General features: G+C 61.2%; 100 protein-coding genes and 2 tRNA genes (2 of these 102 only partly in view). 51 read left to right on the forward strand and 51 right to left on the reverse strand.

Annotation, left to right across the window (positions count from 1 at the left end):
* The 12 genes from NH234_RS03505 to NH234_RS03560 all read left to right on the forward strand — a co-directional run.
* Positions 1–733 carry the final stretch of an NAD(P)H-hydrate dehydratase gene (locus NH234_RS03505; RefSeq protein WP_367255637.1) on the forward strand. The gene continues 767 nt to the left of window position 1, outside the view, so 733 of the gene's 1,500 nt are visible here — the last part of the coding sequence; its start codon lies off the left edge, out of view; the stop codon is at positions 731–733.
* The gene (gene tsaE / locus NH234_RS03510) at positions 721–1,191 is read left to right on the forward strand and encodes a tRNA (adenosine(37)-N6)-threonylcarbamoyltransferase complex ATPase subunit type 1 TsaE (protein WP_085732661.1); all 471 of its coding nucleotides are present in this window, start codon (positions 721–723) and stop codon (positions 1,189–1,191) included. The genes NH234_RS03505 and tsaE overlap by 13 nt, the downstream gene beginning before the upstream one ends.
* Positions 1,192–2,628, forward strand: coding sequence for an N-acetylmuramoyl-L-alanine amidase (locus NH234_RS03515; RefSeq protein ID WP_085711154.1), 1,437 nt, complete (start codon positions 1,192–1,194; stop codon positions 2,626–2,628).
* Positions 2,625–4,532, forward strand: coding sequence for a DNA mismatch repair endonuclease MutL (mutL, locus tag NH234_RS03520; RefSeq protein ID WP_367255638.1), 1,908 nt, complete (start codon positions 2,625–2,627; stop codon positions 4,530–4,532). Before NH234_RS03515 ends, mutL begins: the two co-directional genes overlap by 4 nt.
* Complete coding sequence (gene miaA / locus NH234_RS03525) at positions 4,532–5,503, forward strand: tRNA (adenosine(37)-N6)-dimethylallyltransferase MiaA (protein ID WP_367255639.1); 972 nt, start codon at positions 4,532–4,534, stop codon at positions 5,501–5,503. The genes mutL and miaA overlap by 1 nt, the downstream gene beginning before the upstream one ends.
* 93 nt (positions 5,504–5,596) lie before the next feature.
* Positions 5,597–5,857: an RNA chaperone Hfq gene (gene hfq, locus NH234_RS03530; RefSeq protein ID WP_007902656.1), complete on the forward strand. Its 261-nt coding sequence runs from the start codon at positions 5,597–5,599 to the stop codon at positions 5,855–5,857.
* 12 nt (positions 5,858–5,869) lie between these two features.
* Positions 5,870–7,171, forward strand: coding sequence for a ribosome rescue GTPase HflX (gene hflX / locus NH234_RS03535; RefSeq protein WP_064379099.1), 1,302 nt, complete (start codon positions 5,870–5,872; stop codon positions 7,169–7,171).
* Positions 7,172–7,267: 96 nt separating this feature from the next.
* Positions 7,268–8,437, forward strand: a complete 1,170-nt coding sequence (gene hflK / locus NH234_RS03540) for an FtsH protease activity modulator HflK (RefSeq protein WP_085732664.1) — start codon at positions 7,268–7,270, stop codon at positions 8,435–8,437.
* Entirely contained in the window at positions 8,437–9,306 is an 870-nt protein-coding gene (hflC, locus tag NH234_RS03545) for a protease modulator HflC (RefSeq protein ID WP_027611416.1), read from the forward strand. The genes hflK and hflC overlap by 1 nt, the downstream gene beginning before the upstream one ends.
* 313 nt (positions 9,307–9,619) lie before the next feature.
* Positions 9,620–10,807, forward strand: coding sequence for an ATP phosphoribosyltransferase regulatory subunit (locus NH234_RS03550; RefSeq protein WP_011332186.1), 1,188 nt, complete (start codon positions 9,620–9,622; stop codon positions 10,805–10,807).
* Between the two features lie 54 nt (positions 10,808–10,861).
* Positions 10,862–12,151 (forward strand): adenylosuccinate synthase, encoded by a 1,290-nt coding sequence (locus NH234_RS03555; protein WP_085732665.1) that lies wholly within the window; start codon positions 10,862–10,864, stop codon positions 12,149–12,151.
* 140 nt (positions 12,152–12,291) lie between these two features.
* Positions 12,292–14,226, forward strand: a complete 1,935-nt coding sequence (locus tag NH234_RS03560) for a methyl-accepting chemotaxis protein (RefSeq protein WP_085732666.1) — start codon at positions 12,292–12,294, stop codon at positions 14,224–14,226.
* Between the two features lie 39 nt (positions 14,227–14,265).
* Here the strand turns inward: NH234_RS03560 and NH234_RS03565 are convergent, their stop codons facing one another.
* The 4 genes from NH234_RS03565 to NH234_RS03580 all read right to left on the reverse strand — a co-directional run bounded on the left by NH234_RS03565 (position 14,266) and on the right by NH234_RS03580 (position 17,384).
* Positions 14,266–15,831: an iron ABC transporter permease gene (locus NH234_RS03565; protein WP_085732667.1), complete on the reverse strand. Its 1,566-nt coding sequence runs from the start codon at positions 15,829–15,831 to the stop codon at positions 14,266–14,268.
* A complete protein-coding gene (locus NH234_RS03570) occupies positions 15,831–16,841 on the reverse strand; it encodes an extracellular solute-binding protein (RefSeq protein ID WP_367255640.1) in 1,011 nt (336 codons plus the stop codon). The genes NH234_RS03565 and NH234_RS03570 overlap by 1 nt, the downstream gene beginning before the upstream one ends.
* A gap of 188 nt (positions 16,842–17,029) precedes the next feature.
* A tRNA-Leu gene (locus tag NH234_RS03575) sits at positions 17,030–17,116 on the reverse strand.
* A gap of 181 nt (positions 17,117–17,297) precedes the next feature.
* Positions 17,298–17,384, reverse strand: a tRNA-Leu gene (locus tag NH234_RS03580).
* A gap of 225 nt (positions 17,385–17,609) precedes the next feature.
* Between NH234_RS03580 and rnr the strand changes: the two genes are divergently transcribed.
* From rnr to NH234_RS03635, 11 genes are all read left to right on the forward strand, one after another.
* A complete protein-coding gene (gene rnr / locus NH234_RS03585) occupies positions 17,610–20,240 on the forward strand; it encodes a ribonuclease R (protein WP_367255641.1) in 2,631 nt (876 codons plus the stop codon).
* Positions 20,237–21,004, forward strand: coding sequence for a 23S rRNA (guanosine(2251)-2'-O)-methyltransferase RlmB (rlmB, locus tag NH234_RS03590; protein ID WP_007950704.1), 768 nt, complete (start codon positions 20,237–20,239; stop codon positions 21,002–21,004). Before rnr ends, rlmB begins: the two co-directional genes overlap by 4 nt.
* Positions 21,005–21,310: 306 nt before the next feature.
* Positions 21,311–21,739, forward strand: coding sequence for a 30S ribosomal protein S6 (gene rpsF, locus NH234_RS03595; protein WP_007950702.1), 429 nt, complete (start codon positions 21,311–21,313; stop codon positions 21,737–21,739).
* A gap of 28 nt (positions 21,740–21,767) precedes the next feature.
* Positions 21,768–21,998, forward strand: coding sequence for a 30S ribosomal protein S18 (gene rpsR / locus NH234_RS03600; protein WP_002551829.1), 231 nt, complete (start codon positions 21,768–21,770; stop codon positions 21,996–21,998).
* 37 nt (positions 21,999–22,035) lie between these two features.
* Entirely contained in the window at positions 22,036–22,926 is an 891-nt protein-coding gene (locus NH234_RS03605) for a hypothetical protein (protein WP_367255642.1), read from the forward strand.
* A 19-nt stretch (positions 22,927–22,945) separates the two neighbouring features.
* Positions 22,946–23,392, forward strand: coding sequence for a 50S ribosomal protein L9 (rplI, locus tag NH234_RS03610; protein WP_003186385.1), 447 nt, complete (start codon positions 22,946–22,948; stop codon positions 23,390–23,392).
* Between the two features lie 118 nt (positions 23,393–23,510).
* Positions 23,511–24,908 (forward strand): replicative DNA helicase, encoded by a 1,398-nt coding sequence (dnaB, locus tag NH234_RS03615; RefSeq protein ID WP_085732671.1) that lies wholly within the window; start codon positions 23,511–23,513, stop codon positions 24,906–24,908.
* A gap of 112 nt (positions 24,909–25,020) precedes the next feature.
* The gene (locus NH234_RS03620) at positions 25,021–27,333 is read left to right on the forward strand and encodes a YgiQ family radical SAM protein (protein ID WP_367255643.1); all 2,313 of its coding nucleotides are present in this window, start codon (positions 25,021–25,023) and stop codon (positions 27,331–27,333) included.
* Between the two features lie 210 nt (positions 27,334–27,543).
* A complete protein-coding gene (locus tag NH234_RS03625; protein ID WP_367255644.1) occupies positions 27,544–30,819 on the forward strand; it encodes a DUF2126 domain-containing protein in 3,276 nt (1,091 codons plus the stop codon).
* Between the two features lie 88 nt (positions 30,820–30,907).
* Entirely contained in the window at positions 30,908–33,394 is a 2,487-nt protein-coding gene (locus NH234_RS03630) for a circularly permuted type 2 ATP-grasp protein (protein ID WP_367255645.1), read from the forward strand.
* A complete protein-coding gene (locus NH234_RS03635) occupies positions 33,394–34,287 on the forward strand; it encodes a transglutaminase family protein (protein WP_085732675.1) in 894 nt (297 codons plus the stop codon). The genes NH234_RS03630 and NH234_RS03635 overlap by 1 nt, the downstream gene beginning before the upstream one ends.
* 69 nt (positions 34,288–34,356) lie before the next feature.
* Here the strand turns inward: NH234_RS03635 and NH234_RS03640 are convergent, their stop codons facing one another.
* Both NH234_RS03640 and NH234_RS03645 read right to left on the reverse strand, forming a co-directional pair.
* Positions 34,357–34,536, reverse strand: coding sequence for a hypothetical protein (locus NH234_RS03640; RefSeq protein WP_085732676.1), 180 nt, complete (start codon positions 34,534–34,536; stop codon positions 34,357–34,359).
* A gap of 68 nt (positions 34,537–34,604) precedes the next feature.
* Complete coding sequence (locus NH234_RS03645) at positions 34,605–35,192, reverse strand: TIGR00730 family Rossman fold protein (protein WP_367255646.1); 588 nt, start codon at positions 35,190–35,192, stop codon at positions 34,605–34,607.
* 341 nt (positions 35,193–35,533) lie between these two features.
* On the opposite strand from NH234_RS03645, the gene azu reads away from it, so the two are divergent.
* Together azu and NH234_RS03655 are read left to right on the forward strand one after the other, a co-directional pair.
* Positions 35,534–35,980, forward strand: coding sequence for an azurin (azu, locus tag NH234_RS03650; protein ID WP_367255647.1), 447 nt, complete (start codon positions 35,534–35,536; stop codon positions 35,978–35,980).
* Between the two features lie 191 nt (positions 35,981–36,171).
* Positions 36,172–36,471, forward strand: a complete 300-nt coding sequence (locus tag NH234_RS03655) for a hypothetical protein (RefSeq protein WP_367255648.1) — start codon at positions 36,172–36,174, stop codon at positions 36,469–36,471.
* Positions 36,472–36,544: 73 nt separating this feature from the next.
* Here NH234_RS03655 and nadE read toward each other — a convergent pair whose 3' ends face one another.
* The 3 genes from nadE to NH234_RS03670 form a co-directional block, all read right to left on the reverse strand.
* Entirely contained in the window at positions 36,545–37,372 is an 828-nt protein-coding gene (gene nadE / locus NH234_RS03660) for an ammonia-dependent NAD(+) synthetase (RefSeq protein WP_085732679.1), read from the reverse strand.
* Between the two features lie 4 nt (positions 37,373–37,376).
* Positions 37,377–38,600 carry a nicotinate phosphoribosyltransferase gene (pncB, locus tag NH234_RS03665; RefSeq protein ID WP_085648080.1) on the reverse strand — a complete coding sequence of 408 codons (1,224 nt, stop codon included), beginning with the start codon at positions 38,598–38,600 and terminating at the stop codon, positions 37,377–37,379.
* Between the two features lie 107 nt (positions 38,601–38,707).
* The gene (locus NH234_RS03670) at positions 38,708–39,613 is read right to left on the reverse strand and encodes a LysR family transcriptional regulator (protein WP_085732680.1); all 906 of its coding nucleotides are present in this window, start codon (positions 39,611–39,613) and stop codon (positions 38,708–38,710) included.
* A 161-nt stretch (positions 39,614–39,774) separates the two neighbouring features.
* Between NH234_RS03670 and NH234_RS03675 the strand changes: the two genes are divergently transcribed.
* From NH234_RS03675 to NH234_RS03715, 9 genes are all read left to right on the forward strand, one after another.
* Positions 39,775–41,265 (forward strand): aldehyde dehydrogenase family protein, encoded by a 1,491-nt coding sequence (locus tag NH234_RS03675; protein ID WP_085732681.1) that lies wholly within the window; start codon positions 39,775–39,777, stop codon positions 41,263–41,265.
* A gap of 88 nt (positions 41,266–41,353) precedes the next feature.
* Positions 41,354–42,637 carry an FAD-binding oxidoreductase gene (locus tag NH234_RS03680; protein ID WP_085732682.1) on the forward strand — a complete coding sequence of 428 codons (1,284 nt, stop codon included), beginning with the start codon at positions 41,354–41,356 and terminating at the stop codon, positions 42,635–42,637.
* A gap of 364 nt (positions 42,638–43,001) precedes the next feature.
* Positions 43,002–44,135 carry an ABC transporter substrate-binding protein gene (locus NH234_RS03685; RefSeq protein ID WP_085711176.1) on the forward strand — a complete coding sequence of 378 codons (1,134 nt, stop codon included), beginning with the start codon at positions 43,002–43,004 and terminating at the stop codon, positions 44,133–44,135.
* Positions 44,136–44,280: 145 nt separating this feature from the next.
* Complete coding sequence (locus tag NH234_RS03690; RefSeq protein WP_007950661.1) at positions 44,281–45,195, forward strand: branched-chain amino acid ABC transporter permease; 915 nt, start codon at positions 44,281–44,283, stop codon at positions 45,193–45,195.
* 3 nt (positions 45,196–45,198) lie between these two features.
* Positions 45,199–46,500 (forward strand): high-affinity branched-chain amino acid ABC transporter permease LivM, encoded by a 1,302-nt coding sequence (gene livM / locus NH234_RS03695; RefSeq protein ID WP_085732683.1) that lies wholly within the window; start codon positions 45,199–45,201, stop codon positions 46,498–46,500.
* Positions 46,497–47,369, forward strand: coding sequence for an ATP-binding cassette domain-containing protein (locus NH234_RS03700; protein WP_065258801.1), 873 nt, complete (start codon positions 46,497–46,499; stop codon positions 47,367–47,369). The genes livM and NH234_RS03700 overlap by 4 nt, the downstream gene beginning before the upstream one ends.
* Positions 47,366–48,082: an ABC transporter ATP-binding protein gene (locus NH234_RS03705; protein WP_064388664.1), complete on the forward strand. Its 717-nt coding sequence runs from the start codon at positions 47,366–47,368 to the stop codon at positions 48,080–48,082. The genes NH234_RS03700 and NH234_RS03705 overlap by 4 nt, the downstream gene beginning before the upstream one ends.
* A gap of 758 nt (positions 48,083–48,840) precedes the next feature.
* Positions 48,841–49,605: an SDR family oxidoreductase gene (locus NH234_RS03710; protein WP_085701286.1), complete on the forward strand. Its 765-nt coding sequence runs from the start codon at positions 48,841–48,843 to the stop codon at positions 49,603–49,605.
* Between the two features lie 130 nt (positions 49,606–49,735).
* Positions 49,736–50,641: a cation diffusion facilitator family transporter gene (locus NH234_RS03715; RefSeq protein ID WP_085732684.1), complete on the forward strand. Its 906-nt coding sequence runs from the start codon at positions 49,736–49,738 to the stop codon at positions 50,639–50,641.
* Between the two features lie 38 nt (positions 50,642–50,679).
* Here the strand turns inward: NH234_RS03715 and NH234_RS03720 are convergent, their stop codons facing one another.
* From NH234_RS03720 to NH234_RS03750, 7 genes are all read right to left on the reverse strand, one after another.
* Complete coding sequence (locus tag NH234_RS03720; protein ID WP_367255649.1) at positions 50,680–51,813, reverse strand: AGE family epimerase/isomerase; 1,134 nt, start codon at positions 51,811–51,813, stop codon at positions 50,680–50,682.
* A gap of 100 nt (positions 51,814–51,913) precedes the next feature.
* Entirely contained in the window at positions 51,914–52,486 is a 573-nt protein-coding gene (locus tag NH234_RS03725; RefSeq protein WP_085732686.1) for a HupE/UreJ family protein, read from the reverse strand.
* Between the two features lie 27 nt (positions 52,487–52,513).
* On the reverse strand, positions 52,514–53,128 hold the full coding sequence (gene ureG / locus NH234_RS03730) for an urease accessory protein UreG (RefSeq protein ID WP_008001031.1): 615 nt from the start codon (positions 53,126–53,128) through the stop codon (positions 52,514–52,516).
* A gap of 23 nt (positions 53,129–53,151) precedes the next feature.
* Positions 53,152–53,826, reverse strand: coding sequence for an urease accessory protein UreF (locus NH234_RS03735; RefSeq protein ID WP_085732687.1), 675 nt, complete (start codon positions 53,824–53,826; stop codon positions 53,152–53,154).
* Positions 53,823–54,323 (reverse strand): urease accessory protein UreE, encoded by a 501-nt coding sequence (gene ureE / locus NH234_RS03740; RefSeq protein ID WP_367255650.1) that lies wholly within the window; start codon positions 54,321–54,323, stop codon positions 53,823–53,825. The genes NH234_RS03735 and ureE overlap by 4 nt, the downstream gene beginning before the upstream one ends.
* 204 nt (positions 54,324–54,527) lie before the next feature.
* On the reverse strand, positions 54,528–55,160 hold the full coding sequence (locus NH234_RS03745; RefSeq protein WP_085732689.1) for a TetR family transcriptional regulator: 633 nt from the start codon (positions 55,158–55,160) through the stop codon (positions 54,528–54,530).
* Between the two features lie 174 nt (positions 55,161–55,334).
* Positions 55,335–55,841 carry a hypothetical protein gene (locus tag NH234_RS03750; protein ID WP_085732690.1) on the reverse strand — a complete coding sequence of 169 codons (507 nt, stop codon included), beginning with the start codon at positions 55,839–55,841 and terminating at the stop codon, positions 55,335–55,337.
* 377 nt (positions 55,842–56,218) lie between these two features.
* Between NH234_RS03750 and NH234_RS03755 the strand changes: the two genes are divergently transcribed.
* The gene (locus tag NH234_RS03755; protein ID WP_367255651.1) at positions 56,219–58,294 is read left to right on the forward strand and encodes an AsmA family protein; all 2,076 of its coding nucleotides are present in this window, start codon (positions 56,219–56,221) and stop codon (positions 58,292–58,294) included.
* Positions 58,295–58,396: 102 nt separating this feature from the next.
* Here NH234_RS03755 and NH234_RS03760 read toward each other — a convergent pair whose 3' ends face one another.
* Positions 58,397–58,927, reverse strand: coding sequence for a ferritin-like domain-containing protein (locus NH234_RS03760; RefSeq protein ID WP_064379129.1), 531 nt, complete (start codon positions 58,925–58,927; stop codon positions 58,397–58,399).
* Between the two features lie 98 nt (positions 58,928–59,025).
* Positions 59,026–59,928 (reverse strand): LysR substrate-binding domain-containing protein, encoded by a 903-nt coding sequence (locus tag NH234_RS03765; protein ID WP_367255652.1) that lies wholly within the window; start codon positions 59,926–59,928, stop codon positions 59,026–59,028.
* A gap of 119 nt (positions 59,929–60,047) precedes the next feature.
* On the opposite strand from NH234_RS03765, the gene NH234_RS03770 reads away from it, so the two are divergent.
* From NH234_RS03770 to NH234_RS03780, 3 genes are all read left to right on the forward strand, one after another.
* Entirely contained in the window at positions 60,048–60,686 is a 639-nt protein-coding gene (locus tag NH234_RS03770) for an NAD(P)H-dependent oxidoreductase (protein ID WP_085732693.1), read from the forward strand.
* Positions 60,687–60,992, forward strand: coding sequence for a multidrug efflux SMR transporter (locus NH234_RS03775; protein ID WP_367255653.1), 306 nt, complete (start codon positions 60,687–60,689; stop codon positions 60,990–60,992).
* 91 nt (positions 60,993–61,083) lie between these two features.
* On the forward strand, positions 61,084–61,974 hold the full coding sequence (locus NH234_RS03780; protein WP_367255654.1) for an alpha/beta fold hydrolase: 891 nt from the start codon (positions 61,084–61,086) through the stop codon (positions 61,972–61,974).
* Here NH234_RS03780 and NH234_RS03785 read toward each other — a convergent pair.
* Entirely contained in the window at positions 61,971–62,864 is an 894-nt protein-coding gene (locus NH234_RS03785) for a DMT family transporter (RefSeq protein ID WP_367255655.1), read from the reverse strand. The genes NH234_RS03780 and NH234_RS03785 overlap by 4 nt on opposite strands.
* Positions 62,865–62,962: 98 nt before the next feature.
* Between NH234_RS03785 and NH234_RS03790 the strand changes: the two genes are divergently transcribed.
* The 3 genes from NH234_RS03790 (at position 62,963) to NH234_RS03800 (ending at position 65,238) form a co-directional block, all read left to right on the forward strand.
* The gene (locus NH234_RS03790; protein ID WP_085732697.1) at positions 62,963–63,757 is read left to right on the forward strand and encodes a helix-turn-helix transcriptional regulator; all 795 of its coding nucleotides are present in this window, start codon (positions 62,963–62,965) and stop codon (positions 63,755–63,757) included.
* A gap of 63 nt (positions 63,758–63,820) precedes the next feature.
* Entirely contained in the window at positions 63,821–64,126 is a 306-nt protein-coding gene (locus NH234_RS03795; protein ID WP_085711191.1) for a PsiF family protein, read from the forward strand.
* A 98-nt stretch (positions 64,127–64,224) separates the two neighbouring features.
* Complete coding sequence (locus NH234_RS03800) at positions 64,225–65,238, forward strand: AI-2E family transporter (RefSeq protein WP_367255656.1); 1,014 nt, start codon at positions 64,225–64,227, stop codon at positions 65,236–65,238.
* 50 nt (positions 65,239–65,288) lie between these two features.
* Here the strand turns inward: NH234_RS03800 and NH234_RS03805 are convergent, their stop codons facing one another.
* Positions 65,289–66,563, reverse strand: a complete 1,275-nt coding sequence (locus tag NH234_RS03805; protein WP_085732699.1) for an Hsp70 family protein — start codon at positions 66,561–66,563, stop codon at positions 65,289–65,291.
* A 292-nt stretch (positions 66,564–66,855) separates the two neighbouring features.
* On the opposite strand from NH234_RS03805, the gene NH234_RS03810 reads away from it, so the two are divergent.
* Positions 66,856–67,803: a DnaJ C-terminal domain-containing protein gene (locus NH234_RS03810; RefSeq protein ID WP_085732795.1), complete on the forward strand. Its 948-nt coding sequence runs from the start codon at positions 66,856–66,858 to the stop codon at positions 67,801–67,803.
* A 23-nt stretch (positions 67,804–67,826) separates the two neighbouring features.
* Entirely contained in the window at positions 67,827–68,132 is a 306-nt protein-coding gene (locus NH234_RS03815) for a chaperone modulator CbpM (protein WP_367255657.1), read from the forward strand.
* Positions 68,133–68,136: 4 nt separating this feature from the next.
* Here NH234_RS03815 and NH234_RS03820 read toward each other — a convergent pair whose 3' ends face one another.
* From NH234_RS03820 to cbiE, 23 genes are all read right to left on the reverse strand, one after another.
* The gene (locus tag NH234_RS03820) at positions 68,137–69,264 is read right to left on the reverse strand and encodes a sensor histidine kinase KdpD (protein ID WP_085732701.1); all 1,128 of its coding nucleotides are present in this window, start codon (positions 69,262–69,264) and stop codon (positions 68,137–68,139) included.
* Positions 69,265–69,436: 172 nt separating this feature from the next.
* Complete coding sequence (gene ureC / locus NH234_RS03825) at positions 69,437–71,137, reverse strand: urease subunit alpha (RefSeq protein WP_085732702.1); 1,701 nt, start codon at positions 71,135–71,137, stop codon at positions 69,437–69,439.
* Positions 71,138–71,173: 36 nt separating this feature from the next.
* The gene (locus NH234_RS03830) at positions 71,174–71,479 is read right to left on the reverse strand and encodes an urease subunit beta (RefSeq protein WP_007950605.1); all 306 of its coding nucleotides are present in this window, start codon (positions 71,477–71,479) and stop codon (positions 71,174–71,176) included.
* Entirely contained in the window at positions 71,479–72,012 is a 534-nt protein-coding gene (locus NH234_RS03835) for a GNAT family N-acetyltransferase (RefSeq protein WP_064593169.1), read from the reverse strand. Before NH234_RS03835 ends, NH234_RS03830 begins: the two co-directional genes overlap by 1 nt.
* 5 nt (positions 72,013–72,017) lie before the next feature.
* Positions 72,018–72,551, reverse strand: coding sequence for a GNAT family N-acetyltransferase (locus tag NH234_RS03840; protein ID WP_085732703.1), 534 nt, complete (start codon positions 72,549–72,551; stop codon positions 72,018–72,020).
* A 9-nt stretch (positions 72,552–72,560) separates the two neighbouring features.
* Positions 72,561–72,863 carry an urease subunit gamma gene (gene ureA / locus NH234_RS03845; protein ID WP_085732704.1) on the reverse strand — a complete coding sequence of 101 codons (303 nt, stop codon included), beginning with the start codon at positions 72,861–72,863 and terminating at the stop codon, positions 72,561–72,563.
* A 33-nt stretch (positions 72,864–72,896) separates the two neighbouring features.
* A complete protein-coding gene (locus NH234_RS03850) occupies positions 72,897–73,736 on the reverse strand; it encodes an urease accessory protein UreD (RefSeq protein ID WP_367255658.1) in 840 nt (279 codons plus the stop codon).
* A 30-nt stretch (positions 73,737–73,766) separates the two neighbouring features.
* Positions 73,767–74,465 (reverse strand): urea ABC transporter ATP-binding subunit UrtE, encoded by a 699-nt coding sequence (gene urtE, locus NH234_RS03855; protein WP_367255659.1) that lies wholly within the window; start codon positions 74,463–74,465, stop codon positions 73,767–73,769.
* Positions 74,466–74,479: 14 nt separating this feature from the next.
* A complete protein-coding gene (gene urtD / locus NH234_RS03860) occupies positions 74,480–75,352 on the reverse strand; it encodes an urea ABC transporter ATP-binding protein UrtD (RefSeq protein ID WP_367255660.1) in 873 nt (290 codons plus the stop codon).
* Positions 75,349–76,428 (reverse strand): urea ABC transporter permease subunit UrtC, encoded by a 1,080-nt coding sequence (gene urtC / locus NH234_RS03865; RefSeq protein ID WP_085732708.1) that lies wholly within the window; start codon positions 76,426–76,428, stop codon positions 75,349–75,351. Before urtC ends, urtD begins: the two co-directional genes overlap by 4 nt.
* A complete protein-coding gene (urtB, locus tag NH234_RS03870; RefSeq protein WP_367255661.1) occupies positions 76,428–77,930 on the reverse strand; it encodes an urea ABC transporter permease subunit UrtB in 1,503 nt (500 codons plus the stop codon). The genes urtC and urtB overlap by 1 nt, the downstream gene beginning before the upstream one ends.
* Before the next feature lie 83 nt (positions 77,931–78,013).
* Positions 78,014–79,279, reverse strand: a complete 1,266-nt coding sequence (urtA, locus tag NH234_RS03875; RefSeq protein ID WP_085732710.1) for an urea ABC transporter substrate-binding protein — start codon at positions 79,277–79,279, stop codon at positions 78,014–78,016.
* A gap of 205 nt (positions 79,280–79,484) precedes the next feature.
* A complete protein-coding gene (locus tag NH234_RS03880; protein WP_085732711.1) occupies positions 79,485–80,495 on the reverse strand; it encodes an iron ABC transporter permease in 1,011 nt (336 codons plus the stop codon).
* Positions 80,492–81,439: an ABC transporter substrate-binding protein gene (locus NH234_RS03885; protein ID WP_367255662.1), complete on the reverse strand. Its 948-nt coding sequence runs from the start codon at positions 81,437–81,439 to the stop codon at positions 80,492–80,494. Before NH234_RS03885 ends, NH234_RS03880 begins: the two co-directional genes overlap by 4 nt.
* Positions 81,436–82,224 carry an ABC transporter ATP-binding protein gene (locus NH234_RS03890; protein WP_367255663.1) on the reverse strand — a complete coding sequence of 263 codons (789 nt, stop codon included), beginning with the start codon at positions 82,222–82,224 and terminating at the stop codon, positions 81,436–81,438. Before NH234_RS03890 ends, NH234_RS03885 begins: the two co-directional genes overlap by 4 nt.
* 191 nt (positions 82,225–82,415) lie before the next feature.
* The gene (locus tag NH234_RS03895; protein ID WP_367255664.1) at positions 82,416–83,795 is read right to left on the reverse strand and encodes a PepSY-associated TM helix domain-containing protein; all 1,380 of its coding nucleotides are present in this window, start codon (positions 83,793–83,795) and stop codon (positions 82,416–82,418) included.
* 79 nt (positions 83,796–83,874) lie between these two features.
* Complete coding sequence (locus NH234_RS03900; RefSeq protein ID WP_367255665.1) at positions 83,875–85,995, reverse strand: TonB-dependent copper receptor; 2,121 nt, start codon at positions 85,993–85,995, stop codon at positions 83,875–83,877.
* A gap of 84 nt (positions 85,996–86,079) precedes the next feature.
* Positions 86,080–86,514 carry a DUF2946 domain-containing protein gene (locus NH234_RS03905; protein ID WP_085732716.1) on the reverse strand — a complete coding sequence of 145 codons (435 nt, stop codon included), beginning with the start codon at positions 86,512–86,514 and terminating at the stop codon, positions 86,080–86,082.
* A gap of 21 nt (positions 86,515–86,535) precedes the next feature.
* Entirely contained in the window at positions 86,536–87,015 is a 480-nt protein-coding gene (locus NH234_RS03910; protein WP_367255666.1) for a copper chaperone PCu(A)C, read from the reverse strand.
* Between the two features lie 48 nt (positions 87,016–87,063).
* Positions 87,064–87,465, reverse strand: a complete 402-nt coding sequence (locus tag NH234_RS03915; protein WP_367255667.1) for a DUF2946 domain-containing protein — start codon at positions 87,463–87,465, stop codon at positions 87,064–87,066.
* Between the two features lie 177 nt (positions 87,466–87,642).
* A complete protein-coding gene (locus NH234_RS03920; RefSeq protein WP_367255668.1) occupies positions 87,643–88,371 on the reverse strand; it encodes a cobalt-precorrin-6A reductase in 729 nt (242 codons plus the stop codon).
* Positions 88,368–89,465, reverse strand: a complete 1,098-nt coding sequence (locus NH234_RS03925) for a cobalt-precorrin-5B (C(1))-methyltransferase (RefSeq protein ID WP_367255669.1) — start codon at positions 89,463–89,465, stop codon at positions 88,368–88,370. The genes NH234_RS03920 and NH234_RS03925 overlap by 4 nt, the downstream gene beginning before the upstream one ends.
* Entirely contained in the window at positions 89,458–90,669 is a 1,212-nt protein-coding gene (cbiE, locus tag NH234_RS03930) for a precorrin-6y C5,15-methyltransferase (decarboxylating) subunit CbiE (RefSeq protein ID WP_367255670.1), read from the reverse strand. The genes NH234_RS03925 and cbiE overlap by 8 nt, the downstream gene beginning before the upstream one ends.
* Positions 90,670–90,921: 252 nt before the next feature.
* Between cbiE and NH234_RS03935 the strand changes: the two genes are divergently transcribed.
* The 8 genes from NH234_RS03935 (at position 90,922) to NH234_RS03970 (ending at position 105,170) form a co-directional block, all read left to right on the forward strand.
* On the forward strand, positions 90,922–91,509 hold the full coding sequence (locus NH234_RS03935) for a hypothetical protein (RefSeq protein WP_367255671.1): 588 nt from the start codon (positions 90,922–90,924) through the stop codon (positions 91,507–91,509).
* A 177-nt stretch (positions 91,510–91,686) separates the two neighbouring features.
* Complete coding sequence (locus NH234_RS03940; RefSeq protein ID WP_367255672.1) at positions 91,687–92,502, forward strand: hypothetical protein; 816 nt, start codon at positions 91,687–91,689, stop codon at positions 92,500–92,502.
* Positions 92,503–92,554: 52 nt separating this feature from the next.
* Positions 92,555–93,217, forward strand: a complete 663-nt coding sequence (locus tag NH234_RS03945) for a hypothetical protein (protein WP_367255673.1) — start codon at positions 92,555–92,557, stop codon at positions 93,215–93,217.
* Between the two features lie 130 nt (positions 93,218–93,347).
* Positions 93,348–94,646, forward strand: coding sequence for a precorrin-3B synthase (cobG, locus tag NH234_RS03950; RefSeq protein ID WP_367255674.1), 1,299 nt, complete (start codon positions 93,348–93,350; stop codon positions 94,644–94,646).
* Positions 94,639–95,265, forward strand: coding sequence for a precorrin-8X methylmutase (locus tag NH234_RS03955; protein ID WP_085732726.1), 627 nt, complete (start codon positions 94,639–94,641; stop codon positions 95,263–95,265). The genes cobG and NH234_RS03955 overlap by 8 nt, the downstream gene beginning before the upstream one ends.
* A complete protein-coding gene (locus NH234_RS03960) occupies positions 95,265–95,996 on the forward strand; it encodes a precorrin-2 C(20)-methyltransferase (RefSeq protein WP_085732796.1) in 732 nt (243 codons plus the stop codon). Before NH234_RS03955 ends, NH234_RS03960 begins: the two co-directional genes overlap by 1 nt.
* Positions 95,996–97,699, forward strand: coding sequence for a precorrin-3B C(17)-methyltransferase (gene cobJ, locus NH234_RS03965; protein ID WP_367255675.1), 1,704 nt, complete (start codon positions 95,996–95,998; stop codon positions 97,697–97,699). The genes NH234_RS03960 and cobJ overlap by 1 nt, the downstream gene beginning before the upstream one ends.
* Positions 97,700–98,036: 337 nt before the next feature.
* The gene (locus NH234_RS03970) at positions 98,037–105,170 is read left to right on the forward strand and encodes a TcdA/TcdB pore-forming domain-containing protein (protein ID WP_367255676.1); all 7,134 of its coding nucleotides are present in this window, start codon (positions 98,037–98,039) and stop codon (positions 105,168–105,170) included.
* 66 nt (positions 105,171–105,236) lie between these two features.
* Here NH234_RS03970 and NH234_RS03975 read toward each other — a convergent pair whose 3' ends face one another.
* The 8 genes from NH234_RS03975 to prmA all read right to left on the reverse strand — a co-directional run.
* Entirely contained in the window at positions 105,237–105,833 is a 597-nt protein-coding gene (locus NH234_RS03975; RefSeq protein WP_085732729.1) for a MarC family protein, read from the reverse strand.
* 97 nt (positions 105,834–105,930) lie between these two features.
* On the reverse strand, positions 105,931–108,708 hold the full coding sequence (locus tag NH234_RS03980; protein ID WP_085732730.1) for a hybrid sensor histidine kinase/response regulator: 2,778 nt from the start codon (positions 108,706–108,708) through the stop codon (positions 105,931–105,933).
* Between the two features lie 102 nt (positions 108,709–108,810).
* Entirely contained in the window at positions 108,811–110,103 is a 1,293-nt protein-coding gene (gene purD, locus NH234_RS03985) for a phosphoribosylamine--glycine ligase (RefSeq protein ID WP_367255677.1), read from the reverse strand.
* Between the two features lie 77 nt (positions 110,104–110,180).
* The gene (purH, locus tag NH234_RS03990; protein ID WP_085732732.1) at positions 110,181–111,788 is read right to left on the reverse strand and encodes a bifunctional phosphoribosylaminoimidazolecarboxamide formyltransferase/IMP cyclohydrolase; all 1,608 of its coding nucleotides are present in this window, start codon (positions 111,786–111,788) and stop codon (positions 110,181–110,183) included.
* 82 nt (positions 111,789–111,870) lie between these two features.
* A complete protein-coding gene (gene fis / locus NH234_RS03995) occupies positions 111,871–112,191 on the reverse strand; it encodes a DNA-binding transcriptional regulator Fis (protein ID WP_003186237.1) in 321 nt (106 codons plus the stop codon).
* Positions 112,188–113,198, reverse strand: a complete 1,011-nt coding sequence (gene dusB, locus NH234_RS04000; RefSeq protein WP_085732733.1) for a tRNA dihydrouridine synthase DusB — start codon at positions 113,196–113,198, stop codon at positions 112,188–112,190. Before dusB ends, fis begins: the two co-directional genes overlap by 4 nt.
* A gap of 185 nt (positions 113,199–113,383) precedes the next feature.
* On the reverse strand, positions 113,384–114,664 hold the full coding sequence (locus tag NH234_RS04005; RefSeq protein ID WP_085732734.1) for a DUF3426 domain-containing protein: 1,281 nt from the start codon (positions 114,662–114,664) through the stop codon (positions 113,384–113,386).
* Between the two features lie 30 nt (positions 114,665–114,694).
* On the reverse strand, positions 114,695–115,343 hold the 3' portion of the coding sequence (prmA, locus tag NH234_RS04010; RefSeq protein ID WP_085732735.1) for a 50S ribosomal protein L11 methyltransferase. 230 nt of this gene lie beyond the right edge of the window; only the last 649 of its 879 coding nucleotides appear in the window; its start codon lies beyond the right edge, outside the window; it ends in the stop codon at positions 114,695–114,697.

A 115,343-nucleotide genomic window follows, 5' to 3' on the forward strand; every position in this document is an offset into this window, starting at 1 on the left:
TCACGGTTTTGGCGGGGCGATTCTGCTTAGTACCGAAAGCGCCTTGCGTAGCGGGGCGGGGATGGTGTCGCTGGCGACCCGCCCGGAACACGTTCCGGCAGCGTTGAACCGGGTGCCGGAAGCCATGGCGTTGGGCACCTCGTCGGCCAATCAACTGATGACGCTGCTGGAAAAGGTGTCCGTATTGGTGGTCGGTCCGGGGCTTGGACAGGCGAGTTGGGGCAGGGCGCTGCTGTCGGTCGCCGCCAATGTATCGCTGCCGCAGGTGTGGGATGCCGATGCATTGAATCTGCTGGCCTCCGGCTTCGCCAGTTTGCCCAGGGATTGCGTGATCACGCCGCATCCGGGTGAAGCGGCGCGTTTGCTGGGGATCAGCACCGCCGAGGTACAGGCCGATCGTCCTGCGGCTGTACTGGCGTTGAGCAAAAAATATACAGCGGTGGTGGTGCTCAAGGGCGCGGGCAGCCTGATTGCCCATCCCGACGGGCGTCTGGCGTTGTGTCATCAAGGCCATCCGGCGATGGCCACTGCGGGTCTCGGTGATGTATTGGCCGGTCTGGTCGGTGCGTTGCTGGCTCAGGGCGCGGACGCGTTCGACGCCGCATGCCTGGCGGTCTGGCTACACGCCAACGCCGGGGCGCAACAAGGTAAATTCGGCCGTGGGCTGGCGGCCAGTGATCTGATTCCAGCCATTCGTCAGTTGTTGGAGGAGCATGCACCGTGTCTGAAGTAACCCTGTACCTGGCCGATGAACAGGCGATGAGCGACTTTGGCGCACGGATCGCCCGCGTGACCGGGGGGCATGGCCTGATCTTCCTTCAAGGCAACCTCGGCATGGGTAAAACCACGCTGTCGCGAGGTATCATTCGCGGGCTTGGCCACGTCGGTGCAGTGAAAAGTCCGACCTTCACGCTGGTTGAGCCCTACGAGATCGGTGACATCCGCGCCTTCCACTTCGATCTGTATCGCCTGGTCGATCCGGAGGAGCTGGAGTTCCTCGGCATCCGCGACTATTTCGAAGACGACGCCCTGTGCCTGATCGAGTGGCCCGATAAAGGTGCAGGCTTTTTGCCAAAGCCTGACCTGACCATTACCATTAGCCCGCAAGACAGCGGGCGTTCGCTGACTATTTTGTCCCAGGGCTCGCGTGGCGAGGCCTGGTGTGCCGCTTTGGCATTGGAATCCAATTAAATGATGGGGTTAGGTATGCGCTTTCGCGCGTTGGTGGCTGCCGCTGGACTGATGTTGATGGCAGTAACCGTCAACGCTGTGGCCGAGACGAAGGTCAACAGCGTGCGTCTGTGGCGGGCGCCGGACAACACGCGTCTGGTGTTCGATCTGACCGGTCCGGTGCAGCACAGCGTCTTCACCCTTACAGCGCCGGACCGGCTGGTCATCGACATCAATGGCGCCACCCTTGGCGCGCCATTGAAAGTCTCCACCGCCAACACGCCGATCACCGCCATGCGCTCGGCCCAGCGCACGCCGACCGACCTGCGGGTGGTCATCGACCTGAAGAAAGCCGTCACCCCGAAAAGCTTCTCGCTGGCGCCGAACGCGCAGTATGGCAACCGTCTGGTGGTCGACCTGTTCGATAACCCGGCCGATGCCGCGCCGCCGCCAACACCTGCGCCGGCACCGACGGTCGCCACTGTTCCGGCAGTCCCGGTAACCCCGGCAGAACCTGCGATCAAGCTGCCTCCGGCCCCGGCCGGCAAGCGCGACATCATTGTGGTGATCGACGCCGGTCACGGCGGCGAAGACCCGGGTGCATCCGGGTCACGCGGTCAGCGCGAGAAAGACGTGGTGCTGCAGATCGCCCGTGAGTTGCAGCGTCAAGTCAACGGCATGAAAGGCTTCCGCGCCGAATTGACCCGTACCGGCGACTACTTCATCCCGCTGCGCGGCCGTACCGAAATCGCCCGCAAGAAAGGCGCCGACCTGTTCGTCTCGATCCACGCCGACGCTGCGCCGTCTGCGGCGGCTTTCGGGGCTTCGGTGTTCGCCCTGTCTGATCGTGGTGCCACTTCGGAGACCGCCCGTTGGCTGGCCGACAGTGAAAACCGTTCCGACCTGATCGGTGGTGCCGGCAACGTCAGCCTCGACGACAAGGACCGCATGCTCGCCGGCGTTCTGCTCGACCTGTCGATGACCGCCTCGCTGACCTCCAGCCTCAACGTCGGCCAGAAAGTCCTGACCAACATCGGTCGCGTCACGCCGTTGCACAAGCAGCGCGTGGAACAGGCCGGGTTCATGGTGCTGAAGTCGCCGGACATTCCTTCGATCCTGGTGGAAACCGGCTTTATCTCCAACGCCAACGAAGCGAACAAGCTCTCGGCCTCGAGCCACCAGCAGGCGCTGGCGCGTTCGATCAGCAGCGGCGTGCGCCAGTTCTTCCAGCAGAACCCGCCACCGGGCACTTACATTGCCTGGCTGCGTGATTCGGGCAAGATCGCTCAGGGGCCGCGTGACCATCGGGTCAGCCCAGGTGAGACCCTGGCGATGATTGCCGTGCGTTATCAGGTATCGGCAGCGACCCTGCGCAGTGCCAATAACCTCAGCAGCGATGAGCTGAAGGTCGGTCAGCACTTGACCATTCCGGGCACCGAACTGGCGTCCAAAGAATGAATCAGGTTCTGAACGCGGCGCGCATCGAACTGCTCAGCCCACGGCTGGCGAACCAGATCGCCGCCGGCGAGGTGGTCGAGCGTCCGGCTTCGGTGATCAAGGAGTTGCTGGAAAACAGCCTCGACTCCGGTGCCAGGCGCATCGACGTCGATGTCGAGCAGGGCGGTGTCAAACTGCTGCGAGTGCGCGATGATGGCAGCGGCATTTCCGCCGATGACCTGCCGCTGGCGCTAGCCCGTCACGCCACCAGCAAGATCCGCAACCTTGAAGACCTCGAACAGGTGATGAGCCTGGGTTTCCGGGGCGAGGCACTGGCCTCGATCAGCTCTGTGGCACGCCTGACCCTGACCTCCCGCACCCGCGACGCCGATCAGGCCTGGCAGGTCGAGACCGAAGGTCGCGACATGGCACCCCGCGTGCAGCCGGCTGCCCATCCGGTCGGCACCTCGGTGGAAGTTCGTGATCTGTTTTTCAACACCCCGGCACGGCGCAAATTCCTCAAGACTGAAAAAACCGAATTCGATCACCTGCAAGAAGTGATCAAGCGTCTGGCGCTGGCGCGTTTCGATGTGGCGTTCCATTTGCGCCACAACGGCAAGACCATCCTTAGCCTGCACGAAGCCCACGATGACGCAGCCCGCGCCCGGCGTGTGGCGGCGATCTGCGGTTCGGGCTTCCTGGAGCAGGCGCTGCCGATCGAGATCGAGCGCAATGGTTTGCACCTGTGGGGCTGGGTCGGTCTGCCGACGTTCAACCGCAGCCAGGCGGATTTGCAGTATTTCTTCGTCAACGGCCGTGCGGTGCGCGACAAACTGGTGGCTCACGCGGTGCGTCAGGCCTATCGCGATGTGCTGTTCAACGGCCGGCATCCGACATTCGCGCTGTTTTTCGAGGTCGATCCGGCAGCGGTCGACGTCAACGTGCACCCCACCAAACACGAAGTGCGCTTCCGTGATGGGCGCATGGTGCATGACTTCCTTTATGGCACGCTGCACCGTGCGCTGGGCGATGTACGACCGGAAGATCAGCTTGCCGGCTCGGTCACCACCGCGGTCGTGCGGCCAACCGGTCTCGAGGCCGGCGAGTTCGGGCCGCAGGGCGAGATGCGCCTGGTCGCCAATGCGCTGCTGGAGCAGCCGCAGGCACAACCGGCGTTCAATACCTCGTCGGGCGCGAGCACTGGCGGCGCCTATCAGTATCAATACACGCCACGTCCGCAACCTGCCGTCCCGGCTGCCGAGGCTCAGGCAGCGTATCGCGAGTTTTTCGCGCCGCTGCCCGAGGCAAATGCCAACGCGTTGCCGGCCGGTCAGGAAGATATTCCTCCACTGGGTTACGCACTGGCGCAGCTCAAGGGCATCTACATTCTGTCCGAGAATGCCCATGGCCTGGTTTTGGTGGACATGCACGCCGCTCACGAACGGATCATGTATGAGCGCCTGAAGATCGCCATGGCCAGCGAAGGTTTGAGCGGCCAACCGTTGCTGGTGCCGGAGTCGCTGGCGGTCAGTCAGCGCGAGGCGGATTGCGCTGAAGAGCATGCGGCGTGGTTCCAGCGTCTCGGTTTCGAATTGCAGCGTCTGGGCCCGGAAACCCTGGCGATCCGTCAGATTCCGGCCCTGCTCAAACAGGCCGAAGCCAACCGCCTGGTGGGCGACGTGCTGTCGGACCTGATGGAGTACGGCACCAGCGACCGGATCCAGGCGCACCTGAATGAACTGCTCGGTACCATGGCCTGCCACGGCGCGATCCGCGCCAACCGCCGCCTGGCCTTGCCGGAAATGAACGGTCTGCTGCGCGACATGGAAAACACCGAGCGCAGCGGTCAATGCAACCATGGCCGACCGACCTGGACCCAACTGGGCCTGGACGATCTGGACAAACTGTTCCTGCGCGGTCGTTGATGAGCCAGCTTCCTCCAGCGATTTTCCTGATGGGCCCGACCGCTGCGGGCAAGACCGATCTGGCCATCGAGCTGACCAAGGTGCTGCCGTGCGAGCTGATCAGTGTCGATTCGGCGCTGGTCTATCGCGGCATGGACATTGGCACGGCCAAACCTTCGAAAGAACTGCTGGCTGAACATCCTCACCGGCTGATCGACATTCTCGACCCGGCCGAGAGCTATTCGGCGGCCGATTTCCGCCGTGATGCCTTGCAGGCTATGGCCGAAATCACCGCACGCGGAAAAATCCCGCTGCTGGTGGGCGGCACGATGCTCTATTACAAGGCGTTGGTCGAAGGTCTGGCGGATATGCCGGCGGCGGATCCCGAAGTACGCGCGCAGATTGAAGAAGAGGCTGCACGCCTTGGCTGGCAAGCCCTGCATGAGCAACTGGCGGTAATTGATCCGGAGTCGGCGGCACGCATTCACCCGAACGATCCACAACGGCTGAGTCGTGCGCTGGAAGTCTATCGGGTCAGCGGTCAGAGCATGACTGAACTGCGGCTGAAACAATCTGAACAAAGTACCCAAGCTGCGGCATCGGGACTGCAACAATTGCCCTATACTGTCGCGAACTTGGCCATTGCTCCGGCAAATCGTCAGGTACTGCACGACCGCATTAAACAAAGATTCACAAATATGCTGGAACAGGGATTCATCGACGAGGTCGTAGCCCTGCGTAATAGAAGTGACCTGCATGCCGGGTTGCCGTCTATACGTGCGGTAGGCTACCGCCAAGTCTGGGATTACCTGGATGGCAAACTGACGTCGGCCGAAATGCAGGAGCGGGGCATCATTGCTACGCGCCAATTGGCCAAACGCCAGTTTACCTGGCTGCGCAGCTGGGACGATTTACACTGGCTCGACAGTCTGGATTGCGACAATCTGCCACGCGCCTTGAAATACCTTGGGACCATCTCCATATTGAGCTGAGTCCTTGCAATTGCCGTCTATCCTTGGGGGTGTGGCGGCAAAAGCCATCTGATTACCTATTTTTTATATTGAATCCTTAAAGGAGTGCGGCACATGTCAAAAGGGCATTCGCTACAAGACCCTTACTTGAATACTTTACGTAAAGAGAAAGTTGGGGTTTCCATCTACCTGGTCAACGGTATCAAACTGCAAGGCACGATCGAGTCGTTCGACCAGTTCGTTATCCTGCTGAAAAACACCGTCAGCCAGATGGTTTACAAACACGCTATCTCTACAGTCGTGCCGGTTCGTCCAATTCGTCTGCCAAGCGCAACCGAATCCGAAGCAGGTGACGCTGAGCCAGGTAACGCCTGATAGGAGTCTCCTTTGTTCTTTGAGCGCCACGGTGGTGGTGAGCGAGTCATCCTCGTTCACTTGGATGGACAGGACCCTGAGGCGCGCGAAGATCCGCAGGAGTTTCAGGAACTGGCAAATTCGGCAGGCGCCGAGACCGTTGCGTTTTTTAACGTACCGCGTCATCGGCCAACCGCCAAATACCTGATCGGCAGCGGCAAGGTCGAGGAACTTCGCGACCTGGTACACGCCGAAGAAGCCGATCTGGTGATCTTCAATCACACCCTTACGCCCAGTCAGGAACGTAACCTCGAACGTGTCTTCGAGTGTCGCGTGATCGACCGTACCGGTCTGATTCTCGATATTTTCGCCCAGCGCGCCCGTACCCATGAAGGCAAGCTCCAGGTCGAACTGGCCCAGCTTGACCACATGAGCACCCGGCTTGTTCGCGGCTGGACTCACCTTGAGCGTCAGGGTGGCGGTATCGGCATGCGCGGCCCGGGTGAAACCCAGCTCGAAACCGACCGACGCCTGCTGCGGGTTCGCCTGCGCCAGATCAAGGGCCGGCTGGAAAAAGTGCGCAGTCAGCGCGAGCAGTCGCGTCGCGGCCGTTCACGTGCGGATATCCCTACCGTATCTCTGGTGGGCTATACCAACGCCGGCAAATCCACGTTGTTCAATAACGTGACGAAATCCGAGGTCTACGCGGCGGACCAGTTGTTCGCCACGCTGGATCCTACCCTGCGCCGTCTGGAACTGGACGACCTGGGGCCGATCGTCCTGGCTGACACCGTGGGTTTCATTCGCCATCTGCCGCACAAGCTGGTCGAGGCATTTCGGTCTACGCTCGAAGAGTCGAGCAATTCCGATCTGCTGTTGCACGTGATCGATGCGGCCGAACCGGATCGCATGTTGCAGATCGAGCAGGTGATGGTGGTGCTGGGCGAGATTGGTGCCCAGGACTTGCCGATCCTCGAGGTCTATAACAAACTCGATTTGCTTGAAGGCGTTGAGCCACAAATCCAGCGCGACGAAAACGGCAAGCCTCAACGGGTCTGGTTGTCGGCGCGTGATGGCACTGGTCTGGAATTGCTTGAGCAAGCCATTGCCGAATTGCTGGGCAGTGATTTGTTTGTCGGAACCTTGCGTCTGCCCCAGCGGTTTGCGCGTCTGCGTGCACAGTTCTTCGAACTGGGCGCGGTACAGAAAGAAGAATACGACGAAGAAGGTGTCAGCTTGCTGGCCATTCGATTGCCGCGCTCGGAGCTCAATCGACTGGTCAGTCGTGAAGGCGTTGTGCCGACGGAGTTCATCGAGCAACACACTTTGCAATAAAAGCCTGAAAAAGCGGTTGTGCCGCAACGGCAGGCATTCTGTAGCATTGGTCGGCGCGCCGTGGGTGCGTCTTTGCTTTATCAGATGGAGAGCGCTATGGCTTGGAATGAGCCGGGTGGCAACTCGAACAATCAGGATCCTTGGGGTGGCAAGCGCCGCAATAACGGCGACCGCAAGGGACCACCAGATCTCGACGAGGCCTTCCGAAAGCTGCAGGAAAGCCTGAACGGGTTGTTCGGTGGTGGTAAGAAACGCGGTGATGATGGCGGTGGTTCGGGCAAGAGTGGCGGCTTCGGCGGCCTGCTCGGCATCGGCCTCGTCGTGCTGGCGGCCGTGTGGCTGTACAGCGCGGTGTACGTGGTGGACGAGCAAGAGCAGGCTGTGGTGCTGCGCTTCGGCAAGTACTACGAGACCGTCGGCCCGGGCCTGAACATCTACTTCCCGCCGATCGACAAGAAGTACATGGAAAACGTCACGCGTGAGCGTGCCTACACCAAGCAGGGCCAGATGCTGACCGAAGACGAGAACATCGTCGAAGTGCCGCTGACCGTGCAGTACAAGATCAGCAACCTGCAGGACTTCGTGCTGAACGTCGACCAGCCGGAAATCAGCCTGCAACACGCGACCGACAGTGCGCTGCGCCATGTGGTGGGTTCCACCGCGATGGATCAGGTGCTGACCGAAGGTCGTGAGTTGATGGCCAGCGAGATCAAGGAACGTCTGCAACGTTTCCTCGATACCTATCGCACCGGTATCACTGTCACCCAGGTCAACGTACAGAGCGCAGCGGCACCGCGTGAAGTGCAGGAAGCCTTCGATGACGTGATCCGCGCCCGTGAAGACGAGCAGCGTTCGCGCAATCAGGCTGAAACCTACGCCAATGGTGTGGTGCCGGAAGCCCGTGGTCAGGCCCAGCGCATCCTCGAAGATGCCAACGGCTACCGCGACGAAACGGTCTCCCGCGCCAAGGGTGAGGCCGATCGCTTCACCAAGCTGGTTGCCGAGTATCGCAAGGCGCCCGAGGTCACTCGTCAGCGTCTGTACCTGGACACCATGCAGGAAGTCTTCAGCAGCACCAGCAAGGTGCTTGTGACCGGCAACAAGAACGGCCAGAGCAACCTGCTTTACCTGCCGCTGGACAAGATGATTCAGAACAGCTCGGGCAGCAGTGCACCGGTCACCGGTTCAGCCGCCGCCAGCAACAACACGGATGTCGTGCCGCATGTCACTGACCTGCCGCAGACACGTACAAGGGAGACCCGCTGATGAGCAATAAATCGCTGATCGCCCTGATCGTTGGCGTTGTCGTGGTACTGGTTGGCTGGAACTGCTTCTACATCGTGGCTCAGACCGAGCGTGCGGTGCTGCTGCAGTTCGGTCGCGTGGTTCAGGCCGATGTTCAGCCGGGTCTGCATGTGAAAGTGCCTTACGTTAACCAGGTGCGTAAATTCGACGCACGTCTGATGACGCTGGATGCACCGACACAACGCTTCCTGACGCTGGAAAAGAAAGCCGTGATGGTCGATGCCTACGCCAAGTGGCGCGTGAAAGATGCCGAGCGCTTCTACACCGCGACTTCCGGCCTCAAGCAGATCGCCGACGAGCGTCTGTCCCGTCGTCTGGAATCGGGCCTGCGTGACCAGTTCGGTAAACGCACCCTGCACGAAGTGGTGTCCGGTGAGCGCGATGCGCTGATGGCCGACATCACGGCGTCGCTGAACAAGATGGCGGAAAAAGAGCTGGGTATCGAAGTGGTCGATGTCCGGGTCAAGGCCATCGACCTGCCGAAGGAAGTGAACCGCAGCGTGTTCGAACGTATGAGCACCGAGCGTGAGCGTGAAGCTCGCGAGCACCGCGCCAAGGGTAACGAGCTGGCTGAGGGCATCCGTGCCGACGCTGATCGTCAACGCCGCGTGCTGCTGGCTGAAGCCTATCGTGAATCCGAAGAGATTCGCGGTGACGGTGATGCCCAGGCCGCTGCGATCTACTCCAAGGCTTACGGTCAGGATCAGGAGTTCTACGGTTTCTACCGTAGCCTGCGTGCCTACCGTGAAAGCTTCGCGAACAAATCCGACGTCATGGTCCTCGACCCAAGCAGCGACTTCTTCCGTTACCTGGAAAAGTCCAAGCCTTGATACGACGTTGACCTGAATCATTCCGCCCGGCGGCTAAAACCTCGGGCGGGGTGATCCTTTCGGAAAACGTGTGTATGATGCGGCAGCCGGGAAATTCCCGGCTTTTTTGCGTCTGCACGTTTGATTGCTGTTTTTGTTGCAGAAGATCGGGTTGAATGGCCCGACAGTTTTTCGAGGAAAGTGATGGGCGAAGCCGGTAACAGGCCTTTCGCCGCGTCGTTCATGCGCGCGCGTTTTGAACGGGCCGGTCATTTTCTGCTTCACTCAAGGCTCGCCCTCGGGCTGGCCGCCCGGATCTAAGGGGAATGGCGTAATGGCAACGGTAGACCGCTGGCTGCTGCCAGATGGCATCGAAGAAGTACTGCCACCGGAAGCGGCGCGCATTGAAGTCGCGCGTCGTCAGGTGTTGGATCTGTTCCAGAGCTGGGGTTACGAGTTTGTCGTGACTCCCCATATCGAGTACCTGGAATCCCTGCTGACCGGCGCGGGCCAGGACCTGGATCTGCGTACCTTCAAGGTCATCGACCCGCAATCGGGCCGGCAGATGGGTTTCCGTGCCGACATCACGCCGCAAGTGGCGCGCATCGATGCGCACACCCTGCGTCGCGAAGGCCCGAGCCGTCTGTGCTATGCCGGCAGCGTGCTGCATGCCCAGCCGCGTGCCTTGTCGTCTTCGCGCAGCCCGATCCAGTTGGGCGCCGAGTTGTACGGCGATGCCAGCCCGAGCAGCGACGTTGAAGTCATCAGCCTGATGCTGGCCATGCTGCAACTGGCCGATGTGCCGGACGTGCACATGGATCTGGGGCATGTCGGCATCTACCGGGGTCTGGCCCAGGCGGCCGGTCTCTCGGGTGAAGTCGAGCAGCAGCTGTTCGATGCGTTGCAACGCAAGGCCATCGATGAGGTCATTACCCTGACCGAAGGTCTGCCGGCCGATCTGTCCGGCATGCTGCGAGCGCTGGTCGACCTGTGCGGCGGCCGTGAAGTATTGAGCGCTGCCCGTGAGCGTCTGGCCAATGCGCCGGCGCCGGTACTGGCGGCGCTGGAAGATTTGCTGGCGATTGCCGAGCGTCTGTCGGTGCGCTTCCCGGAGCTGCCGCTGTACTTCGATCTGGGCGAGTTGCGTGGTTACCACTACCACACCGGTGTGGTGTTCGCGGTGTTCGTACCGGGTGTTGGCCAGTCCATCGCTCAGGGCGGTCGCTATGACGACATCGGCGCTGACTTCGGTCGTGCCCGTCCGGCAACCGGTTTTTCCACCGATTTGAAAACCCTGGTGACCCTGGGGCGTGCTGAGATCGAGCTACCGTCTGGCGGTATCTGGATGCCTGACAGTACGGATGCGGCACTCTGGCAGCAGGTTTGCCAGTTGCGCAGTGAGGGTCAGCGTGTCGTTCAGGCATTGCCTGGACAACCTTTGGCCGCCGCCCGTGATGCGGACTGCGACCGGCAATTGATCCAGCAGAACGGGCTTTGGCAAGTATCGCCACTGGCTTCTTGAGTTTTCCTGCCGGCCACCGCCGGCACCAAGTTTGCGCGAATGAGGACAAGTGTTATGGGTAAGAATGTCGTAGTCCTGGGCACCCAATGGGGTGATGAGGGCAAAGGCAAGATCGTTGATCTGCTGACCGAACATGCTGCCGCCGTAGTGCGCTACCAAGGTGGTCACAACGCTGGCCACACACTGGTGATCGACGGTGAAAAGACCGTCCTGCACCTGATCCCGTCGGGCGTGCTGCGCGAAGGCGTGCAGTGCCTGATCGGCAACGGCGTGGTGGTTGCCCCCGACGCCCTGCTGCGCGAGATCACCAAGCTGGAAGAGAAAGGCGTACCGGTGCGCGAGCGCCTGCGTATCAGCCCGTCCTGCCCGCTGATCCTGTCCTTCCACGTGGCGCTGGACCAGGCCCGTGAAAAGGCCCGTGGCGAGCTGAAGATCGGCACCACCGGTCGCGGCATCGGCCCGGCGTACGAAGACAAGGTTGCACGTCGTGGCCTGCGCGTTGGCGACCTGCTCAACATGCCGCGCTTCGAAGACAAGCTGCGTGAACTGGTGGACTACCACAACTTCATGCTGGTCGGTTACTACAAAGAGCCTGCCATCGAGTTCGAAAAAACTCTGGCCGAGTGCAAGGAATACGCCGAGCTGCTCAAGCCGCTGATGCTGGACGTCACTGCCGAGCTGCACGACCTGCGTCGCGCCGGCAAAGACATCATGTTCGAAGGCGCCCAGGGTTCGTTGCTCGACATCGACCATGGCACCTATCCGTACGTGACCAGCTCCAACACCACCGCCGGTGGCGTGGCGACCGGTTCGGGCGTTGGCCCGATGTTCCTGGACTACATTCTGGGCATCACCAAGGCTTACACCACTCGCGTAGGTTCGGGTCCATTCCCGACTGAGCTGTTCGACGAAGTGGGCGCACACCTGGCCAAACAAGGTCACGAGTTCGGTGCGACCACCGGCCGTGCCCGCCGTTGCGGCTGGTTTGACGCCGTTATCCTGCGTCGCGCTATCGATGTGAACAGCATTTCGGGCATCTGCCTGACCAAGCTGGACGTACTCGACGGTCTGGAAACCATCAACATCTGCACCGGCTACAAAGACGCGCAGGGCAACGCTGTTGCGCCGACTGACGCTGACAGCTATGTGGGCCTGCAGCCTGTGTACGAAGAAGTGCCGGGCTGGACCGAATCGACCGTGGGTGCCAAAACCCTGGAAGAGCTGCCGACCAACGCTCGTGCCTACATCAAACGCGTTGAAGAGTTGATCGGCGCGCCGATCGACATTATTTCGACGGGGCCGGACCGCAACGAAACCATCGTTCTGCGTCATCCGTTCGCTTGATAAGTCGTTGATGTAAAAACACAAAGGCCCCTTCATCGGGGCCTTTGTCGTTTATGCCTGTTGGACGGCATGACCTTTGCTGTGAATCTGTCTACAAGAGTGCCATCAATTTAATGGCGTCAGAAGTAGAGGGATTCACAGTGTCGGCCGTTCTCTCACTGTTACAAAGCCGTTTGTTGCGGCCCGTGTTCGTTACCCTTGGTATCGCCCTTTTGGTGCAAGTATTGGTGGCCGTCGCCCTGACGCGGAGCACCGTCACTGCGCTGGAAGCCGATCTCGGCACTCGCCTGGGCGCCGACAGCCAGAAGTTGTCGGGTGAACTGGAGCAGGCCGGGCGTGAAGTCACGTCGAGCCTCGACAACCTCTCCTCAAGTACCCGTCAGCGTCTTACCGCCGGTCTTTCCTCGCGTCTGAAGGAAGAGCAGGCGCAGCTGCGTGCGACTTTGGAAAAAGACTTGAAGGATTCGGCCAATGACATGGCACAGCTGCTGGCCTCGGTGGCGCCTCGCGCCATGTGGGACAGCGACGTGCCGACCCTGTCCGAGTTCGCCCGACGGGCCCAGCGCAATCCCAACGTGCTGTTCGTGGTGTATGACGACGCTACCGGCCAGCATCTGACCCGCTACCTCAACCGCGAAAACCCGATCAACAAGGCCCTTTTGGAAAAAGGCCAGGGTGAGCGGGCGCTGGATAAAGTGCTGGATGCGGCGAAGAACGATCCGTCGGTCTACTACCTCGAAGCCTCGATCAACCCCAATGGCGTGGAAATCGGCAAGGTGCTGATGGGCGTTTCCACCGCCTCGGTTGAAACCGATCTGGCGGCGCTCGATCAGCGCTTCACGGCGTTGATTGCCAGCAGCGATCAACTGGTCGGCGACAGCCTCAAGGGCGCGGCTGCCGACAGTGCCACCGCCATGCGCGCGCGCCTGCAATCGGCGCAGTCCACCGCCACCGAGATGAAGGCCAACACCACCAGCACCGTACAAGAAGCCGCCGCGACGCTGCGCTGGCGCATCGGCATGAGCCTGGCGCTGGTCGGTGCCGGCGTGCTGTTGCTGTTGGCGGTGGTGCTCGGCCATCGTGTGGTCAACCGCTTGAAGATGCTCAATGCCGCCATGGACGATCTGGCAGCAGGCGAGGGCGACCTGACCAAGCGGGTGCAGATCAACAGTAAGGACGAAATCGGGGACATGGCTTCGGCAGTCAACCGCTTTGTGGATAAGTTGCAGCCGATTGTGCGCGAGGCCGGGGATGTGGCCCAGCGCACCGGCGTGGAAATCGGCGCCATGACCCTGCGCAACGCCGGTGCCGATGCGGCTGCCGGAATGCAGCGCGATGAAGTGGCCGAGAGTCTGCGGGCCCTGTCGCAAATGGCCGACGAAGCGCAATCGGAAAGCGATGCGATGCAGGCAGCGCTGAAGCAGGTTGTAGATATTCGTCAGGCCACTGATGAGAACACTCGCACCTCGGCGAAGGTTGGCAGCCTGATCGAGGCGCTGGCGGGGCAGGTCGATACCGGGTCGAAAGTCATCGAACGGCTGGCGCAGCAGAGTGAGCAGATCGAAGTGGTGCTGACCGTTATTCACGGCATCGCCGAGCAGACCAACCTGCTGGCGCTCAACGCGGCTATTGAGGCGGCCCGGGCCGGGGAGACCGGTCGCGGTTTTGCAGTGGTGGCGGACGAAGTCCGGGCGCTGGCGAGCAAGACCCAAAGCTCCACCGGCGACATTCAGGCGCACATCGTGGCCTTGCAGCAGGGCGCTCGTGAGGCGGTTGAGGCGATCGGTCAGGCCGGGCGTCAGGCCAGCGAAGGTTTGCTGGTGTTGCGTGACAGTGCACGGTTGCAGCAGTCGGTGCAGGCCTCGGTCGAGCAGGTGCATGCGGCGATTGGTCTGGCGACTCAGGCGGCGGCGCATCAGGCTCAGGGCGCGCAGGCCGTGCGCGGTCGGGTCGAGACGATTCATGCCCAGGCGGAGAAAGCCGCTCAGGCGGTGGTCGAGACCACGGCCAGCGGCAAGGTGCTGGATGGGCTGGCGGCGCAGCTCAAGGCCAGCCTGGGGCAGTTCCGGGCCTGATATCGCGGGCAAAAAATCGCAGCTTCGGCTGCGATTTTTTTATCGGCTCAAATACATCCGGGTCGTCAGCAGGTAGACGGGCAAGCCCGACACCACAATCAACAACGCCGCATAAGGCGCTGCCGCGGCAAACTCGACGTTCGCGGTGTGTGCCCACACCTCGGTGGCCAATGTGTTGAGCCCGGTCGGACTCAACAGCAGTGTCGCCGTCAGTTCCTTCATGGCATCCAGAAACACCAGCGCAAAGGCTGCGCCCAGGGCCGGGAAGATGATCGGCAGGGTCACTCGGCAGAACGCCGTGAACGACGAGGCGCCCAGCGTGCGTGCGGCCTCCTCCAGCTGCGGCGCTGCCTTGTTCAAGGCTGTGCGGATCGGCGCCTGGGCCAGTGGCAGAAACAGCAGCGCATAAGCGATCAGCAACAATGCCGAAGTCTGGTACAGCGCCGGCACGTAATGCAGGGCGAAGTAAACCAGCGTCAACGCAATCACCAATCCCGGCAGGGCGTGCAACAGATAGGGCAGGCGCTCGGCCCAGATCGCCAGTTGGCCCTTGTAGCGCACCACCAGCAATCCGACCGGCACCGCCAGCACCAGACACAATCCCGCGCCACCCAGCGACAGCGCAAGCGACGACAGCAGTGCTTCGGTGATTGCCGCAACCGGGAAGGCCGCTGATGATCCCACGGCGAGCCAGTAAGCCAGCATGCCCAGTGGAATCCCGCTGCCGACAATCGCCAGCATCAGGCAGTACAACTGACCGGCGATTGCCCAAGGCCCGAGTCGCACTTGTTCAGCCCGACGCGCCGCGCCCTGGCCTGTACGCACATGACGACCCTTGCCGCGCACGCGCAGCTCCAGCCACAACAGCATCAAGCACAGCGCCAGCAACACTGCCGACAGCATCGCCGCGTTGGCATTGCTGAATTCCAGTTCGAATTGCTGATAGATCGCGGTGGTAAAGGTTTGCAAGCCAATGATCGACAGTGCACCGAACTCCACGAGCATGTGCAAAGCGATCAGCAACGAACCGGCCAGCAGCGAAGGCCAGAGCAGTGGCAAGGTAACGCGGAAAAACACGCCCCGGCGATTCTGTCCCAGGGTGCGAGCCGACTCCTCAAGAGAAGGATCAAGATTGCGCAGCGTGGCGGCCACGGGCAGAAAGATCAGTGGGTACTTCGACAGGCTCATCACCAGGATCGCCCCGCCGAGTCCTTCGAACTGCGCGCTGAGCGAAACCCAGGTAAAGCTGCTGACGAATGCCGGTACCGCAAACGGCAAACACAAAATCACGCCCCACAGACGCCGCCCCGGCAGGTTGCTGCGCTCCAGCAACCACGCCAGCGACAGGCCGATCACGCCGCAAGTCACGGTTACGCCGACCATCAGCGCCAGCGTATTGCGCAGCAAGCCGAACACATACGGGCGCCACAGCAAGTGCAGCGCTTCGCTCCAGCCGGCCTGCCAGGCTTTGAGCCCGACATAGGCCAGCGGCAACAGGCTCATGACCACCAGCAGCAACACCGGCAGCACCAGCCAGATCGACGGCCGCTTGCGCCGTGGCACGTAACCCCCGCGTGCAGCGGGGGCGGATAACGAGGCGGTCATCAGTTCAGGCCAACTTCGCGTTCCAGATCCAGCGCTTCTTCGGCATTTCCGAGGTCGGCGGGAGTAACGTCCGGTGCTTCCAGCTCGCTGAACGGCTTGAGGCCGCGATCCGATTCCATGCCTTTGTGCAGCGGGTATTCGGCGGTGGTCTGTGTGATCACGCGCTGGCCTTCTTCGCTGGCCATGTAGGCGAGAAATTGCTGGGCTTCTTTTGGATGTTTGCTGGATTTCAGCACGGCTGCGCTGGATACGGTGATCAGGCCGCCAACGTCGCCGCCGGTGAAGTAATGCAGTTTGGAGTCAAGCTTGCCTTTCTCCCGTTGCAGGGCGAACCAGTAGTAGTTGTTCACCAGTACGGTGGCGACTTCGCCGTTTTCCACCGCCTTGAGGGCAACCATGTTGTTGCTGTAGGTCTTGCCGAAGGCGCGCAGGCCGGTCAGCCATTCTTCGGCGGCGTCGCGACCGTGCTTCTTGATAATGGCCACAGCCTGTTCCTGGAACGCGCCGCTGGTCGGGACGAAGCCGACCTTGCCTTGCCACTGCGGATCGGCGAAATCCAGTACCGATTTGGGCAGGTCTTTCTCATCAACCAGCTTCGGGTTGAAGGCGACTACACGAACCCGTGCGGTGACGCCGATCCAGGTGCCATTGCCGGCGACGTATTTTTTCGGCAGGACGGCCAGAGTGGCATCGTCGGTCTTGGCCAGCAGGCCGAGTTCGCCGAGGTTGTTCAATGGCGGGGATTCTTCGGTGTAGATGACGTCGGCGGGGGAGCGGTCGCCTTCTTCGATGATCTGGCTGGCGAGCTGGTTACTGCTGCCCTTGCGCACATTGACGTGAATACCGGTCTTGGCTTCGAAAGCCTTGGCGATCGCGTCGCCGACTTCCTTGTGTTGACCGTTGTAGAGAGTCAGGGAAACCGTATCGGCAGCCTGGGTGAGGGGAGTGGCGAGTGCCAGGCCGAGCAGGGTGAAGGTCAAGCCGCGGCGCAGGGTATTTCGAAACATCATTCGCAGGGTTCCTCACTGTCGCATTGCAAAAACTTGCAACAATGATAAACGATATCGTTTCTCAAATGCTCCTTGCGAGCGGAGTAAGGGGCTGGTAAAGGAGGTTTGGAGTTTCAGGGTGTCAGAAACGCAAAAACCCGCTTTCGCGGGTTTTTGTGAGATTCAAGATCGTAACCTTGAATTTGAATTGGTGCCCAGAAGAAGACTCGAACTTCCACGACCGTAAGGTCACCAGCACCTGAAGCTGGCGTGTCTACCAATTTCACCATCTGGGCTTCATCTTCAGCGTTGCCGCTGTTGATGTGGCGCACTATACGGAGCGCCTTTTGATCTGTAAACCCCTGATTTGATTTTAATAAATCAATTTCAGAAAAAGGCGGGGCGCAGAATGCAAAAAACCCGCTTTCGCGGGTTTTTGTGTGAGTCTTGAAACTGTTCTAGTCTCAAACTCGAAATTGGTGCCCAGGAGAAGACTCGAACTTCCACGACCGTAAGGTCACCAGCACCTGAAGCTGGCGTGTCTACCAATTTCACCACCTGGGCATCTCGACAGCGTCAGTACGTCGTCGATGGCGCGCACTATACGGAGCGTCTTTTTAACTGTAAACCCCTGCCAACAAAAAAATTGGTTTTTTTTACCAGCGGTGTTCAAAACGCCTTTCGGACGTCGATACAAGGCTCAAGACGCGCCTTATAGAGTCGGAAATTTCCCGTTTGATGGCGCCTATGCCAAACTAACCCGCATATAGACAAGGTGAAAACTCTCTAATGGCCGATTGGCAGTCCCTCGATCCCGAGGCCGCTCGTGAAGCGGAAAAATATGAAAACCCTATTCCCAGCCGCGAACTGATCCTTCAGCACCTTGCTGATCGGGGTTCGCCTGCTGCCCGCGAGCAACTGGTCGAAGAGTTTGGTCTGACCACAGAAGACCAGATCGAAGCCCTGCGCCGCCGCCTGCGCGCCATGGAGCGCGACGCTCAACTGATCTACACCCGCCGTGGCACATATGCGCCGGTGGACAAGCTCGATCTGATCCTCGGCCGCATCAGCGGTCACCGCGACGGCTTTGGCTTCCTGGTGCCGGATGACGGCTCCGACGACCTGTTCATGAGCCCGGCGCAAATGCGTCTGGTGTTCGACGGCGACCGTGCCCTGGCCCGCGTTTCCGGCCTGGATCGTCGCGGTCGCCGCGAAGGCGTGATCGTCGAAGTGGTGTCCCGTGCCCACGAAAGCATCGTCGGCCGTTATTTCGAAGAAGGCGGCATCGGCTTCGTCGTCGCGGACAACCCGAAGATCCAGCAGGAAGTGCTGGTGACCCCGGGGCGCAACGCCAATGCCCAGATCGGTCAGTTCGTCGAGGTGAAAATCACTCACTGGCCGACTCCGCGCTTCCAGCCGCAAGGTGACGTGGTCGAAGTCGTCGGTAATTACATGGCGCCGGGCATGGAAATCGATGTCGCCCTGCGCACCTACGACATTCCGCACGTCTGGCCTGAAGCCGTTCTGAAGGAAGCCGGCAAGCTCAAGCCGGAAGTCGAAGAAAAAGACAAAGAGAAACGCGTCGACTTGCGCCATCTGCCGTTCGTCACCATCGACGGTGAAGATGCCCGCGACTTCGACGACGCGGTCTACTGCGAATCCAAGCCAGGCAAGCTGCGCCTGTTCTCCGGCGGCTGGAAGTTGTACGTGGCGATTGCCGACGTTTCCAGCTACGTGAAGATCGGTTCGGCCCTGGACAACGAAGCCCAGGTGCGCGGCAACTCGGTGTACTTCCCCGAGCGCGTGGTGCCGATGCTGCCGGAGCAGCTCTCCAACGGCCTGTGCTCGCTGAACCCGCACGTCGATCGTCTGGCCATGGTTTGCGAGATGACCATCTCCAAATCCGGCGAAATGACCGACTACTGCTTCTATGAAGCGGTGATCCACTCCCACGCCCGTCTGACCTACAACAAGGTCAGCGCGATGCTGGAAACGCCGAAAGCCACCGAAGCGCGCAAGCTGCGCGGTGAATACACCGACGTCCTGCCGCACCTGAAGCAGCTCTATGCGCTGTACAAGGTATTGCTGGCCGCCCGTCACGTCCGTGGCGCGATCGATTTCGAAACGCAGGAAACCCGGATCATCTTCGGTTCCGAGCGCAAGATTGCCGAAATCCGTCCGACCACCCGTAACGACGCCCACAAGCTGATCGAGGAATGCATGCTGGCGGCCAACGTGGCCACTGCCGAGTTCCTGAAAAAGCACGAAATCCCTGCACTGTACCGCGTCCACGACGGCCCGCCGCCGGAGCGTCTGGAAAAACTGCGCGCGTTCCTCGGCGAGCTCGGCCTGTCCCTGCACAAAGGCAAGGACGGCCCGACGCCGAAGGACTATCAGGCCCTGCTGGCCAGCATCAAGGACCGTCCGGATTTCCACCTGATCCAGACCGTGATGCTGCGCTCCTTGAGCCAGGCGGTGTACAGCGCCCAGAACGAAGGCCACTTCGGCCTGAATTACGAAGCGTATACCCACTTCACCTCGCCGATCCGTCGTTACCCGGACCTGCTCACGCATCGTGCGATCCGCAGCGTGATCCATTCGAAACAGGACACCCCGCACGTTCGCCGTGCCGGCGCGATGACTATTCCGAAGGCGCGCATCTACCCGTACGACGAGGCGGCGCTGGAGCAACTCGGCGAGCAGTGCTCGATGAGCGAGCGCCGTGCCGACGAAGCGACCCGCGACGTGGTGAACTGGCTCAAGTGCGAGTTCATGAAAGACCGCGTGGGCGAATCGTTCCCGGGCGTGATCACTGCCGTGACCGGTTTCGGCCTGTTCGTCGAACTGACCGATATCTACGTCGAAGGTCTGGTGCACGTGACGGCGCTGCCGGGCGATTACTATCACTTCGACCCTGTGCATCACCGCCTCGCGGGTGAGCGCACCGGTCGCAGCTTCCGTCTTGGCGATACCGTTGAAGTACGGGTCATGCGCGTCGATCTCGACGAGCGCAAGATCGACTTCGAGATGGCCGAAAAGACCATCAGCGCGCCAATCGGCCGCAAGAAGCGTGGCACCGAAACCGCTGCTCCAGCGGCCAAGGCTGTGGAAGAAAAGGCTCCGGCAAAAACCTCCAGCCGTCGTCCGGCGAAGGAAAAGGTGGCCGAGGCTTATCGCCCGAGCGATGCCGTGGCGAAAAACGCCGAGCTGCGCAAAAGCCGTGAAATGAAGAAGGCCTTGCTGGCCGACGCCAAAAACGGTGGTAAAGCGGCGTCCGGGGGAAAGGCCGGACGGTCGGCGCCTGAAAAGGCCTCCGGCAGCAAGCCAGGCAAGCCGAGCAAACACCGCAAGGGCCCACCAAAAGCGGGTTCCGCTCCAGCCAAAAGCGGCGGGGCACGTAAACCGAAGGCGAAGTCATGAGTCAGTTGGAAAAAATCTACGGCGTTCACGCGGTAGAAGCGTTGCTGCGTCACCACCCTAAACGCGTCAAACAGATCTGGCTGGCTGAAAGCCGCAACGATCCACGGGTGCAGACGCTGATCGAGCTGGCCAACGAAAACCGCGTTCAGATCGGTCAGGCCGAGCGCCGCGAAATGGACGCCTGGGTCGAAGGTGTGCACCAGGGCGTGGTGGCGGACGTCAGTCCGAGCCAGGTCTGGGGCGAGGCGATGCTCGACGAACTGCTCGACCGCACCGAAGGCGCGCCGCTGCTGTTGGTGCTCGACGGCGTGACCGATCCGCATAACCTCGGCGCTTGCCTGCGTTCGGCGGACGCTGCCGGTGCGCTGGCGGTCATCGTGCCGAAAGACAAATCGGCCACCCTGACGCCTGTCGTGCGTAAAGTGGCCTGCGGCGCGGCGGAAGTGATTCCGCTGGTGGCCGTGACCAACCTTGCGCGCACCCTGGAAAAGCTTCAGCAACGCGGTCTGTGGATTGTCGGCACGGCGGGAGAGGCCGAGGTCAGCATCTACGACCAGGACCTGACCGGCCCGACCATTCTGATCATGGGCGCCGAAGGCAAAGGCATGCGTCGCCTGACCCGCGAGCATTGCGATTACCTGGTGCATTTGCCGATGGCCGGTAGCGTCAGCAGTCTCAACGTGTCGGTTGCGACGGGTGTGTGCCTGTTCGAGGCCCAGCGCCAGCGCGGTGCCAAGGCCAAGGCTGCAGCCAAAAAGGCTTAAGCTTCACGCTGTCATAAATGTGGGGGCGAGCCTGCTCGCGAAGCGGAGTTACATTCAGCATCATTGTTGGATGTTAAGCCGCCATCGCGAGCAGGCTCGCTCCCACAGTGTTTTCTGGTGTGGCAGAAAGTGTGACTGTTCAAATAATCACCAATTGCCTTGCACCTCTTCTATCCCTTCTCTACAATTGCGCCCCTTGCTGTGACGGCAGGCACGCATGTGCCCCACGCCGGCAAGTCCATAAGTGTCATTCACTCCTTGTCTGACCGTTTTTGAGCGGCAGGCTACAACCCGTAAGGAGCATTCATGCGTCATTACGAAATCATCTTTCTGGTCCACCCTGACCAGAGCGAGCAAGTCGGCGGCATGGTTGAGCGTTACACCAAGCTGATCGAAGAAGACGGCGGCAAAATCCACCGTCTGGAAGACTGGGGCCGTCGTCAACTGGCCTACGCAATCAACAATGTTCACAAGGCTCACTACGTGATGCTGAACGTTGAGTGCACTGGCAAGGCTCTGGCCGAGCTGGAAGACAACTTCCGCTACAACGATGCAGTGATCCGTAACCTGGTCATCCGTCGCGACGAAGCCGTTACCGGCCAGTCCGAGATGCTCAAGGCTGAAGAAAACCGCAGTGAGCGCCGTGAGCGTCGCGAACGTCCTGAGCACGATGGCAGCGCCGATGGCGATGACAGCGATAGCGACAGCGACAACAGCGATAACGCTGACGAGTAATCCACGGACCTTTTAAGGAGCCTATCAAATGGCACGTTTCTTCCGTCGTCGTAAATTCTGCCGCTTCACCGCTGAAGACGTGAAGGAGATCGACTACAAAGATCTCAACACTCTGAAAGCCTACGTATCCGAGACCGGCAAAATCGTTCCAAGCCGCATCACCGGTACCAAAGCTCGTTATCAGCGTCAGCTGGCCACCGCTATCAAGCGCGCCCGCTTCCTGGCCCTGCTGGCCTACACCGACAGCCACGGCCGCTGAGACCGGGTAGTCGACAAGTAAGTAAGGGATCGAATGCATGCGTGCCTTAGCTGAATTCATCATGCGGGGGCGTATGCAGGCCACGCTGGTCGTGGCCGGATCTGCGGCACTGCCGCTGTTGTTCTGGTTGAGTGCCGCCGCAGGTTGCCTTGTGCTCCTGCGGCGCGGTTCGGACGCCTTGAGCGTCCTGGGTGTGGGAGTGTTGTCAGCGTTAGTGAGCTGGCACTACTTGAAAGACCCGACGGCACTGATTGTGCTGCTTGGGACCTGCAGTCTGGCGCTGGTTTTACGCGCCGGCCACACCTGGAATCGCGCGCTGCTGGTCAGCGTGGCCGTGGGATTGTTGATTGCCGTGAGCCTGGGGACTGTATTCAGTTCCTTCACCGAGACTCTGGCGCAGACGTTTGAACAAGTCTTGCCGCTGGCGATGGGTGAGGTCTACGAGAAGTTCTCGGCAGACCAGAAGGCAATTCTCACTGCATTGGCGGTCCCACTGTCGATCATTTCGACAGCGGTGTCGTTGCAGGTTTTTAGCGTGCTGTGCCTGATTCTTGGGCGCTACTGGCAGGCGTTGTTGTATAACCCCGGCGGTTTCGGTCGCGAGTTTCGCACCATCCGACTGCCGAAAAGCGTTGCGCTGTCGCTTCTGGCCGTCATGTGTGTGGCACCGTTCTTCGGTCTGCATGCCTTGGTCCTGTTGCCGTTGTGCAGCGTGCCGTTGTTCTTCGCAGGTCTGGCCTTGGTTCACGGGCTGGTGGCGCAGAAGCGGTTGGCCGGTTTCTGGCTGGTGGGGATATACGTGACGCTCGTGCCTTTCATGCACTTGCTCGGTCCGTTGCTTGTGGTCTTGGCCATTGTCGACAGCCTGATTGATTTTCGCGGTCGTCACGTGTCGAAAGACACCGATAACGCGAACGGTGAAGGTTAAAAGTTAAGAGGATTTCCACATGCAACTGATCCTTCTGGAAAAAATCGCCAACCTGGGCAACCTGGGCGACAAAGTAAACGTTAAGGCCGGTTACGGCCGTAACTACCTGCTGCCTTTCGGCAAAGCCACCGCTGCGACCGCTGCCAACCTGGCTGCGTTCGAAGAGCGTCGTGCTGAGCTGGAAAAAGCCGCTGCCGACCGTAAAGCATCGGCTGAAAGCCGTGCTGCCCAACTGGCCGAGCTGGAAGTGACCATCACTGCCACCGCTGGCGACGAAGGCAAGCTGTTCGGTTCGATCGGTACTCACGACATCGCTGACGCACTGACCGCCTCCGGCGTTGAAGTGGCGAAAAGCGAAGTTCGTCTGCCGAACGGCACCATCCGCAACGTGGGTGAATTCGACGTGGCTGTGCACCTGCACGCCGAAGTTGAAGCCACCGTACGCGTTGTCGTGGTAGCAGCTTAAGCAATACCTGATCGGCTGGCGGCTTGCCCGTCAGACGGTTAACATCGGGCACGATCCTGTTTACAGGTCGTGCCCTTTGTCTTTCTGCAATCCTGCTTTTCCTGAATAAACAGTGGCCATGAACGAAATCTCCGCTCCCGAGCAATACGATCTGCAAACCGCTGCCCTGAAGGTGCCGCCGCACTCCATCGAGGCCGAACAGGCCGTGCTCGGTGGTCTGATGCTGGACAACAACGCCTGGGAGCGCGTGCTCGATCAAGTCTCCGACGGCGATTTCTACCGGCATGACCACCGTCTGATTTTCCGTGCGATCGCCAAACTGGCCGATCAGAACTCGCCGATCGACGTCGTGACCCTTGCCGAGCAACTGGACAAGGAAGGTCAGACCTCGCAAGTCGGCGGCCTGGGTTACCTCGGCGAACTGGCGAAAAACACGCCGTCCGTCGCCAACATCAAGGCCTATGCGCAGATCGTTCGCCAGCGTGCGACGTTGCGTCAGTTGATCGGCATCAGCACCGAAATTGCCGATAGCGCTTTCAACCCTGAGGGTCGCACCGCCGAGGAAATCCTCGACGAAGCCGAACGGCAGATTTTCGCGATTGCCGAGGCTCGGCCAAAAACCGGCGGCCCGGTGGGTGTGAATGACCTGTTGACCAAAGCCATCGACCGCATCGACACATTGTTCAACACCGCCGACTCGATCACCGGCCTGTCCACCGGCTACACCGACCTCGACGAGAAGACCAGCGGCCTGCAACCGGCCGACTTGATCATCGTCGCCGGCCGTCCGTCGATGGGTAAGACGACTTTCGCGATGAACCTGGTGGAAAACGCCGTGTTGCGCAGCGACAAGGTAGTGCTGGTGTACTCCCTCGAGATGCCAGGCGAATCGCTGATCATGCGTATGCTGTCGTCCCTCGGCCGCATCGACCAGACCAAGGTGCGTTCCGGCCAACTGGAAGACGACGACTGGCCGCGCCTGACCTCGGCGGTCAATCTGCTCAACGATCGCAAGCTGTTCATCGACGACACCGCCGGCATCAGCCCGTCGGAGATGCGTGCCCGGACCCGGCGTCTGGTGCGCGAGCACGGCGACATCGCCCTGATCATGATCGACTACCTGCAGCTGATGCAGATCCCCGGCTCCAGCGGTGATAACCGGACCAACGAGATTTCCGAGATCTCCCGATCCCTGAAAGCCCTGGCCAAGGAATTCAACTGCCCGGTGGTTGCCCTGTCGCAGCTCAACCGTTCCCTGGAACAACGTCCCAACAAGCGTCCGGTGAACTCCGACTTGCGGGAATCCGGAGCGATCGAGCAGGACGCCGACGTCATCATGTTCGTGTACCGGGACGAGGTGTATCACCCGGAAACCGAGCACAAAGGCATCGCCGAAATCATCATCGGCAAACAGCGGAACGGCCCGATCGGCTTTATCCGCCTGGCCTTCATCGGCAAGTACACGCGCTTCGAAAACCTCGCGCCGGGCAGCTATAACTTCGACGACGACGAGTAAGTCCGTCCTCGTCTGACAGCCCCTGATATTTCCGACCATAGCCGTCGGAATTGGTCATTTTTTGTGCTATATTCCGCGCCCGCGATTTTGCACCTCAACACCGGTCATCGACATGCAAGCAGCCAAGCCGTTATTTGACTATCCAAAATACTGGGCCGAATGTTTCGGGCCAGCGCCGTTCCTGCCCATGAGCAGGGAGGAGATGGATCAGCTCGGCTGGGATTCCTGCGACATCATCATCGTTACGGGTGATGCCTACGTCGATCACCCGTCGTTCGGCATGGCGATCATCGGCCGGCTGCTGGAGTCCCAGGGCTTCCGCGTCGGAATCATTGCGCAGCCGAACTGGCAGTCCAAAGACGACTTCATGAAGCTCGGCGAGCCGAACCTGTTCTTCGGCGTCGCGGCCGGCAACATGGACTCGATGATCAACCGCTACACGGCGGACAAGAAAATCCGTTCCGACGACGCCTACACCCCGGGTGGCATGGCCGGCAAGCGTCCGGATCGCGCGAGCCTGGTCTACAGCCAGCGCTGCAAGGAAGCCTACAAGCATGTGCCGATCGTGCTCGGCGGCATCGAAGCCTCCCTGCGCCGCATCGCCCACTACGACTACTGGCAGGATCGCGTGCGCAACTCGATCCTGATCGATGCCAGCGCCGACATCCTGCTGTACGGCAACGCCGAGCGGGCGATTGTCGAAGTCGCCCAGCGTCTGTCCTACGGTCACAAGATCGAAGACATCACCGATGTGCGCGGCACTGCGTTCATCCGTCGCGACACGCCGGCGGGCTGGTACGAAGTCGATTCCACGCGCATCGACCGTCCGGGCAAGATCGACAAGATCATCAACCCGTACGTCAACACCCAGGACACTCAGGCTTGCGCAATCGAGCAAGAGAAAGGTCCGGTTGAAGATCCGCAGGAAGCCAAGGTCGTACAGATTCTGGCCAGCCCGAAAATGACCCGCGACAAGACCGTGATCCGCCTGCCGTCGATGGAAAAGGTGCGTAACGACCCGGTCCTGTACGCCCACGCCAACCGCGTGCTGCACCTGGAAACCAACCCGGGCAATGCCCGTGCGCTGGTGCAGAAGCATGGCGAGATCGACGTCTGGTTCAACCCGCCGCCGATTCCGATGACCACTGAAGAAATGGACTACGTGTTCGGCATGCCTTACGCACGTGTTCCGCATCCTGCGTACGGCAAGGAAAAGATCCCGGCCTACGACATGATCCGCTTCTCGGTGAACATCATGCGTGGCTGCTTCGGCGGCTGCACCTTCTGCTCGATCACCGAGCACGAAGGCCGGATCATCCAGAACCGTTCCGAAGAGTCGATCATTCGCGAAATCGAAGAGATCCGCGACAAGGTGCCGGGTTTCACCGGCGTTATTTCCGACCTCGGCGGCCCGACCGCGAACATGTACCGCATTGCCTGCAAGAGCCCGGAAATCGAATCCGCGTGCCGCAAGCCGTCCTGCGTGTTCCCGGGCATCTGCCCGAACCTGAACACTGACCACTCGTCGCTGATTCAGCTGTATCGCAGCGCCCGTGCGTTGCCGGGTGTGAAGAAGATCCTGATCGCCTCCGGCCTGCGTTACGACCTCGCGGTCGAGTCGCCGGAGTACGTCAAGGAGCTGGTGACCCACCATGTCGGCGGTTACCTGAAGATCGCCCCTGAGCATACCGAGGAAGGTCCGCTCAACCAGATGATGAAACCGGGGATCGGCACCTACGATCGCTTCAAGCGCATGTTCGAGAAGTACACCAAGGAAGCAGGGAAAGAGCAGTACCTGATTCCGTACTTCATCGCCGCGCACCCGGGCACCACCGACGAAGACATGATGAACCTGGCCCTGTGGCTCAAGAGCAACGGCTTCCGGGCCGACCAGGTGCAGGCGTTCTATCCGTCGCCGATGGCCACCGCCACCGCGATGTACCACTCGGGCAAGAACCCGCTGCGCAAGGTCACTTACAAGAGCGACGGCGTGACCATCGTCAAGAGCGAGGAGCAGCGTCGTCTGCACAAGGCGTTCCTGCGTTATCACGATCCGAAAGGCTGGCCGATGCTGCGTGAAGCGCTGATCCGCATGGGCCGCGCCGACCTGATCGGGCCTGGCAAGCACCAGTTGATTCCGCTGCACCAGCCGGCCACCGACAGCTACCAGAGTGCCCGTCGCAAGAACTCGACGCCGGCCGGCAGCCATAAAGTGGCGAAGGACGTGAAAGAGAAGACCACCAAGATTCTCACCCAGCACAACGGTCTGCCACCCCGCGCCAGCGACGGCGGCAATCCTTGGGACAAGCGTGAACAGGCCAAGGCCGCGGCATTCGCCCGCAATCAGCAGGCCGCCAAGGAGCGCAAAGAGGCCGCGAAAGGCAAAGGTCCGAAGCCGGCTCGCAAGCCGGTCGTACCGCGCTGAAACGCACTTGAGTGAACAGAACGCCAACCTTCGGGTTGGCGTTTTGCGTTGTGCCTCGCAACATTTGCGTGCAACTGTGCCAAAGCATTTCACCGCGTCGCCCGATTTTGGTGCTGTACTGCCCTGAGCATTCCGGGAAAGCGCCCAAGCCTCTTCATGGCATAAGTCTTGCGCGCTTTTGAATACGCTTGGGCTCGCAGGAGGCACGCCGTGTCGATTCATGTCGCATTGCATCACGTCACGCATTACCGCTACGACCGCGCTGTCGAACTCGGCCCGCAGATCGTCCGTCTGCGTCCGGCTGCCCACAGCCGCACGCGGATTCTGTCTTATTCACTGAAAGTCTCGCCCGAGCAGCACTTTATCAACTGGCAGCAGGATCCTCAGGGTAACTACCTTGCACGACTGGTGTTCCCCGAGAAAACCGCGGAGCTGCGGATCGAGGTCGATCTGCTGGCCGAGATGGCGGTGTTCAACCCGTTCGACTTTTTCCTCGAGCCCTACGCCGAGAAAATCCCCTTCGCCTACGCCGCCGATGAACGCAAGGAGCTGGCGCCGTACCTCGAAACCCTGCCGCTGACGCCGAAATTCAAAGCCTATCTGGACGCCATCGACCGCGCGCCGCTGCCGACAGTGGACTTCCTCGTGGCGCTTAACCAACGCCTGAGTGAGGACATCAATTACCTGATTCGCATGGAGCCGGGCGTGCAGACCCCGGAGCACACCCTCGATCACGCCTCCGGCTCCTGCCGCGATTCGGCGTGGCTGCTGGTGCAACTGCTGCGCAACCTTGGACTGGCGGCGCGTTTCGTCTCCGGTTACCTGATTCAGCTCACGGCGGACGTGAAAAGCCTCGATGGTCCGTCCGGCACCGAAGTGGACTTCACCGATCTGCACGCGTGGTGCGAGGTTTATCTGCCCGGTGCCGGCTGGATCGGTCTCGATGCGACATCGGGGCTGTTCGCCGGGGAAGGGCATATCCCGTTGGCCTGCAGTCCCGATCCGTCCTCGGCGGCGCCGATCAGTGGTCTGGTGGAGCCTTGCGAATGTGAGTTCAGCCACGAAATGTCGGTTGAGCGGATCTGGGAAGCGCCTCGGGTCACCAAGCCTTACACCGATGAGCAATGGCTGGCGATCCAGACGCTGGGCCGGCAGATCGATGCCGACCTGCTGGAAGGCGATGTGCGCCTGACCATGGGCGGCGAACCGACTTTTGTGTCCATCGATGACCCCGACGGCGCCGAATGGAACACCGCCGCGCTGGGCCCGGACAAGCGCCGACTCTCCGCCGAACTGTTCCAGCGCATGCGCAAGCACTACGCGCCCAAGGGACTGGTGCATTTCGGCCAGGGCAAGTGGTATCCGGGCGAGCAACTGCCGCGCTGGTCGCTGAATTGCTACTGGCGTCGCGACGGTGTGCCAATCTGGCACAACAGTGCGCTGATTGCCGACGAGCAGCAGGATTACGGCGCCACGGCCGAACTGGCCGGGCGTTTTCTGGCGAGTGTCGCCGAACGGCTGAAACTGCCGACACGCTTTGTGTTCCCGGCCTACGAAGACAATTTCTACTACCTCTGGCGCGAGGGGGCGTTGCCGAGCAACGTCAGCGCCGCAGACTCGCGTCTTGAGGAGCCGCTGGAACGTGCGCGCCTGCGCAAGGTGTTCAGTCAGGGGCTGGACAAGGTCATCGGTCAGGTGCTGCCACTGGCGCGCACCGCCAAGGGCGATCAATGGCAGAGCGGGCGCTGGTATTTGCGTGACGAGCATTGCCGATTGGTGCCGGGGGATTCACCGCTCGGCTATCGCCTGCCGCTGGGCTCGCAGCCCTGGGTGAAAGCGGCGGAGTATCCGTTCATTCATCCGAGCGACCCAAATCAGGACTTCCCCGAACTGCCCGGCACCAATCAACTCAATCGACACGACGCGCCGGCTGCGGCGGACGAACGGGTGCCGAAGATCGACGAGTCCGCCGACTGGCTCACCCGCACTGCATTCTGCGCCGAGGCCCGCGAAGGACGGTTGTATCTGTTCATGCCGCCGCTGGAGCGAGTCGAGGACTATCTGGAACTGGTGGCCGCCATCGAAGCCACTTCCGAGGAATTGCACTGTCCGGTGCTGCTGGAAGGCTACGAGCCGCCGAGCGATCCGCGTCTGAGCAACTTCCGCATTACGCCGGATCCCGGTGTGATCGAGGTCAACGTCCAGCCGTCCGCGACCTGGGATGAGTTGGTCGAGCGCACGGAGTTCCTGTACGAGGAGGCGCGCCAGACCCGGCTGTCCACCGAGAAATTCATGATCGACGGCCGGCACACCGGCACCGGTGGCGGCAACCATTTCGTGCTCGGCGGGGCGACGCCGACGGACTCCCCGTTCCTGCGCCGCCCGGATCTGCTGCGCAGCCTGATCAGCTACTGGCATAACCATCCTTCGCTGTCCTACCTGTTTTCCGGTCTGTTTATCGGCCCGACTTCTCAGGCGCCGCGAGTTGATGAAGCGCGCAACGATGCGCTGTATGAGCTGGAAATCGCTTTCGCGCAGATGCCGGCACCGGGAGAAGAATGCCCGCCATGGCTGGTGGACCGCTTGCTGCGCAATCTGCTGATCGACGTCACCGGCAACACCCACCGCGCCGAGTTCTGCATCGACAAGCTGTATTCACCGGATGGCGCTACCGGGCGTCTCGGTCTGCTGGAGTTGCGTGCATTCGAAATGCCGCCCCATGCACGCATGAGCCTGGCTCAGCAGCTGTTGCTGCGGGCACTGGTGGCGCGGTTCTGGCGCGAGCCCTATGTACCGCCGAAACTGGCGCGCTGGGGCACCGAGTTGCATGACCGTTTCCTGTTGCCTCATTTCATCGAACAGGACTTTGCCGACGTCATCGTCGAACTCAACAATGCCGGTTATCCACTACGCGCCGAATGGTTTGCGGCGCATCTGGAGTTTCGCTTTCCCAAAGTGGGCGATTATGCGGTCAACGGCATCGAGCTGGAATTGCGCCAGGCCCTTGAACCCTGGCATGTGCTGGGCGAGGAGGGCGCGGCGGGTGGCACGGTGCGTTACGTCGATTCATCGCTGGAGCGTCTGCAGGTCAAGCTCACGGGGCTGCCGCCGCAGCGTTATCTGCTGACCTGCAATGGCATTCCGGTACCGCTGCAACCGACCGGGCGGGTCGGCGAGTTTGTCGCCGGTGTGCGTTTCCGTGCCTGGCAACCGGCCAACTGCCTGCAACCGACGATCCCGGTGCACGCGCCGCTAGTGTTCGACCTGCTCGACACCTGGATGCAGCGCTCGCTGGGCGGCTGCCAGTACCACGTCGCCCATCCGGGCGGGCGCAATTACGAGACGTTGCCGGTCAATGCCAACGAAGCGGAGAGCCGACGCATGGCGCGTTTCTTCCGCATCGGACACACGCCGGGGAAACTTCCTATACCGAATCTGACTATCTCAGACGAGTTCCCGATGACACTCGATTTACGACGCTTTTGATTCGTACACGACCCCCGGATTTTTCGTATATCCGGGCGTCATGTGCCTGCGTTAGTCTGACCGAACCTTGCCGGCTGCCGAGCTTTCCATGCCTGACCTGCTTGACCGCTACCCGCTTACGGCGGGCACCTATCACGAACTGCTTGACGACAGCGGCGCGGTGCGTCCGCACTGGCAGCGGCTGTTCGACCAATTGCAGCGCAGCACCCCGGCGCAACTGGTGCAGCGTCAGGCATTGCTGACACGGCAGATTCAGGAAAACGGTGTCACCTACAACGTCTACGCCGACCCCAAAGGCGCGGATCGTCCGTGGGAGCTGGATCTGCTGCCCCATGTGATCGCTGACGATGAGTGGCAACATCTGTCGGCCGGGATCGCCCAGCGCGCGCGGCTGCTCAATGCGGTGCTGGCGGACCTGTATGGCCCGCAACAGTTGATTCGCGAAGGCTTGCTGCCGGCGGAGCTGGTGTTCGGCCACAACAACTTCCTCTGGCCCTGTCAGGGCATTGCGCCCCCGGACGGGGCCTTTCTGCATCTGTATGCCGTCGATCTGGCGCGAACGCCGGACGGCCGCTGGTGGGTGACTGCGGATCGTACCCAGGCGCCATCGGGGGCCGGTTATGCGCTGGAAAACCGCACCATCGTGTCCCGCGCCTTCCCCGAGTTGTATCGGGATCTGAAGGTGCAGCACCTGGCTGGTTTCTTCCGCACCTTGCAGGAAACCCTGGCCCGTCAGGCACCCTGCGACGATGACGCGCCGCTGGTGGTATTGCTGACCCCGGGGCGTTTCAATGAGAGCTATTTCGAACATCTTTATCTGGCGCGCCAGCTCGGCTATCCGCTGGTGGAGGGCGGTGATCTGACGGTGCGTGATGCCACGGTCTACCTGAAAACCCTCAGCGGTCTGCGCCGGGTGCACGCGATCATGCGCCGGCTCGACGATGACTTCTGCGATCCGCTGGAACTGCGTACGGATTCGGCGCTGGGCGTTCCCGGGTTGCTTGAGGCCGTGCGTCAGGGCCGGGTGCTGGTGGCCAATGCGCTGGGCAGCGGCGTGCTGGAGTCGCCGGGGCTGCTGGGCTTTTTGCCGAAGATCAATCAATACCTGTTCGGTGAGGAGCTGATCCTGCCTTCCATCGCTACCTGGTGGTGTGGAGAGGTGCCGGTGCTGGCCCAGGCGTTGGAGAAATTGCCAGAGCTGCTGATCAAACCGGCCTTTCCGTCCCAGAGTTTTGCGCCCGTTTTCGGGCGTGATCTGAGCGAAAAACAGCGCCAGAGTCTCGCCGAGCGCATGCAGGCCCGGCCTTATGCCTATGTCGCGCAAGAACTTGCGCAACTGTCCCATGCGCCGATCTGGCAGCCCGAGGGCGGCCAGTTGCAACCGCGAGCCATCGGCATGCGCATGTATGCGGTGGCCAGTCATGACGGTTATCGGGTGTTGCCAGGCGGCCTGACCCGGGTGGCGGCCGAGGCCGATGCCGAAGTGGTGTCGATGCAGCGCGGTGGCGCGAGCAAGGACACCTGGGTGCTGGGCAACCGGCCGCCAAGCGGTGAGCAATGGAAGACCCAGCGCAATATCGGCGTGCACGATCTGGTACGCCGTGATCCGTACCTGCCGTCGCGGGTGGTGGAAAACCTGTTCTGGTTCGGCCGTTACTGCGAACGCTGCGACGACAGCGCGCGGCTGTTGCGGATCATGCTGGCGCGCTACGTCGATGGTGATGACCCGCAGGCCCTGCAGGCTGCCGTGGCGCTCGGCGAGCGGCTGATGCTGCTGCCGGACGAAGGCGAGCTACCGGAGCGCTTGCTCGCGGCTTTGCTTGGCGAGGACTGGTCGTTCAGTCTGCGCTCCAACCTGCAACGCTTGCAGTGGGCGGCGTCGCAGGTGCGCGGCAAGCTCTCGCGGGAGAACTGGCAGGCGCTAGTGGAATTGCAGCGCGAAGCGACGGAACTGGACACCGACGAGCCGGATTTCGGCGAGCTGCTGGATTTTCTCAACCGGCTGGTGATGTCGCTGGCGGCGCTGTCCGGGTTTGCCCTCGACGACATGACCCGCGATGAAGGCTGGCGCTTCCTGATGATCGGCCGGCGGATCGAACGCCTGCATTTCCTCAGCAGCAGTCTCGCCGGTTTCCTGCGTGGCGTCGGCGCATTCGATCAAGCGGGGCTTGAGTGGTTGCTGGAACTGGGCAACAGCAGCATCACCTATCGCTCGCGTTATCTGGCGGTGGCGCAGTTGATTCCGGTGCTCGACCTGTTGCTGCTGGACGAGCAGAACCCCCATGCAGTGTTGTTCCAGTTGAAACTGGTGACGCGCTCCCTCAAGCGGCTGAACGATGATTTTGGTGTGCCGAGAGAGGCCGGGTTGCCAGAACTGGTCGGGCGTCTGGCGGGCTTCGATCTGGGGTGTCTGGAAAATCCATTGTTCGGAGAATCCAGCGTGCGTGCCGCCCTCGACGGTCTGGCGGATCTGCTGCAGGACATTGCCGACGCCAGCGGCCAGGTCTCCGATCGTCTGGCCCTGCGCCATTTCGCCCATGTCGATGATGTCAGCCAGCGCACGGTATCCGTCTGATGAATGCCCACTACCAGATCCTTCACGACACCTGCTATCACTACGACAGCCCGGTCTCGCTGGCGCAGCAGCTCGCGCACCTGTGGCCTCGCGAATGCACCTGGCAGCGCTGCACCGAACAGCAATTGCTGATCAGCCCGGATCCGACCACGCGTCGTGACGAGCAGGATGTGTTCGGCAATCCGCTGACGCGCCTGGCGTTCGAACGGCCTCACGATGAATTGCAGGTCAACGCACGGCTGACGGTCGAGGTGCTGGCGCGACCGGCGCTGGATTTCAATCTGTCGCCGGCCTGGGAGCTGACCCGTAATGCGCTGACCTACAGCAGTCAGCCGTTGCCCGCCGAATTGCTGGAGGCCTGTCGTTACCGGTTTCAGTCACCCTACGTTCACTTGAAGCGCAGCTTCGTCGAGTTCTCCGAAAGCTGTTTTCCACCCGGGCGACCGTTGCTTCTGGGCGTGCAGGCGTTGATGGAAAAGATCTTCGACGAATTCACCTTCGATGCCGAGGCCACGCAGGTCGCGACGCCGCTGGTCGAGGTGCTGGAGCGGCGGCGCGGGGTCTGTCAGGACTTCGCCCACCTGATGCTGGCCTGCGTGCGTTCCCGAGGATTGGCGGCGCGCTACATCAGCGGTTATCTGCTGACACGGCCGCCACCGGGACAACCGCGATTGATCGGTGCTGATGCATCCCATGCGTGGGTTTCGGTGTTTTGCCCGGTGCTCGGCTGGGTGGATTTCGATCCGACCAACAATGTGCAACCGGCTCTGGAGCACATCACCCTGGCCTGGGGCCGGGATTTCTCCGATGTGTCGCCGTTGCGCGGGGTGATTCTGGGAGGGGGGAGCCATGATCCCGAGGTCCGGGTCACGGTGATGCCACTGAATGAGTAATGAAGAACACGGCAGGAGCGGAGTAACCCGTTCCTGCCGGTTTTGCGTTCATTGGTCCTGCGGTGTTACTCAGGCGTCGGGCGCCGGGTCTTTCGGTGCATCAACATCATCATCGGTCGCCACTTCACCGTCAGGGTTCAGTGCCGCTTCTTCAGCCATCTGTTTCTTGCGCTGAAGCTTTTCCTCTTTCTTCTGTTCCTTGGCCAGGTCACGTTGACGCTTGGCGAAGGAGTAATTGGGTTTGGCCATGGGCGATCCTCTTGGGTCGAAGGTGAGGTTGAGCGGCGCGTATTCTGCCCTGTATCGGTGCTCGGGGGTTAACCGGGTTTCTGGTCGACCCATTTTGGGGTGACGGTGGGCTTCCAGTGGTCGAGGGCATCGAGCAACGATTGCGGCGATTCACTCACTTGCAGCATGTCACGGTGCGGTGCGCGAACGAAGCCTTCGCCGACGATGTGATCGAGAAATGCAGTGAGTTTGCTGTAGAAACCGTTCACTTCCAGCAGGCCCAGCGGCTTGCCGTGGTAGCCGAGCTGGCCCCAGGTCCAGACTTCGAACAGCTCTTCAAGGGTGCCGAGGCCGCCGGGCAGGGCGATGAACGCATCGCTGAGTTCGGCCATCCGCGCCTTGCGGGCGTGCATGCCATCGACCACTTCCAGGCGGGTCAGGCTTTTGTGACCGATTTCCTTGTCCATCAGGCTCTGCGGAATGATACCGATCACTTCGCCACCGGCCGCCAGCGCCGCGTCGGCGACAATCCCCATCAGGCCGACGGCGCCACCGCCGTAGACCAGCGTCAGCTTACGCTTGGCGAGAGCTGTGCCGAGGGCGATGGCGGCTTCGGTGTACGCCGGGGTGGTGCCGGCGTTGGCACCGCAAAATACACAAACGGATGTGAGAGACATGCCTTCCTCCTGGGTCAATCGGTCACAGGGTAATGGCTGGCACGCCTTGATCCAAGGGCTAGACTTCGCGTTTCGGGGTTTCATAGGTGCCGCTGGCACCACAGGCGTAGGCGGCGAGCAGACTGCACAACAGGCTGTTGAAGGACATGACGGATACTCCAGATGAGTGTTGAGCCCTGAAGATACGGCCCGGCCAATCGTCTGGCTGTTAGATTGTTTCGATGAGTGTCATAGCCTGAAAGTTGTATACAATTTTTGACTCAAGTCATAGGAACTTGCGAAGATTTCAGGCAGTCTTCCAACCATTCGTGTTTTTGTTAACCCTGCCTTGGAGATTCACCATGTTTTCCAAAGTTGTTGCGGTATCCCTGCTGGCGCTGGCCAGCAGCCAATTGATGGCTGCCGAGTGCAAAACCACCGTTGATTCCACCGACCAGATGTCCTTCAACACCAAGGCCATCGAAATCGACAAGAGCTGCAAGACCTTCACCGTCGAGCTGACCCACTCCGGCAGCCTGCCGAAGAACGTCATGGGCCATAACCTGGTGGTCAGCAAGACCGCTGACATGCAGCCGATCGCCACCGACGGCCTGGCTGCCGGTATCGACAAGAACTACCTGAAGGACGGCGACGAGCGCGTCATCGCCCACACCAAGATCATCGGCGCCAAGGAAACCGACTCGCTGACCATCGACGTGTCCAAGCTCAAGGCTGACGAGAAGTACGGCTTCTTCTGCTCGTTCCCGGGCCACATCTCGATGATGAAAGGCACCGTGACACTGAAATAGATTTTGGGAAAACAGATCAATAAAAAAGCCGCTGTAGTTCGCTACAGCGGCTTTTTTCGTCTTTCCCGTTCGTCGGTCAAATGACGGAACCTGTTATTTCTGACAGTAGGCATCGAATTTATTTCGGTATCCAATGCGGGTGCGTTGCGTGTTTTGACGCAAAGACTCATTCATGCAGAGGAATCACGGCCATGAACAATACCGTACCGAGTATTCAACAAGCAGTGGATAGCGCTGGGAAGGAGATTCCCAATGGGGGGGACACAAATGAGTGTACCGTATATTTTTCTGGCTCCGCCGCTCCCGGGGCTCAAATGGACCTCACAGTTTCAGGTACCCCGGAAGCCGGGGGAAGCAAAGCAGACGATCTTGGCATCTGGCATGTTCAGTTCCAAACCTACAACAACGACTACGGCCTTAAGACGTTTAAAGCTGTAAGCAGAACGGAGGTTTCATCTCCGTGGGTGATAAATTTTAAACCTAAGCTGTAACACCTGCGACTTTCTGGCTATTTGTTGGTTCAAACCCGCTACTCGATGGAGTAGCGAGTTTTTCAACCTTCTCTCACGGCGCAAACGGCATTACGCGCTTGTGATGCGTCTTCTTGTAAGTGCTAACGATGATGTCAAACGCTTCCTGACGCACCGGCTCGCCGTGCAGGAACGCGTCGATCTCGGCGTAGGTCACGCCGTGGGAGGCCTCGTCCGGCTTGCCCGGCGACAGGTCTTCCAGGTCCGCCGTCGGCACTTTTTCCACCAGCGATTCCGGTGCGCCGAAGCTGCGGGCGATGGCCCGGACCTGGTTCTTCACCAGACCGCTGAGCGGGGCCAGGTCGCAGGCGCCGTCACCGAACTTGGTGAAGAAACCCATCACCGCTTCCGCCGCGTGATCGGTGCCGATCACCAGGCCATGGGCCGCGCCGGCAATGGTGTACTGGGCGACCATACGCATCCGCGCCTTGGTGTTGCCGAGCACGAAATCCACCGACACCGCGTGCTTGCCTTCGAAGGCTGCGACTTCGTTGGCGAGGGATTTCACTGCCGGGCCGATGTTGACGGTGTGGCGCTCGTCCGGGGCGATGAAGTCCACCGAGGCCTGGGCGTCGTGTTCATCGAACTGCACGTCGTACGGCAGGCGCACGGCGATGAACTTGTAGGCCTCGTCACCGGTGCGCTCGCGCAGTTCACGCATGGCGCGCTGGGCCAAAAGGCCCGCGGTCAGCGAGTCCACGCCGCCGCTGATGCCCAGCACCAGGGTCTTGAGCCCGGAACTGGTCAGGCAATCCTGGATGAAGGTGATGCGTCGGGCGACTTCCGCTTCGAGGGCCTGGTAATCGGCGAACGGCGGCTGAACGTTGAGCTGTTCAGCAATCTCACGCTGTACGGCTTGCATGAATTCACTCCTTGCTAGAAAGGCTGGAAACGGCAGGAACCTGGAAAACGTGTCGCAAATAGGCGACGAAATTCGGGTCTTTGCAGTGGGTCTTGCCCGGCTCATCGGAGATCTTCGCCACCGGTTGGCCGTTGCAGGCCGTCATTTTAAGCACGATGCTCATCGGCTCGACACCCGGAATGTCACAGGTGAGGTTGGTGCCGATGCCGAAGCTGACATTGATCCGCCCCCGCAGTGCCCGGAAGATCTCCAGCGACTTGGGCAGCGTCAGGCTGTCGGAGAACACCAGGGTCTTGCTCATCGGGTCAATGCCGAGCTTATGGTAATGCGCGATGCACTTTTCGCCCCACAATACCGGGTCCCCGGAGTCGTGGCGCAGGCCGTCGAAAAGCTTGGCGAAGAACAGATCGAAATCGCCGAGGAAGGCATCGGTGGTGATGCAGTCGGTCAGCGCGATCCCCAGCAAGCCGCGATATTCGCGAACCCAGCAATCGAGGGCGGCAATCTGGCTGTCGATCAGTCGCGGGCCGAGTTGCTGGTGCGCCATGATCCACTCGTGGGCCATGGTGCCCAGTGGTTTCATGTCCAGCTCACGGGACAGGTGCACGTTGCTGGTGCCAACGAAGCGTCCTGGGAAGTCGTGCTTGAGCACATTCACCACTTCTTCCTGCACGCGGTAGGAAAACCTGCGACGTGTGCCGAAATCCGCGACCTGCAACTGCGACAGTTCTTCGGCCGAAGCATTGGCCGTCAGCCAGTCGAACTTGCGGTAAAGCTGTTCGCGGGCCTGTTCCAGCAGCGTTTCGCGGTAGCGATAGCGGTTGCGCACTTCACTGACGATCGCCAACAACGGCACTTCAAACAGAATCACATGCAACCACGGCCCGCGCAGGCGGATGAACAGCTCGCCGTTCTCGATGCCGGTGTGCAGGTAGCGCAGGTTGAAACGGAACAGACCGAGGAAACGCAGGAAATCCGGCTTGAGGAACGAGATGCGCTCGAGAAAGCTCAACTGATCGGCGCTCAGGCTCAGCTCGGCCAGACGCTCGACCTGGAAGCGGATCTCCGCCAGATACGGACGCAGATCCTCACTGTTACGGCAACGAAACTCCCATTCGACTTCGACGTTGGGGTAGTTGTGCAGCACCGCCTGCATCATCGTCAGTTTGTAGAAGTCGGTGTCGAGCAGGTTCTGCACGATGCGATCGGCAAACACACTCTCGCTCATAACGGGGTCTCCAGGCGGGCCGCGCGTTGGCGCGGTATCAATCAATGGCGCTAGTGGCGCATATCCGGGGTGTGGATTGCCAGCGATTTTTATCTCGGCAGCGGCCCTCAGACCGCGTCAGGACTGCCGATCTGCTCCAGCATCCACCTCACGAAATCCCGCACCTTGGGCACTTCCGCCGCGTGTTCCGGGTAGGCCAGGTAATACGCGTCAGTGCTGGGCATTGCATGCTGCCAGGGAATGACCAGTTTGCCGTCGGCCAATTCCTCTTCCACCAGGAACCTCGGCAACAGGGCAACACCGCAGCCGACCTGGGCGGCGCGAATGCACATATAAAAGGTTTCGAAACGCGGGCCGTGGTAGCTGTGTTCGGTCTGGTAGCCCTGGCTGTCGAACCAGTCGTGCCACGCTTGCGGGCGCGAAGCATTCTGCAGCAGCACCAGATCGGTGAGTTGCGTTGGATCAGTCAACGGCGTGTCCGGCAGGCTGCCCGGTGCGCACACGGGAACCAGCTCTTCGCCGAACAACTTCAGGCACTCGGTGCCGGGGCGTGAACCCTGGCCGAAATAGAACGCCAGGTCGCTGCGACCTTGCAGCAAGTCATCGGCTTCCTGTTCGTTGCACAGGTCCAGATGAATCGACGGATGACGCAGGCGCCAGCCCTTGAGGCGCGGCACCAGCCAGCGGGCGCCGAAGGTCGAGGGCGTGGAGACTCGCAGGACTTCGGTCTCGCCGCCGTAGGAGCGCAGGTAATGGGTCGACATCTCGACCTGGGTCAGGATTTTTCTGACTTCCACCAGATACAGATCGCCGGCCGGGGTCATCTGCAAACGGCGGCGGACCCGACGGAACAGCAAGTGCTGTAACAGTTCTTCAAGTTGCGCCACCTGCTTGCTGACGGCGCTCTGGGTCAGGTTCAGTTCCTCGGCGGCCCGGGTGAAACTCAGGTGCCGGGTCACGGCCTCGAAGCACTGCAGCGCGGTGATCGACGGCAAGTGGCGTTTGTTCAGCATGGGCAATCCTTTTCTTGTCTTTCTGCGCAGCATGAATAAACGGAATGATATCTCGCGTAAAGGTCGTTTGTTGCACGGCCTTCCTGAAGCTACAACTAAAGGCCTGCCCGGTCGTGAAAACGCGACCGCACACATTCAGTTTTTTGCTTGAGGAGTGACCCATGGTTGCCGCATTGCTTGATCGTCTTGGTGTGAACCCGGCCCTGTATCAGAACGGCAAAGTGCCGGTGCATTCGCCCATCGACGGCAGCCGCATCGGCGCCGTGAACTGGGAAGGCCCGGCCGAAGTCGAGCAGCACATCAGTCGCGCAGATCATGCGTTCGAACAATGGCGCAAGGTGCCGGCCCCGCGTCGCGGCGAACTGGTGCGTCAGTTCGGTGAAGTGCTGCGTGAATACAAGGCCGACCTCGGCGAGCTGGTGTCGTGGGAAGCAGGCAAGATCACCCAGGAAGGCCTCGGTGAAGTGCAGGAGATGATCGACATCTGCGACTTCGCCGTTGGTCTGTCCCGCCAATTGTACGGCTTGACCATCGCTTCCGAGCGCCCTGGCCACCACATGCGTGAAACCTGGCACCCGTTGGGCGTGGTCGGCGTGATCAGTGCGTTCAACTTCCCGGTCGCGGTGTGGGCGTGGAACACCACGCTGGCGCTGGTCTGTGGCAACCCGGTGGTGTGGAAGCCGTCGGAGAAAACCCCACTGACCGCCCTGGCCTGTCAGGCGTTGTTTGAACGGGTACTGAAGAACTTCGGCGATGCCCCGGCGCACCTGAGCCAGGTGATCATCGGTGGTCGCGATGCCGGCGAAGCACTGGTGGATGACCCGCGTGTGGCGCTGATCAGCGCCACCGGCAGCACCCGCATGGGCCGCGAAGTGGCGCCGAAAGTCGCCGCGCGCTTCGCCCGCAGCATCCTTGAACTGGGCGGCAACAACGCAATGATCCTCGGCCCGAGCGCCGATCTGGACATGGCTGTGCGCGCCATCCTGTTCAGCGCCGTCGGCACCGCCGGTCAGCGTTGCACCACGTTGCGTCGCCTGATCGCCCATGAATCGGTGAAAGAAGAAATCGTCACCCGCCTGAAAGCCGCGTACTCCAAAGTCCGTATCGGCCATCCGCTGGAAGGCAACCTGATCGGCCCGCTGATCGACAAGCACAGCTTCGAAAACATGCAGGACGCGCTGGAACAAGCGCTGAGCGAGGGCGGCCGGGTGTTCGGTGGCAAGCGCCAGCTGGAAGACCAATTCCCCAACGCCTACTACGTGTCGCCGGCCATCGTTGAAATGCCGGAGCAGAGCGACGTGGTGTGCAGCGAAACCTTCGCACCGATCCTGTACGTGGTCGGCTACAGCGATTTCGATGAGGCGCTGCGCCTGAACAACGCCGTGCCGCAAGGCCTGTCGTCGTGCATCTTCACTACCGATGTGCGCGAGGCCGAGAAATTCATGTCGGCGGTCGGCAGTGACTGCGGCATCGCCAACGTCAACATCGGCCCGAGCGGCGCGGAAATCGGCGGTGCGTTCGGTGGCGAGAAGGAAACGGGTGGCGGTCGTGAGTCCGGTTCGGATGCGTGGCGCGCCTACATGCGCCGGCAGACCAACACCGTGAACTACTCGCTGGAGTTGCCGCTGGCGCAGGGCATCACGTTCGACTGACAGTTTTCTCAAAGCTATCGATCATTCCCACGCACTCGTGGGAATGATCTTTTAAGTGTGTTTGGCAGGTTTCTGTTGGAGTCTGGCAATGCCGTTACGCGAAGAATGTCTGTGGGAAAAACTCACGCCGCAACGACCGGATAACACGGCGCTCAGGGGCGAGGTCAAGGTTGATGTCTGCGTGATCGGCGCCGGGTTTACCGGGCTGTCGGCGGCGCTGCATCTGTTGGAAAAGGGCAAAAGCGTCTGCGTGCTCGAAGCCCATCGCGCCGGGCATGGCGGCTCCGGGCGCAACGTCGGACTGGTCAATGCCGGGATGTGGATCCCGCCGGACGAGATTGAGGCCGGCTTCGGCGAGACGGTCGGCAGTCAGCTCAACCGCATGCTGGGTGCGGCGCCGGCGCTGGTGTTCAGCCTTGTGGATAAATACAACATCGATTGCCAGTTGCGCCGCGAAGGCACCCTGCACATGGCGCACAACGCCAAGGGTGAGGCGGACCTGCGCAGTCGCGAAGAACAGTGGAAGCGCCGGGGGGCGCCGGTCGAACTGCTGACCGGCAAGGCCTGTGAGCAGGCGACCGGTACGCAAAAGATCGCCGCTGCGCTGCTCGACCGGCGCGCCGGTACACTCAATCCGATGGCTTATGTCACGGGGCTGGCCAACGCGGTCATCAGTCTTGGCGGACAGATGTTCGATCACTCCCCGGTCTCGCGCCTTGAACGCCAGGGCCAGCAATGGTCGGTGCAGACCGAGCAGGGTTCGGTGCTTGCCGAGCAGGTGGTGATCGCCTCCAACGCCTACACCGAGGGCGACTGGACCGAACTCAAACGCAATTTCTTCCCTGGTTACTACTATCAGGTCGCTTCGGTACCGCTTACCGAAGATGCTGCACAGGAAATTCTGCCGGGCGGACAGGGCTCGTGGGATACCCGCCAGGTGCTGAGCAGTATCCGCCGCGACAAGGACGGGCGTCTTTTGCTGGGCAGCCTCGGTAACGGCAATCAGAAACCCACCTGGTTTCTCAAGGCCTGGGCCGACCGGGTGCAGCAGCATTACTTCCCCAAACTCAAACCCGTGGAGTGGGAATGCACCTGGACCGGGCGCATCGCTTTTACTCCCGATCACTTGATGCGCCTGTTCGAACCTGCGCCCGGACTGGTGGCCGTCACCGGTTACAACGGTCGTGGCGTGACCACCGGCACCGTGGTCGGAAAGGCCTTCGCCGATTACCTGTGTAACGGAAATCCTCAAGCATTGCCGATTCCCTTTGCACCGATGCAGCCCCTGGCAGGCGTGGGCTTGCGCAGTTGCCTGTACGAGGCCGGGTTCTCGCTGTATCACGCGGGCCAGTGCCTGCGCATTGTCATTTGAGTGTTGAAATATGTTGCGTGAAGCGGCGCTTTTTGGCGTAGCGACTAGCCTGTAATGGTGCGGGTTGTAGCAGTCCCGCACCAGCAGTGTGCAGTTCGGTGACGCGGGCTGTTACAGGCTGGTTGCACGTCATTCGGCGCCGCGGTTGCAATGATGGCGCGTGCGGGTTGCGCCTGAAAAAACAAATGGTTTCACCTTCCGCGGTTTAGACGGTTGCACGCCCAATGAAAATGGGAACGAAACAGTCGAAATAACAAGAAAGCAGCGACTTTTTGAAGAATAAAAAACCGATGGCACGGCCCTTGCTCTGAGCAATCCAGTGAAGTCGCAGTGCCAACTAAAAAAAACCTTGGAGCACCACCTCATGTCCCAGACGTTTTACAAGAAAGGCTTTCTGGCCCTCGCAGTGGCTACTGCGCTGGGTGTTTCTGCGTTTGCACAAGCTGATGTGAAAATCGGTGTAGCGGGCCCTATGACTGGCGCCAACGCGGCATTTGGCGAGCAGTACATGAAGGGGGCACAGGCGGCGGCCGATGCGGTCAACGCGGCGGGCGGCGTCAACGGGGAGAAAATCGTCCTGGTCAAAGGCGATGACGCCTGCGAACCGAAACAGGCAGTCACGGTCGCCAAGGATCTCACCAACCAGAAAGTCGCCGGTGTGGTTGGCCACTTCTGCTCGTCCTCCACCATTCCTGCGTCGGAGATCTACGACGAAGCCGGCATCATCGCGATCACGCCGGGTTCCACCAACCCGCAGGTGACCGAGCGCGGCCTGAGCGCCATGTTCCGTATGTGCGGGCGTGACGACCAGCAAGGCATCGTCGCCGGCGACTACATTGTCGACGTGCTCAAGGGCAAGAAAGTGGCCGTGCTGCACGACAAGGACACCTACGGTCAGGGCCTGGCCGATGCGACCAAGGCTCAGCTGGAAAAACGCGGCGTGAAGCCGGTGTTGTACGAAGGCCTGACCCGTGGCGAGAAAGACTTCAGCGCCGTGGTCACCAAGATCCGCGCGGCCGGTGCCGACGTGGTCTATTTCGGCGGCCTGCACCCGGAAGCCGGTCCACTGGTCAAGCAACTGCGTACCGAAGGCCTGAAAGACGTGAAGTTCATGTCTGACGACGGCATCGTGACCGACGAACTGGTGACCACCGCCGGTGGCCCGCAATACGTCGACGGCGTGCTGATGACCTTCGGCGCCGACCCGCGCCTGCTGCCGGAAAGCAAGACTGTCGTGGATGCCTTCCGCAAGGCCGGCACCGAGCCTGAAGGCTACACCCTGTACGCCTACGCCTCGATCCAGGCCCTGGCCGCCGGCTTCAATGGCGCCAAGTCCAACAAGGGCGAAGACGCTGCCAAATGGCTGAAAGCCAACCCTGTGAAAACCGTGATGGGCGAGAAGACCTGGGACGCCAAGGGCGACCTGAAAGTCTCCGACTACGTGGTCTACCAGTGGGACGCGACCGGCAAATATCACCAGCTGGAAAAACAGAAGTAAGGACTGACGCGATCGGCTGACCTCCACAGAACTTCTGTGGGGGCAGCCCGGTCGTGGCTGACATTGCTCCGACGTAAATCTGTATTTTTCCTAGAAGAACCGCGCGCCTCCGGGTGTGCAGGTTCTCACTGCGTGAGATTGCGTTATGGATGGTATTTTCCTGCAGCAACTGGTCAACGGCCTGACCCTCGGGTCGGTCTATGGCCTGATCGCCATCGGCTACACAATGGTCTACGGCATCATCGGCATGATCAACTTCGCCCACGGCGAGGTTTACATGATTTCCGCTTACCTCGCGGCAATCAGTCTGGCTCTGCTGGCTTACTTCGGTATCGAATCCTTCCCGCTGCTGATGCTCGGCACACTGGTCTTCACCATCGTCGTCACGGGGGTGTATGGCTGGGTCATCGAACGCATCGCCTACAAACCACTGCGCAACTCCACCCGACTGGCACCGCTGATCAGCGCCATCGGTATCTCCCTGATCCTGCAAAACTATGCGCAGATCAGCCAGGGCGCCCGTCAACAGGGTGTTCCGACGCTGCTCACCGGCGCCTGGCGCATCGACGTCGGCTCGGGCTTCGTCCAGCTGACCTACACCAAGATCTTCATTCTCGTCGCGGCGTTCGTCGGGATGGGCCTGCTGACCTACGTGATCAAGTACACCAAGCTCGGCCGCATGTGCCGCGCCACCCAGCAAGACCGCAAGATGGCCTCGATCCTGGGGATCAACACCGACCGGGTGATTTCCTATGTGTTCATCATCGGTGCAGCGATGGCGGCCCTGGCCGGCGTGCTGATCACGATGAACTACGGCACGTTCGACTTCTACGCAGGCTTCGTCATCGGCATCAAGGCGTTTACCGCCGCGGTGCTCGGCGGAATCGGCTCGCTGCCTGGCGCCATGTTGGGCGGGATCATCCTCGGGATCTCCGAGTCGCTGTTCTCGGGCCTGGTCAACTCCGACTACAAAGACGTGTTCAGCTTCTCGCTGCTCGTACTTGTTCTGGTCTTCCGGCCTCAGGGTCTGCTGGGCCGTCCTCTTGTGTCGAAGGTGTAAGCGATGTCTTCAACCACTACAAAATCCATTGATGTCAAAAAAAGCCTGGTTGAGGCGATTCTCGCCGGTTTGATCGCCCTGATCGTGTTCGGGCCGATTGTCGGCGTGGTACTCGACGGCTACAGCTTCAACCTCGAAGCGACCCGCGTGGCGTGGATCATTGCCATCGTCATGGCTGGCCGGTTTGCCTTGAGCCTGTTCCTGCAGACGCCCAAAGGCCTGAAAATCCTCGAAGGATTCGAAAGCACTGGTTCCGGCGTGCATGTGCTGCCCGCCGATCACAAATCCAGGCTGCGCTGGATCATCCCGCTGCTGATCGTGCTGGCCGTGATCGTGCCATTCGTTTCCAACTCCTACCTGCTGGGCGTGGTCATCCTCGGGTTGATCTACGTGCTGCTGGGGTTGGGGCTGAACATCGTGGTCGGCCTGGCCGGCCTGCTCGACCTCGGGTACGTGGCGTTCTACGCCATCGGCGCCTACGGTCTGGCGCTCGGTTATCAGTACCTCGGGCTGGGCTTCTGGACGGTGCTGCCGCTGGCGGCGATCACCGCTGGCCTTGCCGGTTGCATCCTCGGTTTCCCGGTATTGCGCCTGCACGGTGACTACCTGGCGATCGTGACGCTGGGCTTCGGTGAAATCATCCGTCTGATCCTCAACAACTGGCTGTCGCTGACCGGCGGTCCAAACGGCATGCCGGCACCACTGCCGACGTTCTTCGGTCTGGAGTTCGGCAAGCGGGCGAAGGATGGCGGGGTGCCGTTTCACGAGTTCTTCGGCATCGCCTACAACCCGGACGTGAAGTATTACTTCATCTATACGGTGTTGTTCCTGGTGGTTCTGGCCGTGCTGTACATCAAGCATCGTCTGGTGAAGATGCCGGTCGGTCGCGCCTGGGAAGCCCTGCGTGAAGACGAAATCGCCTGCCGCTCGATGGGCCTCAACCACGTGCTGGTCAAGCTCTCGGCGTTCACCATCGGCGCATCTACCGCCGGTTTGGCGGGTGTGTTCTTCGCCACTTACCAAGGCTTCGTCAACCCGACCTCGTTCACCTTCTTCGAATCGGCGCTGATCCTCGCCATCGTCGTGCTTGGCGGCATGGGCTCGACCATCGGCGTGGTGATCGCTGCGTTCGTGCTGACCGTCGCCCCGGAACTGCTGCGCGGCTTCGCCGAATACCGTGTGCTGCTGTTCGGGATCCTGATGGTGTTGATGATGATCTGGCGACCTCGCGGGCTGATCCGTATCAGCCGTACCGGGGTCACTCCACGCAAAGGTGCCATTCACTATGAGAGGACTGCGCCATGAGTGAAGTCGTACTCTCTGTTGAAAAACTGATGATGCACTTCGGTGGCATCAAGGCCTTGAGCGACGTCAGCCTGAAGGTCAAACGCAACTCGATCTTCGCCCTGATCGGCCCCAACGGCGCCGGCAAGACTACGGTGTTCAACTGTCTGACCGGGTTCTACAAGGCCTCCGGCGGCAAGATCGAACTCAACGTGCGCGGTCAGCAGACCAACGTCATCAAGCTGCTGGGCGAATCGTTCAAACCGACCGATTTCGTCTCGCCGAAGAACTTCGCCAGTCGCCTGTACTACAAGATGTTCGGCGGCACCCACCTGGTGAACCGCGCGGGCCTTGCTCGGACGTTCCAGAACATTCGCCTGTTCAAGGAAATGTCGGTGCTGGAAAACCTGCTGGTGGCCCAGCACATGTGGGTCAACCGCAACATGCTGGCTGGCATCCTCAACACCAAGGGTTACCGCAAGGCCGAAAGCGATGCGCTGGACTGCGCGTTCTACTGGCTGGAAGTGGTGGATCTGGTGGACTGCGCCAATCGTCTGGCCGGTGAACTGTCCTACGGCCAGCAGCGCCGTCTGGAGATCGCCCGGGCCATGTGCACACGGCCGCAGATCATCTGCCTCGACGAACCGGCCGCCGGCCTCAACCCTCAGGAAACCGAAGCGCTGAGCGCGATGATCCGGCTGCTGCGCGACGAGCACGATCTGACCGTGGTGCTGATCGAACACGACATGGGCATGGTAATGAGCATTTCCGATCACATCGTGGTGCTGGACCACGGCATCGTCATCGCCGAGGGCGGTCCGGACGATATCCGCCACGATCCGAAGGTGATTGCGGCTTACCTGGGCGCCGACGAAGAGGAAGTCGTATGACGCAACCCATCCTCGAACTCAAGGATCTGGACGTTTTCTACGGCCCGATCCAGGCCCTCAAAGGCGTCTCGCTGCAGATCAACGAAGGGGAAACCGTCAGCCTGATCGGCTCCAACGGTGCCGGCAAGTCGACGCTGCTGATGTCGATCTTCGGCCAGCCACGGGCGGCGGGCGGGCAGATCCTGTATCAGGGCGTGGACATTACCCACAAGTCATCGCACTACATCGCCTCCAACGGCATCGCGCAGTCGCCGGAAGGGCGGCGGGTGTTCCCCGACATGACCGTCGAGGAAAACCTGCTGATGGGCACCATTCCGATCGGCGACAAGTACGCCAAGGAAGACATGCAGCGCATGTTCGAGCTGTTCCCGCGGCTCGAAGAGCGCCGTAACCAGCGCGCTATGACCATGTCCGGTGGTGAACAGCAGATGCTGGCCATCGCCCGGGCCCTGATGAGCCGACCCAAGCTCTTGCTGCTGGATGAGCCGAGCCTGGGCCTGGCGCCGATCGTGGTGAAACAGATCTTCGCCACCCTGCGGGAACTGGCGAAGACCGGCATGACCATTTTCCTCGTCGAGCAGAACGCCAACCACGCGTTGAAACTGTCCGACCGGGCGTACGTGATGGTCAACGGCGAGATCCGCCTGACGGGCACCGGCAAGGAATTGCTGGTGAACGAGGAGGTGCGTAACGCCTATCTCGGCGGGCACTGAGTTCTCAGGTTTTCCACAGCGATACAGAGCCCCGAGATGCGAGTCCCGGGGCTTTTTTGTATCCAGAATCGATCACGATCCACGCCATTCCCGAAATTGTGGAAAACAAAATCCCCAACCTGCCAAAGCGCGACATATAGACGCTGCAAATCGCTGTTTTTCCACAGTTTTGACTTGTCCCCGTTTGCTGTGGAGCCGGCTGTGAATAACGTGGGAGTAGCTGGCTGAGAACCTTTAAAACCGTGGCTTGCAGGTGTGTGATTGTTTTTTGATCAGGGCTTTTCCCGGTTGCTGGCGACCCGTTTGTCAACCTTTTTATGGCCATGGCAAAACAGGCGAGTGCATGTGGGCAAGCCTGTGGATAAGTCTGTGATTAAACTCTGGAAAGACTGCGCAGAGGGCCGTGATTACTGGCCCTGCGCAATCACGGCGGTGACCGGCCGGTCGTGCAGAATGCCTTGCCCGGCACAATCGGCGGATCAGGGTCAAGCGAAAAACTTTGCTTTTGCCGCGCAAAGCCTTGTGTGGCGCGGCTTTGCGCATTTCCACTTGCCCCCGGAAACTGTGGAAGGGGCTGTGGATAACGTGCGCGCATGTGGCTACAGGCCACGCCATTCAAGGCGTTGAGAGCATTGATCAAATTATGAGCGGAAATGCACGCCAGTCGGTGGTTGCATCGTGAATGCCGGGCCGGGCATGCTGCCTGCTGATTTTCTATTCCAATGGCTGCCCCGGGTGGCCGAAGCAAGGAGAACACGATGTCCAACACCCTGTTTATCACCGGCGCGACGTCCGGTTTTGGTGAAGCCTGTGCCCGTCGTTTTGCCGAGGCCGGCTGGAAACTGGTGCTGACCGGTCGTCGTGAAGAACGCCTCAACGCGCTGTGCGCCGAGCTGTCGAAGCAGACCGAAGTGCATGGCCTGGTGCTGGACGTGCGTGATCGCAAGGCGATGGAGGAGGCAATTGCTAACCTGCCGCCGTCCTTTGCCAAGCTGCGCGGCCTGATCAACAACGCCGGGCTGGCGCTGGGCGTGGACCCTGCACCCAAGTGCGACCTCGACGATTGGGACACCATGGTCGACACCAACGTCAAAGGCCTGATGTACAGCACGCGTCTGCTGCTGCCACGCCTGATCGCCCACGGTCGCGGCGCCGGCATCGTCAACCTGGGCTCCATCGCCGGTAACTACCCGTACCCGGGCAGCCACGTCTACGGCGCGACCAAGGCGTTCGTCAAACAGTTCTCGCTGAACCTGCGTTGCGACTTGCAGGGCACTGGCGTGCGCGTCAGTAACATCGAGCCGGGCCTGTGCGAGAGCGAGTTCTCGCTGGTGCGTTTTGGCGGTGATCAGGCGCGTTACGACGCGACCTACGCCGGTGCCGAGCCGATCCAGCCGCAGGACATCGCCGAGACGATTTTCTGGGTACTGAATGCCCCGGCGCACATCAACATCAACAGCCTGGAACTGATGCCGGTGAGCCAGACCTGGGCCGGTTTTGCCATCGAGCGCAACAAGGCTTGATAGGGTTTTGCCCTCTTCGCCAACCTGCTGGCGAAGAGGGCAAATCGGCCAAAATGTGGCAGTAAGGTATACTCATCCCTCAACAACCCCACCGTACCCTGCGGTTTTCAAGGTTTTTCGAGGAGTTCAAGTGAGTAACCGAGGTGAGCAGTCGCTGCTCAAACAATCGACCCTTCTGATGTTTGCCGTGTCGATTGCCGGGATCGTCACCGGTTTTGTATCGGGTTCCCAATCCATCCTGTTCGATGGTTTTTTTTCGCTGATTGCAACGTTCATCAAAGTCCTGATGCTGATCACGGCGAAGCTGATCGCCAAGCAGAGCAACCACCGCTTCCAGTTCGGTTTCTGGCATCTGGAACCGATGGTGCTGCTGATCGAGGGCAGTTTCCTGTTATTGATCGCGATCTACGCGTTTCTCAACGGCGTGTTCGGCATCATCAATGGCGGTCGTGAAATCGAACTGGGGCTGGTGATCATCTACGCGGCGGTGTTTACCGTTGTCGAATTCGCCTACTTCTTCTACGTGCGCCACCGCAATCGCAAGCTCAAGTCGAGCCTGATCCAGTTCGACAACATCAGCTGGCTGGTGGACGCGATGCTGTCTGTGGGCCTGTTGATCAGTTTCCTCGCGGCGCTGCTGCTCAAGTCCCAGGGCTATGGCGAATGGGCGAAGTTCGTCGACCCGCTGATTCTCATCGTGCTGGCCCTGACCATGCTGCCGCCGGCCTTCAAGATCCTTGGCCCGGCGCTGCGTGACGTGCTCGGCATTGCGCCGGACACGCTGGATGAGCAAGTACGCGAGGTGATGGAGGCGGCGAAGGTCGAGCATGGTTTCGACGACTACGTGTCCTACGTGCAGAAGCACGGACGGGCGCGGTTCATCGAGATTCATGTGGTGTTGCCGGCGGATTACCGGCTGCAGAGCGTCGGCCAGCTGGATGTGCTGCGTGAGGAGATTTCCGCGAAGCTGGGCAAACCGGATGCGGCGCGCTGGCTGACCATCAGCTTCACTGGTGACAGGAAGTGGATTGCCTGATGTTTGCGGCGAGGGAGCCTGCTCCCTCGCCACGGATGTCAGCTCAGATAGTCGGCGAGGCCGCGATAGCAGGTCGCCAGGTGATACGGCGTAGTCGACGGCATGTCCTTGCGGTTGATCTCGCCCTGCTCGTTGCGGCATTCATGCCAGCCACCGGCATGCAGGAAGCGCTGCAGCAATGCCTGCAACTGGCGCAGCACGACGGCTTCGCTGCCCGGACGCAGCGTCAGGGCGCGCAGATATTCGGCCTGGGCCCAGATGCGCTGGGTCGAATCTTTCGGTCGCCCGTCCATGTTCAGATCGAGCATGGCCCGCACGGCACCGGACGATTGCACCACGCCGTACTGCTCGGTGAAGGCAAAGGCCCGGTCCAGCGCGGCATGCAGTTTCGAGCCGCGGAGCTGCGGCGAGGACTCCAGCAGGAAATACCACTCGAACTGATGGCCCGGCTCATACCAGTTATCCACAGCCCCCAGCGGTTTCTCCATCAGCACACCGGCCTGCGGATCGACGAAGTGCTTGTGCATGGCTGTGCATAACTCGCTCAGCGCCTGCTTGACCTGTGCATCTTCGCGCACGGCCAGCGTGGCCAGGAAGGCTTCGGCCAGGTGCATCAGCGGGTTTTGCAGCGGGCCGGTTTCCAGCGTGATCCAGTCGCGGTCGAGGCAGGCTTCATAGAGGCCGTCACCGGTGGCGAAACGCCGGCAGATGACTTCCAGCGCAGCGTTCAGGGTCGATTCGACCAAGGGCTCGCGGGACTTTTCCCAGTAATGCGCGCAGGCGAACAGGATGAAGGCGTGGGTATAGAGGTCCTTGCGCTGATCCAGCGGTTTGCCCTGGGGATCGATGCTGTAGAACCAGCCACCGTGCTCGGCATCGTGGAAGTGTCGTTGCAGTGAGCGGAACAGAGCGGCTGCCCGAACTTCGGCGTTATCCACAACCCCGATCAGGCTGGAAAACAAATACAGCTGCCGTGCGCAGGCCATGGCCCGATAGCGCTGCGGTGGCAGCGGCTGGTGCGCGGCGTCCAGCGCCTCGTAGGGCAGCGCCATGTCGGCGTTCCAGCCCGGTCCTTGCCAGAGGGGCACGATCACGTCCAGAAAGTGCTGTTGCACTTCACCGAACAGGGTGGTCAATTCAGGCAGGGAGGTGGAGCGGGAAGCGTGGGGCATGGGCGGACGTCGTCACGGCAGGGGCGATTGCGCGACATGGTAGCAGAGAGTGGCGATCGATCGTTCCCGCGCCATGCCCGGGAACGATCAGAGGTACAAATCAGCCGGCCAGCAACCACGCGCCGGTCACCGCCGAAGCCGCTCCGGCCAGTCGAACCAGCGGCGCGGCAGCCTGAGGCAGAAAACGAACCACCGCATAACCCGCTGCATGCAACGCAGCCGTCGCGACCACGAAACCGGTGGCATACGCCCAAGGGCTCGACATGTCCGGCAACTCCAGACCATGGGCCACGCCGTGGAACAGCGCAAACAGCGCCGTCGCCGCCACCGCCATCACCAGCGGCGGACGCACCGCCAGTGCCACCGCCAGGCCCAGCGCCAGCACCGACGCGGCAATCCCGCTTTCCAGCGCCGGCAACTCCAGTCCTTCAAACCCGAGCAGGCCGCCGATCAGCATGGTACCGACAAACGTGCACGGCAGCGCCCAGCGCGCCGCGCCTTGTTGTTGCGCCGCCCACAAGCCGACGGCCACCATCGCCAGCAAATGATCGAGGCCGCCGATCGGGTGGCTGATGCCGGCCACCAGGCCAGAGTCGCCATGGCCGGGGTGGGCGAAGGCCAGGGCCGGTGTCAGCAGGAGTGCGACGGCGCCGAGAATGCGTTTGAGTGTCATGGATAAGCTTCCTTGTTGATCAGTGAATCAGGCTGCGGTCAGCAGGCCCTGGCGTTCGATGAAGGCAATGATTTCTTCCAGGCCCTGACCGGTTTTCTGGTTGCTGAACACGAACGGCTTGCCGTTGCGCATGCGCTGGGTATCGCTGTTCATCATCTCCAGCGAGGCCCCGACCAGCGGCGCGAGGTCGATCTTGTTGATCACCAGCAGGTCGGATTTGCAAATGCCGGGGCCGCCCTTGCGCGGCAGCTTGTCGCCGGCCGACACGTCGATCACGTAGATGGTCAGGTCGGACAGTTCCGGGCTGAAGGTCGCGGAAAGGTTGTCGCCACCGGACTCCACCAGAATCAGGTCCAGCCCCGGAAAGCGCCGGTTCAGTTGATCCACCGCTTCGAGGTTGATCGAGGCGTCTTCGCGGATCGCCGTGTGCGGGCAGCCGCCGGTTTCCACGCCGATGATGCGTTCAGGCGCCAGGGCTTCATTGCGTACCAGGAAGTCGGCGTCTTCGCGGGTGTAGATGTCGTTGGTGACCACGGCCAGGTTGTAGCGCTCACGCAGCGCCAGGCACAGGGCCAGGGTCAATGCGGTTTTGCCGGAACCGACCGGGCCGCCGATGCCGACGCGCAGGGGTTGTGTGTTCATGTGATTCTCCAGATAAAAAGGCCCTAGGAACGGAACAGGCGGCTGTACTGGCGCTCATGGGCCATGCACGCCAGGGACAGACCGAACGCGGCGCTGCCGAGGCGTTCGGGATTGATTCGGGTGGCGTCCTGCTGCGCCTGTTGCAGCAGCGGCAGCAGTTCGCTGGTCAGGCGCTGGGCGGCTTGCTGGCCCAGCGGCAGGGTTTTCATCAGCACCGCGAGCTGGTTTTCCAGCCAGCTCCACAGCCACGCGGCGAGGGCGTCCTGCGGGCTGATCTGCCAGGCACGCGCTGCCAATGCCCAGCAAAGGGCCAGGTGCGGTTCGGTGCATTGCTCAAGAAAATCGCGGGCCGGTGCGTCGAGCTCGGGCAAACCGTTGAGCAATTGCTGCAACGAGTAGCCCATCTGCCGGCTCTCCAGATGCAGCTCGCGGGTTTCGCGGCTGGCGCGGTGGCTTTCGCAGAGCTTGCGCAGTTCATTCCAGTTTTCGTCCGCTGCGGTCTGGCAATGGGCGAGTAGCATGGGGGCCTCGAACCGCGCGAGATTGAGCAGCAATTGATCGCTGATCCAGCGGCGGGCGCTGTCCGGGCTGTCGACGCGACCGTTATCCACAGCCATTTCCAGGCCCTGGGAATAGCTGTAGCCGCCAATTGGCAATTGCGGACTGGCCAGGCGCAACAGCGCCCAGGCCGGGTTCACAAACGGACGCCGAACTGGTGGAGTTTCGGCGCGTAGTTGAAGTCCTCGTCACCGTGCCGCGAATGGTGATGGCCACCACCATAGGCGCCGTGTTCCGGCTGGAACGGCGCTTCGATCGATTCGACCTGCGCGCCCAACTGCTCAAGCATTGCCTTGAGTACGTAATCGTCGAGCAGACGCAGCCAGCCGTCACCGACTTGCAGCGCGACGTGGCGATTGCCCAGGTGATAGGCCGCGCGGGTCAGTTCGAAGGCGTTGGCGCAGGTGACGTGCAGCAGTTGCTCGGGACGGGCGCAGACCCTGACGATCCGGCCATCTTCAGCCTGTAGGCATTCGCCGTCATGCAGCGGCGGCTGGCCGCGCTCCAGAAACAGTCCGACGTCTTCGCCGTCGGCACTGAAACAGCGCAGGCGGCTTTTGCTCCTGGCCTCGAAGGTCAGGTGCAACTCGGCGGCCCAGACGGGTTGGGGATCGATTCTGCGATGAATCACCAGCATCGGAAAGCTTCCTGCTAAGAACAATGCTCAGGCTAGAGCAAGGGGCTTGCCAATCGGACGAGACGTAGGAAAACCCTGTCGGAGACTAGCGGATGTTTCAAGATGTTGCAGGATTGTGAGGTGTTTTGGTGCATGAAGTTTTTTACATGCACCAATTTGCGGCGCAAAAAAAATCGCAGCTCCAGGCTGCGATTCTTTCCTTTCTCACTCGGTACTACCGAGCCCTTGCCAGTGCTTGAGCCCGATAAAGATGAAGCGCAACTGCTGGGTGATCTTCGCCTGTGGCGTCAGATGCTCGGGCAGGGCTTCGGCCGGCGGGTCGATGATGTCCGGCAGGGTGGCGAACACCGATTTGACGATCAGGTCGGCCATCACGCTCAAGCCTTCATGGTTCAGGTGCTGCAGCTTGGGCATCAAGGCCAGATCCGCCGCCAGGTCGGAGCTGATGTTCTCGCGCAGGCGACCGATCGCCTGACGCACCGGCAACGATCCGCCGTACTGCTCACGGGCGAGAAACAGGAACTGCGAACGGTTGGCGCTGACTACGTCGAGGAAGATCCGCACCGAGGCATCGATGATCCCGCCCATGACGAATTCGTTGTGGCGCACCAGGCGGATGGTTTCGCGGAAGGTCTGACCGACTTCGCTGACCAGTACCAGGCCGAGTTCATCCATGTCGGTGAAATGCCGGTAGAAACCGGTGGGCACGATGCCGGCGGTTTTCGTCACTTCACGCAGGCTCAGGCTGCCGAATCCTCGGCCGCTTTCCATCAAGTGGCGGGCAGCGTCCATCAGGGCGTTGCGGGTCTGTTGTTTCTGTTCGGCGCGGGGCAGCATCGCAAGGGTGTGTTCTTAGGCAAGACAAGCGCCGCACTCTAGCAAATCGGCTTTGTCGGCGTCGAACGGCAGCGGGGGAGATGGAAGGGGGAAATCGCGACTTCTTTATACAGGCTGCTGAAAAATCAAAAGCCCAATCCGGGGATTGGGCTTTTTTTCCAGGCCGCCACGGGCTTAGCTCAAGGCGCTGTTGCGTTCGATCACGCGGTCACCACCACCTTCGGCCAGAGTTTGGCCTTGTGGGGTTTTGTCGTAGCCGTCAGCAGCCAGGGTCTGACCTTGTGGAGTCTTGTCGTAGCCGTCAGCAGCGAGGGTCTGGCCTTGTGGGGTCTTGTCGTAGCCGTCAGCAGCCAGGGTTTGACCTTGTGGAGTCTTGTCATAGCCGTCCTGGACCAGACCTTTTTCTTCCAGACGATCACGGCCGCCTTCAGCTAAGGTTTGGCCTTGTGGGGTTTTGTCATAGCCATCTTGAACCAGACCTTTTTCTTCCAGGCGGTTACGACCGTTTTCAGCCAGGGTCTGGCCTTGTGGAGTGCGGTCCGAACCGTCAGCGGCAACAGTCTGGCTGAACACCGAGTGGCTGGATTTCACTTGCGGGGTAGCCTGGTCGGCAGCTGGCAGAGCGAAAGCGGTGCTGGCCAGCATCGAGAGGGTAAGACTGAACAGAAGTTGGCGTTTCATGATGGGTTGCTCCTTGGGAGGGCGATAAAGTGGGTACGAGGGCAATGCTACTCTCGATAAGTCGATATAAAAGTTCATAAACACAATGGTAATAATCAACAGAATTGATTGTTCGCCCGGGAGGCTCTAGCCCGGGCGTTTCAGGCTGACGGTTTTGCACTGCGGTGGGTATTTTTCACCCACTTGCGCTCTGCAAAAGTGCGGGGCCGGTAACATCGAGTCGACCGATCGGTCAGAATGGCGACCGCTTTTCGGCCCCAATCGGGGCTTTCGATTAAACCTGCGGGCGGTTTGTCAGTCGTAGACTTCATGAGGGCCCTATCAGGCCCGTCGTTTCAGCGGCGTCGATCCGCAGTCGTTTTCAGGAGCTTTGTGCAATGACGCGCACGCGTAAAATCTTCGCCTGGACTTTCGCCACCCTCATGCTGTTGCTGGCGGTGCTGGTCCTGATCATCGTGTTCTTCGATTGGAACCGGATCAAACCGTCCCTCAACGCCAAAGTCTCGGAAGAACTGCACCGACCGTTCGCCATCAACGGCAACCTGTCGGTGGTCTGGCGGCGCGAACTCGACGAGGGCGGCTGGCGCGCCTGGGTGCCGTGGCCGCATGTGGTGGCCGAAGACCTGACGCTGGGCAACCCGGACTGGTCGAAGCAGCCGCAGATGGTCACCCTCAAAAAGGTCGAACTGCGCATTTCACCACTGGCGCTGCTGGCACAACGGGTGACAATTCCTCGGATCGACCTGACCGAACCCACCGCTCAATTGCAACGTTTGGCCGATGGCCGCGCCAACTGGACCTTCAAGTTCGATCCCAAGGACCCGAATGCCGAGCCCTCGAACTGGGTGGTGGACATCGGCGCTATCGGTTTCGACAAGGGTCACGTCACTCTGGACGACCAGACCCTCAAGACCAATCTCGACCTGTTGATCGACCCGCTGGGCAAGCCGATTCCCTTCAGCGAAATCGTCGGCGACAAAGCGGCGAAAACCGCGCTGGAAAAGGGCGGCGCACCGCAGGATTACGCCTTCGCACTGAAAGTCACAGGCCAGTACCACGGTCAGAAACTCGCTGGCCAAGGCAAAATCGGCGGCCTGCTTGCCTTGCAGGATGCGGCCAAACCGTTCCCGCTGCAGGCCCAGGCGAAAATCGGCGACACCAGCATCGAACTCGCCGGCACGCTGACCGATCCGCTGAATCTCGGTGCCCTCGACCTGCGTCTGAAACTGGCGGGCGTCAGCCTCGGCAATCTCTATCCGCTGACTGGCGTCACCCTGCCGGACACGCCGCCGTATTCCACTGACGGTCATCTGATCGCCAAGCTACATGAGCCGGACGGCGCACAGTTCCGCTACGAACAGTTCAACGGCAAGATCGGCGGCAGCGACATTCACGGCGACCTTGCCTACGTCGCCAGCAAGCCACGGCCCAAGCTGAGTGGCGCGTTGCTGTCCAATCAACTGCTGTTCGCCGACCTCGCGCCGCTGATCGGTGCCGACTCCAATGACAAGCAAAAGGCCCGCGGCGGTGAAAGCAAACAACCGGCGGACAAAGTGCTGCCGGTGGAAGAGTTCAAGACTGAGCGCTGGCGCGACATGGACGCCGACGTCGAATTCACTGGCAAACGCATCGTCCACAGCGAGAAGCTGCCGTTCACCGACCTCTATACCCACCTCAAACTCAACGACGGCGAACTGAGCCTGGAACCGCTGCGCTTCGGCGTGGCCGGCGGCAACCTCGATGCGCAGATTCGCCTCAATGGCCGCACCGAGCCGCTGGAAGGCCGGGCAAAACTGACCGCGCGCAAGTTCAAGCTCAAGCAACTATTTCCGACTTTCGAACCGATGAAGACCAGTTTCGGCGAATTGAACGGCGACGCCGACATCAGTGGTCGCGGCAACTCGGTGGCCAAGCTGCTGGGCGGGGCCAACGGCAACCTGAAGATGCTGATCAATGACGGCGCGATCAGTCGTGAGCTGATGGAGCTGGCGGGCCTCAACGTCGGCAACTACGTGGTCGGCAAGGTCTTTGGCGACAAGGAAGTGAAGATCAACTGCGCAGCGGCCGACTTCGACATCAAGACCGGGCTGGCGACCACCCGGCTGTTCGTGTTCGATACCGAGAACGCGATCATCTACATCGACGGCACGGCGAACATGGCGACCGAGCAACTGGACCTGACCGTGACCCCGGAATCCAAGGGCTGGCGTCTGATATCCCTGCGCTCGCCGTTGTATGTGCGCGGTAAGTTCATCAAGCCGGATGCCGGGGTGAAAGCGGTGCCGCTGATGCTGCGCGGCGCAGGCATGGTGGCGCTGGGTGTGATCGCCGCGCCGGCGGCGGGGCTGCTGGCACTGGTGGCGCCGAGCGGCGGCGAGCCGAATCAGTGTGCTCCGTTGCTGGAGCAGATGAAGGCGGGCAAGGCGCCCGCGACCGTTAAACCCACCAAATGATTCTTTAGCGTTTATCAGAAAGCAATCGCGGGCAAGCCCGCTCCCACAGGTTCAGTGAAAACCCTGAGGGAGCGGGCTTGCCCGCGATTGGATCTGGAGGAATCAGAGGTCTTTGAGGATGTCCGCCATGTCATCGGCATGCTCTTCTTCCTGAGCCAGGATGTCTTCAAAGATCCGGCGCGTGGTCGGATCCTTTTCCCCGATGTACTGGATGATCTCGCGATAGCTGTCGATGGCAATCCGCTCGGCCACCAGGTCTTCGTAAACCATTTCCTTCAAGGTGTTGCCGGCCACGTATTGCGCGTGGGACATCTTCGACAGCAGGTCAGGGTTGAACTCAGGCTCGCCGCCCAGTTGCACGATGCGCTCGGCGAGACGGTCGGCATGTTCGGCTTCCTGAGTGGCGTGCTCGAGGAACTCGTCGGCGGCGACGTTGGCTTTCAGGCCGTTGGCCATGAAGTAGTGGCGCTTGTAGCGCAGGACGCAGACCAGTTCAGTGGCCAGCGATTCGTTGAGCAGGCGCAGCACTTCTTCACGGTTGGCGCTATAGCTTTCGGTCACCGCGCCGTTTTCGACGTGTTGTCGTGCGCGCTCGCGCAGGGTTTGAACATCAGACAAATGCAGGTCACTCATTTCAGTCTCCTGGAGGCTAATCCCATTGGCGTCACGTTCTGCTGACGTGATCGTTACCTGGTTGTGAGTGATGAACACTGCAAAAAGTTTTGTCGGATTCAGCGCGGGACATGCCCGGAAAGCTTTGCTTCTTCGCGCAGCCAGGCAAAAAAGGCTTTCACCGGTGGATGCCGCTCACGGCCCGGTACACAGAGGGCGCTGTAACCGGCACCGTCGACCTGCACCTCACCCTTGTACGGCACCAGCAAGCCATTGGCGACGCTCTCCGACACCAGAATGTTGCTCGCCAGCACCAGCCCTTGCCCGGCGATGGCCGCTTGCAGGGCGTAATGCTCTTCGTCGTATTCGCGGACGGCCGGATGCTGATTCAACCAGTTCTCGCCTGACTGCGCGCACCACGCTTCCCAACCGTGGGCGTAGAGTTTCGAGTTGTGCCAGCGGACGCTGATCAGCGCCGGGGTGCGACGGGCAGCCAGTGCCACCTGTTCCGGCGAGCCGTACACGCCGAACGATTCATCGAACAGGCACAACCCGTAGAGGTTCGGGTAATCATCGAGGCTGTAGCGCAACACCAGATCGACGCTGGCGTCCTGATGCAGGTCGATGACTTCGCAGTGGGTGTCCAGCCGCACATTGATGTTCGGGTGTTTTGCATAAAACCGACCGAGGCGTGGCACCAGCCACAGCGCAGCGAACGCGGCGGTGGTCGACAGCGTGAGGTTGCTGCCGCTGCGCTGCGGACGCAGGGTGTCGACGCTTTGCGCCACCTCCAGAAACGCGCCGTGCAGGCTGCGAAACAGCCGCTCGCCGCCCTCGGTCAGCCGCACCTGGCGCGGCAGGCGTTCGAACAGCGCCACGCCGAGCCAGTCCTCCAACGAGCGGATCTGATGGGAGATCGCTGTCGGTGTCACCGCCAGTTCTTCGGCGGCAGCCTTGAAGCTCAACAGGCGTGAAGCGGATTCGAAGGCGCGCAGGGCGGTCAGTGGCAGTGAAGCGAACATGGAAACTCCATGGGTGAAATAAATTCATCCAGACTGATTTTTGCTCATTTGAGCCGATGACATGAGCGCCGCAATCTGGCCCTACACAGTCACTAAAGTCTAGTCCCAAGGAGTTTAAGATGAGCAAGATTCTTGCGATCCATGCCAGCCCACGCGGTGAGCGTTCCCATTCGCGGCGTCTGGCGGAAAGTTTTCTCAGTGCCTGGCAAGTCCGTCATCCACAGGCTCAAGTCACCCGCCGAGAGGTTGGGCGTGCGCTGATTCCGGCGGTCAACGAGGCGTTTGTCGCCGCAGCGTTTTATCCGGAGCCCGAGGCACGGCCGTTGTCGATGCAGGCCGATCTGGCGCTCAGCGATCAACTGCTGGGCGAGTTGTTCGATCACGATCTGCTGCTGATTTCCACGCCGATGTACAACTTCAACGTGCCCAGCGGCCTCAAGGCCTGGGTCGATCAGATCGTGCGGTTGGGCCTGACGTTCGACCATACGCTGGACAACGGCATCGCCCAGTACACACCGCTTTTGCACGGCAAGAAGGCGCTGATCGTTACCAGTCGCGGTGGTTTCGGATTCGGCCCGGGCGGGGAGCTGGAGGCGCTGAATCACGCCGATCCATGGTTGCGCACGGCATTGGGTTTCATCGGCATCAACGACGTCACGGTGGTCGCCGCCGAGGGCGAAGAATCCGCCGAACGCACCTTCGCGGTGTCGGTGGCCGAGGCCGAGCAGCGCTTGCTCGACCTGGCCCGGGAGTTCTAGGTGGCCTGGCTGTTCCTGCTGATCGCCGCCGGGTTCGAAGTCACTTTCGCCATGGGCATGAAATACGCCGAAGGTTTCACCCGGCTGTGGCCGTCGCTGATTACCGTGATCGCGGCGGTGGGCGGGGTTTATTTCCTGACTCTGGCGATGCGCGAGCTGCCGGTAAGCATCGCCTACCCGATCTGGACCGCCATCGGCTCGCTTGGCACGGTGTTTCTCGGTTTCGCGCTGCTGGGCGAGAGCCTGACGCTGATGAAGTTGCTGTCGGTGGGGCTGATTGTGGCGGGGGTGGTGGGGCTGAAGTAGGCTGGTCGTGGAGTTGTCATCATCGAGGAGGATGCTTGGCGGGCGTTTTGCACGTCATGCCTCCACCCACCGACCACAGGGATGTCTGCCCATGTCGCAGGATTCGGCCACACGTTATCCACTGGTGCTGGTGCCGGGAATGCTCGGTTTTATCCGTCTGGTGCTGTACCCGTACTGGTACGGGATCATCAAGGCGTTGCGCCGGGGTGGTGCGACGGTGATTGCGGTGCAGGTGTCGCCGCTCAATTCCACCGAGGTGCGCGGCGAGCAGTTGCTGACGCGCATCGATGAAATCCTCCGTGAGACCGGCGCGGCCAAGGTCAATCTGTTCGGCCATAGCCAGGGCTCGCTGACGGCGCGTTATGCGGCGGCCAAACGTCCGGATCTGGTGGCTTCAGTCACGTCGGTGGCCGGGCCCAATCACGGTTCTGAGCTGGCCGACTATCTGGCGAAACACTATCCGGCAGACAGCGCCCGGGGTCGCATCCTCGAGGCGCTGTTGCGTTTTGTCGGCTGGCTGATGGCGCTGCTGGAAACCGGCTACCACGGGCCGAAACTGCCGGTGGATATCCATGCCTCGCACAACTCCCTGACCACCGAAGGCGTGGCGCTGTTCAACCAGCGTTACCCACAGGGCCTGCCTGATACCTGGGGCGGGCACGGGCCGGAGGAGGTCAACGGCGTGCGTTATTACTCGTGGTCCGGCACCTTGCAGCCGGGCAAGACCGACCGTGGCGGCAACCTGTTCGACGGCACCAACCGCAGTTGCCGGTTGTTCGCCAAAACCTTCGTGCGCGAGCCGGGACAGTGCGACGGCATGGTCGGACGCTACAGCTCGCACTTGGGCACGGTCATCGGCGATGACTACCCGATGGATCACTTCGACATCGTCAACCAGTCACTGGGACTGGTCGGCAAAGGCGCGGATCCGGTGCGACTGTTCGTCGAGCATGCGGCGCGATTGAAAGCCGCCGGGGTCTAGGCGGCGCCTGGCGTGCGGGAGCGGCCGAGGACGGTGGTCCAGCGCTCGGAAAGAACCACCCCGCCCAGCGTCAGCAAGCCACCGACCAGGTGATACATCGCCAGTTGTTCCTTCAACACCACTGCGGCAATCAGCGCAGTGATCAACGGCAGCAGGTTGAAGAACAGCGTGGTCCGGCTCGGCCCCAAGCGCTGCACGGCCTGCATCCACGCCAGCGGCGCGAGCATCGAGGCCAGCAGGCACGCGTATAGCACCAGCGGAATGTTCTGCAGGGTCAGGCCGGTTTTCGGCGACATGGCGTACAGCGGAAACAGCACCACCACCGCCACCAGTACCTGCAAGTACAGCAACACCAGCGGCGGCAGGCGCAGCTGCCATTTTTTCAGCAGCGTGCTGTAGATCGCATAGGCCAGGGTGGCGATCAGCATCATCGCGTCGCCCAGGTTCACCCCGTGTTGCAGCAGCGCGCCGAGGCTGCCGGACGACACCACCACCAGCACCCCGGCGAATGACAGCACCGCACCGACCAGCGCACCGGCGGTCAGGCGCTGGCCGAGGCTGATGATCGCCATGGCCAGCGACATCAACGGCATCAGCGAGAGGATGATGCCCATGTTGGTGGCGCTGGTCATGGTCGCGGCGAAATAGGCCAGGCTCTGGTAGACCGCCATGCCGAGCACGCCGAGGATGAAAATCTTGCCCAGGTTCGGACGGATCTGCGGCCAGTGCGCGATTACCTTACTGAGCATGAACGGGGTGAACAGCAGGCCGGCGAGCAGCCAGCGGTAGAAGCCGATCTCGGCGGGGAAGATGGCGCCGACAGCCAACTTGTTGATCACGGTGTTGCCGGCCCAGATGAAAATCGCCAGCAGGGGAAACGCGTATTGCATGGGAGGAGAAACCAGTACGTTGATGAACGGTGATTATCCCCTGTCTGGATGCAGGCCTATACTGCGAACCGGACAACCCGCCCCTGATTCCGGACAGCATGAACAGTAAACACATCGATCTGCTGGATTTCAGCGAACTGCCGTCGGCGGTGTACTTCCGCTACGCCGACTTCAATGCCCATGAATACGCCGCGCCGCACCGCCATCCGTGGGGCACGCTGGAGTACGCGGCCCACGGCGTGCTGCACATGGATGTCGACGGCAGCCGTTTCATGTCGCCGCCGCAATACGCGGTGTGGGTGCCGCCGCAGGTCGAGCACAGTTTCTACAGTCATCAACCGGTGAATTATCGGGCGGTGTGCCTGACGCCCGAGGTCTGCGCGGATTTGCCGGCGCAGGCTTGCACGCTGGCGATCAGCGATATTCTCAAGGCCATCCTCAAGGACTTCGCCGCCCGGGATGTGAAGATCCCCGCGTTCGACGCCGACCAGCGCCTGGCCCAGGTGCTGGTGGATCAACTGCGCCAGGCACCGGTTCATCAATGCTATCTGCCGTACGCCAGCAGCCCCGGATTGCTGGCAATCCTCGAAACACTGCAGGCCGAGCCCGGCAACAACCAGCCGCTGGCGCACTGGGCGGCGCAGGTGCATGTCAGCGAGCGCACCCTGGCTCGGCAATTCGTGCGGGAGTTGGGGATGAGTTTCGGTGAATGGCGCCAGCGGCTGCGCTATCTCGCCGCTATCGAGGCGCTGGAAAGTACGCGCAGCGTGCAGGAAATCGCCTTCGATCTCGGTTACAGCAGCGGCTCGGCGTTCATCGCCATGTTTGCCCGGCAGGCCGGGTGTACGCCGGAGCAATACCGACGCAGTCACCATGAGGGTAGGAAGGTGTAACAAGCTTTGACTACACTCAGCCGGAGGCCGCCTCAATCGATGCGGCGACAAGGAGAAAACTCCATGAAGATGTTGCGTGTCCCTTTGTTGATGATCGGTCTGCTGCTGTGCTCCCAGGGTTTTGCCGCCACGGCGCAACAGAACAAGATGACCACCTGCAACGCCGATGCCACGGCCAAGAGCCTGAAAGGCGATGAGCGCAAGACCTTCATGAGTACTTGCCTGAAGGCAGCGCCGGCGGCCAATGACGCCAAGACCCTGACCCCGCAGCAGGAAAAGATGAAGACCTGCAATGCCGACGCCAAGACCAAGGCCCTGACCGGTGATGCGCGCAAGGCGTTCATGAGTGATTGTCTGAAGAAAAAATAAGATCGACAGTTCGCAGCGAGCGGCAGGGCATCCGCTCGCTTCGGCGCCGGATCGCTGGCAGACTGCCAATCCTTTTACGCCGTTCGTTTTGAGGCTGTATGCCAACGTTTTCTGAGCGTCATGTTGTGTTCTGGGTCAGTTGCATCATCATTTTCGGCGGATTGCTGCTCGTACTGCCGCTGCGTTTGTTGCCCAGTCTGTTGGCCGGGTTGCTGGTGTTCGAGCTGGTCAACATGCTCACTCCGCAACTGCAACGATTGATCGAGGGCCGCCGTGCGCGCTGGCTGGCGGTAGCGTTGCTGGGCACGCTGGTGGTCAGCGTCCTGGCACTGATCTTCGCCGGGGCCATCAGTTTCCTGATGCACGAAGCGGAAAACCCCGGCGCGTCGCTGGATAAATTCATGGGCGTGGTCGAACGTGCACGCAGTCAGTTGCCGCCCTTCATCGACGCTTATTTGCCGGCCAGTGCCGCGGAGTTCCGAGTGGCCATCGGTGAATGGCTGAGTAAGCACCTGTCCGACCTGCAACTGGTGGGCAAGGACGCGGCGCACATGTTCGTGACCTTGTTGATCGGCATGGTGCTCGGCGCGATCATCGCCTTGCAGCGGGTACCGGACGTGACCAAGCGCAAGCCGCTGGCGGCTGCACTGTTTGACCGCCTGCACTTGCTGGTCCAGGCATTTCGCAACATTGTGTTCGCGCAGATCAAGATTTCCCTGCTCAACACCTTCTTCACCGGGATTTTCCTGGCGGTGATCCTGCCGCTGTTCGGGATCAAGCTGCCGCTGACCAAGACCCTGATCGTGCTGACGTTCCTGCTTGGGTTACTGCCGGTGATCGGCAATCTGATGTCGAACACGCTGATCACCATCGTCGGCCTGTCGCTGTCGATCTGGGTGGCGATTGCCGCGCTGGGCTACCTGATCTTTATCCACAAGCTCGAATACTTCCTCAACGCGCGAATTGTCGGCGGGCAGATCAGTGCCAAGTCCTGGGAGTTGCTGCTGGCGATGCTGGTATTCGAGGCCGCGTTCGGCCTGCCGGGGGTGCTGGCGGGGCCGATTTATTACGCGTATCTGAAGAGTGAGTTGAAGCTGGGCGGGATGGTTTAAGCGGGTAGATTGATCGTTCCCGCGCGAGCGTGGGAACGATCAGTGCGGTTTCAGTTCATCGAGCCATAGCGTTTCATGGCTTCAATCGCCAGACCGCTGCCAATGCTGCCAAAGATGTTCCCTTCCACATGCCGCGCATTCGGCAGCATCGCCGAAACGCTGTTGCGCAGCGCCGGGATGCCGCTGGAACCGCCGGTGAAGAACACCGTATCGACCTGACCCACCGCCACATTGGCGTCCGCGAGCAATTGCGTGACGCTGCCGCGTACCCGCTCCAGCTGCGCATTGATCGCCGATTCGAACAAGGCCCGGCTCAGCTCCACGCTCAGCCCCGACTCGATGCGATCCAGCGGAACATGACGGCTGTCATTGTGGGTCAGGTGGATCTTGGTTTCTTCCACTTCCATCGCCAGCCAGTGTCCGGCGCGCTGTTCGATCAGTTTGAACAGACGGTCGATGCCGCCAGTGTCCTCGATGTCGTAGCGCATGCTGCCCAGAGCCAGGGTGGATTTTTGCGAGTAGACCGAGTTGATGGTGTGCCAGGTGGCCAGGTTCATGTGGTGGCTGGTGGGCATGAGCGCACCGCTCTTCATGCGGCTGCCGTATCCGAACAGCGGCATCAGGCCTTGCAGGCTCAATTGCTTGTCGAAATCGGTCCCGCCGATGTGCACGCCGCCGGTGGCGAGAATGTCGTCGTGACGGTTGTCCATCCCCCGACGCTCGGGCGACAGGCGCACCAGCGAGAAGTCCGACGTACCACCGCCGATGTCGACGATCAGTACCAGCTCTTCCTTTTCGATGGTCGACTCGTAGTCGAAAGCGGCGGCAATCGGCTCGTACTGGAACGAAACGTCTTTGAAACCGAGCTTGCGCGCCACTTCCACCAAGGTGTCTTCGGCTTCCTGGTCGGCCAGCGGATCGTCGTCGACGAAGAACACCGGACGGCCCAGCACCACCTGCTCGAACTCACGACCGGCGGCGGCTTCGGCGCGGCTCTTGAGCTGGCCGATGAACAGCCCGAGCAAGTCCTTGAACGGCATCGCGGTGCCGAGGACGCTGGTATCGTGCTTGATCAGCTTGGAACCGAGCAGGCTCTTGAGCGAGCGCATCAGCCGACCTTCGTAACCTTCCAGGTACTCGTGCAGCGCCAGGCGACCGTAGACCGGGCGGCGCTCTTCGATGTTGAAGAAGACCACCGAGGGCAGGGTGATCTTGTCGTCTTCCAGCGCGATCATCGTTTCCACGCCGGGGCGCAGCCAGCCGACGGTGGAGTTGGACGTGCCAAAGTCGATGCCGCAGGCACGGGCTGGAGAGGCGTCTTTCATGTCTTTCGGTTCCGGTCAAAAAAACGGCCGCGCAGTGTATGTCAGTGCGCGGCAGATTCGAAGGCCGGTCATCTGCTATTTAGCGACTAAGCTTGCTTGAAAGTCGGCGCTTTGCCCCAAACTTGCTGGCATGGGCCGGCAGACACACCGGTGGTCGCAAGAACCGCCGTCCACTGCCGATAAACTTCTGCTGCGCCACCCGGTCACAAATTTGAGATCGGTCAACCCGGCACGCGCAAATCGGCGCATGCTGGCAACGGCGCGAAATCGATAACGGATGGTGATTCCTTCGATGGACTTCAAAGACTATTACAAGATACTCGGCGTGGAGCCGACGGCGGACGACAAGGCGATCAAGGCTGCCTATCGCAAGCTGGCGCGCAAATACCACCCCGATGTCAGCAAGGAAAAGGACGCCGAGGCCAAGTTCAAGGACGTCTCGGAAGCCTATGAAGCGCTGAAAAGCGCTGACAAGCGCGCCGAATATGACGACCTGCGTCGCTATGGCCAGCACGGTCAGCCATTTCAGGGCCCACCGGGCTGGCAGAGCCGTGGCGGCTTTGGCGGCGGTGGCGACACCGGTGACTTCTCGGACTTCTTCAGTTCGATCTTCGGCAATCGCGGCCCCGGTTTCGGTGGCGGCGAAGGCCGGCAATCCCGTAGCGCCGGGCGCCGAGGGCAAGACGTGGAACTGGAACTGCCGATCTTCCTGGAAGAAACACTTTCGAACGAATCGAAAAAGATCAGCTTCCAGGTGCCGCAATACAACGGTTCGGGCCAGCACGTCAGCAACACCAGCAAGAGCCTGAACGTGAAGATTCCGGCGGGCGTGACCGACGGCGAGCGCATTCGCCTCAAGGGGCAGGGTGCACCGGGCATCGGTGGCGGCGCCAATGGCGATCTGTACCTGACCATCCGTTTCGCGCCGCACCCGAAATTCGATGTCGAAGGCGAAAACCTGATCATCACTTTGCCGCTGGCACCGTGGGAACTGGCGCTGGGTGCTGAAGTGGCCGTGCCGACCCTGACCGGCAAGATCAACCTCAAGGTGCCGGCCGGCAGCCAGAACGGCCAGCGCATGCGCGCCAAGGGTCATGGTTTGCAGAACAAGGCCGGCGAACGCGGTTACCTGTTCGTCCAGCTCAAGGCCGTGATGCCCAAAGCCAACGGCGATGACGTCAAGGCGCTGTGGCAGGAACTGGCGAAGAAAGCCGCCTTCAATCCGCGCGAGAACTTCTGATACTGACGACGGAGTAGCCCATCATGAGCAGCCCCCTGATCGTTCAACTGGACATGGCAGAATTCTGTGAGGCGGCCGACCTGTCGGACGTCTACGTGATCGAAATCGTCGAACACGGCATCCTCGAACCTCAGGGCACGCAGCCCAGGGAATGGCGCTTCACTGACTACGAACTGGCCCTGGCCAAACGCGCCGCCAAGTTGCGGCGCGACCTGGAGCTGGAATGGGAAGGCGTCGCCCTGGCGCTGGACCTGCTGGAAGAAGTGCAGGAACTGCGGGCCGAGAACCGGATGCTCCGTCAGCGTCTGCGGCGCCTGGTGGTCGAGTAGCGCTTCAAACCTGTCTGGGCAGCGTCACGCTGAACAGCGTTCCGTCGGCTTCGCTTGAACTGACTTCGATCGTCCCGCCGTGGGCGGTCACCACTTCCTTGACGATGAACAGACCCAGACCGAGGCTGGTCGACGGTTGGCCGAGCTCTTCGTCGGCATTGCGTACCAGCGGATCGAAAATCGTGCCGATGGCGTCTTCCGGAATCGGTTCACCATGGTTGTGTACGGTCAGGCGTACGGTGTCGGATTCCCCCTGTAGGGTCACCCGCACATCTTGCGCGTTCGTCCCGTGCTGCAAGGCGTTGCCGATCAGATTCTGCAGCAGTTGCGCCAGTCGGCCACCATCCCAGACTCCCCGTGTGTCACCTTCGATTTTCAAGGTTGGATCGCTTTGCGGGTTGCCGGCGCAGGCTTCAGCAATTGCCGCCCGCGCAGTGTCGGCCAGATCCATCGGCGCCGGCTCGATCGGCAGGCTTTTGCCCAGACGGCTGCGGACCAGTTCCAGAAGATCACTGACCATCGCTGCCATATGCCGCGCGCCCTGCCGGATGTTCTGCGCACAGAGCAATGCGTCGCCTTCCAGGCGGGTTTTACGCATCAGCATTTCCGTCGACATGCTTACCGCCTGCAACGGCGCGCGCAGGTCGTGGCCGAGGATGGCGAGGAAAATGTCCCGGGAGCGATTTACCTGTTCGGCGTAGGCTGCCGTCGACTCGGCCAGCGCTTCGTCGATGGCTTCGTTGAAACGGATCATGTCCTGGAAAGCTGTCATGTCAGGTGATTTCAGATGGTTGACCCAGAGCTGGATCACACAGGCACGCAAATGGCGAAACTCGGACGTCATCTGAACCAGGTCGAAGCCCACCGTGTGGCGCAGTTCGCCGTGGCTGGCACCAGCCTTGTCCAGGCTCGGGGTTTTCTCTGGACCTTCGCCTTTGGCTTTGGCCATCTGTTCGCGGGGCGTCTGGGGTTTGCTCATGTCGCGGGCGGCCGCCAACAGAATCGAACGGGCGTGGTCGCGCAGGGCCGGACCGTCGAGAAAGTCGGCTGCGGGGGTGATGGTCTGGGCGAATTTTTCCCATTCACCGACGATTACATCAACATGGGTTTCGATGAATTCGCAAAGACGCATGAAGGTTTACCCGAACAGAATGTGCAGCGTGCGTTTCGAAGCGTAGACCTTATTGCGAGAATCACACGACTCCCGTAAATCCTCGTCACGGCCAGACAAGCGGCAATCACGAAAAAGGCCTCAGCCCACGCGTCATGTGCGGTCTGAGGCCTTTTATCGTTTGGCGGCGAAACTAGAACAGAAAGTAACGCTGCGCCATCGGCAGGATTTCGGCCGGTTCACACCAGAGCAACACGCCGTCGGCCTTGACCTGATAGGTCTGTGGGTCGACGTCGATGTTGGGCAGGTAATCGTTGTGGATCAGGTCGGTTTTCTGCACGTCGCGACAACCTTTGACCACCGCGATTTTTTTCTTCAGGCCCAACGCTTCGGGCAGCCCGGATTCCTGCGCCGCCTGGCTGATGAACGTCAGGCTGGTGGCGTGCAACGAGCCACCATAACTGGCAAACATCGGGCGGTAGTGTACCGGTTGCGGGGTCGGGATAGAGGCGTTGGCGTCGCCCATCAGGCTGGCGGCGATGGCGCCGCCCTTGAGGATCAGCGTCGGTTTCACGCCGAAGAAGGCCGGGCGCCACAGCACCAGATCCGCCCACTTGCCGACTTCCACCGAACCCACTTCATGGCTGATGCCATGGGTGATCGCCGGGTTGATCGTGTACTTGGCGATGTAGCGCTTGGCGCGGAAGTTGTCGTTGCCTTCGCCGTCTTGCGCGAGCGGGCCGCGCTGTTTTTTCATCTTGTCGGCGGTCTGCCAGGTACGCGTGATGACTTCGCCGACGCGGCCCATGGCCTGGCTGTCGGAGCTGATCATCGAGAACGCGCCGAGGTCGTGGAGGATGTCTTCGGCGGCAATGGTTTCGCGGCGGATGCGGCTTTCGGCGAACGCCACGTCTTCGGCGATGCTCGGGTCGAGGTGATGGCAGACCATCAGCATGTCGAGGTGTTCGTCGATGGTGTTGCGCGTAAACGGCCGGGTCGGGTTGGTCGAACTCGGCAGCACGTTGGCGAAACCGCAGGCCTTGATGATATCCGGCGCATGACCGCCACCGGCTCCTTCGGTGTGGTAGGTGTGGATGGTGCGGCCCTTGAACGCGCCGAGGGTGGTTTCGACGAAGCCGGATTCATTCAGGGTGTCGGTGTGGATCGCCACCTGCACGTCGTACTGGTCGGCGACGCTCAGGCAGTTGTCGATGCTTGCCGGGGTGGTGCCCCAGTCCTCGTGGAGCTTGAGGCCGATGGCGCCGGCCTTGACCTGTTCGATCAACGGCTCCGGCAGGCTGGCGTTGCCCTTGCCGGTGAGGCCGATGTTCATCGGGAACGCATCCGCCGCCTGGAGCATCCGCGCCAGGTGCCACGGCCCTGAAGTGCAGGTCGTGGCATTGGTGCCGGTGGCCGGCCCGGTGCCGCCGCCGATCATGGTGGTGACGCCGCTCATCAGCGCTTCTTCGATCTGCTGCGGGCAGATGAAGTGGATGTGAGTATCAATGCCGCCGGCGGTGAGGATCATGCCCTCACCGGCAATTACTTCGGTGCTGGCGCCGATGGCGATGGTCACTCCGGGCTGCACGTCCGGGTTGCCGGCCTTGCCGATGGCGGCGATGCGGCCGTCCTTGAGGCCGACATCGGCCTTGACGATGCCCCAGTGGTCGATGATCAGTGCGTTGGTGATCAGCGTGTCGACCACTTCGGCCGCCAGCAACTGGCTCTGGCCCTGGCCATCGCGGATCACTTTGCCGCCGCCGAATTTCACTTCCTCGCCGTAGGTGGTGAAGTCCTGTTCGACCTCGATCCACAGCTCGGTGTCGGCCAGGCGCACCTTGTCGCCGACGGTGGGGCCGAACATGTCGGCGTAGGCTTGTCTGGAAATCTTCATCTAGCGTCCTTCAGAGAAATAACGACACACACGGACTCAGAGGTCACCCATGACCCGCCCGGCAAATCCGAACACCCGGCGATGTCCGGCGTAATCCACCAGTTCCACCTCGCGGCTCTGGCCCGGCTCGAAACGCACCGCTGTGCCCGCCGGAATGTTCAGGCGCATGCCTCGGCTGGCGGCGCGGTCGAAGGTCAGGGCGTCGTTGGTTTCGAAGAAGTGGTAGTGCGAACCGACCTGGATCGGCCGGTCGCCGCTGTTTGCCACCTTCAGGCTGACGGTGCGGCGACCGACGTTGAGTTCGATGTCGCCGGGCTGGATTTTGTACTCGCCGGGAATCATCAGTTCGCTCCTTGCAGGACTTTGTAATAGAGGGCCGTCGGGCGATAGGTGCCGTTCGGGTCGCAGGCGTAATCGGGGATTTCCCCGGCGCGGGTGTAACCCAGGGCCTTGTAGAAATCTTCGGCCGGGGAGCCGGCCTCGGTATCGAGGTAAAGCATGCCGCGCTTGTACTGGCGGGCCGTCAGTTCCAGCGCTTCCATCAACTGCTGACCGAGGCCGCGCCGCCGGGCGTGTTCGCGCACCAGCAGCTTCTGCACCTCGGCGCGGTTCAGGCCGTTGGCCTTCTGGCACAGGCTCAACTGGACGCTGGCCTGCACCTGTTCGTCCTTGACCACCACCCAGAGCAAGACGTTGCCCTTGTTCAGGTTGTCCTGCACGTCGTCGAAATAGGCGCGGGCCTGCGCGGCATCGAGGTCGGCCATGAAACCGACGCTGGCGCCATAACCCACCGCGTCGAGCAGCAGGTCGATCAGGCCCTGACGATAGTGCGCAAAACTTTCAGCGTTGACGCGTCGCAGTTGGGCGGGGTTCATCGGTGTCACTCCTTGTTGGCGGGCGGCGGCTCCGCGCCAGGATTGAGGGTCAGTTGCATGAAGGTCAGGTCGAGCCAACGGCCGAACTTGGTGCCGACTTGCGGCATCTGCCCGGTGGTGACGAAACCGGCGCGTTCGTGCAGGCGGATCGACGCGGCGTTGCCGCTCTCGATGGCGGCGACCATGATGTGTTTGCCGCAGGTTTTCGCGCGTGCGATCAGCGCGGTCATCAGTTGCGGGCCGAGGCCGTTACCGCGCTGGTCGCTGCGTACGTAGACCGAGTGTTCGACCGTGTGACGGAAACCGTCGAACGGCCGCCAGTCACCGAACGAAGCGTAGCCGAGGGTGGTGTTGTCGGCGTCGACGATCACCAGGATCGGATATCCCTGAGCCTGACGCGCGCTGAACCACGCTTGACGGTTGCCGAGATCGACCGGGGATTCGTTCCAGATCGCCGTGGTGTTGAGCACGGCGTCGTTGTAGATGTCACGGATCGCCGGCAGGTCGGCGTGCAGGGCATCACGGATGGTGTAAGTCATGGCGCGGCCTCAGACGATCGGTTGGTGGACGGTGACCAGTTTGGTGCCGTCGGGAAACGTCGCTTCGACCTGGATCTCCGGGATCATTTCCGGGATGCCTTCCATCACTTGATCGCGGGTCAGCAGAGTGGTGCCGTAGTGCATCAGCTCGGCCACGGTCTGGCCGTCACGGGCGCCTTCGAGCAGCGCTGCCGAGATGAAGGCCATGGCTTCCGGGTAGTTGAGCTTCAAGCCGCGGGCCAGTCGCCGCTCGGCCACGAGGCCGGCGGTGAAGATCAGCAGCTTGTCTTTTTCGCGTGGGGTCAGGTCCATCGTTTGAAATCCATTGTCGGCAGTTGAAGAAAATCAGGTGTTCCAGATACGGGGAGGCAGGGCTTCGCGGCCTAGCAGCGCAGGCCTGAGCAATCGCCACAATTCAATAAGCCATGCCCGAGCCAGCAACGCTTCGCTGGCCAGGCAACGGGCGACCAAAAGACCGGGCAACTGCGTCAGATCCCCGCGCACGTCGTGGCCCAGCGAGCGGCAGCGCTCCAGCAATTCGGCATCGATCTCGCCGGTCACCAGCAACGTCGCGAACACCGGATTGCCATCCAGCCCGATCGGCGAATCAAGCAAACCGTCAGCGCCGACGATGCGCTGGCGTTCGTGCCAAAGCAGTCGGCCATTGCGGCGAATATCCAGATGGGCCTGGAAATGCCCGAGGTCGAAACGCTCGCCACTGGCCGGGCGCCCGAGGGCCACCACGTCCCAGTAAAACAGTCGCGCATCGCCTTCAAGGTCGATTGAGGTCGAGAGTTCAGCCTGGGCGGCGCTGTAGACGATGGTTTCCTGAGGCAGCCATTCCAGTGTCGCGCCGTCAGCGACATGCAGGTTCAGCGACTGATAAGCGGGGCCCGCCGCGCGATACCACTTGGCCGCGCCGGGGCTGGTGATCTGTGCCCAGGCGCATTGTTCGACGCGGGCGCTGATGTCCAGCCGGTCACCGCCGGCAATCCCGCCCGGCGGGTGGACGATGATGTGCTGGCAGACCTCGGGCCCTTCGGCATACAGATGCTTTTGCACCCGCAGCGGGCCGAGGTGGCGACGACGGACCGGGCGCGTGCAATCGCCGAAGCGGGCGTAGGCCAGCTCAAGCTCGGCGTGCCAGCTCGGGGTAAACAGGGCAGTCGCTAAAGGTAAGTTCATGTTTTCTGATTATCGTTAGGACGCTACAGGTTAGATCGTAACCAGTCCGCGCACACCCTCGCTTTCCATATTTTCTCCACGACCCTGCTGCACGATCTCGCCCCGGGACATCACCAGGTATTGATCGGCCAGCTCGGCGGCGAAATCGTAGAACTGTTCCACCAGCAAAATCGCCATGTCACCACGGGCCGAGAGCTTCTTGATTACCGCACCGATTTCCTTGATCACCGACGGTTGAATACCCTCGGTGGGTTCGTCGAGGATCAGCAGTCGCGGACGGCTGGCCAACGCTCGGCCGATGGCGAGCTGTTGTTGCTGACCACCGGACAAATCGCCGCCGCGCCGCTGTTTCATTTGCAGCAGCACCGGGAACAGTTCGTAGATGAACGCGGGTACCTCTTTGGCTTCGCTGCCGGGAAATCGCGACAGGCCCATCAGCAGGTTTTCCTCTACGGTCAGCCGGCCGAAGATTTCCCGACCCTGCGGCACGTAGGCGATCCCGGCGTGCACCCGTTGATGCGGCTTGAACGTGGTGATCGGTTTGCCTTCCCAGTTCACCGCGCCTTCCTTGGCCGGCAGCAGGCCCATCAGGCATTTGAGCAGCGTGGTCTTGCCCACGCCGTTACGGCCGAGCAGGCACGTCACTTCGCCGACCTTCACGTCAAAGCTCAGGCCGCGCAGGATGTGGCTTCCGCCGTAGTACTGGTGCAGTTTTTCGACTTGCAGCATGTTGGAATTCCTCTTCAGCGCCCGAGATAGACTTCGATCACGCGCTCGTTGTCCTGCACCTGCTCCAGTGATCCTTCGGCCAGCACGCTGCCTTGATGCAACACGGTGACGTGGTCGGCAATCGAGCCGACGAAGCCCATGTCGTGTTCCACCACCATCAGCGAATGTTTGCCGGCGAGTGACTTGAACAGTTCGGCGGTGAACTCGGTTTCGGCGTCGGTCATGCCGGCCACCGGTTCGTCGAGCAACAGCAATTGCGGGTCCTGCATCAGCAACATGCCGATTTCCAGAAACTGCTTCTGCCCGTGGGACAGCAGCCCCGCCGGACGGTTGACCGAAGTAATCAGGCGAATGGTGTCGAGCACTTCGCTGATCCGGTCTTTCTGCTCGCTGCTCAACTTCGCCCGCAGACTGGCCCACACCGACTTGTCGGTCTTCTGCGCCAATTCCAGGTTTTCGAACACGCTCAATGCTTCGAACACCGTCGGCTTCTGGAACTTGCGCCCGATGCCGGCCTGGGCGATCTGCACTTCGCTCATCTGTGTCAGGTCTAGGGTTTCGCCGAACCATGCCTTGCCATGACTGGGGCGGGTCTTGCCGGTGATCACGTCCATCAGCGTGGTCTTGCCCGCGCCGTTGGGGCCGATGATGCAGCGCAGTTCGCCGACGCCGATGTACAGGTTCAGATTGTTCAGCGCCCGGAAACCATCGAAGCTGACGCTGATGTCTTCCAGGGTCAGGATGGTGCCGTGACGGGTGTTCAGTCCCGGCCCGACGCGCTGGCCGAGACCGAGCGCATCACGGCTGGTGCCGGCGTCCTTGTTCGGTTCCAGCGGCGGGAAGAAGGCTGGCTCCAGCATGAATTCAGCGCTCGCTGTGACTCTCATGATTCACCTCGTTTCTTCAGCAGACCGATCACGCCTTTGGGCAGGTACAACGTCACGACGATGAACAGCGCGCCAAGGAAGAACAGCCAGTATTCGGGGAAGGCCACGGTGAACCAGCTCTTCATGCCGTTGACCACACCGGCGCCAAGCAGCGGGCCGATCAGCGTGCCGCGCCCGCCAAGAGCCACCCATACGGCGGCTTCGATGGAGTTGGTCGGCGACATTTCGCTGGGGTTGATGATCCCCACCAGCGGCACGTACAGCGCGCCGGCCAAGCCACACAAGACCGCGCTCAACACCCAGATGAACAGTTTGAAACCGCGAGGATCGTAGCCGCAAAACATCAGGCGGTTTTCCGCATCGCGCAGCGCGGTAAGCACCCGGCCGAACTTGCTGCGGGCCAGGCGCCAACCGATGAACAGGCTCGCCACCAGCAGCAACACCGTTGCCAGAAACAGCACGGCGCGGGTGCCGGGTTCGGTGATGCCGAAACCGAGGATCGTGCGGAAATTGGTGAAGCCGTTATTGCCGCCGAAACCGGTCTCGTTGCGGAAAAACAGCAGCATCCCGGCGAAGGTCAGGGCTTGGGTCATGATCGAGAAATACACGCCCTTGATCCGCGAACGGAAGGCGAAAAAGCCGAACACCAGCGCCAGCAACCCCGGCGCCAGCACCACCAGACACATCGCCCAGAGGAAGTGGCCGGTGCCGCTCCAGTACCACGGCAACTCGGTCCACGACAGGAACGTCATGAACGCCGGCAAGCCATCGCCGGCGGCCTGACGCATCAGATACATGCCCATCGCATACCCGCCGAGGGCGAAGAACAGACCGTGGCCCAGCGACAGCAGGCCGGCGTAACCCCAGACCAGATCCAGCGCCAGGGCGACGATGGCGTAGCAGAGGATCTTGCCGACCAGCGTCAGGGTGTAGGCCGAAACGTGCAGTGCGTTGTCCTGTGGCAACAACGAAAACAGCGGCAGCGCGATCAGTAGCGCGAGAACGACGGCACCGACAGCGAGGGTGACTTTGGGTCCGGCCTTTTGTGTGGCCGTGACTAGTAGAGGCTGGTTCATCAGTCGATCACCCGTCCTTTCAGTGCGAAGAGGCCTTGCGGACGTTTCTGGATGAACAGAATGATCAGCGCGAGGATCAGGATCTTGCCGAGCACCGCACCGATCTGCGGTTCGAGAATCTTGTTGGCGATGCCCAGGCCGAAGGCGGCGAATACGCTGCCGGCCAGTTGGCCTACGCCGCCGAGCACCACCACCAGGAACGAGTCGATGATGTAGCTCTGGCCCAGATCCGGGCCGACGTTGCCGATCTGGCTCAGGGCCACGCCACCGAGTCCTGCAATGCCCGAGCCAAGGCCGAAGGCGAGCATGTCGACACGCCCGGTGGGCACACCGCAGCAGGCGGCCATGTTGCGATTCTGGGTGACGGCGCGCACGTTCAGACCGAGGCGGGTCTTGTTCAGCAGCAGCCAGGTCAGCACCACTACGAACAAGGCGAAGGCGATGATCACGATGCGGTTGTACGGCAGCACCAGATTCGGCAGCACCTGAATCCCGCCGGACAGCCATGCCGGGTTCGCCACTTCAACGTTCTGCGCACCGAACAGCAACCGGACAAGCTGAATCAGCATCAGGCTGATGCCCCAGGTGGCGAGCAGGGTTTCCAGCGGGCGGCCGTAGAGGTGACGAATCACCGTGCGCTCCAGGGCCATGCCGATGGAGGCAGTGACGAAAAACGCCACCGGCAGCGCGATCAATGGATAGAACTCGATGGCCTGCGGTGCGTAGCGCTGAAACATCAACTGCACGACGTAAGTCGAGTAGGCGCCGAGCATCAGCATTTCGCCGTGAGCCATGTTGATTACACCCAGCAGGCCGAAGGTGATCGCCAGTCCCAAGGCTGCAAGCAACAGAATCGAACCAAGTGACATGCCGCTGAACGCCTGGCCGAGCAGTTCGCCGATCAGCAGTTTGCGTTTGACCTGGGCGAGGCTGGTTTCGGCGGCGGTGTGCACGTTGGCGTCGGCTTCGACGCCGGGTTCGAGCAGGCCTTCGAGGCGAGTGCGGGCCAGCGGGTCGCCGGTTTCACCGAGCAGCCGCACAGCCGCAAGACGTACCGCCGGGTCAGTGTCGACCAGTTGCAGGTTGGCCAGCGCCAGGCTCAGGGCGGCGTGAACGCTTTCATCTGTTTCGCCAGCCAGTTGCCGGTCGAGGAATTTCAGCTGCGCCGGTTTGGCGCTTTTCTGCAATTGTTGCGCGGCGCTCAGACGGGTTTTGGCGTCGGCGGCGAGCAATTGGTGGCTGGCCAGTGCGGTGTCGATCAGACCCCGCAGGCGGTTGTTCAGGCGCAGGGTCTTGGTTTGGCCGTCGACGGTCAGTTCGCCTTGTTGCAGGGCGTTGATCAGTTCGACACGGGCCGGTTCGGGCTGCGCGGCCCAGGCTTCCAGCAGTTTGGCCTGTTGCATCGGGTTGGCGGCGACGAAGTCTTCGGCGTCCCCGGCGTGGGTGACCATCGGCAGCAAAAGTGCGAGGGCCAGGATCAAGCGGTAAAGGGCAGTGGGCATATGAAATGGCCTTGCTTGGTGATCGTTCCCACACAGACGGTTCGACGCCTCGACGTGGGAACGATCAGGTTGAGCGGGTTAACTCAGTTGCTCTTCACCGCATAATCCGGCTTCTTGTCGTTACCCGGAATGAACGGGCTCCAAGGCTGCGCACGGATCGGCCCTTCGGTCTGCCACACGACGTTGAACTGACCGTCGCTCTGGATCTCGCCGATCATCACCGGTTTGTGCAGGTGGTGATTGGTCTTGTCCATGGTCAGGGTGTAGCCGGACGGCGCGGCGAAAGTCTGGCCGCCGAGGGCTTCGCGGACCTTGTCGACGTCGGTGGATTTGGCTTTTTCCGCCGCTTGCGCCCACATATGGATGCCGACGTAAGTGGCTTCCATCGGGTCGTTGGTCACCGCTTTGTCGGCGCCCGGCAGGTTGTGTTTCTTCGCGTAGGCTTTCCAGTCATCGACGAACTTCTTGTTCACCGGGTTCTCCACCGACTCGAAGTAGTTCCACGCCGCGAGGTTGCCCACCAGCGGTTTGGTGTCGATACCGCGCAGTTCTTCTTCGCCCACCGAGAACGCCACCACCGGTACGTCGGTCGCTTTCAGGCCCTGGTTGGCCAGCTCTTTGTAGAACGGCACGTTGGAGTCGCCATTCACGGTGGAGATCACAGCGGTCTTGCCGCCGGCCGAGAATTTTTTGATGTTGGCGACGATGGTTTGATAGTCGCTATGGCCAAACGGGGTGTAGACCTCTTCGATGTCTTTATCCGCTACGCCTTTGGAATGCAGGAACGAACGCAGGATCTTGTTGGTAGTGCGCGGGTAGACGTAGTCGGTGCCGAGCAGGAAGTAGCGCTTGGCGCCGCCACCTTCTTCGCTCATCAGGTATTCAACCGCCGGGATTGCCTGCTGGTTCGGCGCGGCGCCGGTGTAGAACACGTTCGGCGACATTTCTTCGCCTTCATATTGCACCGGGTAGAACAGCAGGCCGTTGAGTTCTTCGAACACCGGCAGCACCGATTTGCGCGACACCGAAGTCCAGCAACCGAACACCACCGCCACCTTGTCCTGCGTCAACAGCTGCCGGCCTTTTTCCGCGAACAGCGGCCAGTTCGACGCCGGGTCGACCACCACCGGTTCAAGCATCTTGCCGTTCACCCCGCCCTTGGCGTTGATCTCGTCGATGGTCATCAACGCCATGTCTTTGAGCGATGTTTCGGAGATCGCCATGGTGCCGGACAACGAATGCAGAATCCCGACCTTGATGGTCTCGGCGGCCTGTACCGTCCAGGTCATGCCCATCGCGGCAATGGATGCCGTGAGTGTGAAAGCCTTGATCAAACTGCGACGCTTCATTGTGCGATCTCCACGAACGTTAAAGTTTTTTATGGTTGGCAGATGCGAACGACTGAAGGGTGTTTTGCAAGGGCTGTGCCCGGTCGGGTTTGGGCAGGAAAGTGTCGGTTTAGAGCGAATGCGCACGGAGTCGGCGCACCACGAGGGGACGTGTTGCATGCAAAGGTGCAGCGGGGTGCGCCAGATTGGGGCGCACCCAGTGGATTCAGCGGCGGCGCATCAGGCCGATGAAAAACAGCCCGCCGAGCGCTGCGGTGGCGACGCCGATGGGCAGGTCTTCGGGGGCGATCAGCGTGCGGGCGGCGACGTCCACCCAGACGAGGAAAACGCTGCCGAGCAATACGCAGACTGGCAGCAGGCGCCGATGTTCAGCACCGATCAGACGCCGGGCAATGTGCGGCACCATCAAGCCGACAAAACCGATAGAGCCACTGATCGACACCAGCACCCCGGTCATCAGCGAAGCGATCACGAACACCCGTAGACGCACCGCTCTAGCATTCAGGCCGAGGGTGACGGCGGTCTGTTCGCCGGCCATCAAGGCGTTCAGCGGTCGGGCCATGCCCAGCAGTAGAGTCAACCCGAGCAACACGCTCAGTGCCGGCACGGCCAACAACTCCCAGCGCGCCAGACCGAGGCCGCCGAGCATCCAGAACATGACTGCCGAACTGGCCCGGTGATCGCCCATGAACAGCAGCAGGTTGGCGATCGCCATCATCACGAACGACACCGCCACGCCGCACAGCAACAGGCGATCGCTGTCCAGCCGACCCTGACGGTTGGCGATGCCCAGCACCAGAAACATGCTCAACAATGCGCCGATGAACGCGGCAATCGGCAAGGTCAGCAGACCGACGATTTCACCGACGTGCAGTACCACGATCACTGCGCCGAGGGTGGCGCCGGAGGTGACACCGAGCAGGTGCGGATCGGCCAGCGGATTACGCGTCACCGCTTGCAGCACGGCACCGATCAACGCCAGCCCGGCGCCGACCAGTGCACCGAGCAGCGTGCGCGGCACGCGGATCAGCCAGACGATGTGTTCCTGGCCGGCGCTCCAGTCCGGCGCGCCGAGGCCGAACAGTTTGTACAGCAGAATCCGCCCCACCACGTCCACCGGCACCCGCGCCGGGCCGAAGCCCAGCGACACCACGCACGACACCAGCAGCGCCGCGCCGAGGGCGATCAGCAGCCAGCCGTAACGACGATTGATCATTCGCCGTGGAACCCTTTGGCCAGGGTTTCAACCGCCAGCACGTTGTCGATCCCTGGCGTGGCCTGCACGTAAGGGATGACGATGAAGCGCTGGTTCCTGATCGCGTCCACCGATTGCAGGGCCCTGTTCTTCAGCAGGAATTCAATCTTCTGCTCGGCGGTGATTTCGCTGTAGTCGACGATGACGATCACCTGCGGATTGCGCTCGACCACCGTTTCCCAGTTGACCCGCGTCCAGCTCGCATCGACGTCATCGAGGATGTTGCGCCCACCAGAAGCGTCGATCAGCGCTTGCGGCATGCCGAGGCGGCCGGAGGTCATGGCGCGGTCTTCGCCGCTGTCGTACAGGAACACCCGCGGTTTCTCGGCGGGCATGTCTTTGCGGATGTCCGCGACCTGACTTTGCATGTCAGCGATCAGTGCGTTGGCGCGATCCTGCACATCGAAGATTTTGCCGAGGTTGCGCAGGTCGTTGTAGGTGTCTTCCAAAGTGGCAGCCGGACGCTTCATCACGAAGGCGCAGGACTCGGTCAGCTCATAGACGTTGATGCCCAGCGGTTGCAGGGTCTGCGGCGTGAGATCGCCGCCGACGCGCATGCCGTAATCCCAGCCGGCGAAGAAGAAGTCGACGTTGGCGTTGAGCAACGTTTCCACCGACGGGTACTTGGCTGCCAGCTCCGGCAAACCGTCGAGCAGCCACTGCATTTCCGGCGTCACAGACTTCCAGCCACTGACGCCGCTGTAGCCGGCCATCTTCGACTTGAGGCCGAGGGCGAGCATCATCTGGGTCATATTGATGTCGTGGCTGACCGCGTGTTTCGGCGCTTCCTTGAAGGTCACTTCGCGGTTGCAGCTGTGGATCGTCAGCGGGTACTTCGTGGCCTCGGCAAAGGCTTGGGTGGTGCCCAGCAACAGAGCGAGGCAAAGCAAGGAACGCACAGTCATGGTCGGGTTATCCAGGTGATTCGCGGGTAGCCGTGGAGGGGGTGTGGATCGATCAATGCTTCGACGCCGAACACGTCGCGCAGCAATTCAACCGTGAGCACTTCTTGCGGGGTGCCGCTGGCGACGATGCGACCGTGGTTGATCACATACAACCGGTCGCAGAACGCGGCGGCCAGGTTCAGGTCGTGGATGCTCGCCAACGTGCCGATCTGCAGACGCTTGACCAGCTGCAGCAGCTCCAGCTGATAACGCGGGTCGAGGTGGTTGGTCGGCTCGTCGAGGATCAGCAGTTGCGGTTGCTGGGTCAGGGCGCGGGCCAGGATCACTCGCTGTTTTTCACCGCCGGACAACGTGGCGAACGCGTGATCTTCGAAGCCGTCCAGGCCCACGGACTTGAGGGCCTGAGTGGCGAGCTGGCGGTCTTGCAGCGTGTCGCCATCGAACAGGCGTTTGTGCGGCGTGCGGCCCATGGCGACCACTTCTTCGACGCTCAGGCCGAAGGCATCGGGGAATTCCTGCAGGACCACGGCGATGCGTTGCGCACACCAGCGTGAGGATTGCTTCCAGACGTTGTGGTGCTCGAGTTTGACCTCACCGTGCTCCGGTTGACTGAAGCGGTAGGCGCAGCGCAACAGGCTGGTCTTGCCGCTGCCATTGGGCCCGATCAACCCGACGAACTCACCGGCGGCCACTTGTAACGAGGCGTCACGCAGCTGGAACTGGTGATGGCAGCGGTCGTGGCCCAGGGGGGACCAGGCGAGATCGGTGAGGGACAGTGAGGTCATGTGTTGTTCAGCTTGAAGTCCATGAAGTGAATCCGGCCGTTCCATCGCCCGCAGTCGGTCAGCGCAAAAGAAAGCCCGCAGCGTGGGCGGCGGGCAATGAGCTGAAATATGGTTATACAGTAACACTTAAATCTGCCGAATATCAGGTCCGGCAGTTTAAGGACTTGTCTGAAACCTGCATCTCGCCAGTCTCATGATGAAGTTGAGGCAGATTCAGCTTGTCGGCCCAGACGCGACAGCAGCAGTCGATCCAGCACCCAAACCACCACCAGCGAAGCGCCCACCAGCGGAAACACCACCGCCAGCATCAGCATGATAGCCACCCCGATTTTCCATTTCGGTAGATCGTGGCGCAGCGGCGGAACACCGAACTTGCCCTGTGGCCGGCGCTTCCACCAGATCACCACGCCGCTGACGGCGCTGAGCAGGATCATCAGGCAGATCAGCAGCACGATGATCTGGTTGAAGGTGCCGAACATCTTGCCTTCATGGAGCATCACGCCGATCTCCGTAGCGCGGGCAACAGCACCGTACTGCTCGAAGCGCACATCGGCCAACACTTTGCCGGTGTACTGATCGACGTGCAGGGTCGCATCGTTGCGCGGATCGTCGGCGAACACGGCGATGGTGAACACGCCGGTGGCGGTGGTCGGCATCGTGATGCTGTAGCCCGGCTCGACCTTGCGCTCGATGGCGATGTTCTGCACCTCTTGCAGGCTGATGATCGGCGCGGCGGGGCCGTGTTGCATGCCGCCGTGGGCCATGTGTTCGGCGTGGTCGCCGGACATCGGCATCGGCGTGTTTTCCATGGCCCACGGGACGGTCTGGCGGGCGGCGTTGTTGAGGCTGCCGGCCTCGACGTCGGAGGTCGGCACGTTGTTCCACATCGCCGCCGGGAACACGTTCCAGACCTGGGCGTACTGCTTGCCCCAGAAGCCGGTCCAGGTCATGCCGCTGAGCAGCATCACCAGCAGCAACGCCGCGCCCCAGAATCCGGTAACGGCATGCAGGTCACGCCACAGCACGCGACCGCGACTGTTCAGACGTGGCCACAGAATCCCCGCGGCCTGGCCGCGCGGCCACCACAGGAAAACCCCGGACACCACCAGCACCACGCCCCAGCCGGCGGCCAGTTCGATCAATCGGTCACCGACGGTGCCGATCATCAGTTCGCCGTGGATCGCCCGGGCGAGCGCCTGCAGGTTCTGCTTGGCATCCTGCTCGCCGAGGATGTCGCCGTGGTACGGATCGACGAACACGTTCAGCTCATGGCCGGCATTCTTCACCACGAATTGCGCGCTGCGTTCGGCGTTCGCGGGTGGCAGGTACTGGGTGACCTGGCCCTGTGGATAAGCGCTTTTGACCTTTTGCAGCAAGTCATCGGCCGGCACGGTGTGATGCCCGGCGGGGACGTTCAGCAGGCTGCTGTACATCAGCGAATCAAGCTGTGGCTTGAACAAGTAAATGATGCCGGTCAGGGCCAGCATCACCATGAATGGCGCGACGAACAATCCGGCATAAAAATGCCAACGCCAGGCCAGGTTGTAGAAGTTCGGTTTGGGCTGTTTCATCACGAGTGCTCCGCTTGGCTTGGATCTTCTAGTTGTCTGGTGTCACTCGCTCCTCAAGGGGAGCGAGTGCCCTTGAGGGTTAGAAACTCATGTCCACCTTGGTCCAGAGCGTGCGCCCCGGTTCATTGATGGCTTGCGGGTCGTTGGCCGGGTAGCCGAACCCGGCGTTGCCCGCCAGGTTGAGGTGTTCGGCGTAAGCCTTGCCGAACAGGTTGTCGACGCCGGTACTGACCTTCCAGTTTTTGTTGATCCGGTAGGCACCGTTGAGCGAGAACACGCCGAAGCCCGAACTCTTGTCGTAATCCTTGCCGACCACGTTGCCCTTGTTCTGGTCGATACGGTTTTGCGCGGCAACCACCCTCCACAGTGCGCCGGCGCTCCAGTTGTCTTCGCTGTAGGTCAGGCCGAAACGTGCATCCAGCGGCGGCATCTGCGGCAAGGCTTTGCCGTCGCTGCTGTTCTTGCCCCAGGCGTAGGCCAGGGTCGCATCGGCTTTCCAGTTGTCGTTGAGTTTGTAAGCGGCACCGAGTTCTCCGCCCATGATCCGCGCGTCGATGTTTTCGGCGCGGGAGGTGCTCATGCCCATCATTGTCGGGGTGTAGTCGAACAGGATGTAGTCGCGCACCACACCGATGTAGCCCGAGGCCCAGGCTTCGAGGTCGGCATCCTTGTAGTTCACACCGAAGTCGAGCTGGGTGGTTTTTTCCGGTTTGATCGAATCGAATGCATTGACCGAGCCGGACGGTCCGGACTTGGGCGAGAACAGCTCCCAGTAATCCGGGAACCGCTGCGCATGGCCGAGGCCGGCGTAGAGCGTGGTCGGGCTGTCGGCCAGGTCATGCTCGTAACGCACGAAGCCGCTTGGCAGGGTGTCGGCGCGGGTATCGCCGGCGGTCGGGTTCGGCCGGGACATCATTCCCGAGCCGGTGGTCTGCCGATAATCCCTGGCCGAGGCACGGTCGATCCGGGCACCGGTGATCAGCCGGTCGCGGTCGGCGGCGTACCAGGTCATCTCGCTGAATACACCGTAGTTATGGAAATCGGCGTCCTTGGTGTATGGCTGATCCTTGTAGGTATCGATGCCCATGCCGCTGCGCTGACGGTGTTCGTTGGTCTGCGCATCGAGGCCGGTGATCAGCTGGATATCGGCCCAGCGCCAGGTGGCCTTGATCCGCGCGCCGAGGGTGCGACGGTCGACGTTGGACGCCATGGGACCTGCCATCATCCCGGTGCCGGACGGCGTGCGCAGGGTGTAGTTGTCCATCACATGGTCGGCGTAGTTGTAGTAGACCTGGGCTTCGAGCTTCTCCAGCACGTCGGTGATGTTGGATTTCTCGAAACGCAGACCGAGGCTTTCGCGCAGGAATTGCGAGCCGTCCATGCCACGTCCGGCGTAGCGCGCCTCGCCGTCGCCCTTGCCGGCGGTGAGTTCGATCAGGGTGTCGGCGTCCGGGGTCCAGCCCAGCGCCACGTCGCCGTTCCACTTGTCATAGCGCGAGGCGACGGTGTCGTTATTGCCGTCGCGGTAGTCGTCGGAGTGCGCGGTATTGCCGATCACCCGCACGTAGCCCAGCGGTCCGCCGGCCGCCGCATCGACGACTTTGTCGAAGCGCCCGTTGGAGCCGGCCAGTACGCTGGCATTCACGCGGGTGCCGAGTTCGCCGAAGCTTTCCGGCTCACGGTCGAAGAGGATCGTGCCGGCGGATGCGCCCGGTCCGTAGAGCACGGTTTGCGGGCCTTTGATCACGGTGAGTTTGTCGTAGGTCTCGGGCGAGATGTACGAGGTCGGCGCGTCCATCCGGCCGGGGCAGGCGCCGAGCATCATGCTGCCGTTGGTGAGGATGTTCAGGCGCGAGCCGAACATGCCGCGCAGTACCGGATCACCGTTGGTGCCGCCGTTGCGCACCAGGGCGAAGCCGGGAATCGTCTTCAGGTAGTCACCACCGTCGCTGGCCGGCACCGGTTGGCGTGGGTCTTTCGGGTTGGTGACGATGGTCAGCGGCGAGCTTGGGGCGATGGCGGTGATCACCGTCGGGCTCAGTTCTTCAGCGTGGCCGGCGTGTTCATCGGCGTGGACCAGCGGGGACAGCAGGACGCCGCAAAGGACGGCGGTAGCGTGCCTGAAACGGATGCGCGATTCGTTCAGGGCGAAGGACGCCGGGGCAGAACCCGAGCGTAGGACAGCAGAAAACCTGGACATGACAATTTCCATCAAACAGTCGTAAACGACACGGCCGGCAGCCTGAAGCTGTCTTCTCAACCGTGTGCAATCAGAGGTGGGTGTTTACGCTGCGACGGGCGGGGCGCGGCTGCGGGCGCCAGGGAAGAAGGTCTGCCGGGCATGGCCCAGACGCGGGGAGGGTGGGGTGAAGGTGTTGACGTGGGCGATGCTGAACGTGGCAAAAGTGCCGCCACCGGTCAGCGCCGGGCAGTTGAACAGCAGGCTGCAGTAGCCGCATTTTTCCCACAGCACATGGTGGGCAGATTGCGGCGGGCAGTGCTCGGCCGAGGGTTTCGCTTCATGCGCGGAGTGATCCATGCCCGCCATATCCATGCTCATTGGCATGGATGTCGAGGCGTGCTGATCCATCGGCATCGACTGAGAAATCAGCGGGCCGATGAAGATCATCAACATGGCGAACAGGGCGATCCAGCTGCCGCGTGTCAGGTGTTCGGTCTGACGGCGTTGCACGGATGCCCCGGCGCTGCGCGGGCGCACGGGCGGAGTCTGCCGGAACGGTTATTGGGCGTGCGCGTGTTCCGGCATGTCCTGCGGTGGTTTCTTCTGCACGGCGACTTCGACCGTTACGTTACCGGCCTTTTCGAAATGCATCGTCAGCGGGAAGCGCTTGCCGTCGACCAACAGGCTGCGGTCGGTCGGATTCATCAGCATCACGTGATAGGCCATCGGCGCGAAGGTCACGTTTCCACCGGCCGGGATGGCCACGTTCGGCACTTGTTGCATCTTCATCAGATCGCCCTGCATCACGTGTTCGTGCAGTTCCGCTGTCGGGGCGATGGGCGAATCGACACTGAGCAGGCGGTCAGCGGTTTTGCCAGCGTTGTGAATGATGAAATACGCGGCAACGGTCGGTGCATTCGGCGGCAGTTCCTGCGACCACGGGTGGGCGATTTCCAGCTCGCCGGCCTTGTATTCGTGGGCATGGGCGAAGCACGCAGGCAGCAACAGCGCAGCGATGACGATGAGTTTGTTCAACATGGCAGTTCTCCAGAACGATTTGAAACGCAGGTCAAATGCGGGAACAAATCAAACCAGAGGGGAAGCGCGGGGATTGAGGCTCGGCCATTGCTGGCGCGGTGTCGGGGTTTGCAGCACGGCGGGCGCCACACTGCGATTGCTTTCGTATTGGGCGAAATACAGCTGCGGCGAATGCCCCGGCAACGCCACCACCGGTGCCGATCCGGAACAGCACCAGCAATGCTGCATGGTCGAATGATTTTCACCGCTTTGCGGCGCTTTCTGATCGAGGCTGCCGATGTCGATCGCCACCATCTTCGTCCCGCTGCCGGTGCAGAAACTGCTCCACAGCAACTGCTCGGCCGGCGTCTGCGCCGCCTGCGCCATCGCTCCCGTCAACGGCATGGCGAGCATGTTGAACAGCACTGCAAAGCAGGCGATCCAGGCAAATGCGAGCCGGTGTCGGTTCATGGGACAGATCCGTAGGGTGGGCGATCAGGCGCGGCTATTTAGCCTGATCAGGGCCGATAAGTAAAAAAGCGTCGTGCGGTTTGGTGTCGCAGCGCACTTTCAAGAGAGTGTAGCGGCTCGAATTTGCATTGCATGGGACTTGCGTCAACAACTGAAGCTATCGCGAGAGGAAAAAACTCAGCCCCGATCACGTTTTTCAAGAGCCGAGATGACGTCAGCAACCGTCCCAAACTCCCTATCAACCCCTGCCAACTCCGGCCGCTTCAACACCATCACCGGTATCCCAAGCTCCCGCGCCACGTCCAGTTTCGGCTCGGTTGCGGTGCTGCCGCTGTTCTTGCTGATCAGCACGTCGATCTGCCGGCGTTCGAACAGCGCCCGCTCATCCTCCAGCAGAAACGGCCCACGGGCACCGATGACTTCGCAGCGCTCGTTGCCGGGGTAGGCGTCGAGGGCGCGCAGGGTCCAGAACTGGTGCGCCGGGATTTCATCGAGGTGTTGCAGCGGTTCGCGGCCGAGGGTGAACAGGGGGCGGCGGAAGGGGGCGAGGGCGGCGATCAGTTCCGCCCAGTCGGCGACTTCACGCCAGTCATCGCCCGGTTGTGGTTGCCACGCGGGGCGGCGCAGGGCCCAGCAGGGGATGCCGGTGTGTTGCGCAGCGGTGGCGGCGTTGTGGCTGATTTGTGCGGCGTACGGATGGGTCGCGTCGAGCAGCAGATCGATGCCTTCATCGCGAATGAACTGCGCCAGACCTTCGGCACCACCATAGCCGCCGACGCGCACCTGACACGTCAGATCAGTCGGCACCCGGCCCACTCCGGCCAGGCTGTAAATGTGTTCCGGCCCCAAAGTGCGCGCGATGGCCAACGCTTCAGTCACGCCGCCCAGCAACAAGATCCGTTTCATACAAAAGCTCCCGCGCGGCCAACAATGCCGCCCTGACGGTCGATCGCAAACACCTCGACCTGCACCTGTGCCGGGACCACGCTGCGGGCGAATTCCAGTGCATGGCGGCAAACTTCATCGCCCAGCGCAACACCCGCCGCACTGGCCATCGCCAACGCCTGCTGACTGGTGTTCGCCCCGCGAATGGATTGCTGCAAAGTGTCGTCAGCGCCAATCGCCGCCGCCCAGTCGGCCAGTTGCGGCAGGTCGATGCTCGAATGTCGTGAGTGCAGATCCATGTGCCCGGCCGCCAGTTTGCTGATCTTGCCGAAGCCGCCGCACAGACTGAGTTTATCCACAGGCACCTTGCGCAGGTGCTTGAGCACGGCGCCGACGAAATCGCCCATTTCGATCAGGGCGATTTCCGGCAGGTCGTAGACCCGACGCATAGTGTCTTCGCTGGCGTTGCCGGTGCAGGCGGCGATGTGCAGGTAGCCGTTGGTTTTCGCCACGTCGATGCCTTGATGGATCGAGGCGATGTACGCCGCGCAGGAAAACGGCCGGACGATGCCGCTGGTGCCAAGGATCGACAGGCCGCCGAGAATGCCCAGGCGCGGGTTCATGGTCTTCAGCGCCAAGGCTTCGCCGCCCTCGACATTGACCGTCACCTCGAAGCCGCCGCGATAGCCGGTTTCTTCGGCGAGCAGCGTCAGGTGATCGCTGATCATCTTGCGCGGCACCGGATTGATCGCCGGTTCGCCGACGCCCAGCACCAGCCCCGGGCGGGTGACGGTGCCCACGCCTTTGCCGGCAATGAAGCGAATCCCCGGCTCGGCCATCAGTTGCACGCGGGAATAGAGCAGGGCGCCGTGAGTAACGTCCGGGTCGTCGCCGGCATCTTTGATCGTTCCCGCTTCGGCGCCGTCATCGGTCAGCCGACAGAACTCCAGGCGCATCTGCACCTGCTTGCCCTTGGGCAACACGATCTGCACGGCGTCCGCCACCACTCCGCCGAGCAGCAGGCGCGCGGCGGCGAGGCTGGTGGCCGTGGCGCAGCTGCCGGTGGTCAGGCCGCTGCGCAGGGGCGCGGGTTGTTCGGCGGTTTCGTCACGCATCGAGGGGTTTGACCAGATCGAGCAGGGTGATCGGCAAGGCCTGGCGCCAGGTGTCGAACTCGCCCAGGGGCTGCGCCTGGGCGATGTGGATGCGGGTCAGTTCGCCGCCGTGGCGTTCGCGCCAGCTCATCAAGGTCATTTCGCTTTGCAGGGTCACCGCGTTGGCGACCAATCGGCCACCGGGTTTGAGTTGTTCCCAGCAGGTTTCCAGCACGCCTTCGCGGGTCACGCCGCCGCCGATGAAAATCGCGTCCGGGCGTTCCAGTCCGGCGAGGGCTTGCGGTGCGCGGCCGCGAATCAGCTGCAGGCCGGGAACACCCAGCGCATCGCGGTTGTGTTCGATCAACTGCTGGCGACCGTCATCGGCCTCGATGGCCAGAGCGCGGCAGCTCGGGTGAGCGCGCATCCACTCGATGCCGATCGAGCCGCTGCCCGCACCGACGTCCCACAGTAGTTCGCCCGGGGTCGGTGCGAGGCGGGCGAGGGTGATAGCGCGCACGTCGCGTTTGGTCAGTTGGCCGTCATGCCGGAAGGCAGAGTCCGGCAGGCCGGCGAGGCGCGACAGGCTCGGAGTGCCTGGATCCGCCAGACATTCGATGGCGACCACGTTGAGGTCGGCAATGACCGGGTCATTCCAGTCGTTGGCGGTGCCGTCGATCCGGCGCTCGGCGCTGCCGCCCAGATGTTCCAGGACGCTCAGGCGACTGGCGCCGAACCCGCGCTCGCGCAGCAATGCCGCAACGGCCGCCGGGCTTTGACCGTCGTTGCTCAGCAGCAACAGGCGCACGCCGCTAAACAGTTGTGCGTTGAGGGCCGCAAGCGGGCGAGCCACCAGCGATAGCACGCTGACGTCCTGCAACGGCCAGCCCAGTCGGGCCGCTGCCAGCGAGCAAGAGGACGGTGCCGGCAGAATCAGCATCTCGGCCCCCGGCACCTGCCGTGCCAGACTCGCGCCAACGCCGTAGAACATCGGATCACCGCTGGCCAGCACGCACACTGCTTCGCCATGGCGGTCAAGAACCGGAGCCAGCGAAAACGGGCTTGGCCACAACTGGCGCTCGCCACGGATGCACACCGGCAGCAGATCCAGCTGACGCTGACCGCCGACGATCCGCGAAGCGCTCAGCAGGGCGCGCCGGGCATTTTTGCCAAGACCTTTGAAACCGTCTTCAGCAATGCCTACAACCGTCAGCCAAGGGGTCATGCGGATCCTCATCATGGGTTTTTCGTGGATGGGCGACATGATAACGCGGCTGTCTCGAACTGGCTGCCTTGCATTTTTACGAGGCTCGGACATCAAGTGTCGAAGTTGTTATTTGTTGAGAGGGTTTGTTTGTTGTTAGTTTCGGTGTTCTTCCTGTTTTTCAGGTTGCGTTTGATGTTGTCATTTATTTTTATGATGTGAGGGTTTAAATGTGAGTGTGTACTTGGAGGCGGGGCGGCTATGGAGCAGTTTATGGAAGTGAGTAGTTCCAGTGTCGTGGAAAGCAACTTGTTGGCTTTTTTCTCTGGAGTGAGTCATCAAGAAAAGCAATACATCAAGGACAGCATGCGATGGGCGGAGTATCAGGCGGATCTACGTCATGACAGACAACGTCGTCCGGTCGACTGGTTTGAATTTTATTCGGGAACACTCTGGTCCGTAGGCTGGGAATTGCAAGGTGCACCAGTAATTGTCGTGGAAAATAACTTTTCCGGGAATGTTCTCGATATCTGGGCGAAATCTATGTCGACGCTGCTGAGCAGGGGAAAAATCAGTCAGATGAGAGAGACCTTCAAGCTGCTCGAAACTCATCCTGAAGGGCTGGATCTGCTCACTCAAAGTACTAGGAAGTTGGGCGACTTTAGCTTTTCTCCTGCCTTTTATAATTCCAGTCAGGAACTGGAAATGGTCATCAGCAATGTGCGCATGCTGAGCAATAACTGGGGCTCCAGGTACCTGTTCTGGGAGGTAGACCATTCAATGTCCAAGCTTGATATTCAATCCAGACGGTTAGTGGTCACTTCAAAAAAAAATGGACCAGCATCGATCTGGCCTGAGTGACGCGGTAAAAGAGATGAGGAGGAAGGAAATCGAGTTGATGAGGTGATAGTGCGCTCTTGTTTTTCGGTGTTGTTTGAAATGTCTAGAATGCTATGGAGTTTGATAAATTTTTTTTGGCTTGTTAGTTTTTGATTACGCCATGAGGGCGTAATTGGTTTAATTAAAGGAATGGATGTTGTGAACGAATTTACCAAGCAGGTAGTTGCCGCGGAGCAACGTGTAGCTCTGATTCAAGAGTGTAATGATTTTATCGCCGCGCGGCCTGTTCCGCGTGCAATGAAGTTTTCCGCTGGCGCGACACTCCCGGTCGACAAGGATGAACTTAACGCGGCCATTATGGGGACAGGCATTGCCGGTTTTGACGAAAGTATGTCCAAGCGCAGCAAGCGCATTGTTAAAAATACGTATATGTACGCCGATCTGGTGTCCTTGCTCAAATACCCTTCCGCCAGCCAGAAGGAACAGCGTTACAACGAATTCATGCGACTGATGAAACTGTCGGGCTGGTTTGCCTTCAGTCAGCCTTACAATCGTTACAAGGCCACCTCCACGAAACTGACCATGGACAACATTGCGCTGAGCATCATCAATACCGCGCTGACAGCGGCGGTGGGTCAGGGTGCAGCCGTCTTGAAAGTACTCAAGGACGTGGCAGACACCACCATGGACGCACTGAAAGATGTCCCGCAAGCGCTGACAGTTTTTGAACGCAACACCAAGAAAGCGGAAGGCGGCAACTTCTGCATGTCGAGTGCTCTGGAGGACAAGGACGGTACGATCACCATGGCAATCGCGGCCGTGCAGTACATGGCTGCGGCGCAACCGACCAAGGTACTGTTTGTCGAGTGGACTGCATCCAGTGTCGACATCTATAACGGCTCCGCCATCATGACTATGGACGAAGAAGACTACCTGTCGGTCGAGCCACTGATCGTCAAGGCACTGACCGCGGAGCGTGAAAAAGCGCTCAGCTATGAGTTTGGCGCCGCCTGATATTCATTGAAGCCAGAGGCATGGGCCTCTGGCTTTTTATAAGGAGTAATCAATGAATACAGATGTCGGTGTTAAAACGTTCATATGTGCCGGTACTGTGGTTCTGGTCGCAGATGAGTTGCTGGAGTCGGACCGGTGCGACGGTTTGGATGCGCTGCTTTATGCTCAATTGGTCGCCTCGCACAAATGTCCTGATCTCACCCAGGTCGACTCATGGAATCAGGCCAACAAGACCGCACTGAGAGTAACGGGTGCAATGTTGCTGGATAACCCGCACGCCAGCCTGCCTGTGCCGATGCCGGGCAGTTTTACCCTTGCCGAATTGATCCGTCGAATCTTTCACCAGTGGGGTCCTGCTGCGACCGACGAGGTCGTGGGTTCAAGCCTCACGTTGCTGTCGATGCAGGCATCGAGCGGGCACGCAATGGAGGTGTTGCTCCAGCACTCCCTGCATGAGGGCAAATGGGTGCGGTTCGGCTTCAGCCTTCTGTCTCGGGACCTGAGTGTGTCGACGGTGTTCATCGCGTTCGAAGTCGATGAGGTCATTGAAGGCAATCTTTTGTGCCACCGATTCAATACCGCGAACGTGCTGGGTAACGTATCCATCGATGGCTACAAGGCGCTGATTGATCCCGAAGACTACGTCTTTTCCCGGGACAAAGTGATTGCGCTATTGGGCGACCGGCGGCAAGAGCAGATCATCGCATTGGCTTGAGCACTGACGAGGGGCGATCGGTTGTCCGACGGGCAGACTTTTCATGCTGTCAGGCAAAGCAGGCATAATGGCGACCTTTCGCCCACCAGAGCGCTGCCTGTCAGCCGGTCATCCCTTGAACGAACGTACGATGTCCACTGCCATACGCCCCTCGGCTTGCCCGGGGTTGCTGCGTATTGTCCAGGCGCTGGATGGTGGTATCTGCCGGATCAAGCTCGATGGCGGTTCGATCAGGGCCGATCAGGCCGATGCGGTGGCCGATGCCGCCGAGCGGTTTGCCGGCGGGGCGATCGAGGCGACCAACCGGGGCAATCTGCAGATTCGCGGCATCGGCGACCAGGCCGCCGCACTGATCGAAAGCCTGCTGGCTGCCGGACTTGGGCCGCGAACCGCAGCGGGCGACGATGTGCGCAACCTGATGCTCAGCCCGGCTGCCGGTATCGATCGGCAGATGCGCTTTGATACCCGTCCATTGGCCGGGCACATCCTCGAGACCCTGCAAAGCCATTCGCGTTTCCATGAGCTGAGCGCCAAATTCGCCGTGCAACTGGATGGCGGTGAAGCACTGTCGATGCTCGAACATCCCCATGACCTTTGGTTGTCGGCATTCGATGATTGCGGCGATACGCTGCTGGCGTTCGGCCTGGCGGGTTGTCCGACGGATCGACCGCTGGCTGCCGTGGCGCTGGCGGACGGATATGCGCTGGTGGTGGCGGTGCTGGAGCTGTTCCTCGATCTGGCCCGGCCGGAGCAGACGCGGATGCGCCATCTGCTGGATGAATGTCCGGCGCCGGTGTTCCTGGAAAAGCTCGGTCAGCGAATCAGCCTGAAAGCCGTCGGAGAGTGGCAATGCGAAGCCGGACCGGAAGGTTTGCACATCGGGATCCATCCTCAGCAATCGGCCGGTCAGGTCTATGTCGGTGCCGCACCGGCGCTCGGCCGCCTCGATCCGGGCATACTGCGTGGCGCCGCACAACTGGCCAGAACCTTCGGCGACGGCAGCCTGCGCTTCACCCCTTGGCAGAGTCTGTTGTTGCCCGATGTGCGGGAAGCCGATGCGGTTCAAGTGCTCGACGAGTTGGGCAAGCTGAACCTGCTGACCCATTTCGAAGATCCTTTAGCACACCTGATCGCCTGCACCGGCTCCAATGGCTGCGGTAAAGGCTTGGCCGATACCAAACACGATGCCCGCCTTCTGGCTACGCTGTTGCCACACGCCGTGGATGTGCACCTGTCCGGCTGCTCGCGTTCCTGCGCCGCCGCACACCGGGCTGCCGTGACTCTGCTGGCGGTCGGCCCCGGTCACTACGATCTCTATTTTCGCGATGCAGCGCTGCCCGGTTTCGGCGCGCTGCACGCTCACAACCTTACTATCGAAGCGGCCGCGACCCTGCTCGCCGCCCGCTCACGGAGCCCCATTGATGCTTGATTACATCCGCGACGGTCAGGAGATCTATCGCAACTCCTTCGCGATCATTCGCAGCGAGGCCAACCTGGCCCGTATCCCGGCCGACCTGGAAAAACTCGCCGTGCGGGTGATCCACGCCTGCGGCATGGTCGAGGCCATCGACGGGCTGCAATTCTCCGAAGGCGCGGGCAAGGCCGGGCGCGATGCGCTGGCCGCTGGCGCGCCGATCCTGTGCGATGCGCGGATGGTCTCCGAAGGCGTGACCCGTGCGCGCCTGCCGGCCAACAACGAGGTGATCTGCACCCTGCGCGACGACGGCGTGCCGGAGCTTGCGCGTGAGCTGGGCAACACTCGCTCGGCAGCGGCGCTGGAGTTGTGGCGTCCGCATCTGGAAGGCAGTGTGGTGGTGATCGGCAACGCGCCGACCGCGCTGTTCTATCTGCTGGAAATGCTCGACGCCGGCGCTCCGAAACCGGCGCTGATCCTCGGCTTCCCGGTGGGCTTCGTCGGCGCTGCCGAATCCAAGGCCGAGCTGGCTGCCAACAGCCGTGGCGTGCCGTTCGTGATCATGCAGGGTCGCCTCGGCGGCAGCGCCATGGCCGCCGCTGCGGTCAATGCCCTCGCCACGGAGATCGAATGATGCAGGCCAAAGGACGTTTGATTGGCCTGGGCGTCGGCCCCGGTGATCCGGAACTGATTACCGTCAAGGCACTGCGCCTGTTGCGCGAATCGCCAGTGGTGGCGTACTTCGTGGCCAAGGGCAAGAAGGGCAACGCGTTCGGCATCATCGAGGCGCACCTGCAGGACGCGCAGAATCTGCTGCCGCTGGTGTACCCGGTGACCACTGAAGTGCTGCCGGCGCCGCTGTCCTACGAACAGGTGATCAGCGATTTCTACGATGACGCTGCCGAGGAAGTGGCCGTGCATCTGGATGCCGGTCGCGACGTGGCGGTGATCTGCGAGGGTGATCCGTTCTTCTACGGTTCCTACATGTACCTGCATGATCGCCTCGCCAGCCGTTACGAAGCTGAAGTGGTGCCGGGCGTTTGCTCGATGCTTGGTGGCGCTTCGGTGCTGGGTGCGCCGCTGGTCTATCGCAATCAGAGCCTGTCGGTGCTGTCCGGCGTGCTGCCTCACGAAGAGCTCAAGCGCCGTCTGGCCGATGCCGACGCGGCGGTGATCATGAAGCTGGGACGCAACTTCCCGAAGGTGCGCGACGTTTTGGCAGAGCTGGGTCTGGCAGAGCGTGCGCTGTACGTCGAGCGCGCGACCATGGCCAACCAGAAGATCGTGCCGCTGGATGAGGTCGAACCGATGTCGTCGCCGTACTTCTCGCTGATCATTGTTCCCGGCGAACGGTGGCAAGGCTGATGACCCATTCCACACCGGCCATCGTCATTCTCGGTCAGGGCGCACTGGCCACGGCCCGTCGCCTTCAGCAGGTCTATCCGGGCGCACAGGTTCACGGATTGAAAGGGCGCGTCGAAGGCGCCGAACTGACTTACAGCGAGTTCGGCGCGACCCTGCGCGAGCTGTATCAACAGGACACGCCGATCATTGCCCTGTGCGCGGCGGGAATTGTCATCCGCACCCTGGCGCCGCTGCTGCTGGAAAAAGGCGTCGAGCCACCGGTGCTCGCCGTGGCTGAAGACGGCAGCGCCGTGGTGCCGCTGCTCGGCGGCCTGGGTGGGGTGAATGTCATGGCCCGCGAGATCGCAGCTGCATTTGAAGTGGCAGCGGCAATCACCACCAGCGGCGAGTTGCGTTTCGGCACCTGCCTGCTCAACCCGCCCGGCGGTTATGCCCTCGGCGATCTGGAGCAGGGCAAGCGCTTTGTGTCCGATCTGCTCGCGGGCCACAGCGTGCGCATCGATGGCGCCGCGCCGTGGCTTGAGCAGGCGCAACTGCCGGAGGATCCGCAGGCGCAGCGCTCGATTCATGTCGGCAGCGATGCCCGCGTGGCGAGCGCCAGTGAGTTGCTGATTTATCCGCGCAGCGTGGCGGTGGCGGTCGGTTCCGAAATGACTGACCTGCCAGGTGCGATTCGCGATGCGTTGCAGCAGGCCGGTGTGGCGATTCAATCGTTGGCCTGTCTGGTGGCGGCCGATGTTCAGATGACCATTCCGGCATTGCGTGAAGCGGCGCTTGAACTCGCGGTGCCGCTGCGCTTTGTTGCGTCGACGAGTGACATTGCGGAGCTGGCACGTCATGCCGTCCCGGACGCTCGAATCATCACAACATCCCACGAAATTGCCATCGCCGTAGCCGAACAGCCGCTGGATGTTTCGCAGGTCGGTCGTCCGCGCGGACGTCTGGCCGTCATCGGTCTCGGGCCAGGTGCAGCCGAGTTGATGGTGCCGGCAGTGAAGGCCGAACTTGCCCGGGCCACCGACGTTCTGGGTTACGAAACTTACGTGCGTATGGCCGGCCCGTTCCGCGACGATCAAGTGCAGCACTGCACCGATAACCGCGAAGAAATGCAGCGTGCTCGCCATGCCTTCAGACTGGCCGCTCAGGGCCGTTCGGTGATCGTGGTTTCGTCCGGCGATCCGGGCGTGTTCGCCATGGCGGCCGCGGTGCTCGAAGCGTTGCATGAGTCGACGGATCCGGCGTGGCACAGCGTCGATCTGGAAATCCTGCCGGGGGTTTCCGCGTCGCTGGCCACCGCCGCTCAGGCCGGTGCGCCGCTGGGCCATGACTTCTGCGTGATGTCTCTGTCGGACAACCTCAAACCGTGGTCGATTATCGAAAAACGTCTGGATCTGGCCGCCGAGGCCGATCTGGCGTTGGCGTTCTACAACCCGATCTCCCGCGCCCGACCATGGCAACTGGGGCGAGCGCTGGAAATCGTCGCGCAACACCGCACGCCGAAAACGCCGGTGGTGCTGGGCCGCGATATTGGCCGGCCGGGGCAGACACTGCGAGTGACGACGTTGGGCGCACTGACACCGGATCAGGTGGACATGCGCACGATGGTGTTGATCGGTTCGTCCACCACCTGCATTTTCCCTCGCAGCGAGGGCGGTGAGTGGGTGTATACGCCGCGTTGGTACGGGGAAAAGCCGGCCGGATAAAAACGCTGTTGTAATCCGTTGTTATTTCTCTCCAAGGATGTCAATAACAAGGCCGCGAATGAAAACTCGCGGCCTTGTCTGTTTCTGCGTGGCCTGTTTTCAGGTAGATGTTTAATGGGTGTAAAAGATATTGAGTTGATGTTGTTGGATGTTTCTTTTGACATTGCTTGAATGGTTTCAAGTTTGTCTGTGAAGTTCGTTTGTACTAATTTTGTGCTCAATATTGCTAGGTCTTCACTGTTTTATTTGTCATGGGAAACTTTCTCCTTTGGCTAGTTTTTTTGTGCGCGCTTGTTTTTTGTGCGTATGTAATTGGACGTTTCAAGGAGGTCGGTTCATGCAAGATGCAAAAGTTAATACTGCTGATAGGGGGTATGCAAAGTTTGTCAATTTGTTCAAGTTGGCAGACCTTGAGCAGGCACTGTTGCCGTACAAGAACACCCGACAATACGATGCCGTTATCCGTTATTACTTTGCCTGCATCGGCCTGCTCGATTCACCGCGGCTGCAGCATCCTCTGGCGTTGTTCAGACAGGCGTTGGGAGAGTTGGGTCAGCGTCGTGTACGTCGCGAAGTGGAGCAGGCTCCCGCGCCGAGCCCCGATAACGAGGCAGCTCCCGGTCTGACGCAAATCCTTGGACGAGTGAGCAATTTCGAAGCACGGCTGCAATACGGCATCGAACTGATGAAAATACCGGCGACACAAGTTCCGAAGATACTGCATTTCGTCTGGCTCGGCGGCGGGATCGGCGAGATCCAGCGTGATTACATCAATGTCTGGAAACAGGTGCTGGCCGGCCAGGGTTACCAGATAAACGTCTGGTATGACAGTGATGGGTTGCTGGCGTGGCAGGCCAATCGCTTGATGGTCGAGGCGGCCAAGGCGGACGCTATGGAGCGGGGAGGCCTCGACAGCATCTCCGATAAGGTTCTGGGCGAGATGTATGTCACCCGCGCTATCGCTTTGAAGAAACAGATGAGGGAACACATTGATGCGGCGGTTGCGAGAGGCGAATCCGCCGATGAAGCAAGATTGCAGTTGTTGAACCGTGCTTATGGGCAGAACGCTCAGGATTTAAGGAAGTTGAAAGCTAAGAACCGTGAAAGTATCGATGCGCTGGTCGGAGGTAACATTCGAGTGCGCGATCTGGCAGGGTCGGAAATACCTTTGAAGTTGCGGGATATTTATCAGCGGGAAATGCGCATGCGGGGCAACCTGGCGGCTGCGTCGGATATCGTAAGAGCAGAGGTCTTGCACTTTGAAGGTGGCAGTTACAGCGATGTGGATAACTTGCCACCGATGCTGAAGGAAGTTGCAGGTGTCGATATCAGCGGCTTTGGTGAGGATGCGCGACTCGGTGTTTTGCAGTTGATGCTGGATCAGAACCCTGACTGGATGCCAGGTCGACAAGCGTTGCGGGGGCGATACAGAGACAAACTGTTGCAAATACCCGAAGAGTATCGCGCGGTACTGCAAGCGTTTGCCAAAAGCCGGCCACCTTTGACCCAGGTGTTTCAGCCTCCGCAGGATCTGCTTGTCCGACCCTACGCTTTGCGCGCGGTGGCAAAGGGAAACACGATCAGCAACGCCTACATGATGGCTCATGCCGGCTCGGCGGTACTTGAGTCCGTACTTCAGCGCTTCAGGTTCAACTATGAGCTGATCGATGGCACCGCACGGTTGGCGACTGACAGAGGTATCAGTCTTCAAGAGCATGAAGCCATGGATACGCTGAGCGGTGAAGTGCTGGAAAAGTCTTACGGGCCTTTGTTTGACTTGCCCGGAATGGAAGCCATCTTTGCGTCTTATTTGGCGAATGCCGCCGCCGGATACCACAACGAAGGTATCCGACCAAAAAATGAGGGGACGATCTATTTGACCGGACCGGTCGCGATCAAGGATGGCGCCGGCGATTTCGAAAAGGCATTTTTAACGCCCGAGGGTGCACAGGCGTCACGGCGGGAAATGGCCATCGCACCTCTGCAGACGGTTAATCAGCTCACTGAAGAGGAGCTGGATCACTCCTGGAAAGAAAACGAAACCGATACTCAGAAGTGGCTCGAGACTGAGCAGCAACGCTGGCGCGACGGCCAATACAAGGCCCGCTACGCAGGGAACCTTACTGAGTTGCTCAAGCAGACGACCGTCGAATTCGAACTCGGCTGGCCGTTCATCGAAGGACGACATGTCCTGAATACCGAGCTGTTGCAGCGTATGGCCGAGCGCCTCGGTGAACCGTTTACCAAGGCAATGATGAGCGGCCACGACGGCAAGGTTGTATTCGCCGACAGGTTGCCGCTGAGTTTCGATGACCGTCAGGCCATCCGCAGTCAGGACACGCGCCTGCGACCGCCGGTATTCCCAAAAAATCAGCTCGCGCAAAATCTTGGGCTGGATGAAATCTTGATCGGTCTTGGTGCCGGCTCCTGGCAACTTGAGCAGCTCAACCCTTTGCAGCGTTTGGCGCTTGGAGCATTGCTGGGCGTCGAGTCATTGGACAGTCAGAGCTTTTCCACCCTGAGCAGTGCGCTGGACAATCTGGTCAACAGTGTCAGCGAGCGCGGGACGTCCGGGCGTTACGCGGTGATCGAACAGCATCTCTATCAGCGTCGGACGCCAGCGTTCATGGCGGGGATGGCGAGTGTCGAGGATGGTTTGTGGGCGAGCCCGGTCACCGCATTGAGCCTGAAGAAAAGTGCGCTGGCCAACGCTGTGACGCTGTTTGACTGGGGGCGTCAGGTGGCGCAGATCCAGCGGCTGGCCACTCAGGAACACCGCGAAAAGGTACAGGAACGGGTGGAGCAGGTGCTCAATCAGTTCGAAGCCGGCACCGCCAAAATGGTGCCTCAGGATCTGTTGATGCACGGGCCGGGTGATACCGCAGCCGGGCGCTGTTTTCCGCTGGCGTTGGCGATGAGTGCTGCCCTCACGCGGGGCGAGGCTGCGACCCGCCAGTTACGCGAGCGTTTTTTCCTCGCGGTACTTGAGCCGGAGCAACCTGACTCGGCTGCGTTTCTCGGTGCATTGGAAGAAATGCGTGGCGTGAACGCCGCAGAGGTGGGTACGGCGCTGGGGCGGCTCGATCTGGACAAGGTGGTCGCGAGCCTCGAGGAATCCGCCGGCCCCCGAACCCTGATGCTCAACTCGGACAACCACTCGATGCTGGTCGCTCGAACCGTCAGCGGCGCAGCAAGCGTTTATCACTTCTACGATCCGAACTTCGGTCTGTTCGAATTCGACAGCCCCGGGATTTTCACAATGGCCCTGAAGCAATTCTTCAAGGACACGGACATGGCTCGGCATTACGCCGTGTTTGGTAGCGCTGGCAGGCCACAGTTCGATCTGATCGATGTTCAGGGTGAACAAGTGGCGGCTCTGGCCCTGTCGAGCGGCTTCAAGGTGGCCGAGTTGCTCAGGGATGAGCCGCTGCCCGGCAAACCGTTCAGGTCCGTTCGCCAGCGTGTCAACAGTGCTCACGGGCGATCGCTGATGGAAAATTCGCACCTGGGCAGTGCACTGCTGTCGGCAGACAATGATTGGTGGGCGGAGCAGATTGCCGATGCGACTTCGCGTTTGCGGGAGGGCCATGACTCGGCGAAACCACTGGTGCCGTTATTCGACTCGCTGGAGGTGACGCCTCAGGGAGGCTATCAGGTGGGCATGATCGATCCGCAGAGTGGCAACCTGGTAGTCAATGTCACCAGCCAGGATGGCCGCCTGCTGCGAATCAGGAACTACCTGACAGAGCTGTTCTTGACCCTGGGGCGCAAGCGTGAAGGCAGTGTGGATCCGACCGATGCAGTCGCAGTGCACACACTCAATGCCGGGTTTGCGGTGCAGGCGCTGATGAATGCGTTGCGCGGGCGTGAGGGCGAAGACCGTACATTGACCACTGCGGTGCAGTGGCATGCTTACGTCAACTATGCGCAGCTGGTGCATGGCAATGCAGTCGATGTCGCAGGACTGGTCCGCTTGGTGCAAACCGCGCTGCGCGATGAAAAACTGATTGCACGGACCAGTTCGAAGGTGGTCGGTGAAGCCCTCGAGCCGTTGACCGGCAGAGCGCTCGGCGCTGTGGCCGGGCACGTGGCCAACGAGGGTGTGGGGGCCGTGCTGGGGCTGGCCAATGTCGGCTTTGATATTTATCAGTTGGCGAATGCCCGTAATGACGTCGAGATTGCCACTTTCGCAACCCAGCTCACCTTTGACGCCAGCAGTCTGGCCCTGACCGGCGCCGGACTTGGCGCCGCACTCGCCGGTGCGGGAACGGCAGCCGGGGTGCTGGGAGGTGCAGGAGTGATTCTGGGAGGGCTGGCGGTCGGTGTGACTGCATTGGCGCAGAACTTTGCAACCATCGCAGAGGAAGCGAAAGCGATCGGGCTGTTTTTTGCGGATCTGGAACAGGCACATCAGAGTGCCGGGTATCGCTACAGCGATAAGCAAAATGCCTGGCTACCGCGACCGGCACTGATCATCAATGGCGTGGACCTGAGTACCGGCAAACTGTTGCTCGACAGCTCCCGTCTGTATCCACTGCGCGATCATTTCGGCGTGCCGGAATTCGAGGTCGACTACTCACGGGCCATCAACCTCAGCAACGAGCTGGGCTATCCGGCGCAGATGACGTTCGCTCCCCCTGCCGAACAGGCCATTGTCCTGCCGTGCACGCCGCTCACCTGCTACCGCTACGAATACCAGATCCTGCCGTTCTCATCGCAACGCCATGACAAGGGCTTCGACATCGCCAGGCGTCTGGAGAAGAAGAAAACGGATGGTCAATGGTTGTTCCTGTTTTCGTTCTACTCGTTTCCCAGCCATTACATCATTCATCGGATGTCTCCCGACTATCGGTCGACCACGATCAGCGTCACGCTCGATGGGCAGACACGCAAACTGGTCGTTCCGGTAATCCCCAAGCCATGGCACGAGCAAATCAGCTATCGAATCCAGGGTGGAGGAGGCTCCTGCACGCTGGTGCTCAACCCCGGTGTGAACGTTGAGCTGGTGTCAGTGGGCGTGCAGCAGAATCGCTGGATTATCGTCGCCCCCTGGGCCGGCGAGGGGGACATTGTGTTCGGCAGGAGCGGGGAGTTCAGCATTAAAGGCTGCCAGTTCGAGGTGAGAGCGAACATCGCGCCGGAGATACTCCTGCTGATCGAAAACGGCCGGTTCTTCAGGATCGCCGACCGCAAATGGCATCCGCTGGAACTGCTTCAGGAGCGGACGCCCGAAGGGCTGGACGACCAGCTACTGCAAGACCATCTGCATGCGCTGGCCCGGGCTCATCGACTGGCGTTGCGCTATACGCCAATTCACGATTACCTGATTCCGTTCGAGAGCATCAAGGCGCCGCGTTACACCAACGGCTGGTACGACGCCGCGCAGGACCGGATTCTCTACATCCGCAATGATGAGGTGTTCCACGATGAGGGCAGGCTGTCGGTGGTGGTCGGTGGCTCGGCGTTTTACCATGATCCGGAATCATTCGATATTTGCCAGGTCGATGCTGACACGGGGCTGCTCAGTCATCGTTATCGATTGATGGTGCGGTTCAAAGGTGCCAGCACGATTCGCAGCGTTGAAGCCGATGGTCAGGGTGTTGTGCATGTGGTGCAGGAGTATGCCCATGAAGACGGTACGCTTGAGCGCCTCAACTACTTGATTCACGAGGGTGAGCTGTGGCTGAGCTCGGTCACCTGTGCACTTGAGCCGACATTCGAGTCACTGCTCGATAACAGCACGCCTCTGACTGACTGGGTTCCGATACTGGGTAAGTGGGCAGTACTCGAACCGCTCTCTGCCGATAAGGGGTATGCCACGGTCGACTGGCAGTTTGCGCCTTACGTTTCAATCAGCTGGAGGCTTGAGGAGCGTTTCCGCGACATGGCCTGGATTCGTACCCGTGACAACCTGATTGTGCGCCCGGTGCCGCATCGTCACCATGCCCGCGGCTGGCCCGATTCGATTCAGAACCTGAACGAGCTGATGCTGCTGACGCTGGCCGATGACAGCGATGTGTTTGTCATCTACAACCGGAAATTCCAGAGTCTGTGTCGGGTGCAGCGGACCCTGGCACAGGAACAGAGCCAATGGTCGCACCGCTGGGTGCAGCCTGAACGTTTGACGCACGTCACGACCGAGCACAAGGGTTATCAGGCGCGGACAGAGGATGGATTGACGTTCGAAATCGGTATTGACGGTGAAGTGCGCTTTGCCGGGCTGGCCGAGCCATGGCTCGAGAGGCGAGAGCAATGGTGGCAGGCGCTTGCAGGTGTTGCCCGGCAATACACCGTTGAGCAGTTCCCGATTTTCGGTGTTGCCAATGCGCAGGGCGATGCGCGTTTGCACGCGTGGTACGTGGACGACCGTTTGTTACTGTGTGACGCGCAGCAGACGCAGATCCGGTTGCTCGGCATGACACCGGACAATCAGTCGGTGTGGCTGTTCGAACCCGAGACCGGCGAGGTCTGGCGCCAGGCGTTTATCGATCAAAAGCAACTCGACCAGGCGTTCGGAAAGGGCACGCAATTATTGCAGGCATCATTGCTTCCCAAACCAGAGCGACAGTGGACCGCACAGCGTTATGTCGATGTGCAGGTCGCGGGGGCCGGGCTGGTGGGTACGACGCAGGAGGGAGTGGTGGTGCAACTGGAGCATCAGGAACCTCCACTGATTACGGGTGTGCAGCACGATTGGCTGGCAGCCAATGGCGACAATCCGATCGGCAACTTGCAGGCCTTGCTGGCGAACGAGGCGCATCGTCCATTCCTTTCCGTCGCCGCGCAAGATTCCAGTGTTCGGTGGTACATCGCCGACAGCGCACGGCTGATCCAGATTCCCGCTGCCGACCTGCCGGAGGATTTCGAGCTGCTCGGAACCCGTCGCCGCACGAATGTTCTGCTCCATGAGCCGCAGGAACGAGTCGTTCGGAGCTACCCGAGCCGGCGCCAGATCAAGCCGCTGGATTATGTCCGGCGCACGGGAGAAGTGCTGGTGCTCGAAGGGCGCCTGGATGCGTACGATCTACTGCCACTGGTTCCGGACGATGTACGTACACTTGTTCTGCGGGTGGGGCGCGGTTCGATGAAGTGGCACCTGTCCGAGGCGCTCATGCGCAAGCTCGACCTGATGGTGATCGACTGTCGTTACCCGCTGGGGGACCGTCCACTGGTCATGAGCCGGTTGATCTGGACTCCGGTCGATTCGCAAAAGCTTGAGGTGGCGATGGTCGACGATCACCTGGTGATCATCGACCCCGACAGCGAGCACTGTGTGCTGGTGCGGAATGCAGGAGTAAGTGATCCACTGTTGCGCGGTGATGCGATGCTTGAGGTCAGGGGGCTGAGCCCGTGCCAAGTGTCGAAACTGGTGCGCTGGCTAAGGGGGCGCAAGGTGGACGCCGACGGCGTGACGTTGAAAGCGTTCATCGATCAGGCAAACGCACAGAAAACCGTCGAGTCCGCCGATTGAAGAATGACGGGCATTGACGGAAAAAGACCGCCGACGTTGCCGTCGGCGGTCTTTTCGTTTCCGGGTTCAAGGCACCAGATAGCCTTTGACCCCGGTGAAGATGATCTGCGCCGCCAGCGCACAGACAAACAATCCCATGAGCCGGCTGACGATCTGCAACCCCTGATCGCCAAGAATCCGCTCGATCCGATTCGACAGATACAACACCACGCCAACGGTAAAACTGGCGAGCGCGATACTCATGATCGCGATCAGTTTGTCATCCCAGTGCGGCTGGCTGACGCCCATCACCAGCAGCGCACCGATCGTACCCGGGCCGACAGTCAGCGGGATGGTCAACGGGACGATGGTCACGTCCTGCTGCACATTGTCGGCCTGAACCGCCGACTTGCCCTGGGCCATGCCCAGCGCCGAAATGAACAGCACGCTGCCGGCCCCGATGCGGAAGGCATCCACGGTGATGCCGAACACGTCGAAGATCACCCGCCCGAACAGATACAGCAACACGCTCGATACCAGGGTGGCGATTGCCACTTTCCAGGCCAGGCGCCGTTGTTCCTTGCGCGAATACCCCCGGGTCAGGCTGATGAAGCAGGACAACACGAAGAACGGGCTGTAGAGCACCAGCATCTTCAGGTAAACGCTGAACAACACATGGAGCATGATTGAAACTCGCGCCGACGAAAGTTGAACGGAGTCTATCAGGCGGATCTGGCGTCATCACGGCAAGATCCGTCGAGAAGGTGAGCGCTCGCCGAGCTCAGGACGTTCTTGCCGTCGTGCGATTTTGCTGATCACGCTGGGCCACCCAGTGCTCGATCAGCTCGCGCAGTTGCGACAGCTCCACCGGTTTGGCCATGTGCCCGTCCATGCCGGCCTGGCGCGCACGCTCCTTGTGTTCGGCGAGGATGTGCGCGGTCAGTGCGACGATCGGCGTCCGGATACGCTGATTGCCGACTTCCCAGGCCCGCAGTTGCTGGGTAGCGGAGAAGCCATCGAGGATCGGCATTTCGCAATCCATCAGCACCAGGTCGTAGCGCTGAGCCTTCATGGCCTGCAAGGCTTCTTCGCCATTGCTGGCAGTGTCCGGTTGCAGGTTGAGCTTGCCGAGCATGCCGCGGATCACTTTGGTGGAAATCGTGTTGTCTTCGGCGACGAGAATACGGAAGTCGCTAGGGACTTTGACGGCCGTGGCCGGGCCGGCGGCTTGAGGCTGGAACACCGCCTGGCCACGGTTGCGCTGGTTCAGTTCGTCGGCCAGCGTGGTCTTGAGTGTGTAGCCGGCCACCGGTTTGGCCAGGATGCGTTTGATCCCCGAGTTTCGCGCAATGATCTTGCTCGGCGCATTGCTGATGCCGGTGAGCATGATCAGCAGGATGTCGTGGTTCAGGCTCGGGTCTTCCTTGATCTTGGCCGCCAGTTGCATACCGGTCATGCCGGGCATGTTCTGGTCCAGCAGGACCACGTCGAAGTAATCACGAAGGTGCGCCTTGGTGCGCAGCAGAGCCAGCGCTTCCTTGCCTGACGGCACCGCGCTGACGTTCAGGCCCCAGGCGCTGCACTGTTGCACCAGCACTTTGCGGCAGGTGTCGTTGTCGTCGACCACCAGCACCCGCGCACCCTGCAGCGGACTGTCGAGATCGGAGGTCGGATGCTCCAGGCGATCGGGGTCCAGCGGCAGGGTCAGCCACAGCGTGCTGCCCTGAGTGGCGCCGCTCTTGATGCCGAACTCGCCCTGCATCAGGCGAATCAGTTGCCGTGCGATCACCAGCCCGAGGTTGCCGCCCAGGCGGTTGGCCGACAGGAAGTGCTTGCTGTGCAGCTCGGCATGCATCAGCGCGTCGCGCTCTTCCTGATCCATGGGCTGGCCGCTGTCCTGAACGGCAATACGCAGACGTGGTCCGGTGCTGCGTTCGTCGAGGGCGACCACCACCAGCACTTCGCCTTCTTCGGTTTTCTTCAGGGCGTTTTCCAGCAGGCTCAGCAACGTCTGGCGCAGGCGCGTCGGGTCGCCACTGATGACCCGTGGCACTTGCGGCTGGATGAAGCTGATCAGTTCGACGTTCTGCTGTTCGGCCTTGGCGCGGTAGATGCTCAGGCAATCGTCGATCAAGGCATTGAGGTCGAACTGCACGTCGTCCAGTTCGATCTGCCCGGACTCGAGGCGGGAGATGTCGAGGATCTCGTTGATCAGGGTCAGCAGTTCGTTGCCGGCGCTGTGGATGGTCTGCACGTAGTCGCGTTGCTTGACCGACAGGGGCGTGCCGAGCAGCAGTTCGGTCATGCCCAGCACACCGTTCATCGGCGTGCGGATTTCGTGGCTGATTTTGGCCAGGAACTCGGCCTTGGCATTGATTTCGGCGTTGCTTGCGGCGAGGTCGCGGCTGATGCTGAAACGGCTTTCGGTGATGCTGCGCTGGCGCTCGCCGAGGGCGATGCTCATCAGCAGGCCACTGATGCAGATGAAGCCCATCAGGGTCATGATCAGACCTTGCGGCGCCACCAGGGTCAGCCCCAGCAAGGCCGGGAGAATGATCAGCGTGCCGATGTTGAACACCACCATCGCGGCGACGAACAAGCGGGCAGGGCGGTAGCCTTTCTGCCAGTGGTAGAACGCCACCAGCAACATGCTCAGCCCTGCGAGGGCCACCAGCGCGTAGGTGATGATGTTCAGCGGCAGGGTGTTGACGAACAACAGCAGCAGGCTGCAGATCACGATGAACAGGATGTCGCCCAGCAGCAGCTTGTTCAGCGGGTGTGGGCCAAGCGGGGCGAAGAAGCGGTATGCGAACATCAGGCCGGCCGGCGCGGTCAACAGAAGGGCCAGGTAGGCGCCGGGGGTCTGGATCGCATGCCAGTTCGGCAGCCAGGGGCCGGCCAGGTTGAGCAACAGCAACAGGCTCAGGCTCAGCAGGCCTTCACACACCGCCAGCCACAGGCTGCTGCGTGAACGAGTGTAGGCGTAGCGGATCAGGTTGTGCAGGATCAGCATGGCGAGGCAGCCGAACAGCAAACCGTAGATCAGCGTCTGGTTATGATTGGCCGCGCCCATCACCGCCGATTGCAGGGTGATGTACGGGCGTAACTGGTGGTCGGAGACCAGTCGCAGATAGACGTCGAGGGATTTGTCGCTTTGCGGCAGCGGCAGCAGGAAGTCGCTGCTCGGCAATGGGCGCTCGGCCTGGGCCTGGACGGTGCCGGTTTCCCGTTGCTCGATCAGCCTGTCGCCATCGAGCACGTACAGATTGAGGTGTGACAGGTCGGGAGCGAAAATGCGCAGCACTTGTTCGTGCTTGCCGGGCGCCAGTCTGAAGCGCAGCCATAGCGCGCCATCGGGTTCGGCCGCGGTGAGGCGGTCAAGCTCGATGGGGCTGAATTGATTGGTGTAGCGGGCGGAGCGGATGTCGCTCAGCTGGAGGTTGCCCTGATCGTCGAGCAATACCGACCAGCCACTGCCTTGCGCGGCCTGGGCCGGGAGCATGCAGAGCAAGGTCAACAGTGTGACGGTGAAACCTATGGCAATCCTGAGCCAGCGCACGGCGAAATCCCTTCGTAGGTTGATGCCAGAATATAACGATGCGCAGCGTCGGAACAGTCCGGCAAGGACCAAGGGTCCTTGCCGGAAACACAGCGTAGCTTATTACTGAGTTTCGCCGCGTTCACGAGCAATGGCGCGGTAGCCAATGTCGGTGCGGTAGAAACAGCCTTCCCAGTCGATGGCCTTGGCCAGTTTGTAGGCCTGTTCCTGGGCAGCGCCCACGCTGGTGCCCATGGCAGTAGCGCAAAGGACCCGACCGCCGGCGGTCACAACGTTGCCGTCCTTGAGCGCGGTGCCGGCGTGGAAGACCTTGCCTTCCAGGTTCGCTGCCGCGTCCAGACCGTTGATCGTCGCGCCCTTGGCGTAGTCGCCCGGGTAACCGCCGGCCGCCAGCACAATGCCGACGCTCGGACGTGGATCCCACTGCGCTTCGACTTTGTCCAGGGCCTGGGCCAGGGCCGCTTCGACCAGCAGCACCAGGCTCGACTGCAGGCGCAGCATCACCGGTTGGGTTTCCGGATCGCCGAAACGGCAGTTGAACTCGATGACCTTCGGATTGCCGGCCTTGTCGATCATCAGACCGGCGTACAGGAAACCGGTGTAGACGTTGCCTTCCTCGGCCATGCCGCGCACGGTCGGCCAGATCACCTGGTCCATCACGCGCTGGTGCACATCAGCGGTGACCACCGGGGCAGGGGAGTAGGCACCCATGCCGCCGGTGTTCGGGCCGCTGTCGCCGTCGCCGACGCGTTTGTGGTCCTGGCTGGTGGCCATCGGCAGGACGTTCTTGCCGTCGACCATTACGATGAAGCTGGCCTCTTCGCCGTCGAGGAACTCTTCGATCACAACGCGCGAACCGGCGTCACCGAAGGCGTTGCCGGCGAGCATGTCGCACACGGCGTCTTCGGCTTCGGCCAGGGTCATGGCGACGATCACGCCTTTGCCGGCGGCCAGGCCATCGGCCTTGATCACGATCGGTGCGCCTTTTTCACGCAGGTAAGCCAGGGCAGGCTCGATCTCGGTGAAGTTCTGGTAGTCGGCAGTCGGGATCTTGTGGCGGGCCAGGAAATCCTTGGTGAAGGCTTTCGAGCCTTCCAGCTGCGCGGCACCGGCGGTCGGACCGAAGCAGTCCAGCCCGCGTGAGCGGAACAGGTCGACGACGCCGGCAACCAGCGGTACTTCCGGACCGACGATGGTCAGGGAAACGTTCTTCTCGGCGAAGTCGGCCAGTTGCTCAAGGGCCAGTACGTCGATGGCGACGTTTTCGCACTTGGCTTCAATCGCGGTGCCGGCGTTGCCCGGTGCGACGAAAACCTTCTGCACACGCGGATCCTGAGCCACTTTCCAGGCCAGGGCGTGTTCGCGGCCACCGCTGCCAATGATCAAAACATTCATTTCAAAAACCTCGGATGACGCTAATTCTGTAGGGGCTGCATACCCACGCAGAGCGTGGGCACGATCAAGCGGGAAAATCAGTGGCGGAAATGACGCATGCCAGTGAACACCATCGCGATACCGGCTTCGTCAGCAGCAGCAATCACCTCAGCATCACGCATCGAGCCACCCGGCTGGATCACCGCAGTGATACCGACCTTGGCCGCATTGTCCAGGCCGTCGCGGAACGGGAAGAACGCATCCGATGCCATCACGGAACCTGCGACTTGCAGACCGGCGTGTTCAGCCTTGATCGCGGCAATACGCGCCGAGTTCACGCGGCTCATCTGGCCGGCGCCGACACCGATGGTCTGACGGTTCTTGGCGTAGACGATGGCGTTGGATTTGACGAACTTGGCCACTTTCCAGGCGAAGATCAGGTCGTGGATTTCCTGTTCGGTCGGTGCGCGCTTGGTCACCACTTTCAGGTCGTCGGCGCTGATCATGCCGATGTCGCGGCTCTGGACCAGCAGGCCGCCGTTGACGCGCTTGTAGTCCCAGGCCGGAACGCGATCCGCCGACCACTCGCCGCAGGCCAGCAGGCGCACGTTGGCCTTGGCAGCGACGATTTCACGGGCTTCTGCGCTGACGCTTGGCGCGATGATCACTTCGACGAACTGACGCTCGACGATCGCCTTGGCGGTCTCGGCATCCAGTTCACGGTTGAAGGCGATGATGCCGCCGAATGCCGATTCGGTGTCGGTGGCGTAGGCCAGTTCGTAGGCCTGACGGATGCCGCCTTCGGCGTCCGGGCTCACTGCCACGCCGCACGGGTTGGCGTGCTTGACGATGACGCAGGCCGGTTTGACGAAGCTCTTCACGCATTCCAGCGCGGCGTCGGTGTCGGCCACGTTGTTGTACGACAGTTCTTTGCCTTGCAGTTGGGTCGCGGTGGCGATGCCGACTTCGGCAGGCTTGGCCTCAACGTAGAACGCCGCGCTCTGGTGCGGGTTCTCTCCGTAGCGCATTTCCTGGGCCTTGATGAACTGGCTGTTGAAGGTGCGCGGGAATTCGCTGCGACCTTCAGTGCTGAGGGTGTCAGCGGCCTGGTTCACGGTGCCCATGTAGTTGGCGATCATGCCGTCATAGGCGGCGGTGTGTTCGAACGCCTTGAGCATCAGGTCGAAACGCTGGGCGTAGGTCAGGCCGCCGGCCTTGAGGTTTTCCAGGACGTTGGCGTAGTCGCTGGCATTCACCACGATGGCCACGTCTTTGTGGTTTTTCGCCGCCGAACGGACCATGGTCGGACCGCCGATGTCGATGTTCTCGATGGCAGTCGGCAGGTCGCAGCCTGGCTTGCTGATGGTGGCTTCGAACGGGTACAGGTTGACGGCTACCAGATCGATCGGCTTGATGCCGTGCTCGTTCATGATCGCGTCATCGATACCGCGACGACCGAGGATCCCGCCGTGGATTTTCGGGTGCAGGGTTTTCACCCGACCGTCCATCATTTCTGCGAAACCGGTGTAATCCGCGACTTCCACTGCGGCCACACCGTTGTCCTGCAGCAGTTTGAAGGTCCCGCCGGTGGAAAGGATTTCCACGCCCAGGGCTTCCAGCTCCCTGGCGAATTCGAGGATCCCGGTCTTGTCGGAAACACTGATCAAGGCGCGGCGGATCGGCAGGCGGGTAGTCTGGTCGGTCATCTCAATTTCCATCAAAAGCAAGGGAAGTCAGCAAAAAAGGCGACCGGTTTTACGCGGGCGCCTTTCTGGTTGGATTGAATGCTTACAGCAGATCGTACTGCTTGAGTTTCTTGCGCAGCGTGCCGCGATTGAGTCCGAGCAGCTCGCTGGCCTTGGTCTGGTTGCCCTTGACGTAGTTCATCACGCTTTCGAGCAGGGGAGCCTCGACTTCGGAGAGCACCAGGTTGTACACATCCGTGACGGCTGCGCCCTCAAGGTGGGCGAAATAATTGTGCAGCGCCTTCTCGACACTCCCGCGAAGGGTCTGGCCTTCTTCGCTCGGGGTATTGAGGTGCTGTTTCAAATTCACGTTGTCGCTCACGGGTGTTGTTCCACTCACTAAAGTCTCGGTCATCATCGTCATGCGGCCACCCCTTCTCCGTCCCCTGTCAGGCTCTTGTAACGTTCGGCGAAGAACTCCCGAACGTTGGCGCATTGTGTTTCCGTACCATCCAAACGATTGAAACGGGCGCGAAACTCCTTGGCGCCCGGCAAGGTTGCGAGATACCAGCCCACATGCTTTCGGGCAATGCGTACGCCCATCACGTCCCCATAAAAGGCGTGGAGGGCGGCCAGATGCTCAAGCAGAATGCGTTCCACCTCAATCAGCTCCGGCGCCGGCAGTTTTTCGCCGGTACGCAGGAAGTGTTCGATCTCACGAAAAATCCATGGCCGCCCTTGGGCAGCCCGGCCGATCAACAGGCCATCGGCACCGGTCGCGTCGAGCACGTAGCGGGCCTTTTCCGGCGATACGATGTCGCCGTTGGCAAAGACCGGAATCGACACCGCCTGCTTGATTGCGGCAATGGTGTCGTACTCGGCTTCGCCGGTGTACAGGTCGGCGCGGGTGCGGCCATGCACTGCCAGCGCCGTGATCCCGGCCTGCTCGGCGATCTTCGCCACAGTCAGGCCGTTCTTGTTGTCGCGATCCCATCCGGTGCGGATCTTCAGGGTCACCGGCACATCAACCGCAGCCACCACGGCGTGCAGGATCTCGGTAACCAGTGCTTCATCCTTCAGCAACGCGGAGCCGGCAGCCTTGTTGCAGACCTTCTTTGCCGGGCAACCCATGTTGATATCAATAATCTGTGCGCCCAGCTCGACGTTGGCCCGGGCCGCATCTGCCAGCATCTGCGCATCGCCACCGGCAATCTGTACCGAGCGCGGCTCGGGATCGCCTTCGTGGATCATGCGCATGCGCGACTTGCGGGTATTCCACAGGCTCATGTCACTGGTGACCATTTCCGAGACTACAAGCCCTGCGCCCAATCGCTTGCACAACTGACGAAAGGGCTGGTCGGTGACACCCGCCATGGGGGCGAGGATCAAGCCGTTCTGCAATGTATATGGGCCGATGCGTACCGCCGACATAGGACTTCCCTGAAGTGGGGCCGGATCATGAGAGTTCGAAAAAGGGTTGGCATGATACCCGCTCTCGATGACTGGATAAAGGCTGAATTGAACAAAATCTGAACAGTTATTCTGTTATTACCGCCGGTTTGGTCGTGCGGTGCGCAGTCAGAAAACTGCCGCCAATCCGGGGGCGGTGAAGCGTTTCACTCGGGCGAGTGAAAACTCAGGCTGTAGTTCACCGCTTTCGCCCCCGGGTCGAGGATGTCCAGGGCGATGTGGATCGGCGTCTGCGGCGGCATTTCCGCCATGCCTTCGAGGTCGCCGTTGAGGTACTCGCCGGGTTTGAAACGGCGACTGGCGATCAGGTGGCCGTTGAGGTCGGCGAAGCGCAGCTCCAGCAGCGGGAACGGTTGCGAGAAGGGCGCGCGGTTATAAATGATTGCGTCGACCACCAGTGCTCCGCTGAACTCCGGATGGCTGCGCACCACCAGGTTGCTGCTCTTGATCTTGGCGATATCGACCTTGGACGGCACCGTGCAGCCGATCTGCGGGCAAAGTTGCTGGAACCATGGGCGGTATTGATCCTGACGGGCCAGCTCATCGAAATGATAGGCGATGTACTGGCCGGCGAGGGCGCCGGCGGCCAACAGGATCAACAACAGCCAGAGCAGGCGCCGGCCCCAGGGCGAGCGGCGTTTCTGCCAGTCCAGTTGTAGCGGGTCGTCGGTCAGGTCCTGCAGCACTTCGGCACGTACGCCGGGCTCGCTACGTTCGCGCTTTTTGCGCGGAGGCTCGACTGGTGTCAGATCGTCCTCCGCCTCGTCACTGGCCGACAGGCGTTCGTGGCGTGCGGAATGATCGATCGGGTCGTGCAGGCGAAGTTGCGGGATGGGGGGCTCGTCATCAAGGTCCACGGGTTCCAGTGACAACGACGGTTCGGTGCGTTCCGGTTTTACCGGTTCGGGATCGACGACTTCGGTTTCGTGCTCGGGTTCGCTGATTCGTTCGTCTGCCGGTTCGCTGAACAGGCTGTCCGACCACGGCTCGTCTTCCGGCTCATGACTGTCGCGTCGAGCGCTGAGAGACTCTTCGCGCGGGCGGCCGAATTCGGTGGTCGGCTGGATTTCCCGCTGCTCAAGACGGGCCAGTTCCTGATCCAGGTCCAGGCTGTCCAGATCCAGTTCGGCGGCGCTCCACTGCTTCTGGCTGATGGCGCGCGGCTCGGTCGGTTCAGGCTGCTCAGGTGGTTCAGGCAGTTGGGCGACGGTCGGCGTTTCAGTTGCCGATGCTGGTTCGACGATGGCCGGCTCTACCGGCGTGACTGCTTCCTTGCCCGCACGCTGTTCCAGCAATTGCTTGGCTGCGTTGAACACTTGCAGGCAGGAGCCGCAGCGAACCACCCCGCGAGCCACGCTCAACTGAGCATGGCTGACGCGGAAACTGGTTTGGCAATGCGGGCACTGGGTGACGAAGCTGTCGGTCATGCGGCGATCCGGATTGAGCAGGCGGTCATTCTAGCGCCGACGGCCAGTGATGCGCACCCAGCCGTCGCGATTGGCGATCGGGTCAAGATCGAAGTCCTGCGCGTAGGCGGCGGCGACTTCTTCGCCCTGTTCGGCAAGGATCCCGGACAGCGCCAGACGGCCGCCGGACTTGACCAGGCCAGACAGTTGCGGCGCCAGGGAAACCAGCGGGCCGGCCAGGATGTTGGCCACCAGCACGTCAGCTTTGACCTGCGGTAGGTCCTCCGGCAGGTACAGCGGGAACAATTCATCGGCAATGCCGTTGCGGCCGGCGTTGTCGCGGGAGGCTTCCAGCGCCTGCACGTCGATGTCGGTACCGACGGCTTCCTTGGCGCCGAGCAGCAGGGCGGCAATGGCCAGAATCCCCGAGCCGCAACCGAAGTCCAGCACGTTGCAGTCTTTCAGGTCCTGGCCGTCCAGCCATTCCAGGCACAGGGCGGTGGTCGGGTGGGTGCCGGTGCCGAAGGCCAGACCCGGATCCAGCAGCAGGTTGACCGCGTCAGGCTGCGGCGCGGCGTGCCAGCTCGGCACGATCCACAGGCGCTGGCCGAATTGCATCGGCTGGAAACCGTCCATCCAGCTGCGTTCCCAGTCCTGGTCTTCGATTACTTCGCTGTGATGCTCGGGCAGCGGGCTGCCG

It is taken from the genome of Pseudomonas sp. stari2 (genome assembly GCF_040760005.1).
Taxonomy (GTDB): domain Bacteria; phylum Pseudomonadota; class Gammaproteobacteria; order Pseudomonadales; family Pseudomonadaceae; genus Aquipseudomonas.

Excerpts from the sequence above, each read along its gene's own strand:
- NH234_RS03515 (WP_085711154.1), top strand. The coding sequence starts at position 1,192 with ATGATGGGGTTAGGTATGCGCTTTCGCGCGTTGGTGGCTGCCGCTGGA.
- mutL (WP_367255638.1), top strand. The coding sequence starts at position 2,625 with ATGAATCAGGTTCTGAACGCGGCGCGCATCGAACTGCTCAGCCCACGG.
- miaA (WP_367255639.1), top strand. The coding sequence starts at position 4,532 with ATGAGCCAGCTTCCTCCAGCGATTTTCCTGATGGGCCCGACCGCTGCG.
- hfq (WP_007902656.1), top strand. The coding sequence starts at position 5,597 with ATGTCAAAAGGGCATTCGCTACAAGACCCTTACTTGAATACTTTACGT.
- hflK (WP_085732664.1), top strand. The coding sequence starts at position 7,268 with ATGGCTTGGAATGAGCCGGGTGGCAACTCGAACAATCAGGATCCTTGG.
- hflC (WP_027611416.1), top strand. The coding sequence starts at position 8,437 with ATGAGCAATAAATCGCTGATCGCCCTGATCGTTGGCGTTGTCGTGGTA.
- NH234_RS03550 (WP_011332186.1), top strand. The coding sequence starts at position 9,620 with ATGGCAACGGTAGACCGCTGGCTGCTGCCAGATGGCATCGAAGAAGTA.
- NH234_RS03555 (WP_085732665.1), top strand. The coding sequence starts at position 10,862 with ATGGGTAAGAATGTCGTAGTCCTGGGCACCCAATGGGGTGATGAGGGC.
- NH234_RS03565 (WP_085732667.1), bottom strand. The coding sequence starts at position 15,831 with ATGACCGCCTCGTTATCCGCCCCCGCTGCACGCGGGGGTTACGTGCCA.
- NH234_RS03570 (WP_367255640.1), bottom strand. The coding sequence starts at position 16,841 with ATGATGTTTCGAAATACCCTGCGCCGCGGCTTGACCTTCACCCTGCTC.
- rnr (WP_367255641.1), top strand. The coding sequence starts at position 17,610 with ATGGCCGATTGGCAGTCCCTCGATCCCGAGGCCGCTCGTGAAGCGGAA.
- rlmB (WP_007950704.1), top strand. The coding sequence starts at position 20,237 with ATGAGTCAGTTGGAAAAAATCTACGGCGTTCACGCGGTAGAAGCGTTG.
- rpsF (WP_007950702.1), top strand. The coding sequence starts at position 21,311 with ATGCGTCATTACGAAATCATCTTTCTGGTCCACCCTGACCAGAGCGAG.
- rpsR (WP_002551829.1), top strand. The coding sequence starts at position 21,768 with ATGGCACGTTTCTTCCGTCGTCGTAAATTCTGCCGCTTCACCGCTGAA.
- NH234_RS03605 (WP_367255642.1), top strand. The coding sequence starts at position 22,036 with ATGCGTGCCTTAGCTGAATTCATCATGCGGGGGCGTATGCAGGCCACG.
- rplI (WP_003186385.1), top strand. The coding sequence starts at position 22,946 with ATGCAACTGATCCTTCTGGAAAAAATCGCCAACCTGGGCAACCTGGGC.
- dnaB (WP_085732671.1), top strand. The coding sequence starts at position 23,511 with ATGAACGAAATCTCCGCTCCCGAGCAATACGATCTGCAAACCGCTGCC.
- NH234_RS03620 (WP_367255643.1), top strand. The coding sequence starts at position 25,021 with ATGCAAGCAGCCAAGCCGTTATTTGACTATCCAAAATACTGGGCCGAA.
- NH234_RS03630 (WP_367255645.1), top strand. The coding sequence starts at position 30,908 with ATGCCTGACCTGCTTGACCGCTACCCGCTTACGGCGGGCACCTATCAC.
- NH234_RS03635 (WP_085732675.1), top strand. The coding sequence starts at position 33,394 with ATGAATGCCCACTACCAGATCCTTCACGACACCTGCTATCACTACGAC.
- NH234_RS03640 (WP_085732676.1), bottom strand. The coding sequence starts at position 34,536 with ATGGCCAAACCCAATTACTCCTTCGCCAAGCGTCAACGTGACCTGGCC.
- NH234_RS03645 (WP_367255646.1), bottom strand. The coding sequence starts at position 35,192 with ATGTCTCTCACATCCGTTTGTGTATTTTGCGGTGCCAACGCCGGCACC.
- azu (WP_367255647.1), top strand. The coding sequence starts at position 35,534 with ATGTTTTCCAAAGTTGTTGCGGTATCCCTGCTGGCGCTGGCCAGCAGC.
- NH234_RS03655 (WP_367255648.1), top strand. The coding sequence starts at position 36,172 with ATGAACAATACCGTACCGAGTATTCAACAAGCAGTGGATAGCGCTGGG.
- nadE (WP_085732679.1), bottom strand. The coding sequence starts at position 37,372 with ATGCAAGCCGTACAGCGTGAGATTGCTGAACAGCTCAACGTTCAGCCG.
- pncB (WP_085648080.1), bottom strand. The coding sequence starts at position 38,600 with ATGAGCGAGAGTGTGTTTGCCGATCGCATCGTGCAGAACCTGCTCGAC.
- NH234_RS03670 (WP_085732680.1), bottom strand. The coding sequence starts at position 39,613 with ATGCTGAACAAACGCCACTTGCCGTCGATCACCGCGCTGCAGTGCTTC.
- NH234_RS03675 (WP_085732681.1), top strand. The coding sequence starts at position 39,775 with ATGGTTGCCGCATTGCTTGATCGTCTTGGTGTGAACCCGGCCCTGTAT.
- NH234_RS03680 (WP_085732682.1), top strand. The coding sequence starts at position 41,354 with ATGCCGTTACGCGAAGAATGTCTGTGGGAAAAACTCACGCCGCAACGA.
- NH234_RS03685 (WP_085711176.1), top strand. The coding sequence starts at position 43,002 with ATGTCCCAGACGTTTTACAAGAAAGGCTTTCTGGCCCTCGCAGTGGCT.
- NH234_RS03690 (WP_007950661.1), top strand. The coding sequence starts at position 44,281 with ATGGATGGTATTTTCCTGCAGCAACTGGTCAACGGCCTGACCCTCGGG.
- livM (WP_085732683.1), top strand. The coding sequence starts at position 45,199 with ATGTCTTCAACCACTACAAAATCCATTGATGTCAAAAAAAGCCTGGTT.
- NH234_RS03700 (WP_065258801.1), top strand. The coding sequence starts at position 46,497 with ATGAGTGAAGTCGTACTCTCTGTTGAAAAACTGATGATGCACTTCGGT.
- NH234_RS03705 (WP_064388664.1), top strand. The coding sequence starts at position 47,366 with ATGACGCAACCCATCCTCGAACTCAAGGATCTGGACGTTTTCTACGGC.
- NH234_RS03710 (WP_085701286.1), top strand. The coding sequence starts at position 48,841 with ATGTCCAACACCCTGTTTATCACCGGCGCGACGTCCGGTTTTGGTGAA.
- NH234_RS03720 (WP_367255649.1), bottom strand. The coding sequence starts at position 51,813 with ATGCCCCACGCTTCCCGCTCCACCTCCCTGCCTGAATTGACCACCCTG.
- NH234_RS03725 (WP_085732686.1), bottom strand. The coding sequence starts at position 52,486 with ATGACACTCAAACGCATTCTCGGCGCCGTCGCACTCCTGCTGACACCG.
- ureG (WP_008001031.1), bottom strand. The coding sequence starts at position 53,128 with ATGAACACACAACCCCTGCGCGTCGGCATCGGCGGCCCGGTCGGTTCC.
- ureE (WP_367255650.1), bottom strand. The coding sequence starts at position 54,323 with ATGCTGGTGATTCATCGCAGAATCGATCCCCAACCCGTCTGGGCCGCC.
- NH234_RS03745 (WP_085732689.1), bottom strand. The coding sequence starts at position 55,160 with ATGCTGCCCCGCGCCGAACAGAAACAACAGACCCGCAACGCCCTGATG.
- NH234_RS03750 (WP_085732690.1), bottom strand. The coding sequence starts at position 55,841 with ATGAAACGCCAACTTCTGTTCAGTCTTACCCTCTCGATGCTGGCCAGC.
- NH234_RS03755 (WP_367255651.1), top strand. The coding sequence starts at position 56,219 with ATGACGCGCACGCGTAAAATCTTCGCCTGGACTTTCGCCACCCTCATG.
- NH234_RS03760 (WP_064379129.1), bottom strand. The coding sequence starts at position 58,927 with ATGAGTGACCTGCATTTGTCTGATGTTCAAACCCTGCGCGAGCGCGCA.
- NH234_RS03765 (WP_367255652.1), bottom strand. The coding sequence starts at position 59,928 with ATGTTCGCTTCACTGCCACTGACCGCCCTGCGCGCCTTCGAATCCGCT.
- NH234_RS03770 (WP_085732693.1), top strand. The coding sequence starts at position 60,048 with ATGAGCAAGATTCTTGCGATCCATGCCAGCCCACGCGGTGAGCGTTCC.
- NH234_RS03780 (WP_367255654.1), top strand. The coding sequence starts at position 61,084 with ATGTCGCAGGATTCGGCCACACGTTATCCACTGGTGCTGGTGCCGGGA.
- NH234_RS03785 (WP_367255655.1), bottom strand. The coding sequence starts at position 62,864 with ATGCAATACGCGTTTCCCCTGCTGGCGATTTTCATCTGGGCCGGCAAC.
- NH234_RS03790 (WP_085732697.1), top strand. The coding sequence starts at position 62,963 with ATGAACAGTAAACACATCGATCTGCTGGATTTCAGCGAACTGCCGTCG.
- NH234_RS03795 (WP_085711191.1), top strand. The coding sequence starts at position 63,821 with ATGAAGATGTTGCGTGTCCCTTTGTTGATGATCGGTCTGCTGCTGTGC.
- NH234_RS03800 (WP_367255656.1), top strand. The coding sequence starts at position 64,225 with ATGCCAACGTTTTCTGAGCGTCATGTTGTGTTCTGGGTCAGTTGCATC.
- NH234_RS03805 (WP_085732699.1), bottom strand. The coding sequence starts at position 66,563 with ATGAAAGACGCCTCTCCAGCCCGTGCCTGCGGCATCGACTTTGGCACG.
- NH234_RS03810 (WP_085732795.1), top strand. The coding sequence starts at position 66,856 with ATGGACTTCAAAGACTATTACAAGATACTCGGCGTGGAGCCGACGGCG.
- NH234_RS03815 (WP_367255657.1), top strand. The coding sequence starts at position 67,827 with ATGAGCAGCCCCCTGATCGTTCAACTGGACATGGCAGAATTCTGTGAG.
- NH234_RS03820 (WP_085732701.1), bottom strand. The coding sequence starts at position 69,264 with ATGCGTCTTTGCGAATTCATCGAAACCCATGTTGATGTAATCGTCGGT.
- ureC (WP_085732702.1), bottom strand. The coding sequence starts at position 71,137 with ATGAAGATTTCCAGACAAGCCTACGCCGACATGTTCGGCCCCACCGTC.
- NH234_RS03830 (WP_007950605.1), bottom strand. The coding sequence starts at position 71,479 with ATGATTCCCGGCGAGTACAAAATCCAGCCCGGCGACATCGAACTCAAC.
- NH234_RS03835 (WP_064593169.1), bottom strand. The coding sequence starts at position 72,012 with ATGAACCCCGCCCAACTGCGACGCGTCAACGCTGAAAGTTTTGCGCAC.
- NH234_RS03840 (WP_085732703.1), bottom strand. The coding sequence starts at position 72,551 with ATGACTTACACCATCCGTGATGCCCTGCACGCCGACCTGCCGGCGATC.
- ureA (WP_085732704.1), bottom strand. The coding sequence starts at position 72,863 with ATGGACCTGACCCCACGCGAAAAAGACAAGCTGCTGATCTTCACCGCC.
- NH234_RS03850 (WP_367255658.1), bottom strand. The coding sequence starts at position 73,736 with ATGAACTTACCTTTAGCGACTGCCCTGTTTACCCCGAGCTGGCACGCC.
- urtE (WP_367255659.1), bottom strand. The coding sequence starts at position 74,465 with ATGCTGCAAGTCGAAAAACTGCACCAGTACTACGGCGGAAGCCACATC.
- urtD (WP_367255660.1), bottom strand. The coding sequence starts at position 75,352 with ATGAGAGTCACAGCGAGCGCTGAATTCATGCTGGAGCCAGCCTTCTTC.
- urtC (WP_085732708.1), bottom strand. The coding sequence starts at position 76,428 with ATGAACCAGCCTCTACTAGTCACGGCCACACAAAAGGCCGGACCCAAA.
- urtB (WP_367255661.1), bottom strand. The coding sequence starts at position 77,930 with ATGCCCACTGCCCTTTACCGCTTGATCCTGGCCCTCGCACTTTTGCTG.
- urtA (WP_085732710.1), bottom strand. The coding sequence starts at position 79,279 with ATGAAGCGTCGCAGTTTGATCAAGGCTTTCACACTCACGGCATCCATT.
- NH234_RS03880 (WP_085732711.1), bottom strand. The coding sequence starts at position 80,495 with ATGATCAATCGTCGTTACGGCTGGCTGCTGATCGCCCTCGGCGCGGCG.
- NH234_RS03885 (WP_367255662.1), bottom strand. The coding sequence starts at position 81,439 with ATGACTGTGCGTTCCTTGCTTTGCCTCGCTCTGTTGCTGGGCACCACC.
- NH234_RS03890 (WP_367255663.1), bottom strand. The coding sequence starts at position 82,224 with ATGACCTCACTGTCCCTCACCGATCTCGCCTGGTCCCCCCTGGGCCAC.
- NH234_RS03895 (WP_367255664.1), bottom strand. The coding sequence starts at position 83,795 with ATGAAACAGCCCAAACCGAACTTCTACAACCTGGCCTGGCGTTGGCAT.
- NH234_RS03900 (WP_367255665.1), bottom strand. The coding sequence starts at position 85,995 with ATGTCCAGGTTTTCTGCTGTCCTACGCTCGGGTTCTGCCCCGGCGTCC.
- NH234_RS03910 (WP_367255666.1), bottom strand. The coding sequence starts at position 87,015 with ATGTTGAACAAACTCATCGTCATCGCTGCGCTGTTGCTGCCTGCGTGC.
- NH234_RS03915 (WP_367255667.1), bottom strand. The coding sequence starts at position 87,465 with ATGAACCGACACCGGCTCGCATTTGCCTGGATCGCCTGCTTTGCAGTG.
- NH234_RS03920 (WP_367255668.1), bottom strand. The coding sequence starts at position 88,371 with ATGAAACGGATCTTGTTGCTGGGCGGCGTGACTGAAGCGTTGGCCATC.
- NH234_RS03925 (WP_367255669.1), bottom strand. The coding sequence starts at position 89,465 with ATGCGTGACGAAACCGCCGAACAACCCGCGCCCCTGCGCAGCGGCCTG.
- cbiE (WP_367255670.1), bottom strand. The coding sequence starts at position 90,669 with ATGACCCCTTGGCTGACGGTTGTAGGCATTGCTGAAGACGGTTTCAAA.
- NH234_RS03935 (WP_367255671.1), top strand. The coding sequence starts at position 90,922 with ATGGAAGTGAGTAGTTCCAGTGTCGTGGAAAGCAACTTGTTGGCTTTT.
- NH234_RS03945 (WP_367255673.1), top strand. The coding sequence starts at position 92,555 with ATGAATACAGATGTCGGTGTTAAAACGTTCATATGTGCCGGTACTGTG.
- cobG (WP_367255674.1), top strand. The coding sequence starts at position 93,348 with ATGTCCACTGCCATACGCCCCTCGGCTTGCCCGGGGTTGCTGCGTATT.
- NH234_RS03955 (WP_085732726.1), top strand. The coding sequence starts at position 94,639 with ATGCTTGATTACATCCGCGACGGTCAGGAGATCTATCGCAACTCCTTC.
- NH234_RS03960 (WP_085732796.1), top strand. The coding sequence starts at position 95,265 with ATGCAGGCCAAAGGACGTTTGATTGGCCTGGGCGTCGGCCCCGGTGAT.
- cobJ (WP_367255675.1), top strand. The coding sequence starts at position 95,996 with ATGACCCATTCCACACCGGCCATCGTCATTCTCGGTCAGGGCGCACTG.
- NH234_RS03970 (WP_367255676.1), top strand. The coding sequence starts at position 98,037 with ATGCAAGATGCAAAAGTTAATACTGCTGATAGGGGGTATGCAAAGTTT.
- NH234_RS03975 (WP_085732729.1), bottom strand. The coding sequence starts at position 105,833 with ATGCTCCATGTGTTGTTCAGCGTTTACCTGAAGATGCTGGTGCTCTAC.
- purD (WP_367255677.1), bottom strand. The coding sequence starts at position 110,103 with ATGAATGTTTTGATCATTGGCAGCGGTGGCCGCGAACACGCCCTGGCC.
- purH (WP_085732732.1), bottom strand. The coding sequence starts at position 111,788 with ATGACCGACCAGACTACCCGCCTGCCGATCCGCCGCGCCTTGATCAGT.
- fis (WP_003186237.1), bottom strand. The coding sequence starts at position 112,191 with ATGACGATGATGACCGAGACTTTAGTGAGTGGAACAACACCCGTGAGC.
- dusB (WP_085732733.1), bottom strand. The coding sequence starts at position 113,198 with ATGTCGGCGGTACGCATCGGCCCATATACATTGCAGAACGGCTTGATC.
- NH234_RS04005 (WP_085732734.1), bottom strand. The coding sequence starts at position 114,664 with ATGACCGACAGCTTCGTCACCCAGTGCCCGCATTGCCAAACCAGTTTC.